This is a genomic window from Sulfurospirillum sp. MES, from assembly GCF_000789415.1.
Classification (GTDB): domain Bacteria; phylum Campylobacterota; class Campylobacteria; order Campylobacterales; family Sulfurospirillaceae; genus Sulfurospirillum; species Sulfurospirillum cavolei.
The window spans coordinates 57,672-158,055 of the sequence record NZ_JSEC01000004.1 but is presented as its reverse complement, the minus strand read 5'-3'; the positions used below and the strand labels follow the sequence as shown (position 1 = coordinate 158,055).

The 100,384-nt window shown below is 43.1% G+C and carries 94 protein-coding genes, 1 tRNA gene and 2 pseudogenes (1 of these 97 running past the window's edge); 68 read left to right on the top strand and 29 right to left on the bottom strand.

Annotated elements, in window-relative coordinates; translation table 11 throughout:
- A partial coding sequence (locus OA34_RS08365) for a twin-arginine translocation signal domain-containing protein (protein ID WP_039674296.1) occupies positions 1-113 on the bottom strand: 113 nt, incomplete at its 3' end.
- A 102-nt stretch (positions 114-215) separates the two neighbouring features.
- On the bottom strand, positions 216-2,090 hold the full coding sequence (mnmG, locus tag OA34_RS08360; protein ID WP_039674293.1) for a tRNA uridine-5-carboxymethylaminomethyl(34) synthesis enzyme MnmG: 1,875 nt from the start codon (positions 2,088-2,090) through the stop codon (positions 216-218).
- A gap of 159 nt (positions 2,091-2,249) precedes the next feature.
- Between mnmG and OA34_RS08355 the strand changes: the two genes are divergently transcribed.
- Genes OA34_RS08355 through OA34_RS08345 form a run of 3 tightly spaced genes read left to right on the top strand, consistent with a single transcriptional unit; the run spans position 2,250 to position 4,587 of the window.
- Positions 2,250-2,981: a 5-oxoprolinase subunit PxpA gene (locus OA34_RS08355; RefSeq protein ID WP_039674291.1), complete on the top strand. Its 732-nt coding sequence runs from the start codon at positions 2,250-2,252 to the stop codon at positions 2,979-2,981.
- Positions 2,978-3,661: a 5-oxoprolinase subunit PxpB gene (pxpB, locus tag OA34_RS08350; RefSeq protein ID WP_286682936.1), complete on the top strand. Its 684-nt coding sequence runs from the start codon at positions 2,978-2,980 to the stop codon at positions 3,659-3,661. The genes OA34_RS08355 and pxpB overlap by 4 nt, the downstream gene beginning before the upstream one ends.
- Positions 3,658-4,587 (top strand): 5-oxoprolinase subunit C family protein, encoded by a 930-nt coding sequence (locus OA34_RS08345; RefSeq protein WP_039674287.1) that lies wholly within the window; start codon positions 3,658-3,660, stop codon positions 4,585-4,587. The genes pxpB and OA34_RS08345 overlap by 4 nt, the downstream gene beginning before the upstream one ends.
- Here OA34_RS08345 and OA34_RS08340 read toward each other — a convergent pair.
- Entirely contained in the window at positions 4,577-6,532 is a 1,956-nt protein-coding gene (locus OA34_RS08340; RefSeq protein ID WP_039674285.1) for a methyl-accepting chemotaxis protein, read from the bottom strand. The two genes, OA34_RS08345 and OA34_RS08340, sit on opposite strands and share 11 nt — an antisense overlap.
- A gap of 165 nt (positions 6,533-6,697) precedes the next feature.
- Here OA34_RS08340 and OA34_RS08335 point away from each other — a divergent pair, with 165 nt between their 5' ends.
- The 3 genes from OA34_RS08335 to OA34_RS08325 are packed head-to-tail and all read left to right on the top strand — an operon-like array spanning position 6,698 to position 8,228.
- A complete protein-coding gene (locus OA34_RS08335; protein WP_039674283.1) occupies positions 6,698-7,306 on the top strand; it encodes a riboflavin synthase in 609 nt (202 codons plus the stop codon).
- Entirely contained in the window at positions 7,306-7,980 is a 675-nt protein-coding gene (gene pgeF, locus OA34_RS08330) for a peptidoglycan editing factor PgeF (protein WP_286682935.1), read from the top strand. The genes OA34_RS08335 and pgeF overlap by 1 nt, the downstream gene beginning before the upstream one ends.
- A complete protein-coding gene (locus tag OA34_RS08325) occupies positions 7,977-8,228 on the top strand; it encodes a hypothetical protein (RefSeq protein ID WP_039674281.1) in 252 nt (83 codons plus the stop codon). The genes pgeF and OA34_RS08325 overlap by 4 nt, the downstream gene beginning before the upstream one ends.
- On the opposite strand, the gene tpx is transcribed toward OA34_RS08325, so the two are convergent.
- On the bottom strand, positions 8,225-8,770 hold the full coding sequence (tpx, locus tag OA34_RS08320) for a thiol peroxidase (RefSeq protein WP_039674279.1): 546 nt from the start codon (positions 8,768-8,770) through the stop codon (positions 8,225-8,227). The two genes, OA34_RS08325 and tpx, sit on opposite strands and share 4 nt — an antisense overlap.
- A gap of 215 nt (positions 8,771-8,985) precedes the next feature.
- Here tpx and OA34_RS08315 point away from each other — a divergent pair, with 215 nt between their 5' ends.
- Entirely contained in the window at positions 8,986-9,882 is an 897-nt protein-coding gene (locus tag OA34_RS08315) for a DMT family transporter (RefSeq protein WP_039674277.1), read from the top strand.
- Here OA34_RS08315 and OA34_RS08310 read toward each other — a convergent pair.
- Positions 9,821-11,284: an EAL domain-containing protein gene (locus OA34_RS08310; protein ID WP_286682934.1), complete on the bottom strand. Its 1,464-nt coding sequence runs from the start codon at positions 11,282-11,284 to the stop codon at positions 9,821-9,823. The two genes, OA34_RS08315 and OA34_RS08310, sit on opposite strands and share 62 nt — an antisense overlap.
- 178 nt (positions 11,285-11,462) lie before the next feature.
- Here OA34_RS08310 and OA34_RS08305 point away from each other — a divergent pair, with 178 nt between their 5' ends.
- On the top strand, positions 11,463-13,886 hold the full coding sequence (locus OA34_RS08305) for a heavy metal translocating P-type ATPase (protein ID WP_039674275.1): 2,424 nt from the start codon (positions 11,463-11,465) through the stop codon (positions 13,884-13,886).
- Complete coding sequence (gene ccoS, locus OA34_RS08300; RefSeq protein WP_039674273.1) at positions 13,886-14,125, top strand: cbb3-type cytochrome oxidase assembly protein CcoS; 240 nt, start codon at positions 13,886-13,888, stop codon at positions 14,123-14,125. The genes OA34_RS08305 and ccoS overlap by 1 nt, the downstream gene beginning before the upstream one ends.
- A gap of 54 nt (positions 14,126-14,179) precedes the next feature.
- Here ccoS and OA34_RS08295 read toward each other — a convergent pair whose 3' ends face one another.
- Positions 14,180-14,476 (bottom strand): c-type cytochrome, encoded by a 297-nt coding sequence (locus tag OA34_RS08295; protein ID WP_039674271.1) that lies wholly within the window; start codon positions 14,474-14,476, stop codon positions 14,180-14,182.
- A 151-nt stretch (positions 14,477-14,627) separates the two neighbouring features.
- Here OA34_RS08295 and OA34_RS08290 point away from each other — a divergent pair, with 151 nt between their 5' ends.
- The 6 genes from OA34_RS08290 to OA34_RS08265 are packed head-to-tail and all read left to right on the top strand — an operon-like array spanning position 14,628 to position 19,853.
- Entirely contained in the window at positions 14,628-15,332 is a 705-nt protein-coding gene (locus OA34_RS08290) for a tetratricopeptide repeat protein (protein ID WP_039674269.1), read from the top strand.
- Positions 15,333-15,839 (top strand): D-glycero-beta-D-manno-heptose 1,7-bisphosphate 7-phosphatase, encoded by a 507-nt coding sequence (gene gmhB / locus OA34_RS08285; RefSeq protein ID WP_039674267.1) that lies wholly within the window; start codon positions 15,333-15,335, stop codon positions 15,837-15,839.
- 8 nt (positions 15,840-15,847) lie between these two features.
- A complete protein-coding gene (gene rfaD, locus OA34_RS08280) occupies positions 15,848-16,849 on the top strand; it encodes an ADP-glyceromanno-heptose 6-epimerase (protein WP_286682933.1) in 1,002 nt (333 codons plus the stop codon).
- Complete coding sequence (gene rfaE1 / locus OA34_RS08275) at positions 16,842-18,260, top strand: D-glycero-beta-D-manno-heptose-7-phosphate kinase (protein ID WP_039674263.1); 1,419 nt, start codon at positions 16,842-16,844, stop codon at positions 18,258-18,260. Before rfaD ends, rfaE1 begins: the two co-directional genes overlap by 8 nt.
- A complete protein-coding gene (gene gmhA, locus OA34_RS08270) occupies positions 18,257-18,823 on the top strand; it encodes a D-sedoheptulose 7-phosphate isomerase (RefSeq protein WP_039674261.1) in 567 nt (188 codons plus the stop codon). Before rfaE1 ends, gmhA begins: the two co-directional genes overlap by 4 nt.
- A 16-nt stretch (positions 18,824-18,839) precedes the next feature.
- Positions 18,840-19,853: a glycosyltransferase family 10 domain-containing protein gene (locus tag OA34_RS08265; RefSeq protein ID WP_286682932.1), complete on the top strand. Its 1,014-nt coding sequence runs from the start codon at positions 18,840-18,842 to the stop codon at positions 19,851-19,853.
- 13 nt (positions 19,854-19,866) lie between these two features.
- Here the strand turns inward: OA34_RS08265 and OA34_RS08260 are convergent, their stop codons facing one another.
- Together OA34_RS08260 and OA34_RS13690 are read right to left on the bottom strand one after the other, a co-directional pair.
- Entirely contained in the window at positions 19,867-20,754 is an 888-nt protein-coding gene (locus OA34_RS08260) for a glycosyltransferase family 9 protein (RefSeq protein WP_039674259.1), read from the bottom strand.
- Positions 20,755-20,786: 32 nt separating this feature from the next.
- Positions 20,787-21,788, bottom strand: coding sequence for a glycosyltransferase (locus tag OA34_RS13690; protein ID WP_286682931.1), 1,002 nt, complete (start codon positions 21,786-21,788; stop codon positions 20,787-20,789).
- A 132-nt stretch (positions 21,789-21,920) separates the two neighbouring features.
- On the opposite strand from OA34_RS13690, the gene OA34_RS08250 reads away from it, so the two are divergent.
- Positions 21,921-23,120 carry an O-antigen ligase family protein gene (locus OA34_RS08250; RefSeq protein ID WP_039674258.1) on the top strand — a complete coding sequence of 400 codons (1,200 nt, stop codon included), beginning with the start codon at positions 21,921-21,923 and terminating at the stop codon, positions 23,118-23,120.
- On the opposite strand, the gene OA34_RS08245 is transcribed toward OA34_RS08250, so the two are convergent.
- From OA34_RS08245 to OA34_RS08235, 3 genes are read right to left on the bottom strand one after another with little or no spacing between them, the layout of a single operon-like run.
- Entirely contained in the window at positions 23,090-24,187 is a 1,098-nt protein-coding gene (locus tag OA34_RS08245) for a glycosyltransferase family 4 protein (RefSeq protein WP_039674256.1), read from the bottom strand. The two genes, OA34_RS08250 and OA34_RS08245, sit on opposite strands and share 31 nt — an antisense overlap.
- The gene (locus OA34_RS08240) at positions 24,184-25,077 is read right to left on the bottom strand and encodes an ELM1/GtrOC1 family putative glycosyltransferase (RefSeq protein ID WP_039674254.1); all 894 of its coding nucleotides are present in this window, start codon (positions 25,075-25,077) and stop codon (positions 24,184-24,186) included. Before OA34_RS08240 ends, OA34_RS08245 begins: the two co-directional genes overlap by 4 nt.
- Complete coding sequence (locus OA34_RS08235) at positions 25,074-25,964, bottom strand: lysophospholipid acyltransferase family protein (protein WP_039674252.1); 891 nt, start codon at positions 25,962-25,964, stop codon at positions 25,074-25,076. The genes OA34_RS08240 and OA34_RS08235 overlap by 4 nt, the downstream gene beginning before the upstream one ends.
- Before the next feature lie 63 nt (positions 25,965-26,027).
- On the opposite strand from OA34_RS08235, the gene OA34_RS08230 reads away from it, so the two are divergent.
- The 30 genes from OA34_RS08230 to OA34_RS08085 all read left to right on the top strand — a co-directional run bounded on the left by OA34_RS08230 (position 26,028) and on the right by OA34_RS08085 (position 57,140).
- Positions 26,028-26,816 (top strand): 3'-5' exonuclease, encoded by a 789-nt coding sequence (locus tag OA34_RS08230; RefSeq protein WP_039674250.1) that lies wholly within the window; start codon positions 26,028-26,030, stop codon positions 26,814-26,816.
- Positions 26,813-28,189, top strand: coding sequence for a phosphomannomutase/phosphoglucomutase (locus OA34_RS08225; RefSeq protein WP_039674248.1), 1,377 nt, complete (start codon positions 26,813-26,815; stop codon positions 28,187-28,189). Before OA34_RS08230 ends, OA34_RS08225 begins: the two co-directional genes overlap by 4 nt.
- A gap of 8 nt (positions 28,190-28,197) precedes the next feature.
- Positions 28,198-29,016, top strand: coding sequence for a DNA ligase (locus OA34_RS08220; protein WP_039674246.1), 819 nt, complete (start codon positions 28,198-28,200; stop codon positions 29,014-29,016).
- Positions 29,017-29,028: 12 nt separating this feature from the next.
- Positions 29,029-30,288, top strand: a complete 1,260-nt coding sequence (locus OA34_RS08215) for a nucleotide sugar dehydrogenase (RefSeq protein WP_039674244.1) — start codon at positions 29,029-29,031, stop codon at positions 30,286-30,288.
- The gene (locus tag OA34_RS08210; RefSeq protein WP_039674242.1) at positions 30,289-31,455 is read left to right on the top strand and encodes a nucleotide sugar dehydrogenase; all 1,167 of its coding nucleotides are present in this window, start codon (positions 30,289-30,291) and stop codon (positions 31,453-31,455) included.
- Positions 31,456-31,466: 11 nt separating this feature from the next.
- A complete protein-coding gene (locus OA34_RS08205; RefSeq protein ID WP_039674241.1) occupies positions 31,467-32,798 on the top strand; it encodes a mannose-1-phosphate guanylyltransferase/mannose-6-phosphate isomerase in 1,332 nt (443 codons plus the stop codon).
- Positions 32,795-33,913 (top strand): GDP-mannose 4,6-dehydratase, encoded by a 1,119-nt coding sequence (gene gmd, locus OA34_RS08200; RefSeq protein WP_039674239.1) that lies wholly within the window; start codon positions 32,795-32,797, stop codon positions 33,911-33,913. The genes OA34_RS08205 and gmd overlap by 4 nt, the downstream gene beginning before the upstream one ends.
- Before the next feature lie 4 nt (positions 33,914-33,917).
- Entirely contained in the window at positions 33,918-34,877 is a 960-nt protein-coding gene (locus OA34_RS08195; protein ID WP_039674329.1) for a GDP-L-fucose synthase family protein, read from the top strand.
- Complete coding sequence (locus OA34_RS08190) at positions 34,856-36,190, top strand: flippase (RefSeq protein WP_286682930.1); 1,335 nt, start codon at positions 34,856-34,858, stop codon at positions 36,188-36,190. The genes OA34_RS08195 and OA34_RS08190 overlap by 22 nt, the downstream gene beginning before the upstream one ends.
- Positions 36,191-36,197: 7 nt before the next feature.
- Positions 36,198-37,064 (top strand): NAD-dependent epimerase/dehydratase family protein, encoded by an 867-nt coding sequence (locus OA34_RS08185; RefSeq protein WP_039674237.1) that lies wholly within the window; start codon positions 36,198-36,200, stop codon positions 37,062-37,064.
- Positions 37,055-38,002: a hypothetical protein gene (locus OA34_RS08180; protein ID WP_286682929.1), complete on the top strand. Its 948-nt coding sequence runs from the start codon at positions 37,055-37,057 to the stop codon at positions 38,000-38,002. Before OA34_RS08185 ends, OA34_RS08180 begins: the two co-directional genes overlap by 10 nt.
- Positions 37,999-38,763, top strand: a complete 765-nt coding sequence (locus OA34_RS08175; RefSeq protein ID WP_039674235.1) for a class I SAM-dependent methyltransferase — start codon at positions 37,999-38,001, stop codon at positions 38,761-38,763. The genes OA34_RS08180 and OA34_RS08175 overlap by 4 nt, the downstream gene beginning before the upstream one ends.
- A complete protein-coding gene (locus tag OA34_RS08170; protein WP_039674233.1) occupies positions 38,760-39,863 on the top strand; it encodes a glycosyltransferase family 4 protein in 1,104 nt (367 codons plus the stop codon). The genes OA34_RS08175 and OA34_RS08170 overlap by 4 nt, the downstream gene beginning before the upstream one ends.
- On the top strand, positions 39,860-40,453 hold the full coding sequence (locus tag OA34_RS08165) for a GDP-mannose 4,6-dehydratase (RefSeq protein WP_286682928.1): 594 nt from the start codon (positions 39,860-39,862) through the stop codon (positions 40,451-40,453). The genes OA34_RS08170 and OA34_RS08165 overlap by 4 nt, the downstream gene beginning before the upstream one ends.
- Entirely contained in the window at positions 40,443-41,264 is an 822-nt protein-coding gene (locus OA34_RS08160) for a glycosyltransferase family 2 protein (protein WP_286682927.1), read from the top strand. The genes OA34_RS08165 and OA34_RS08160 overlap by 11 nt, the downstream gene beginning before the upstream one ends.
- Positions 41,261-42,007, top strand: a complete 747-nt coding sequence (locus OA34_RS08155; protein WP_039674231.1) for a glycosyltransferase family 2 protein — start codon at positions 41,261-41,263, stop codon at positions 42,005-42,007. The genes OA34_RS08160 and OA34_RS08155 overlap by 4 nt, the downstream gene beginning before the upstream one ends.
- A gap of 1 nt (position 42,008) precedes the next feature.
- Positions 42,009-42,758 (top strand): glycosyltransferase family 2 protein, encoded by a 750-nt coding sequence (locus OA34_RS08150; RefSeq protein WP_039674319.1) that lies wholly within the window; start codon positions 42,009-42,011, stop codon positions 42,756-42,758.
- Positions 42,755-43,615 carry an NAD-dependent epimerase/dehydratase family protein gene (locus tag OA34_RS08145; RefSeq protein WP_039674229.1) on the top strand — a complete coding sequence of 287 codons (861 nt, stop codon included), beginning with the start codon at positions 42,755-42,757 and terminating at the stop codon, positions 43,613-43,615. The genes OA34_RS08150 and OA34_RS08145 overlap by 4 nt, the downstream gene beginning before the upstream one ends.
- Complete coding sequence (locus OA34_RS08140) at positions 43,612-44,583, top strand: MraY family glycosyltransferase (protein ID WP_039674228.1); 972 nt, start codon at positions 43,612-43,614, stop codon at positions 44,581-44,583. The genes OA34_RS08145 and OA34_RS08140 overlap by 4 nt, the downstream gene beginning before the upstream one ends.
- Positions 44,583-46,316, top strand: a complete 1,734-nt coding sequence (gene pglF / locus OA34_RS08135) for a UDP-N-acetylglucosamine 4,6-dehydratase (configuration-retaining) (RefSeq protein ID WP_039674226.1) — start codon at positions 44,583-44,585, stop codon at positions 46,314-46,316. The genes OA34_RS08140 and pglF overlap by 1 nt, the downstream gene beginning before the upstream one ends.
- A gap of 9 nt (positions 46,317-46,325) precedes the next feature.
- A complete protein-coding gene (locus OA34_RS08130; RefSeq protein ID WP_039674224.1) occupies positions 46,326-48,485 on the top strand; it encodes an STT3 domain-containing protein in 2,160 nt (719 codons plus the stop codon).
- Positions 48,486-48,517: 32 nt separating this feature from the next.
- Positions 48,518-49,423 (top strand): PDC sensor domain-containing protein, encoded by a 906-nt coding sequence (locus tag OA34_RS08125; RefSeq protein ID WP_039674222.1) that lies wholly within the window; start codon positions 48,518-48,520, stop codon positions 49,421-49,423.
- Entirely contained in the window at positions 49,420-50,031 is a 612-nt protein-coding gene (gene hisH / locus OA34_RS08120; RefSeq protein ID WP_039674220.1) for an imidazole glycerol phosphate synthase subunit HisH, read from the top strand. Before OA34_RS08125 ends, hisH begins: the two co-directional genes overlap by 4 nt.
- Positions 50,031-50,741, top strand: coding sequence for a 1-(5-phosphoribosyl)-5-[(5-phosphoribosylamino)methylideneamino]imidazole-4-carboxamide isomerase (hisA, locus tag OA34_RS08115; protein ID WP_039674218.1), 711 nt, complete (start codon positions 50,031-50,033; stop codon positions 50,739-50,741). The genes hisH and hisA overlap by 1 nt, the downstream gene beginning before the upstream one ends.
- Before the next feature lie 75 nt (positions 50,742-50,816).
- The gene (locus tag OA34_RS08110; RefSeq protein WP_039674217.1) at positions 50,817-51,182 is read left to right on the top strand and encodes a chemotaxis response regulator CheY; all 366 of its coding nucleotides are present in this window, start codon (positions 50,817-50,819) and stop codon (positions 51,180-51,182) included.
- Between the two features lie 5 nt (positions 51,183-51,187).
- Complete coding sequence (locus OA34_RS08105; RefSeq protein ID WP_039674215.1) at positions 51,188-52,015, top strand: 50S ribosomal protein L11 methyltransferase; 828 nt, start codon at positions 51,188-51,190, stop codon at positions 52,013-52,015.
- Entirely contained in the window at positions 52,016-53,977 is a 1,962-nt protein-coding gene (gene ftsH / locus OA34_RS08100) for an ATP-dependent zinc metalloprotease FtsH (RefSeq protein ID WP_286682926.1), read from the top strand. It abuts the gene before it with no gap.
- Positions 53,970-54,617 (top strand): phosphatidylserine decarboxylase, encoded by a 648-nt coding sequence (locus tag OA34_RS08095; RefSeq protein WP_039674213.1) that lies wholly within the window; start codon positions 53,970-53,972, stop codon positions 54,615-54,617. Before ftsH ends, OA34_RS08095 begins: the two co-directional genes overlap by 8 nt.
- 1 nt (position 54,618) lies before the next feature.
- The gene (gene pssA / locus OA34_RS08090) at positions 54,619-55,350 is read left to right on the top strand and encodes a CDP-diacylglycerol--serine O-phosphatidyltransferase (RefSeq protein WP_039674211.1); all 732 of its coding nucleotides are present in this window, start codon (positions 54,619-54,621) and stop codon (positions 55,348-55,350) included.
- 230 nt (positions 55,351-55,580) lie between these two features.
- The gene (locus tag OA34_RS08085) at positions 55,581-57,140 is read left to right on the top strand and encodes a 2-isopropylmalate synthase (RefSeq protein WP_039674209.1); all 1,560 of its coding nucleotides are present in this window, start codon (positions 55,581-55,583) and stop codon (positions 57,138-57,140) included.
- Between the two features lie 40 nt (positions 57,141-57,180).
- Here OA34_RS08085 and OA34_RS08080 read toward each other — a convergent pair whose 3' ends face one another.
- From OA34_RS08080 to OA34_RS08055, 6 genes are read right to left on the bottom strand one after another with little or no spacing between them, the layout of a single operon-like run.
- Positions 57,181-59,514: a tetratricopeptide repeat protein gene (locus tag OA34_RS08080; RefSeq protein WP_039674207.1), complete on the bottom strand. Its 2,334-nt coding sequence runs from the start codon at positions 59,512-59,514 to the stop codon at positions 57,181-57,183.
- Position 59,515: 1 nt separating this feature from the next.
- The gene (gene serS, locus OA34_RS08075) at positions 59,516-60,760 is read right to left on the bottom strand and encodes a serine--tRNA ligase (RefSeq protein ID WP_039674205.1); all 1,245 of its coding nucleotides are present in this window, start codon (positions 60,758-60,760) and stop codon (positions 59,516-59,518) included.
- A gap of 8 nt (positions 60,761-60,768) precedes the next feature.
- Positions 60,769-61,734, bottom strand: a complete 966-nt coding sequence (gene trpS, locus OA34_RS08070) for a tryptophan--tRNA ligase (protein ID WP_039674203.1) — start codon at positions 61,732-61,734, stop codon at positions 60,769-60,771.
- Positions 61,722-62,273, bottom strand: coding sequence for a shikimate kinase (locus OA34_RS08065; protein WP_286682925.1), 552 nt, complete (start codon positions 62,271-62,273; stop codon positions 61,722-61,724). The genes trpS and OA34_RS08065 overlap by 13 nt, the downstream gene beginning before the upstream one ends.
- Positions 62,266-63,696 (bottom strand): ribosome biogenesis GTPase Der, encoded by a 1,431-nt coding sequence (gene der, locus OA34_RS08060; protein ID WP_039674201.1) that lies wholly within the window; start codon positions 63,694-63,696, stop codon positions 62,266-62,268. The genes OA34_RS08065 and der overlap by 8 nt, the downstream gene beginning before the upstream one ends.
- 55 nt (positions 63,697-63,751) lie before the next feature.
- The gene (locus OA34_RS08055) at positions 63,752-64,825 is read right to left on the bottom strand and encodes a mechanosensitive ion channel family protein (RefSeq protein ID WP_039674199.1); all 1,074 of its coding nucleotides are present in this window, start codon (positions 64,823-64,825) and stop codon (positions 63,752-63,754) included.
- Between the two features lie 109 nt (positions 64,826-64,934).
- Here OA34_RS08055 and OA34_RS08050 point away from each other — a divergent pair, with 109 nt between their 5' ends.
- From OA34_RS08050 to OA34_RS08010, 10 genes are all read left to right on the top strand, one after another.
- A complete protein-coding gene (locus OA34_RS08050) occupies positions 64,935-65,807 on the top strand; it encodes a DMT family transporter (RefSeq protein WP_039674313.1) in 873 nt (290 codons plus the stop codon).
- Positions 65,804-66,604 carry a 3-deoxy-8-phosphooctulonate synthase gene (gene kdsA / locus OA34_RS08045; RefSeq protein ID WP_039674197.1) on the top strand — a complete coding sequence of 267 codons (801 nt, stop codon included), beginning with the start codon at positions 65,804-65,806 and terminating at the stop codon, positions 66,602-66,604. The genes OA34_RS08050 and kdsA overlap by 4 nt, the downstream gene beginning before the upstream one ends.
- A 1-nt stretch (position 66,605) precedes the next feature.
- On the top strand, positions 66,606-68,696 hold the full coding sequence (gene ovoA, locus OA34_RS08040; protein WP_039674195.1) for a 5-histidylcysteine sulfoxide synthase: 2,091 nt from the start codon (positions 66,606-66,608) through the stop codon (positions 68,694-68,696).
- A gap of 62 nt (positions 68,697-68,758) precedes the next feature.
- Positions 68,759-69,223 (top strand): 6,7-dimethyl-8-ribityllumazine synthase, encoded by a 465-nt coding sequence (gene ribH, locus OA34_RS08035; protein WP_039674194.1) that lies wholly within the window; start codon positions 68,759-68,761, stop codon positions 69,221-69,223.
- A gap of 16 nt (positions 69,224-69,239) precedes the next feature.
- Positions 69,240-69,650: a transcription antitermination factor NusB gene (gene nusB / locus OA34_RS08030; protein ID WP_039674192.1), complete on the top strand. Its 411-nt coding sequence runs from the start codon at positions 69,240-69,242 to the stop codon at positions 69,648-69,650.
- Complete coding sequence (gene pyrF, locus OA34_RS08025; protein ID WP_039674190.1) at positions 69,647-70,333, top strand: orotidine-5'-phosphate decarboxylase; 687 nt, start codon at positions 69,647-69,649, stop codon at positions 70,331-70,333. The genes nusB and pyrF overlap by 4 nt, the downstream gene beginning before the upstream one ends.
- Positions 70,334-70,343: 10 nt before the next feature.
- Positions 70,344-71,804 (top strand): AsmA family protein, encoded by a 1,461-nt coding sequence (locus OA34_RS08020; protein WP_286682924.1) that lies wholly within the window; start codon positions 70,344-70,346, stop codon positions 71,802-71,804.
- 46 nt (positions 71,805-71,850) lie between these two features.
- Positions 71,851-71,994 carry a hypothetical protein gene (locus tag OA34_RS13685; protein WP_173636952.1) on the top strand — a complete coding sequence of 48 codons (144 nt, stop codon included), beginning with the start codon at positions 71,851-71,853 and terminating at the stop codon, positions 71,992-71,994.
- A gap of 76 nt (positions 71,995-72,070) precedes the next feature.
- Positions 72,071-72,160: transfer RNA gene (locus OA34_RS08015), tRNA-Ser, on the top strand.
- A 233-nt stretch (positions 72,161-72,393) separates the two neighbouring features.
- Complete coding sequence (locus tag OA34_RS08010; RefSeq protein ID WP_039674188.1) at positions 72,394-72,867, top strand: hypothetical protein; 474 nt, start codon at positions 72,394-72,396, stop codon at positions 72,865-72,867.
- A gap of 37 nt (positions 72,868-72,904) precedes the next feature.
- Here the strand turns inward: OA34_RS08010 and OA34_RS08005 are convergent, their stop codons facing one another.
- The 3 genes from OA34_RS08005 to OA34_RS07990 all read right to left on the bottom strand — a co-directional run bounded on the left by OA34_RS08005 (position 72,905) and on the right by OA34_RS07990 (position 78,207).
- Positions 72,905-73,876 (bottom strand): hypothetical protein, encoded by a 972-nt coding sequence (locus OA34_RS08005; protein ID WP_039674186.1) that lies wholly within the window; start codon positions 73,874-73,876, stop codon positions 72,905-72,907.
- 728 nt (positions 73,877-74,604) lie between these two features.
- The gene (locus OA34_RS08000) at positions 74,605-76,023 is read right to left on the bottom strand and encodes a hypothetical protein (protein ID WP_039674184.1); all 1,419 of its coding nucleotides are present in this window, start codon (positions 76,021-76,023) and stop codon (positions 74,605-74,607) included.
- 639 nt (positions 76,024-76,662) lie between these two features.
- Entirely contained in the window at positions 76,663-78,207 is a 1,545-nt protein-coding gene (locus tag OA34_RS07990) for a site-specific integrase (RefSeq protein WP_039674180.1), read from the bottom strand.
- Positions 78,208-78,563: 356 nt separating this feature from the next.
- Between OA34_RS07990 and OA34_RS07985 the strand changes: the two genes are divergently transcribed.
- Positions 78,564-79,517 carry a lipid A deacylase LpxR family protein gene (locus OA34_RS07985; RefSeq protein WP_039674178.1) on the top strand — a complete coding sequence of 318 codons (954 nt, stop codon included), beginning with the start codon at positions 78,564-78,566 and terminating at the stop codon, positions 79,515-79,517.
- Between the two features lie 171 nt (positions 79,518-79,688).
- Positions 79,689-82,172: an efflux RND transporter permease subunit gene (locus OA34_RS07980; protein WP_039674176.1), complete on the top strand. Its 2,484-nt coding sequence runs from the start codon at positions 79,689-79,691 to the stop codon at positions 82,170-82,172.
- 63 nt (positions 82,173-82,235) lie between these two features.
- Here OA34_RS07980 and OA34_RS07975 read toward each other — a convergent pair whose 3' ends face one another.
- Positions 82,236-84,488 (bottom strand): TonB-dependent receptor, encoded by a 2,253-nt coding sequence (locus OA34_RS07975; protein ID WP_039674174.1) that lies wholly within the window; start codon positions 84,486-84,488, stop codon positions 82,236-82,238.
- Between the two features lie 352 nt (positions 84,489-84,840).
- Between OA34_RS07975 and OA34_RS07970 the strand changes: the two genes are divergently transcribed.
- The 5 genes and pseudogenes from OA34_RS07970 to OA34_RS13920 all read left to right on the top strand — a co-directional run.
- Positions 84,841-86,196, top strand: a complete 1,356-nt coding sequence (locus OA34_RS07970) for a TolC family protein (protein ID WP_039674172.1) — start codon at positions 84,841-84,843, stop codon at positions 86,194-86,196.
- Complete coding sequence (locus tag OA34_RS07965; RefSeq protein ID WP_039674170.1) at positions 86,193-87,383, top strand: efflux RND transporter periplasmic adaptor subunit; 1,191 nt, start codon at positions 86,193-86,195, stop codon at positions 87,381-87,383. Before OA34_RS07970 ends, OA34_RS07965 begins: the two co-directional genes overlap by 4 nt.
- Positions 87,383-88,093 carry an ABC transporter ATP-binding protein gene (locus tag OA34_RS07960; protein WP_039674168.1) on the top strand — a complete coding sequence of 237 codons (711 nt, stop codon included), beginning with the start codon at positions 87,383-87,385 and terminating at the stop codon, positions 88,091-88,093. The genes OA34_RS07965 and OA34_RS07960 overlap by 1 nt, the downstream gene beginning before the upstream one ends.
- A pseudogene (locus OA34_RS13925) lies at positions 88,090-88,809 on the top strand (ABC transporter permease); the annotation flags it as partial. The gene OA34_RS07960 and the pseudogene OA34_RS13925, both read left to right, overlap by 4 nt.
- A gap of 138 nt (positions 88,810-88,947) precedes the next feature.
- Positions 88,948-89,310: pseudogene (locus tag OA34_RS13920) on the top strand (ABC transporter permease); the annotation flags it as partial.
- A gap of 25 nt (positions 89,311-89,335) precedes the next feature.
- Here the strand turns inward: OA34_RS13920 and OA34_RS07950 are convergent.
- Entirely contained in the window at positions 89,336-89,965 is a 630-nt protein-coding gene (locus tag OA34_RS07950) for a LysE family translocator (protein WP_286682923.1), read from the bottom strand.
- A gap of 45 nt (positions 89,966-90,010) precedes the next feature.
- Complete coding sequence (locus tag OA34_RS07945) at positions 90,011-90,823, bottom strand: helix-turn-helix transcriptional regulator (RefSeq protein WP_039674165.1); 813 nt, start codon at positions 90,821-90,823, stop codon at positions 90,011-90,013.
- A 46-nt stretch (positions 90,824-90,869) separates the two neighbouring features.
- Here OA34_RS07945 and OA34_RS07940 point away from each other — a divergent pair, with 46 nt between their 5' ends.
- Entirely contained in the window at positions 90,870-91,544 is a 675-nt protein-coding gene (locus OA34_RS07940; RefSeq protein ID WP_039674163.1) for a tetratricopeptide repeat protein, read from the top strand.
- A gap of 89 nt (positions 91,545-91,633) precedes the next feature.
- Positions 91,634-92,776, top strand: coding sequence for a hypothetical protein (locus OA34_RS13680; protein ID WP_286682922.1), 1,143 nt, complete (start codon positions 91,634-91,636; stop codon positions 92,774-92,776).
- A 24-nt stretch (positions 92,777-92,800) separates the two neighbouring features.
- Here the strand turns inward: OA34_RS13680 and OA34_RS07930 are convergent, their stop codons facing one another.
- The 5 genes from OA34_RS07930 to OA34_RS07910 form a co-directional block, all read right to left on the bottom strand.
- Positions 92,801-93,976 carry a diguanylate cyclase gene (locus tag OA34_RS07930; RefSeq protein WP_039674161.1) on the bottom strand — a complete coding sequence of 392 codons (1,176 nt, stop codon included), beginning with the start codon at positions 93,974-93,976 and terminating at the stop codon, positions 92,801-92,803.
- Between the two features lie 236 nt (positions 93,977-94,212).
- Positions 94,213-95,343 (bottom strand): cytochrome d ubiquinol oxidase subunit II, encoded by a 1,131-nt coding sequence (locus OA34_RS07925; RefSeq protein WP_039674159.1) that lies wholly within the window; start codon positions 95,341-95,343, stop codon positions 94,213-94,215.
- Positions 95,343-96,872: a cytochrome ubiquinol oxidase subunit I gene (locus tag OA34_RS07920; protein WP_039674158.1), complete on the bottom strand. Its 1,530-nt coding sequence runs from the start codon at positions 96,870-96,872 to the stop codon at positions 95,343-95,345. Before OA34_RS07920 ends, OA34_RS07925 begins: the two co-directional genes overlap by 1 nt.
- Complete coding sequence (locus tag OA34_RS07915; RefSeq protein ID WP_039674156.1) at positions 96,869-97,084, bottom strand: DUF4492 domain-containing protein; 216 nt, start codon at positions 97,082-97,084, stop codon at positions 96,869-96,871. Before OA34_RS07915 ends, OA34_RS07920 begins: the two co-directional genes overlap by 4 nt.
- 18 nt (positions 97,085-97,102) lie before the next feature.
- Positions 97,103-97,495: a DUF6858 family protein gene (locus OA34_RS07910; RefSeq protein WP_039674154.1), complete on the bottom strand. Its 393-nt coding sequence runs from the start codon at positions 97,493-97,495 to the stop codon at positions 97,103-97,105.
- A 325-nt stretch (positions 97,496-97,820) separates the two neighbouring features.
- On the opposite strand from OA34_RS07910, the gene OA34_RS07905 reads away from it, so the two are divergent.
- Both OA34_RS07905 and OA34_RS07900 read left to right on the top strand, forming a co-directional pair.
- On the top strand, positions 97,821-98,663 hold the full coding sequence (locus tag OA34_RS07905) for a mechanosensitive ion channel family protein (RefSeq protein ID WP_039674152.1): 843 nt from the start codon (positions 97,821-97,823) through the stop codon (positions 98,661-98,663).
- A 46-nt stretch (positions 98,664-98,709) separates the two neighbouring features.
- A complete protein-coding gene (locus OA34_RS07900) occupies positions 98,710-98,871 on the top strand; it encodes a DUF2798 domain-containing protein (protein ID WP_502685202.1) in 162 nt (53 codons plus the stop codon).
- Between the two features lie 36 nt (positions 98,872-98,907).
- Here OA34_RS07900 and OA34_RS07895 read toward each other — a convergent pair whose 3' ends face one another.
- Entirely contained in the window at positions 98,908-99,699 is a 792-nt protein-coding gene (locus OA34_RS07895; protein WP_039674148.1) for an RMD1 family protein, read from the bottom strand.
- A 123-nt stretch (positions 99,700-99,822) separates the two neighbouring features.
- Between OA34_RS07895 and proC the strand changes: the two genes are divergently transcribed.
- Positions 99,823-100,384: the 5' portion of a pyrroline-5-carboxylate reductase gene (gene proC / locus OA34_RS07890; RefSeq protein WP_039674146.1), read on the top strand. 185 nt of this gene lie beyond the right edge of the window; 562 of the gene's 747 nt are visible here — the first part of the coding sequence; it begins with the start codon at positions 99,823-99,825; the stop codon falls past the right edge of the window.

Below are 100,384 nucleotides of genomic sequence, written 5' to 3'. Positions count from 1 at the left end.
GGAAGCGGATCCCAAGTCTTCTTCATAGCGCCCAGAGCCACAATGCCCCCTGCCGCTGCAAAACCGCCGAATGCCATGCCGATAAAGTCTCGTCTGCTCTCTTCAACAGCCATCCTGTTTTCCTTTCTTGTAGTTTAATTTGTGACTATTTTATCTTATCATTTATTAAGAAACTATGACACACGTCAATTATACGAATTTACGTCAATTTTACGTCAAGATTTATTTTTTTTATTCAAAAGTTTTATATATACATGTAAAATGTCTAAAGCGGCCGGCGTAATACCGCTAATCTCGCTTGCCGCAAACAACGTCGGCGGGTTAAAGCGTTTGAGCTTTTCGACCACTTCGTTGCTCAGACCCGAAATAGACGCGAAATCCATTTCGGCGGGAATGGCAACGTTAATCATCGCTTTCATAACGTCGATTTGTTCTTTTTGCTTTTCGATATAATTTTTGTATTTGGCTTCGACCAAAATTTGCTCTTTCGCCTCTTCGCTAAACGCCGCGATGCAAGGGGCTAGTTTTTCGAGTTTCTCGATACTAAAATCCGAACGCGCGACGATTTTTTGCAAGGAGACCTTATCGGTAATTTTATCTTCTCCGATAGAAGCCACAAAAGCATTGTTCTCGTTGGACGGCGTAAGCGTCGTCTCTTCCAAATACGCCAAGCCTTCGCATAATGCTTGATGCTTTTTAACGACGCGCGCATGCGTTTGCTCGTCGATCAAGCCGATTTTATAGCCGTAAGGCGTGAGCCTTAAATCCGCATTGTCTTCGCGTAAAAGCAAGCGATATTCCGCGCGGCTCGTGAACATACGATAAGGCTCTTTCGTACCTTTGGTGACCAAATCGTCGATTAAAACGCCGATATACGCTTCATCGCGGCGTAAAACCAGCGGTTCTTTGCCTTGAAGTTGCAACGAGGCGTTAATACCCGCCATCAATCCTTGTGCCGCCGCTTCTTCGTAGCCGGTCGTTCCGTTGATCTGCCCCGCGCAATAGAGTCCGGAAACTTTTTTGGTTTCCAACGTATGTTTGAGTTCCGTCGGATCGACGTAATCGTATTCGATAGCGTACCCGAAGCGAACAATCTTTGCATTTTCCATTCCTTCTACCGAATGAATCATGGCAAGTTGCGTATCGGTCGGTAACGAGGTGCTAAAACCGTTAATGTAGTATTCGGTCGCTTCGCGCGTTTGCGGTTCGATAAAGAGATGATGGCGTTCTTTGTCTCGAAAGCGGTTGATCTTATCTTCGATACTGGGACAATATCGAGGTCCAATGCCGTTGATCTGCCCCGTAAACAAAGGCGCTCTGTGAAAATTACTTTCGATGATCGTGTGCGTCTCTTCATTGGTATAGGCGATATAGCAAGGCAGTTGGTGCGGATGAAAATCGGTGCGGTCGGTACGAAAACTAAAAGGAATCGGATGTTCGTCTCCGGGCTGGAGTTCCATTTTGGAAAAATCAATCGTTTTAGCGTCGATTCTCGCACAGGTTCCGGTTTTTAGCCGTCCCATCGTAATGCCTAAGGCTTTAATGGAAGAAGAGAGTTTGAGGGAAGGAAATTCACCTACGCGTCCGGATTCGTGTCGGTATTCGCCGATATGAATCAGTCCTCGTAAAAACGTTCCGGTCGTCACAATAACTTTTGAGGCATGGTAACGGTTGCCGAGCGAGGTAATGACGCCCTTGACACAACCCTCTTCACAGACGATCTCTTCGGCGGTTTCTTGGGCGATACTTAAATTTTCGGTATTTAAAAGCGTCGTACGCATGTAGATGCGGTAACGATCCATATCGATTTGCGCACGGCTTCCGCGAACGGCAGGGCCTTTGGAGAGGTTTAAGATGCGAAATTGAATGCCGCAAGCATCGGTGGCAAGTGCCATTTGACCGCCTAAAGCGTCGATTTCTTTGACCAAATGTCCTTTGGCGAGTCCTCCGATGGCGGGATTACAACTTGCCGCGCCGATTTGTTCGGCTAAAATAGAGATCAGAAGGGTTTTATGTCCAAGCCTAGCGGAGGCCAAGGATGCTTCAATACCCGCATGTCCGCCTCCGATTACAATCACGTCGTATTTCATAATCACAGTACCTAAAAGATAAATTTTTGAATCACTTTTTTTCTCAAAAGGAAAAATGCATGGGAAAAATTCTATTATACTATGATTTGGCTGTATCTTAAGCGTAGAAGCGACGGGAAAGTTGCTACAATACGTCTAGAAAAGTGAAAGGATCGAAAAATGAGTCTTAAACTAAATTGCGACGCCGGAGAGAGTTTCGGCTCTTGGAAAATGGGCTTGGACGCGTTGATAATGCCGTATGTGGATATGGCAAATTTCGCGTGCGGTTTTCATGCGGGCGATCCCGTGATTATGGATAAGTCGATTAAACTGGCATTAAAACACGGCGTGCGTATCGGAGCGCATCCGGCGTATCCGGATTTAGCGGGATTCGGTAGGCGTAGTATGGCGTGTTCGTTGGAAGAAGTCGAAGCGATGGTTATTTACCAAATCGGTGCTTTGTGGGGATTTGTCAAAGCCAACGGGGCAAAACTCGAATACGTTAAGCCGCACGGAGGGCTCTATAACGATATGATGAAAGACGTGCGCATCTTTAAAGCCGTGCTCTCCGCTATCAAACGTATCGATATCGATTTGAAAGTCATGGTACTGTCGATGATGGATATGAAGGCGCATGAAGAAGCCGCCGCGCAAGAAGGTATCGCGTTGTTATACGAAGTCTTCGCGGATCGAGCGTATGACGATGAGGGCTATTTGGTGCCGCGCCATCAAGCCGGTTCCGTGTTACACGACGTCGATGCGGTCGTGGCTCGGTTGAAACTGTTACAAAACGAGGGCGTTTTAGAGACGATTTCGGGTAAAAAGATTGCACTTCGTGCCGATACCTTATGCGTACACGGCGATAATGCCGAAGCGGTAGCGATGGTCGAAACTTTGAGGAAATGCATGTGAACGTCGAGTATCGTATTGCTTCGGAGTCGAGCGTAATTCTTTATTTCGGTCATACGATCGATGCTGCTGTTTCCGACAAAGTGTATCAAGCGTATGCGGCGTTGAAACGAAGCGCGCATCCGGCGTTTGTGGAAATTGTTCCTTCGTATGCTTCGTTGATGGTCGGTTTTAATTCGGTACGGTACGATTTTCAAACGACATGTCGGCTGATTCAATCGCTTCTCGAAGATGCGCCGCACATCGATGCACGCGAGCAAAAGGTCGTGACGATTCCCGTTTACTACGCGCAAGAAGTCGGTTGGGATTTGGAGGCTCTTGCTTTGGAAAAACGGATGTCGATCGAAGCGATCGTTGCGTTGCATACGCAAACGACGTACCGAGTTTATGCCATCGGTTTTGCACCCGGATTTGCCTATTTGGGACAAACCGACGAACGCTTGGAAACGGCACGCCTTGCCAATCCTAGAAAAGCCGTTCCTAAAGGAAGCGTTGCGATTGCGGATCGCCAAAGTGCCGTGTATCCCGCGAAAAGTCCCGGAGGATGGAAAATTTTAGGACGTACGCCGATTGCGATGTTCGATGCATCGTATCCAGGACTTTCGTTTGTACATGTAGGAGACTCAGTGCGTTTTGACGCGATTAGCCAAGAGCGTTTTTTAGCGCTAGGCGGTGAACTATGAGTCAAAAACATGTGGGTTTTACGGTGCTCAAAGGCGGCGTACAAAGCACGATTCAAGATAGCGGACGTATAGGATTTTGCGATATCGGGTTGACGCAAAGCGGGGCGATGGACGAAACGGCGTTTGGGTATGCCAATAAGCTTGCCGGAAACGCGTTTAATACGCCGGTCGTAGAGATTGCCTTGGGCGGGCTTGCTTTGGTTTCGACATGTAAGCAAACCGTTGCGATTACGGGAGCGGATATGCATCCGACGCTGAATAGCGAACCGATCGGCATGTGGCAAACGCACCGTCTCGAAAAAGACGACGTCATACGCTTCGGATTTGCCTCAAAAGGACAGTTTGCGTATTTAAGCGTCGCGGGAGGTTTTAAAACGCCTTTTGCGTACGGAAGTTTTTCCACGAGCGTCAAAGAAGGGCTTGGGGGCATTGACGGAAGAAAACTGATCGAAGGGGATTTTTTGCCGACGCAAGGTAAGTGCTTGCCTTTAAAACGCCGTCTTCCGAGCGTTCTTATACCTTCGTACTCCGATAAGGCGGTTTTGCGCGTCGTGAAAGGATACCAAGAAGCATTGTTCGATGCACGGGCGCACGAGACGTTTTTTACGACGACGTATCGTTACAAAGGCGAGGGCGATCGTATGGGGTATCGTTTGTGCGGAGAAAAAATCGTACCGAGCGTTACGGGCATTTTGTCGGAACCGATTTGTTACGGGGCGATTCAGATTCCCAGCCACGGCGAACCGATTGTTCTTTTAAAAGAGCGACAAACGATCGGAGGATACCCGAAAATCGGCTCGGTCATTGCGGTGGATTGCTTTAAACTCGCGCAATTAAACGCCGGGGGAAGCATACGGTTTCAAAGTGTTACGCCTGAGGAAGCAAGAGCCGAGGCTCTTGCCTTTCGTGCGCGTTTTACGTTCTAAAGTCGGTTAAAACGTGGTTGAGCTCCTCGGTAAGCGTGCTTAAGTGGCGCGTTGCGCTTTCCATCTCTTCCATGCTTTTGGCGTTACTGACGCTATACGCGTTCATCTCTTCGATCTTTTGGGCAATACCGTCGATACGTTCGGCGGTTTTGGCGTAATCGTGGAGCGTTTGTTCGTTGGAGGCGGTGGCGTCGTCCATGATACGGGCGGTTTGTCCGATGTTGTTTTCAACGTCGTGTGCGATTTGCGTCAATTTTTCCATACTTTTGGAATTGGTGTTCATGTGATCGCTGGCATCGTTAATCGCTTGAACGATCACGTTAATGGTCGCATTGATCTCCAAAAGGCTTTTTTGCGTACGTTCGGCGAGTTTTCGCACTTCATCGGCAACGACCGCAAAACCTCGTCCGTGCTCGCCCGCACGTGCGGCTTCGATGGCGGCGTTCAGTGCTAAAAGATTGGTTTGATCGGCAATGTCGGAGATGACCGTTAAGACGTTTTTCACTTGATCCGCATCGGAGCTGAGTTGTGCGATTTGTCGGGCGAGTTCGACTTCGGTTTGCGCCGAGTCTTCGACTTGCGCCGCCATTTTCAAAATTTCGTTTTTAGCATTGCCAAGCGTCGTATGCGCATTTTCGATCTCTTTTTTGGACTGCTCGGCTTTTTGGAGAGAATTTTGCAGCTCGTTTTTGATCGCTTGCGACATCGCGTTAGTCGTTTGGGCGATTTCGGAGGTGCTTTTGACGCGTTTACCGACTTCGATCGCGGTAGAGCTTAATTGGGTTGCAACCGAAGCGTTTTGAACGCTGGATTCTTTGGCGTGCGCAACGGTTTGGCGGACTTTTTCGATAAAACGGTTGAATTCCAAAGAGGTTTGTCCGATTTCGTCGCCGCTTTTAATATCGATTTTTTTCGTTAAATCGCCATCACCGCTTGCCAGACTGGCGGCTTTGTCTTTCAACTCCTCAAGCGGTCGGCTAACGGCTTTTCGAAGCACGAGAATCAGCGCGACGATTACCAAAATATCGATGAGTGCCATAATGACGATTTGGCGTAACATACCGCTTTGCGCTTCGTTGACCGTTTGATCGACGACGGATTTGGGTACCGCCATCAACACTTCGCCGCAACGATTGCCGTCAAAGCCTTTGAGCTCTTGGCGAACGACGAAATACGTCGGCGTCATAAAGCGGCTTCCTTGTGCGCTTAAATCGAGGTTTTTAATCTCTTCGAAAAGCTTCATATCGGTATTTTCTTTTTTTTGCGACAAGGCGGTATCGCGGGCTAAGAGCGCGTCTTTTGCCGAAGCGCTAAGATCGAGTTGTTTTTTATCGGTCAAAAAGATAACGCTAGCACCCAAATCTTTTTTAGCACCGGTGACGACCGATTCGAACGATTGGATAAACTCGACCGAACCTAAATACTCTTTGTCTTTGAGAACGGGTGCCAAACCTCGAAGCGACATGCCAGCAACGCCCATTTCGATGGCATAAAGCGGTTGCTTGCTCTCTTTGACTTTTTTAATCGTATGGCGAAACGACGCAAGATCGTCGCCGAATTTTTCAGGCATCCATGCGCGTAAGAAACTTTTAATATCTTTGGTATGAATGTGAATTTGAACGTTTTTAAAGTCGGTAAACTCTTTATAGGTTTGAGAGAGCGTTTTAAGCCCTTCGAGCGCAAGCGCGCGATCGTTGCGAAGCAAGGCTTCGATGACGTAATAGTTCGACGCGACGGTAATCGCATTGGTTAAGGCAACGTCGTATTTGGCATCGAGTTGGTTTTCGACGTAGACGCGAAGCGTTGATTGCTCTTTGGTATAAACGTCTTTTTCGATCGTACGAACGCTCAAATACGTAGACGCTAAAATAATCACCATACCCACGATGATCGAAGAGATCAGCGGAAGATGGATTTTGTTGGAAATCGATAGAGCAGAATACATGCAAGACTCCTTAATGCCATATGGTTTAATTGTAGTCAAGTTTTCTTTAAAATTCTTTATACGTAAGAGGGAACTTTAACATTGTGAGCCTCATCGGCGATCCACTAAAAAATGGTTATAATTCACGTATGAAAGAAGTCTATGACGAGGAAGAAGGTCGGAGTTATGTTTACGGGATTGATTCGCGAATGTGCCGAAGTGCTGAGTTATCATACCAATGTTTTACGTCTGAGGGCGCGTTATCGTCCGAAGATCGGCGATAGCATCGCTATCAACGGAGCATGTTTGACGGTTATCGCTTTATTTGAAGACGGTTTTAGCGTCGAACTTTCGTTGGAGAGCCGTCACACTTTGGCGATGGAAAATTATGAGGGAAGCGTGCATATCGAACCGGCGATGCGCTTGGACGAACGGCTAGACGGTCATATGGTGCAAGGGCATATCGACGGTATCGGCGTTATCGAATCGCTCAGTTTGCAAGAAAACGGTTTGGATATTCAAATCGGGCTTCCCGAAGCGTTGATGAAGTTTGTCGTGCCCAAGGGGAGTATTGCCATCGACGGCGTGAGTTTAACGGTCAACGAAGTGTTTTTGCATGCGTTTCGTTTGACGATTATTCCGCATACGCTTGAAAATACTTTGATCCGCTCTTACCGCGTCGGGCGTCGCGTCAATATCGAAACCGACATGTTCGCACGTTACGTCTATCATCTGTTCCACCGCGAAAAAGCGTTGGATTGGAAAAGCGTGGATCGCATTATGGCATTGTACTAATGCGTTTTATGTTTACCGATCGCTTCGGCGGCGTAAGTCCTTTTCCCTTTGAGAGCCTTAACGTCGCGTATCATGTCGGCGACCGACCCGAAAACGTTGCGCTCAATCGTGAACGTTTACGCGAAAAAATCGGTGCGGAAACGTTGGTGTTTATGGAACAGGTTCATCAAAACAGCGTCGAGCGTATCGAAACAGGTTTGGAAACACCCGTTTGCGACGCAATGATCACGAACCGAAAAGGGATCGGATTGTGCGTGATGGTTGCCGATTGTATTCCCGTGCTCTTGTACGATGCGGTAACCCAAAGTATCGGAGTCGCTCATGCGGGGCGCGAAGGTGTGCGTTTAGGCGTGGTGCAAGCGTGCGCTTTAGCGATGCAAAAGGCATACGGCACGAAACCGGAAGACTTACATGTAAGACTCGGACCTTCGATTCACGCGTGTTGTTACGAAGTCGGACCTGAGGTAACGCACGGCTTTGAACGCTATCTTTACGTACAAAAAGGACGCTACTTCTTGGATTTGCAGCACGCTTTACAAGAGGCTTTGAGCACTTTGGGAATTTTAACATGTAAGATCGAAATATCGGCGGAGTGCAGTTGTTGCAATAGGAATTATTTTTCGTACCGTCGGGAAAAGCAAACGGGACGTTTTGCGGGAGTGATGTGTTTATGAATACGAAAGGTTTAAGTGCGTATCGGGCATTGCAACCGACAAATGCGGAGCATGCTAGGCGTGCTCAAGTAGAAGTGATTTTAAAAAAAGCGACGCTTTACAACGTCGCTTTTTTGCAAAACGAGACCTTATTGGCAGCGTTTGCCGCGTTGCCTCAAATCGTGATTCCGATGCAAACGTTGGAGCAAACGGCGGAGCTTCTCTTGTGGCTTGACGGCGCACAAGAAAAAGCGTTACTCAGCCATTAGTGTCCGCAACTGCAACCGCAACCGCTTTTTGCCGCCGCAACCGTTTTGAGGGCTTCTAACGCCGCTTCGTAATTCGGCTCTTCGGTGATTTCGGGGCAAAGTTCTTTGTAAACGATCACGCCGTGTTTATCGACGATGAAAATTGCACGGGCACTCAAACCTTTAAGCGGACCATCGGCAATCAAAACGCCGTAAGCGTTTGCGGCGGCTTTGTCTCTAAAATCGCTACCGACTTGAAGGTTTGCGATACCCTCCGTGGTACAAAAGCGACCCATCGCAAACGGTAAGTCCATCGAAACGACGGTAACGGTTGCGTTGTCGATACCGGCGGCTTTGGTATTGAACATACGAGTCTCTTGCGCACATACGGGTGTGTCTAATGAAGGGACGATGACGATCACTTGCGTTTTATCGCTTGCTCCGCCGATCGTAATTTCGCTCAAATCTTTCGCGACGACGCTGATACAAGGTGCTTTATCGCCGACGTTTAATTCGGTTCCCGCTAAGTTTACAAGATTGCCTTTGAGTTTGGTAGTTGCCATAGAGTGTTCCTTTAAAAAAGATGTATTCGTGCTTCCATTATAACCAACTCGGATAAATAAACTCTTAATTAAAGAGGTTAACGCTAAAGAAATAAGCTACTTGTTATAATGCTGCTTTTGAAGAGTATTTTTGCAAAACGCATACCGCAAAAAAGTGGGAAGTATCCGAAAAAAGTGCGTGTCGTTTTGCCATAATGCCATCATAAAGGACGGTGATGCGAATCTATGCGTTGTTGGTTTTATGCGTGCTACTGTGGTCGGGAAATTTTGTTTTGGGACGCTTCGTCTCCGATGCGATCGAGCCGTTGGAGTTGGCGTTTTTCAGGTGGTTTGGCGTTTTGATCGTGGGCTTGCCGTTTTTATGCTTACATGTACGAAACATTGCACGCGCGCTTAAAGAGCATTTTTTCGTGTTGGCACTTTTGGCGATGCTCGGGATTGCGGGGTTCAATACGCTTTTGTACGTCGGGTTACATTACACCGCTGCGATTAACGCGCTGTTGATTAATTCGAGCATTCCGTTATTGATCGTTTTTTTCTCTTTCGCCTTTTTAGGTTTGCCCATCCGCGCGATTCAGGTGTTCGGCATCGTGCTCTCAACGGCGGGCGTCGCGTTTTTGGTCCTCAAAGGCGATTGGCGCGTTTTAGGTTCGCTTCAGTTCAATCAAGGCGATTTTTGGGTGATCGCCTCTTCTTTATGCTGGGCCGCTTACAGTGTTTTGGTTAAATTTCGTCCGAAGTCTTTGAGCAGTTTCGAGTTTTTTATGACGACGGTTTTCTTGGGCGTCATCATGTTGCTACCTTTTTATTTGGCGCAAGGCTATACGTTGGAACGCGAATATTTCGTGCTCAAACACTACTATTGGGCCATCGCTTACGTGAGCCTTTTGACGTCGATCGTTTCGTATTATTTATGGCATTTGGGAATTGCGCGTATCGGAGCGGATAAAACCGGACAGTTTACCCATTTGATGCCGCTTTTCGGAAGTGCTTTGGCATATCTGTTTTTAGGCGAACGCTTGGAATGGTACCATCTAGGAGGTGCCGTTTTTATAGGATGTGGACTTTACCTGTGTTTGTTTGTTCGTCAAAAAAGCTGCTCGAAGATTTGAAGGCGGCGTCGGGTTTGCCGATGTAAAAGCCCTGCGCGTAGTCCACGCCGATCTCTTTCACGCATTCGAGCACTTCTTTGGAATGCACGTATTCGGCAATGGTTTTGATGCCGAGTTCTTTGGCAAAATTGACGACGGTTTTGGCGATAATCTTCATTTCGTCGTTGCGATGGATATTTTTAATCAAACTTCCGTCGATTTTGATAAAATCGGCATGCAACTCGCTTAAACGCTCAAAATTGGAATATCCCGCCCCAAAGTCGTCGATGGCGATTTTCGCGCCGTAGGATTTGACTTGCGAAATAAAATGCAATACGGCTTCGTAGTTGTCGATACTGTCGCTTTCCAAAATCTCAAAGATAACCCAAGGTCCGACGTTAAACTCTTCGAGTTTTTCCATAATAAACGTCGTCGTTACCAGATTGGTCATATCCAAGTACGAGAGGTTGATCGAAAAGCTGCTCGATGAGATTTGGAAGGTCTCAAACGCTTTTTGGATCAACGACATAGAGAGTTTGGAGTAGATTTTCGAATGTTTGGCAACGTCTAAAAACTCGCTAGGAACGTAATACCCTTCGTTTTCTTTTTGAATACGCATCAAGGTTTCGTATTTTTCGATCTCATACGTGCTAACGTTGAGTATCGGTTGGAAAAAAGGAACGACGCGGTCTTTGGCAAGGGCTTCTTTAAGGGTGTGGTTCATCATCATATTGTGATGGTACTCTGCTTCTTTATGGCTGCTTTTATCGTAAATCATATACGCTAGGCGTTTATTCTTTGCCTCTTTGCAGGCAATAGAGGCAAGTTTCAAGAGGTTTTTCTTACCTTGGTACGCGCCGATCGAAAGCGTCGTGTCGACTTCAACCTCTTCGCACATGATGCGATCTTTCGTAATTTTCGTCGAAAGTTTTTTCAGGTACTTTTGAAGGTTAAATTCGCTAAAAGGTACTTTGATCAAAATGGCGTAAATATCGGCTTCAAACTTGTAAAGCGAAGATTCTACGGGCGGGAGATTGCCTTGTAGCCATTCGCCGATGACTTTGAGAAATTGGTCGCCGAAGCGATGACCGTAAAAGTTATTGGTATTTTGAAACGAGTCGATGTTAATAATCATCAGCGTCGAATCGATGGACGGGTCGAGTTTTTTCTTTTCTTGAAGGAGTTTGAGTCGATTGGGAAGGCGCGTGTTGAGGTCGATATAGAGATTTTTGCGTAATTCGTCTTTGAGTTTATCGTTGGATTGTAAGACCCTGTAAACGCCCCAAAAGTTTAAAATACCCAGTAGCGCAAGAAGGGCGTAAGCGAGCGTATCGTAATCATAATGTACGGCAATGCCGATCGGGAGCATCAGGCTCGCAAGAAGCAATCCCGTCTTTAAAAAAAGTTTATATGAGCGTTTCAATCCAATCCCTAAATACCGATATGAGCCCGCGAGAATGCAAGGAAGGCACTTTAGCACAAAGGGTTTGAAAAAAAAATAAAGAAGAGCTCTTATCAACGCACGATTGAAACGCACTATCAGGTTCATCACACAAAAGTCACGCTATAATCTGAGCTCAAACTTTACGCGAAAGATTACTATGGCTAAACAACGTTGCGATCACTGCCGATTAGAGTACGACGCTTCGGCGTTATTTGAAGATAAGAGCTTTACTCCGTCCAAATACTTTTGTTGCAAAGGCTGCCAAGGCGTTTTTCATCTGCTTCAAGACGAAGGATTACAAACGTTTTACGGCAAGATCGGCGAAACGACGCTGGAGCCGCCTAAGGTGCTTCACGACGACGTTGCGAGGTTCGATTTGGACGGATTCGTTTCCAAGTACGTGAAAGAAAATAAAGAAGGCTTTAACGAAATTTCGCTCATTATCGAGGGGATTCATTGCAGTGCTTGCGTGTGGCTCAACGAAAAAGTGCTCTCCAAAAAAGAGGGCATCGTCGAAGCAAGCATTAATTATACGAATCATAAAGCCAAAATCGTTTGGGACGCAAGCGTTATCAAATTGTCCGAGATTATCGAGACGATTCGGAGTATCGGTTATAACGCGTATCCTTACGATCCTAAAAGCGGGGAAGAACGCAGCATCGCTCAGCGTAGAGAATATTATACGAAGCTCTTAGTCGGCATTTTTGCGACGATGAACGTGATGTGGATCGCCGTGGCGCAATACGCGGGGTATTTTAGCGGTATGGAAAAATACCATAAAAATATTTTGAATTTTGCGGAGTTCGTTTTAGCCAGTCCGACGCTTTTTTATACGGGATCGGTCTATTTTAAAGGGGCGTATTACGGCTTGAAACACCGACAGATCACGATGGATTTTTTGGTTGCTACGGGAGCTTCTTTAACCTATCTTTTCTCATTGTATGCGATGTTTTCCCAAAACGCCGAAGTCTATTTCGACTCGGTTACGATGATTATCACGTTTGTTTTTGCGGGGAAATATTTAGAAGTTTTAACCAAGAAAAAAGCCGTCGATACGATGGATGCGTTCGGTAGCGCAATGCCCACGGAAGTCGTATTGGTGAAAGGCGAAGAAAAAATTTTAACCGATGTCGAATCGATTGAAGCGGGCGAAATCCTTGAGGTACGCGCCGGCGATAAAATCGTGATCGACGGCATCGTTTGCGAAGGAGAAGGCTCCTTTGACTTTTCGCGCATTAACGGCGAATCGCTTCCCGTTTTACTCAAACAAGGCGATAAAATTTTGAGCGGTTCCATTTGTTTGGATAGCGTGATTCGTTACAAAGCGACGTCGACCTTTGCCTCTTCGATGCTCTCGAAAATCGTCTCCTTACTGGAAGACGCGATGAGTAAAAAACCGCAGATCGAGAAGCTGGCAAATCGTATTTCGGGCTATTTTTCGCGTACGATTTTAACGTTGGCACTTCTGACGTTTTGTTTTTGGTTTTACCAAAGTGCTTCGTTTGAGACCGCGTTGATCGTTTCGATCTCCGTCATCGTCATCGCCTGCCCGTGCGCTTTGTCTTTGGCGACGCCGATTGCGACGTTGGTCGGCATCTCTTTGGCGGCACGAAGAGGCATTTTGTTTAAAGAGGCAGGATTTTTGGAAAGTATGGCACAATGCGATACGTTAGTGCTGGATAAAACGGGCACGATTACCAACGCAAAGCCCGAAGTGATCGAGGCAATCTTTGAAGACGAATCGTTTGCGTCTTTAGCGTATGCCCTGACATGTAGCTCTTCGCATCCGATCAGCCAAGGTGTCGGAGCGTATTTAAAAGCGCGATTTCCCAAGATGCCCTCACACCCTTTAGAGCAGATCAAAGCGATCGAAGCCAAAGGCGTTAAAGCCCTTTGCGAGACCAAGCGTATCGTAGGCGGCAATGTCCGTTTGATGCACGAAGAGGGAATTGAGGTTCGCATTCCTCAAACGTTGGAAAACCTGACGCATTATTTTTTTGCGGTCGACGGGCGGATCGTTGCGATGTTCGGGCTCAAAGATACGCTCAAAAGCGATGCAAAAGAGAGCCTTGAAAAGCTCCAAGCGTTAGGGCTTTCCTTGGTACTTTTAAGCGGCGATCATGCCCATGTTACCGAAAGTATCGCAAAAGAAGCGGGAATCGAAACGTACGCGTCCGCTCTCTTACCGCACGAAAAAGCCGAATACATCGATGCGTTGCGCCAAAAAGGGCACAAGGTCGTCATGGTGGGAGACGGTATCAACGATACGTTAGCCCTTTCGAGTAGCGAGATCGCCATTGCGATGGGAAGCGGTGCGGACGTGGCGGTCGAAGTAAGCGACGTTGTTTTGACGCAAGGCGATATGCGCGGTTTGTACGAGGCATTTGTGATTGCGCGTAAAACGTTGCGGATCGTCAAAGAAAATTTGGCGTTTTCGTTGCTTTACAACGTTTTGACCGTGCCTTTGGCGATGAGCGGTTATATTATCCCTCTGTTTGCGGCATTGTCGATGTCTTTGAGTTCGCTGGTCGTGGTGGGAAATGCGATGCGTATTAAAACGGTATTGAAAAGGAAAGAGTAATGGACGGTTGGGTTATTGCGATGATGCTCGGTGCTTCGACGCTTTTGGGAGCATTCGGTTTATGGGCGTTGATATGGGGCATTCGAAGCGGACAGTTCGACGATCAAACCAAATTTATCGACGGTGCGCAGTTTGACAGCCAAGAGGCATTGAACGATGCGGTGATGATGGAGAAAAAACGCAAAGAACTTTTGGAAGAAAAACGTAAAAAAGAGACGGGATACGCCCCGCCGGATTGAACAAAGAACGTCGATACGGCTACAAAAGCGCGATGCCCCGTAGCCGTATATCGCTTATTTATAAGAAGCGATGGTCGCAGCTACCGCTTTAAGATCTTCGTCGTTTAAGCCTGACGCGATCGGTTTCATAACGCCTTTCATCGGTCCGCCTTCGCCGTTTTTGTATCCGTTAACGGAAGCGATGATTTTTGCGGCATCCCAGCCTGCAATAATTTGAGACTTGTTTAAAGCCGCTTTGGAAGCTTTGTCGCCGTGGCAAGAAAAGCATTTTGATTTGTAGATCGCTTCGCCGTCCGCCGCCATAAGCGTTGAACAAGCTGCAATCGCCAAGAATAAAGAAAGTTTTTTCATTGAAAGCCCCTTGAATGTTGTGTGTGGCAAAATTATAACGCAGGAGACTTTATCCTTGCTTAGCCGATGTGACATTTCTCAAAAAAGCAAAGAGGGTTTAGGTCAAAGTTTGGGTATAATTTACCTTAAAATCTAAGGACGGTAGGTCGAAATGTGGCGAATTTTGGGTGTAATCGCGTGGTATTTCTCTTTGGCGTACGCTCAAACGTATAGCGTATGCGAAACGGAGCGAATCGACTCTCAAAGTGCTAAAGCGAAGATAGAAAAAATCTTAATCGAAGAGCCTTCTAATACGGTTTGCATGCTTCAACTTGCCAATATTTACCTCAAGCGCGGGCAAATCGCGCGCGGTTTCGAACTGCTCGTCGATGCCTATACGATCGATCCTCATCATGTGGAAAACAGCCAAATCGCAACGGTTTTACCTTTTGCGCTTAAAGTGACCAATCTCAAACAGCAAGCGGCAAAAAGTAACGATAAACGTATTTGGAACGAGCTAGGTGACGGGTATTTTGAAATGGGTATTTTCAGCGAAGCGGCGTTGATGTATAAAAAAAGTTTGGCGGTGGACGGCATGCAACATATGATTCGGCTTAAACTCGCCCTTGCCTTGCAAAAAAATACGCAAATTTACAGTGCGCTTGAAGCCGTTCAAAAAGTTTTAAACGCAGAGCCCGATCATCTGTTCGCCAATTATTATATGGGAAAATTTTTAGCGTACGATATGAAAAATCGCGACGAAGCGCGCGTGTTTTTTAAACGGGCGAAAGAGTCTTTGCTCGCACAGCAAAAAGAATTTGATTATTTGGAGTACACCAATTTGCTCAGCGACATTACGCAAGAGTTGGAAAAATAGATGAATAAAGCGGTGTTTTTGGATCGCGACGGCGTGATTAACAAAGATAAGGGTTATGTCTATCGGATCGAAGATTTCGAGTTTTGCGAGGGTGTTTTCGAAACCTTGCGTACGTTTCAAGATTTAGGGTATTTGCTGATTATTGTCACGAATCAATCGGGTATCGGACGCGGGTATTACCGTGAAGAAGATTTTCACGTTTTAACGTCGTGGATGTGTCAAGCGTTTTTACATGTAAACGTCACCATCGACGCGGTGTATCATTGTCCGCACGCACCGGAACTTGGTTGTTCGTGTCGTAAGCCTCGAAGCCAAATGTTTGAAGAGGCGATCCAAGCGTTTGACATCGACGTGAAGCGTTCTTGGATGATCGGCGATAAACCAAGCGATATGATTGCCGCAAGAGGCGCTCGTATCGAGCAAACGATTTTCATCGGCGAAGATCAACCGAGCGATGCTAAATATAGGGTTAATTTTCTTTTGGATACAATCAATATTATTAAATAAGGTTTTTTATGGTCGATTTTCATCATAAAACGGTTTTAATTACGGGCGGTGCTGGATTTATCGGCAGTAACCTCGCTTTTTATTTTCAAGAAAACTTTCCGACATGTAAGGTCGTCGTCTTTGATTGTTTCCGAAGCGAAGCGACGTTTTCCAACGGTCATTTGAAGAGTTTCGGGCATTTTAAAAACCTGATCGGATTTCAAGGCGAAGTGATTAGCGGCGATATTAACGATGAAGCGGCGATTGCGAAACTGGTTGCGTACCGCTTTGATTATATCTTTCACGAAGCGGCGATTTCCGATACGACCGTGCTCGATCAAGGGATGATGATCCAAACCAACGTCAATGCTTTTAAGCATATTTTGGAACTGGCCCATCAAAGCGGTGCGGTCATAGTCTACGCTTCCAGTGCCGCAACGTACGGCGATGCTCCTTCTCCTCAACGCATCGGATACGAGCGACCCCAAAACGTGTACGGTTTTAGCAAACTTGCCATGGAACATACCGCACGAGCATTTTGCGTATTGCATCCAAAAATGTCCGTTGTAGGGCTTTGGTATTTTAACGTTTACGGTCCAAGAGAGTACTTTAAACACAAAACGGCGTCGATGGCGTTGCAACTCGGTCTTCAAATTTTAAGCGGTAATAAACCGCGTCTTTTTTACGGATCGGAAGCGATCCAACGCGATTTTATCTACATCGACGACGTCATTCAAGCCAATCTTAAAGCCGCGCTTTGCGGCAAATGCGGCGTTTACAATGTCGGAACGGGAAATCCGCGTAGTTTTCAAGAGATTGCCGATACCTTGCAACAAGAGCTCGGTACTTCCTTAGGCACGGACTATTTTGAAAATCCTTATGTCGGAGCGTATCAGATGCATACGCAAGCGGATATTGCTTTGACATGTCAGGATTTGGGTTACCGGCCGAGCGTGAGCTTGGAAGAGGGCATCAAAGCGTATGCTCCCGAAATACAACGCATTTATGAAAGTGAAGTCAAACGTGGATAAATTACGAACGTATCGTCCGACTATTTTGGTCATCGGCGACGTGATGTTGGATCATTACCTTTGGGGAAAATGCGAACGCATTTCACCCGAAGCTCCGGTGCAAGTCGTGGACATTCAAAAAGAGAGCACCGTTTTAGGCGGTGCCGGAAACGTGGTCAATAATCTTTTAAGCTTAGGCGCAAACGTCGGCGTTTTAAGCGTCGTCGGTCAAGACGAAAACGCCGAAGAGCTGGTACGCATGCTTGAAATTTCCGGTGCCGACGTTGGAGGCATCGTTCGAGAAGTCGGGCGAAAAACCGGCAAAAAAAGCCGCGTGATTGCGTCGCATCAACACGTCGTACGGTATGACAGCGAATCCAAAGAACCGATTAGCCAAACGTCGATCGAGGCGCTAGTATCTCATTATGAAAAAATGCTTCCCCATGTCGATCTCGTTTTGCTTTCCGATTACGGTAAAGGGGTTTTAACGGAAGCCCTTACATGTCACGTTATTGCGCTTGCACGAGCAAAGAGTAAGTTGATTTTGGTGGATCCAAAAGGCGACGATTATCGCAAATATGCCGGTGCAACGCTGGTGACGCCCAATAAAAAAGAGGCGAGCCTTGCGACGAAAATCGCCATCGTCGATGATGAGAGTTTACAAAAAGCAGGCATGTTGCTCAAAGAGAGTTTGAATCTTGAGTATGCCGTGATTACGCTTTCCGAAGACGGTATGGCACTGTTTGGCGAGACGTTTATGAAAATGCCCACCGTCGCGCGTGAAGTCTACGACGTCACCGGTGCGGGAGATACGGTCTTAGCCGCACTCGGCTATGCGCTTGCCTGCGATTTAAGTATTCAAGAAGCCGCATCGTTTGCCAACAAAGCCGCCGCCGTAGTCGTCGGAAAACTCGGAAGTGCTACGGTGAATTTCGATGAAATCGAAGCCTACGAGCATACGTTTTGCCGCACGAGCGCGCAAAGTAAGCTGAAAACGAAAGAGCAGATCCTCCGCATTCTTGCCGAGCAAAAACACCGCACGATCGTTTTTACCAACGGTTGTTTCGACATCTTACATGTAGGGCATGTGAAGTACCTCGAAGTGGCTAAAAGCTTCGGCGATCTGTTGATCGTAGGGTTAAATTCGGACGATTCGATTCAGCGTTTAAAAGGAAAAAGCCGTCCGATTAACCCATGGGAAGATCGCGCGTACCTGTTAGCGGGATTGGAATCGGTCAGTTACGTCGTTCCTTTCGAAGAAGACACGCCTTTAGAGCTTATTGCCGCTATCAAACCCGATATACTGGTTAAAGGGGCGGATTATGAAGGTAAAGAGGTCGTGGGAAGCGACATCGCCAAGGAAGTACGATTGGTAAGCTTTATCGAGGGCAAAAGTACGACGAAGACGATAGAAAGGATACGAAACGCATGATGGAGATGATTTACACCGAAATAAAAGCGCATCAAGCGGTTGTCGAGGCAACGCTTTCGACGTTGCAAAGTCATATCTATACCGCTTCGATTATTATGAGCGAAGCTTTAAAAAACGGTCATAAAATTATGCTTTGCGGTAACGGAGGAAGTGCTGCTGACGCGCAACATATCGCCGCCGAACTGAGCGGACGCTATAAAACGGAGCGACGCGGGCTTGCGGGGCTTGCTTTAACGACCGATACGTCGGTTTTAACGGCGGTAGGAAACGATTACGGGTTTGATCGTATTTTCGATCGTCAAGTCGAAGCTTTGGCGCAAAAGGGCGACGTGCTCATCGGTATATCAACCAGCGGACACAGCAAAAACGTCGTGCGCGCGCTCAGTCTGGCTCGCAATATGGGATGCAAGACGATAGGACTCAGCGGACGCGACGGCGGCGTGATGAGCGAATTTTGCGACGTCAATATGATCGTTCCGAGCGACGATACGCCGCGCATCCAAGAGATGCACATTTTGATCGGGCATATTCTATGCCAAGCGATCGACGATACCGTTCGTTGATAGCATTGGGGTTGTTATGGAACGCTTGATTCGAGTCAAGTTAACCGAAAGAGGGAGTCAACCGGGAAAAGAGCTTTCTTTCATCCGTCAATCTCCTTCCCGTAAAGCCGTATGGGGTCGCTGTCAATTTACGTTTGATCCGCTGGATCATGATTACGATTGGTTGGTCGTCTTAGACGATGTCGCGCGTATCGTACCCCGTAAAATCGAGACTCTACGTTGCCCTAAAGAACATACGATTTTGGTCACGACGGAGCCAAGTTCCATTAGCTATTACGGCGAAGCGTTTGCTAGACAGTTTGCGTATGTGATTACCCATCACGACGCACAAATTTTACCGCATCCTAATGCGCTTCGTTCGCAAACGGGGAATACGTGGTTTTACGGAAAATCTTATGATGAAATCTTAGACGATACGACTCCGCAAAAGACAAAGAAAATCTCCACCGTATGCTCAGACAAGCAACAAGGGCATACGATGCATCGTTTGCGTTATGCCTTTACGAAAAAGATGGAAGAGTCGATTGGCGAACTTGAGCGGTTCGGCAAAGGTTTTAAATGGATTGAGCGTAAAGCCGATGCCTTAGATCCATACGAATTTCACGTTGCGATTGAAAACCATATCGGTAAAGACGTTTGGACGGAGAAATTGGCCGATGCTTTTTTAGGATGGAGTATCCCTATTTATTGCGGATGCCCGAACGTTTACGACTATTTTCCTAAGGAGAGCGTGATTGCGATCGATATTCACGATATGGAAGGATCCATCGCGAAAATTAAAGAAATTATTGCAACCGAAGGTGAGTATGAAAGGCGTTTTGAAGCACTGAAAGAGGCTAGAAGGCGCGTATTGGAAGAGTATAATCTTTTAGCGATGATCGATAAAATCGTGCAAAATGCCAAGCCCTCAGCGTTGACGCTCAATCAAAAAATCTATTCGCGAAGAATAATGCGGCTCAAAAATTTACCCGATTTGATACGATTCTTGCGGTTTAGGTTGCATAGTTTTATGAAAAATAAGTGTGCGTGAATCAAGTGCTTACTTATCTAAGGTATTCCGCTAATTTGGCTAGTGCTTGGTCAATACGGATGTCATTAAAATAATTATCGTGTCGGCTTGAGCTTTTTATTGGAGGGGTATCGTTTGCATAAAAATGCTGATCGTATACTGCCGTCGACCACGGTCCATAAGGGGCTGCCCGTAGCCAATTGGTAGGCCCAAAAAGACCAATGGTCGGTGTTTTTTGAACTGCGGATAGATGCATAGGCCCAGAATCGGTAGAAATCGTCAAAAAAGCTTCATGCAGTATTTTTTTGAGATCTTGAATTATCGTTTTCCCCGCCATATTTTCTTTTTTCCCAACGATTGATTTTGATATTTCTTCAACATATTCCTTTTCCGATACGTCACCCGTTAAAATAAAAGGAAGATGAAATCTCTCGTAAAGCATAGCACTGATTTCATGCCATTTATGCGCGGGTAGACGCTTTGAAGTCCATTTGGGACTTGAACCGCAGTTTAAGACAATATAAGAATGTTCTTTAGGAACGAAAGTCATGTCTAAAGCGTTAACTAACGATGTTTTTGCGGCAATTTCGTATAAAATCGTATTAATATTTTGAGTCAAGACGATTTTATCATGGTTGGCAATATGTGTTGCTTTGCTAAGGTATCCTATCAAACGGCTTCGATCGTTATTTTGTAAATCGACCAGCCAATCTAAACGATGATTTCTTGTCGTTCTTATCAACTTTACAAGGCTTAAAGCTTTTTTATCGGATAAAAGAATAAAACGATCAAATTCATCTTGCAATAGTGCTTTTCCCATGGGTGTTGTAATGATAATAGGAGGATATTGAAATGTGCGTAGTACGGGTAAGCTAGCGGCGATATCTCCTAATGCGCTAAATTTCATAACGGCAATATTCATGGTTATAATCCTTGTTTTCGTCTAGGCATAAACTATTTGATTCTTGTGTCGATTGAGCGTGAGTGCGAAAGCGTGCGATCGATCCCTTCGATAAACGTTTGAAATCGCTGTTTGGTTTGCTCCGTGAGTTTTTGAAACGTGCGATAGCCGTTGGTTTGGTATGCTTTTAACAGAACGTCGTTGGAGATTAACGTTCGAATCGCCTCTGCCAAGGCTTCGGGGGTATTGTTACATGTCAGCATATCGTTTTCGCCGAAAAATTCGTTGAGTGTTGCCGATTTCATCGTAATTAAGGCTTTTTGGCAGGCTAAAGCTTGGTACGCCTTGTTGGGAACGACGCTGTGCGCTTTGACGCTGTTCCCGAAAATGCCTAAAACGATATCGCTACGGCGAATTTCGTTTGCTAATGCTTCTTCCGGGATAAACTCTCCTTTCATGTCGACGTTTTGAAGTTGTAACGAATCAAATAACGCTTTCATTTTTGGATAGGTTTGTCCGTTGCCGATGATCGTAGCGCGAAAAACGACGCCTTCGTGTTCCAAAAGCGAAAATGCTTTTAAAATAACGTCGATACCGTGAAGCGGAATAAACGAACCGTAAAATAAAATGTGTTTACGCTCGTGATCTAAAGGCGTCGTTAGAGGATAATAAATCGAAGTGTCCGCTAAAACGGGAAGAACGAAATGGTGGCCTTTAAACGGTCCAAAAAGGCTTTGCCAGTACTCAAAATGTGCCTGCGTATCGGAAAGAAGGTACTTTGAAAATCTAAAATTTACCCAATCTTGAACGTATTTCCACCATGCACGAGGATTGTATTTGCCGATTTTCCGGCGATCGTAGACGTAGGTGTCGTAGTTGGAGATAAAAAAATCGTTGACGATGCGGTCGCGTTTCAAAAAATGCTTTAAAAATTGATTTTTTGAAAAAGGCAATAAGATAAAAATATCATTCTTACATGTAACGTCTTTTAAAAGATGTTTGATGATATTAAAACGCGAGTAATCTTTATTGTGACGAAAAAGATAGTGAATCATGAATATCCTTACATGTCAATTTGCAAAAGCATAACCGAAATCCATTTATAAACCTCTAAAGCACGAAGAAGTGTGAACGAAAAACGTTTTTTGATTTTGGTATAATGCGGCATTTCTCTTTTAAGGAAGCCCATGACGCTGGATCGTTCAAAAATTTTAGAGTATTTGCTTTACCTGTTGTCCGTGACGTTTTTCTTCGGTAAAATTTACCAAGTCGTCGCCGTTTTGATGCTGATCTTATTTTTGTACGACGTCATTCGCACGAAGCGATGGAGCGTCTTTAACGATACGATTTTTCAGATTTTGTCGGCGTGGTGCGGTTATCTGGCTTTAAGTGCTCTGTGGGCAATCAATCCTGCTTCGACGCTCAAGGGCGTATTAACGCTTTTGACGTGGTGCGGCGTTTACTTGGCTATTCGTACGATTTTGACGACGCAAGCGCAAATTCATGCGTTTGTTCGCTTTCAAGTTTATGTTATTTTGTTTGTCGTCTTAAACGGATTGTTGCAGTTTGCTGTTGGCTATAATCTTTTCGGTACGCCTTTACAAGCATCGCGCATCACGGATCTGCTTTCAAACGATAGAGTCTTTTCGTATATTTTCCCCTTTTGGATAGGATTGTTCGGAGCGTTGCTAGCACTTAAGGGACAAAGTCCTAAAACCTATCTTCTCTATGCTACGGCGTTAATCGGTATTTTAGTCCTATTGCCTTTATCGGGATCAAGGGGACCTTTAATTATTATGGCGATTTTCTTGCCGTTGATCGCATGGATGTCGCCTTACCGCAAATGGGCATTTGGCGTTTTAGCGGCGTTAATAATCGCTTCGGGCGGTATTATTGCGGCAACGCCGCAGTTGTGGGATAGAATGCAAACGCTCAAAAACCCTTTTGAAGACCAAAAGCATACGCGTGTCGCCATATGGAAAACGGCGTTTGAGGAGTTTAAAGACAATCCTGTTTTAGGCGTCGGATTTAAAAATTTTCGCGAAAGAGAGTTTGAATATTATCAAGATACTTTTGAAAGCCACGAGATCAACCCCGAACAAGGAAGCAGAGCCTTGCATACGCACAGCCCGTGGATGGATATTTTATCCGAGCAAGGTTTAGTCGGTATCGTTTTTGCGCTCACGCTTCTTTTTACGATTGCCAAAAAAGCGTACCGCCACGGTGCCGTTACGATCATCGGAAGTATGGGTGTATGGTATGCCTTTTCTTTGCTCAATAGCTCTTTTGTTCTTTCCAGCGGAAGGTGGTCGTTTTTTATGATTTTATCGATTGCTTTTTTTGCGATTATCGATAATTATCGGCAAGAAGAAGCAACAAAACGGTAAACCTTTACGGTTTTTTCGACCATGTTTTGTAGCGTAAAATGTTCGGCGATGTACGTATGTCCGTCAAAACGAAGCATGCGCGCTTGACGAATTTTTTGCGCCAAATCCTGCGCGTCTTCAATGGCGGAAAAGTAGCCGTTTACGCCTTCTTGAACGATGTCTAAAACGCCGCCGTGACGCGTGGCGACGACCGGCGTGTTCATGGCGATTGCTTCGGCGACGCTTCTTCCGAAGCTTTCGGGTTTTTTGGAGCAGCTGAGCGTAACGTCGCTTAGGGCGTAAATCTCCGCTACGTTATTTAAACTTCCGCAAAACAACACCGTATCGTCAAGTTCCAGCGATGCACAAAGACTCTGAAGCGACGCGGCATAGGCGTGTTTATCTTCGCGGATACCTCCGATAACGAGTCCGACGATGGTGGGAATCTCTTTTTTAAGAATCGCAACGGCTCGGATAAACGTTTCCAAATCTTTGAGTTGCGTAATGCGTCCGACCGTCGAGACGACGAAGCGATCGTGCAGTCCAAAGCGCGTTTGAAACGCTTCGATAAACGATCGATCGATCGTTGAAGGATTAAAAACCGTAAGATCGATACCCCTCGGGATGACGCTTATTTTTTCATCGGGAACGCCGTAGTGTGTTTGGATAAAGTCTTTGATCGCGCCGCTAACGCAAATCACGTGATCGGTTTTGGTCATAATCGAACTGTAAAATCCGACGGAGTTAAAGCCGTGAACGGTCGAGACGACGGGAAGGTGCAAGCAGTGATTGGCGAAAAAGACCATCCACGCCGGTACGCGGCTTCTGACATGTAAAAGATCGGGGCGTATTTTTTTCAGGGTACGGTACAACACAAAGATGCGCCACGGCGCGCTGAAGGGGTTTTTCGAGCAGACGTCGACTTTGACATGTACGCTTCCTTCACGCTCTAATCGCTCGACCAAACGACCGCCGTTGCTGATGACGACGCTTTCAAATCCGCGTTTGATCAATTCGCGTGAGAGTTCGACGACGCCGCGCTCCACGCCGCCTTCGTTGAGTTCGGGAAGCAGTTGGACGATTTTCATCTACCGATCTCCTGCGCGAAGTGTTTAAAGTCGATTTTACGGTTGCGGCGTGCAACCGTACCGTCAAACAGGTGCAAGTATCCTTCTTGCTCAAGGTTTTGAGCCATGGCAAAAAATTTAGTGTTTTTTACTTCGTCGAGCGGCAACACTTCAACGCAAGACGTACCGTAACCGATCGCTTCACTGATCATCGACGTGGAGTCGATCGTGATAAACACGACTTCGCAATGCTCCAAAAAGTCGGCGATCGGGTTGATAGGTGTTTGGGAAAAAATGACGCGGTAGGCAAAAGGATAACTTTCGACTAAGGCTTCGATCTCTTTGGAGGTTCGAGGGGATGTCGTTAGCGCGATTTCGTAGCCTTGAAAGCGTTGAAAGATAGCGTCGAGTTGGTTTTTGAGACGTTCTTTGTTCATTTTCAAAAGGGCGTTGTCTCCGCCGATAACGATACCTACAGACGGAGCTTTCGGCATGAACAGACCTTGCGGCCTTGGACGGCTAAAATTTGCCGGAAGCACGACAATGTTCGTCCGTCGTGGCGGATGATCGTGTTCTTGTGCAAAAATAAGATCGAAGTCGTAACGGTAACCTTGCGGAAGCATCATCGTGACGGACTTGATGTTGAGGGCGCGCGCAAGCGTTTTGTTCGCATAATAGGTTCCAGAGCCTGCCGAGACGATCAGATCGTAGGTTTGATGAAACGGCTCAAGATTTTTAAAAAGCCAAAGCGTGTAAATTTTGAAAAAATCAAGCACGTACGAGAGCAGTTTCAGCGTGCGACATGTAAAGGCAACGGGAAGAATATCGTAATGCGCTTCAAGGTATTCGGCAAATGCGACGGATTGGTTGAGATGCCCTTTTCGGGAGTCGCTTAAAATGAGAATCCTCACGGGCGAATCCTCCAACGATTGTGCATCCAAAACCACTGTTCTGGATACTCCCTCACGACTGCTTCGATAATATCGTTGTAGTGTTGGGTTAAGCGTGCGATTTTTTCCGTTTCGTCCCACGCTTCGCTCAAAGAAAGTTCGGCGTCGCGACCGATGATCAGTCGGTAGCGACCGCTTGCTTGACGTGCCATAAAAAGCGGTATGACGGGCGGATCGTAGCGTCGTTTTAAGAGCGCGGTGGAACTTACGGTATCGGCGGGATGTCCGAAAAAAGAGGCTTGGATGCTATTGGCGCCGCTTGCTTTTTGGTCGATCAACATACCGGCGATACCTTTGGTTTTCAGCGTACGTAAAATGGCGTTTATCGCTTGGCTTTTGTTGGCGAGCGCATTTCCGTAGAGGCTTCGAAACGGTGCGGTGATATATTTTTCGATCAAACGGTTGTTACCGCTTCGTCCGATAACGACCATCGGATAACCGTGTTTGGCTAGAAAATGGGCTAAGAGTTCCCAATTCCCGAAATGCGCGGTCAAAAGTAAAATGCCTTTACGATTATCGGAAAAACGTGCGTGGATTTCCTCAAGCGCTTCGTCGAGGTTTTCGACGGCCGCATCGATATCGAAACGGCGATGGTACATTAGTAAAACTTCCGCAAGCGTCGTGCCGACACTGGCATATGCTTTTTTTGCCAACGCTAAACGGGAGGAGGCTTCCATCTCCGGAAATGCCAACGCGAGGTTTTTAAGCGTTAGCGAACGTCTACGACGCTCGAGTCTGAAAAAAAGTGCCGCAAGGAGTTTGAACAAGCCGTAAATTGCGCTTATAGGAAGCAGCTTGGCTAAAAAGAGCACACTTTTAACGACGGCGTATTCCACGTAAATTCGCATCTCATCACTTTCATAGTAAAATTAGGCTAAAATTTTAGCTAAAACGAGCCAAGGAGAGACTTAATGATCTGCGTCTTCGACATAGAGACGATTCCCGATGCCGCGCTGATTCGAAACGTTTTAGGCTACGAAGGAGACGATTATAGCGTCTCGATGATAGCGATGAAAGAGCAAGAAGAAAAAAGCGGAAGTTCGTTTTTGCCGCTTCCTTTTCACAAGATCGTCGCCGTCTCCGCGGTGATTGCCGACGATTTCGGAATGTTCCGAAAAGTCAGCAGCATCGAGGGTGCAAACGAGCATGAAATGGTCAAAAATTTCCTCCATTTTATCAACCAAAAAAATCCTAAATTGGTCAGCTTTAACGGACGGAGTTTCGATATGCCGCTTTTGATGCTTCGCGCGATGCAATACAACCTGACATGTAGTGCGTATTTTGAAGCGGAAAACAAAGAGCTAAACAAAAATAAATGGGAAAATTACCGCGCACGCTATTCGGATCGCTTTCACGTGGACGTGATGGATCATTTGTGCGAATTCGGTGCGGTTCGAGGACTTAAACTCGATCATGTTTGCGCGATGGCGGGACTTCCGGGAAAATACGACGTCCACGGCGACCAAGTGATGGAGCTTTATTACGCGGGAGAAATCGGCAAAATCAAAGAGTATTGCGAAAGCGACGTACTCAATACCTATTGGCTGTTTTTAAAATACGAGCTTTTAAAAGGCAATCTCATTATAGAAGATTATCAGCGCGCATTGGTTACAATGCAGGAAAATTTAAAACACGACAAATCCTATACCGACGTGTTCGGCATAGCTATTGAAGAAGAATTGTACAAGGAACATCGATGAAGACGATTTTTAGGGAATATGACATCAGGGGTATCTATCCAAACGAACTGAACGAGCAGACGGTTAAATTGATCGGCTACTTTTTGGGCAAACGCATTTTAGAGGTCGGAAACGTCGTTTCGATCGGCTACGACGCACGAAGCCATTCGCCTGTTTTATGCGACAATCTAACCAGCGGTTTAAATAAAGCGGGATGTAAAGTGCTCAATATGGGACTCGTGGCGACACCCGTGAACTACTTTAGCAATTTTCAAACGTTTGAGGGGCTCACGCCTAACGCGTCTATTATGATTACGGGGTCTCACAACCCGAGCGAGTATAACGGCTTTAAAGTGACGATCGATAAAAAGCCTTTCTTCGGCGAAGATATTTACGCTTTGGGTGCCGAAATTATGCGCAATTACGAGATGGAGATCGAAGACGATCTTAGCTCGACGTTTATCAACGCCAAAGAGCGTTATATCGCTTATATGATTCAAGAGTTTGACCATCTCAAAGGCTTTAGCACGCCGTTTGTCTACGACTGCGGTAACGGCGTTGCGGGGGTTGTCGTACAGGATATTTTCAAAGGTTTAAACTTTACATGTAAAGGTTTGTTCACCGATCCCGACGGCACCTTCCCGAATCATCATCCAGACCCCACGGTGGAAAAAAACCTCAAAGACATTAAAAAAGAGCTTGAAGGCGAATTTTCTCTAGGCTTCGCTTACGACGGCGACGCCGATAGAATCGCGTTTCTCACGAAGAAAAACAACGTCAAGGGCGACATTATGGCGATTTTGTTCTCCCGTGCGATGAAAAATCCGACCGTGATCGGCGAGGTCAAATGCTCGCAAATCATGTACGACGACATCAACGCCAGAGGCAAAGCGATTATGTACAAAACGGGACACAGTAACCTTAAAGTGATGATCGCCAAAACGGGTGCGGATTTTGCGGCGGAAGTGAGCGGGCATCTTTTCTTCAACGACCGCTATTTCGGTTACGACGACGCTATTTACGCGACCCTTCGTATGATCGAATTGGTGAAAAACGGTCTTGACGTCGACGCGGAGATTGCAAAGCTACCGGTCGTTTATTCGACCGAAGAACTTAAAGTCGAAACCAACGAAAACGACAAATTTCCATTGGTCGAAAAAGTCAAAGAGCTCTTAAAAAATCCTCCCAAAGATTTTCCGGCGATTAAAGAGATCGTCGACGTCGACGGCGTTAGGGTGATTTTTAGCGACGGTTGGGGTTTGGTCAGAGCTAGCAATACGACACCCGTACTGGTGACGCGTTTTGAATCGACCGTGCAAGCGCATGCCAAACTCTACGAGCAAAAGCTCAATGCGTTGATCGCGCAGGCAAAAGAGATGTTGGCATCGCATTAAGAGTGCCGATGCGTAAGGTTGTTTTTATCTGTTTCGTATCGCTTTGCTTTTGTTTTGCCGCTAAGCCGGATTTGATGCTTTTGGAAGAGTGGAAAGACCAAAACGTTTCAGGCTGGTTGATGAGCGAGAAAATGGACGGCGTACGCGCTTATTGGGACGGGCAAAAGTTGATTTCGCGCGGCGGCGTCGTTTTTGCGGCTCCGACGTGGTTTACCGAAGGATTTCCGCCTTTTGCGGTGGACGGAGAGTTGTGGAGCAAGCGCGGAGAATTTTCGAAAATCGTCTCGATCGTCAAAAAACAAGAACCGCACGAAGGATGGAAGGAGATCGCTTTTTACGCGTTTGACGTTCCTTTGGAAAGCGGCGGTTTGGTGCAGCGTTTGGTCAAGCTTGAGTATTATCTCAAACTCAATCAAGCCGATTATCTTCATGTCGCAAAACAAGTGACATGTAAAGACAACGACGATTTGCAACGTTTTCTAAGCGAGGTTGAACAAGGCGGCGGCGAGGGTGTCGTCGTTCGCAACCCCGATGCCAAATACGTTGCCAAACGCGATCCGAACGCCTTGAAAGTGAAACGTTTTTACGACGCCGAATGCGTCGTCACGGCACTACATCCGGGCGAGGGAAAATACAAAAAAGTTTTAGGCTCGCTGACATGTCAAAACGACGAAGGCGTTCGCTTCGATATCGGTTCGGGTTTTAGCGACGAAGAGCGAAAAAATCCTCCGGCGATCGGAACAAAAATTACGTACAAATACAAAGAGACGACGTCCAATCAAAAACCGCGTTTCCCCGTGTACGTGAGAATCAAAGAAGAGATTTAAAAGGTAGTGGTTATGGATAAAATTGCAATCATCGGTCTGGGTTACGTCGGGCTTCCCTTAGCCGCAGAGTTTGCTAAGCAATACCCCGTCGTCGGCTTCGATATTTTTCAAGCACGTATCGACGAACTTTCCCAAGGGTACGATCGTACCTTAGAACTCACAAGCGACGAGCTCAAAGAGGCGTTACGTTGCGGCATCAGCTTTAGCACGAATCTGGAAGATATGCATTCGTGTACGATTTTTATCGTTACGGTTCCTACGCCGATCGACGCAAGCAATCGTCCCGATTTAACGCCTCTGATTAAAGCCAGTCAAAGCGTGGGAAAAGTTTTGAAAAAAGGCGACATCGTCATTTACGAAAGCACGGTGTATCCGGGCGTGACCGAAGAGGTTTGCGTGCCCGTTCTCGAAGAGGTTTCGGGCTTAACGTTCAATCGCGACTTTTTTGCGGGTTATTCGCCCGAGCGTATCAATCCGGGCGATAAAACGCATACGGTTAAGCATATTTTAAAAGTGACTTCGGGTTCTACGCCCGAAGTTGCCGAAAAAGTCGATGCGCTTTACCGTAGCATTATCGTCGCCGGAACGCATAAAGCCTCTTCCATAAAAGTCGCCGAAGCGAGTAAAGTTATCGAAAACACCCAACGAGACGTGAATATCGGGTTGATCAACGAATTAGCGCTTATTTTTAATACGATGGGAATCGATACCAATGAAGTTTTAGAAGCCGCCGCGACGAAATGGAATTTTATTAAGCTCAAACCGGGGCTTGTCGGAGGACATTGCATCGGGGTCGATCCGTATTATTTAACGTACAAAGCCGAAGAGTTAGGCTATAAACCCAATCTCATTCTCGGCGCGCGCCAAATCAACAACAGTATGGGAAAATACATCGCCGATAAAACGATTAAGCTGATGATCGAACACGATACGAAAATTAAAGACGCCAACGTGCTTATTTTGGGCTTGACCTTTAAAGAAAATTGTCCGGATATTCGCAATACCAAGGTCGTCGATATTATCGAAGAGTTAAAAACGTTCAAATGCAACGTCGATGTTTACGATCCGTGGGTCGATCCGGCCGAAGCAAAGTTACATTACGGCTACGATTTGATTGCCGATCCGTTTGAAAACGATAAAAAATACGACGCCATCGTCGTTGCCGTAGGTCACCAAGCGTTTGTGACCTTGCCCGAATCGGAGTACCGACGCCTCAGTAACGTCTTAATCGACGTCAAAGGCATCCTCAAAAATCCAACGTGGAGATTGTAAGTGAAAATAACCGTCGTCGGAACAGGGTATGTTGGGCTTTCAAACGGTATTTTATTGGCACAGCATCATGAAGTGGTTGCCCTTGATATTGTTCCTGAAAAAATAGCGATGATCAATGCCAAGATCTCCCCGATTGAAGATAAAGAGATTGAAGAATACTTGAGAGAAAAACCGCTTCGTTTTAAAGCGACGCTGGATAAAGAGGAGGCGTATCAAAATGCGGAGTTTATTATCATCGCAACACCCACAGACTACGATCCTGAGACGAATTATTTTAATACAGCGTCGATCGAGAGTGTTGTTCAAGATATTTTAACCTACAATTCAAGCGCAACGATGGTGATCAAATCAACGATCCCCGTGGGGTATACCAAAAATGTACGTGAGCGTTTTAATACTCAAAATATTATTTTTGCGCCTGAATTTTTACGCGAAGGCAAAGCCTTGTATGACAATCTTTACCCTTCTCGCATTGTGGTGGGAGAAAAGAGCGAACGCGCACAAAAATTCGCAGCATTACTCGTAGAGGGCGCTTTGAAAAAAGATATTGCGATTGAGTTTACCGAATCAACGGAAGCCGAAGCCATCAAACTCTTCGCCAACACCTATCTTGCCATGCGCGTTGCTTTTTTTAATGAGCTTGACTCCTACGCGCAAATTCATGGATTAAACACCAAGGAGATCATTGAAGGTGTTTGTTTAGACCCTCGCATTGGGAATTTTTACAACAATCCTTCGTTTGGCTACGGTGGCTACTGCCTGCCCAAAGACACCAAACAACTCTTAGCCAATTACAATGAGGTGCCTAATAATCTTATTCGCGCCATTGTTGATTCCAATAGCACGCGTAAAGATTTTATAGCGAGTTCCATCATCAAACAAAAACCAAACGTCGTAGGCATCTACCGTCTCATTATGAAAGCAGGCAGTGATAATTTTAGAACCTCTTCCATTCAAGGTGTCATGAAACGTATTAAAGCCAAAGGGATTGAAGTGGTAGTGTATGAGCCTGTTTTAAAAGAGGAGAAGTTTTTTAATTCCCGTGTGATTAAAGAGCTAGATGCTTTCAAAAAAATGTGCGATGTCATCGTCTCAAATCGTTTATCGCCTGAGCTTGACGATGTGAAAGCGAAAGTGTATACGAGAGATCTATTTGGAAAAGATTAAAAGGAAAAGCGTTGATTAACTTAATACTCTGTGGCGGAAGTGGTACACGACTTTGGCCGCTTAGCCGTACATTGATGCCCAAGCAATTTGTAAAATTGTTTGAACATAAATCACTTTTTCAGTTGACGATTGAGCGCAATAGTACGCTTTGCGATGAACAGTTTATTGTCTCTAATAGCGAGCAATACTTTTTAGCACTCGATCAACTGGAAGAACTTGGAACCGTTCATAATCGCTACTTACTTGAACCTATTGGTCGTAATACCGCTCCTGCTATTGCACTTGCGTGTATGGCTTTAAACCAAGAAGAGATCGTGTTGGTCACCCCAAGCGATCATCTGATTAAAGACCACATAGCCTATATCAAAGCGATTCAAGAAGCTGAAATGCTAGCCAAAGAGGGTTTTTTAGTGACGTTTGGCATTAAGCCCACCTTTGCCGAGACAGGGTTTGGATACATTGAAGCAAGTGGCATCGATGTCAAAGCCTTTCATGAAAAGCCTGATTGTAAAACGGCAGAAGCCTATCTTAAAGCGGGTAATTACTACTGGAACAGTGGCATGTTTTGCTTTAAGGCAGGTGTTTTTTTGAGCGAACTTGAAGCGTATGCACCGCAAATTTTTCTTACATGTAAAACAGCGTATGAAAATGCTAAGAGTGATGGGATGATTCGTATTCTTCATGAAGATATGCTCTGTATTCCTGAAGATAGCATTGATTACGCGGTGATGGAAAAAAGCCAAAAAGTGAAAGTGATACCCAGTGATATAGGCTGGAGTGATGTGGGAAGTTTCGATGCGCTTTGCCAAGAACTCGACAATGATGGAAGTAATAATTTTGTTATCTCTCCTAAACATGTAAGCTTGATTGATGTGCATGATTTGATTGTGATTGACACCGAAGATGCCCTCTTGATTAGCCAAAAAGGGAGTTCTCAAAAAGTCAAAGAGATTGTGGGACGACTTAAAAAAGAGCATGTTGAACTTACCACAACGCATAAAACGACGCATCGTCCTTGGGGAACTTTTACGGTATTAGAAGATAAATTAGGCTATAAAATTAAAAAAATTATGGTCAAACCCGGTAAGAGGCTGAGCCTTCAAAAGCATTTCCACCGCAATGAACATTGGATCGTTGTGAGTGGAACAGCCACGGTTCAAGTCGAAGAAAAGACGTTTCTTGTGAGAGAAAATGAGTCGACCTATATTAAAGCAGGTGAGATTCACCGCCTTGAAAATCAAGGTAAAATTCCACTGATTCTGATTGAAGCGCAAGTGGGCAGTTACACGGGTGAAGATGATATTGTAAGAATAGAAGATGATTATAAAAGGGAAAATGTATGAATCAAAAAGTAGCACTGATTACAGGTATTACGGGACAAGACGGAAGCTATTTAGCAGAATTTTTGCTTAAAAAAGGGTATATTGTTCACGGTCTTAAACGAAGAAGTTCGCTTTTTAATACGGATAGAATCGATCATCTTTACCAAGACCCCCATGTCGAAAATAGAAATCTTATCCTTCATCACGGCGATATGACCGATAGTATGAATTTAACGCGTATCATCCAAGAGACACAGCCTGATGAGATCTATAATCTTGCGGCGATGAGTCACGTGGCTGTTTCATTTGAAACGCCTGAATACGTAGCCAATGCGGATGGCACAGGAACGCTTCGTATCTTAGAGGCGGTGCGTCTTTTAGGCTTAGAGAAAAAGACAAAAATCTATCAAGCGAGTACGTCTGAACTTTACGGTAAAGTGCAAGAAACCCCACAGAGCGAGACCACACCGTTTTATCCAAGAAGTCCTTATGCCGTAGCTAAAATGTATGCTTATTGGATTACTGTTAATTACCGAGAAGCGTATGGTATGTTTGCTTGCAACGGTATTTTATTTAATCATGAAAGTCCTGTACGCGGAGAGACGTTCGTAACGCGTAAAATCACGCGAGCGGCTAGTAAAATCGCTTTAGGACTTCAAGATAAGCTCTACCTTGGGAACTTAGATGCTAAACGGGACTGGGGACATGCTAAAGATTACGTCAAAATGATGTGGATGATTCTTCAAGCAGAAGAGCCGGAAGACTGGGTGATCGCTACTGGGCAAACGACGATGGTGCGTGATTTTGTACGTATGGCGTTTGGCTATTGCGGTATCGAGCTTGAGTTTAAGGGTGTTGGCGTGAAGGAAGTCGGTATCGTCAAAGCATGTTCCAATCCGCTTTACCAAGTTGAAATCGGGAAAGAGGTGGTAGCAGTTGATCCTCGCTATTTTAGACCGACTGAAGTGGATCTGCTTTTAGGCGACCCCAGTAAAGCAGAGCAAAAGTTAGGATGGACGAGGGAGCACAACCTTGAGGATTTGGTCAATGATATGATGAAAAGTGATCTTAAATTGATGACCAAAGATGTTTATCTCAAAGAAGGCGGCTATAAAATTATGAGTTATTTTGAGTAAGATGATGAATAAAACGTCCAAAATCTATGTTGCGGGACACCGTGGACTTGTCGGAAGCGCAATTGTCAAAAGCCTTACAGCCAAGGGGTATACCAATATTATCGGTAAAACGCACGGAGAACTTGATCTTACATGTCAAAAAGACGTGCAAGAGTTTTTTGAAAAGGAAAAGCCCGAGTATGTTTTTCTAGCAGCTGCTAAAGTCGGAGGTATCGTAGCCAACAATACCTATCGAGCCGATTTTATCTATGAAAATTTAGCCGTGCAAAATAACGTGATTTACCAAAGTTATGTTCACGGCGTTAAAAAATTGCTCTTTTTAGGCTCTACGTGCATTTACCCCAAAAACGCACCGCAGCCGATGAAGGAAGACTCTTTACTCACGAGTGAGCTTGAATATACGAATGAGCCTTACGCGATAGCGAAAATTGCCGGTATTAAAATGTGCGAGAGTTACAATCTTCAATACGGTACCAACTTCATCTCCGTGATGCCTACGAATCTTTACGGACCTAACGATAACTTCGATCTTGAAACGTCGCATGTTCTTCCTGCACTCATTCGAAAAATTCACGAAGCCAAAGTGAATCACGATAAGGAAGTCGAGATATGGGGAAGCGGAAAACCGCGAAGAGAGTTTCTCTACTCCGAAGATATGGCGGACGCATGCGTATTTCTTATGGAAAACGTTGATTTTAAAGATCTGATCGGCGATAAAAAAGAGATTCGTAATACGCACATTAATATCGGAACGGGAGAAGATATTAGCATTCAAGAATTAGCAGAATTAATCCAAAAGATTGTTGGGTATGAAGGGAAACTTGTTTACAATACGTCAAAACCGGATGGAACGATGCTCAAGCGTACAGACCCTTCAAAGCTGAATGCTTTGGGATGGAAACATAAGATGGAATTGGAGGAAGGAATAAAAAAAGCGTATGCATGGTTTTTGAAGCAAAGATGATAAGAAAAATAAAAGCACTTAAAACGCATCAAGGATTTATGAAGTATTTCAAGAATACTTCATGGCTTCTTGCTGAAAAAGTGTTGCGAATGTTTGTTGGTCTTGTTGTTGGTGTTTGGGTTGCACGCTATTTGGGTCCTGAACAATTTGGACTTTTTTCATATGCTCAAAGTTTCGTAGGATTGTTTTCTGCCATTGCAACCTTAGGACTTGATGGCATCGTTGTGCGAGAGTTAGTCAAAGATACAAATAGAAGAGATGAACTTATTGGTACGGCTTTTTGGCTTAAATTCATTGGAGCTATTGCAGTGCTACTTATACTTGGAATTGCAGTAAACTTCACATCAAATGACTATTCCACAAATATCATCGTTTTTATCGTAGCAAGTGCGACAGTGTTTCAATCTTTCAATGTCGTGGATTTTTACTTTCAATCAAAAGTTATGAGCCAATATGTCGTATTTGCCAATGTCATAAGTTTATTTTTTTCGAGTACGGTTAAGATAGTCCTTATCCTAAATGAAGCTCCATTGGTAGCTTTTGCTTGGACAGTACTTCTTGATAGTTTTGTTCTTGCTTGTGGATTTAGTTACTATTACATTAAGAATAATTCAAAATTTAATATTCAAAATTTAACGTTTAATAAATCAATTGCCATTAATTTATTAAGAGACTCTTGGCCATTAATACTAAGTAATATGGTTATCGCTATCTATATGAGAATCGATCAAGTTATGATAATGGAAATGATGGATGCCGAAGCAGTAGGGCAATATGCTGCTGCGGTGCGCATAAGTGAACTTTGGTATTTTATCCCGATGGTCATATCCTCTTCACTTTTCCCTGCTATCATCAATGCTAAAGCCAAAAGTGAAGAGCTTTACTATGCTAGACTTCAAAAGCTTTATGATTTGATGGTATGGATGGCTATCGCTATTGCATTTCCTATGACATTTCTAAGTGACTGGGTAGTAGAGATACTCTATGGAGGAAAATATAATCAAGCTGGAAGTGTATTGATGATACATATTTGGACTGGGGTATTTGTGTTTCTAGGAATAGCATTTAGCGGGTATCTGACCGTAGAAAATTTGACTAAAAAGTCATTTTATAGAACACTCTTGGGCGCAATTTTAAATGTGCTATTAAATTTGATTTTTATACCTAAATATGGAATTAATGGTTCAGCTATCGCAACACTTTTAGGGCAATGTACAGCAAATTATATATATGACTTTTTTGATAAAGACTTATCCCATCAATTAAAAATGAAAACAATGTGTTTTTTCCCAATACATATTTTAAAAGGATAAAAATAAATTGAAAAAGAAGATACTAGTAACAGGTGGGGCAGGCTTTGTAGGTTCGCATTTATGTGAAAGACTTTCTCAAAATCAGAATTATGAAGTTTATAGTCTGGATAATTACTTTACAGGGAGTGAATTAAATCATGTTCCTAATGTGACCTATATTCAAGGAAATACGAAAGATATTGCTAAGCTTATACCGTTTTCGCCTGATATGGTTTACCATCTCGGAGAATATTCAAGAGTAGAACAAAGCTTTGATGATATGGAAAAAGTTTGGGATTATAATAAAGACGGAACGTTTGCCGTCTTAGAATTTGTGCGAAAAGTAGGCTGTAAAATACTCTATGCGGGGAGCAGTACAAAATTTGGCGATGGAGGGTTGGGTAGAAGTGCAAGTCCATATGCTTGGACAAAAGCAAGTAATACGGAACTCGTACAGAATTATGGGGCTTGGTATAACGTGCCTTATGCCATTACGTACTTTTACAATGTGTATGGACCTCGCGAAATTGCAAACGGTAAATACGCCACGTTGATAGCATTGTTTAAAGAAAAAATGAAAAATAAACAGAGCCTTACGATTGTAAGTCCGGGGACGCAAAAAAGGAACTTTACACACATTGACGATATTATCGACGGACTGGTGCTTGTAGGTGAAAATGGTTATGGAGATGAATTTGGTATCGGAAGTCCTGATGCGTATACGATCCTTGAAATTGCTCAAATGTTCGGTGGAACGATAGAAATGCTACCGGAGAGAAAAGGCAATAGAATGGTGGCGGATGTGCTTACATGTAAGACGGAAGCATTAGGATGGAGACCGACACGTACGATCCAAGAATACATTGAAGAACAAAGAAAAAATAATTGGAAATAAAAATGACTAATAATTTACAAGTAGAGTTTACTCCTCCTCACCCTTTAAAAACAGCAGTTTTGTTTTTGGTTTTTAATCGTCTTGATACAACAAAGCAAGTTTTTGAAGCTATTCGTAAAGCAAAACCTCCACGGTTTTATGTGGCTTCAGATGGAGCTAGAAAAATGCGAGAAGATGAAGTGGAAAAAGTAGGAGCTGTACGAGAGTTTATCTTGTCAAATATAGATTGGGAGTGCGAGGTTAAAACACTTCTTCGCGAAGAAAATTTAGGTTGTAAGTACGCCGTAAGCGGAGCGATAGATTGGTTTTTTGCAAATGAAGAAATGGGAATAATTCTGGAAGATGATTGTTTGCCAAGTCAGAGTTTCTTTTGGTTTTGTGATGAGTTGTTGGAAAAGTATAGGGATGATATGAGAATAGGAATGATTAGTGGAGATAATTTTCAAAACGGTATTAAGCGAGGCGATGCAGATTACTATTTTTCTATTTACAATCATATTTGGGGTTGGGCAAGTTGGGCTAATAGATGGAAAAATTATGATGCATCATTAAGTGGATTTAAAAATGTAAATTTTATAGATAATGTAATTAAAGAAAATAATATAAATAAATATTGGAAAAATGTATTTGATCAAATGAAGCAACAAAAAATTGATACATGGGACTATCAGTGGACATTTACGCTATGGAGCCAAAATCAATTCACTGTTTTGCCAAATGTAAATCTTATCTCAAATGTTGGATTTGGGGCAGATGCGACGCATACGACTAGCGAAAGTGAATTTTCAAAACTAATTTCATATGAGTTGATTTTGAAAAATCATCCTTTACAGGTAGAAATAAATAAAGATGCTGATAAGTTTACATCAAAATTAATGTTTATGAAAAAAACAATATTTGAAAGAATCATACATAAAATTAAAAGAGTATTTAAATGATTTGTAAGGTATGCAATCAAAAAGCAAAACAAATATTTACTGCACAAATACTAAATAAATATGACATAAAGTATTTTCATTGTGAAAATTGTGGGTTTATTCAAACTGAAGAGCCTTATTGGCTTAATGAAGCTTATGCTGAATCTATCAATATTTCAGATACTGGATATATGCAAAGGAATCTTATTTTATCTCAAAAATTAACCATACTGCTTGCATTATTTTTTGATAAGAATAAGGTATTTTTAGATTATGCTGGTGGGTATGGCGTATTTGTTCGAATGATGCGAGATATTGGTTTTGATTTTTATTGGGATGATAAATATACTGCCAATCTTTTTGCTAGAGGATTTGAATACAATAAACAACCAATTGAAGCAATTACAACTTTTGAAAGCTTTGAACATTTTGTCAATCCACTAGAGGAAATAGAAAAAATGTTAATGTTTTCAAAAAATATCATTTTTTCTACAGAATTACTTCCGCAGCCAATTCCAGATCCAGAAGCTTGGTGGTATTATGGATTGGATTATGGGCAACATATTTCTTTTTATAGTTTTAAAACATTTCAGTTTATAGCTAAAAAATACAATTTAAACTATGCTAATTTAGGTTGTTTACACCTTTTGACAGAGCAAAAAGTATCAAATTTGAAGTTAAAGATTTTAAAATTTAGCAAATTTGGATTGCATAAGTTTTTGCAAAAACAATTCAAAAGTAAAACTTGGGAAGATTATTTGAAAATGAGTACAAGAAAATGAAAATCTTATATGATCATCAGATATTTACAACACAAAAGTATGGAGGAATATCGCGATACTTTTATGAATTGATTCGTGAATTTGATAAAACAGAAAATGTTAAAACTAAGTTGCCTTTAGTAGTATCCAATAATCATTATTTGTCTGATAAAAATTTTGTTCAATATATAGAGTTCTTGCCAAATAAATATTTTAGAGGTAAGTATAGGTTTTTTAACCTTATTAATAAGCCAAACACAATTTTGGAACTGAAAAAACAAAATTTTGATGTTTTTCACCCAACTTATTATGATCCTTATTTCTTAAATTATATTGGTGATAAACCTTTTGTCCTCATTGTCCATGACATGATTCATGAAAAATTTAGTGAGATGTTTTCTGCTACCGATAAAACAACTCACAATAAAAGATTGCTTGTTGAAAAAGCAGCTAAAGTTATAGCGATATCACAAAGTACCAAAAAGGATTTGATGGAATTTTTTGGTACGGATGAATCTAAAATAGAAGTGGTATATCATGGTAATTCATTGTTTCCTAAGCCAGAGATTCAAATAAATTTTGATATTCCAAAAAAATACATATTGTTTGTAGGATCTCGTGGTGGCTATAAAAATTTTGAGAGATTTATAAAAAGTATTTCAGAAATATTACATCAAGATAGAGAGCTTTTTATTTTGTGCGCTGGGGGCAGTAAATTTACCAGTGAAGAGATGCAACTTCTTTCCACTTTAGACATTGTAAGGCAAATATCACGGTATGACTTGAACGATGATATCTTGGCTCATTTTTATAAAAATGCTTTGGCTTTTATCTTTCCATCACTTTACGAGGGTTTTGGCATTCCTATTCTAGAGTCTTTTGCATGTGGCTGTCCACTTCTTTGTAGCGATACAAGCTCTTTGCCCGAGATTGCAGGAGAAGCTGCGTGTTATTTTGATCCTTACAGTGAAGCATCTATCCAAAATGTGCTTTTAAAGGTTTTAGAAGATACTCATTTGAGAAACGATTTAATCCTTAAAGGGTACGAGAGATTAAAAAAATTTTCTTGGCAGCAAACAGCAGAGCAAACAAAAAAGATATATGAAAGTGTTTTAGTATGAAAACAATTTACGGAAGAGTTCTTCAAATGCCGATAACGATTGAAACGCCGATGAATCCCGTAAGTCCGTATGCGGTTTCAAAAATGGCTTCGTATTTTATGATCAAAACCTATCGAGAATCGTATCAATTATTTACATGTAACGGTGTCTTGTTTAACCATGAATCATTTTTAAGAAGTAGTAATTTTTTTATTAAAAAGGTGATTCAAGATGCTCTTGCCATTAAAAATAACAAATTAGATAAATTAATCGTCGGTAATTTGAATGTTAAAAGAGATTTTGGGTACGCGCCAAAATATGTTGAAGCTATGTGGAAAATTCTTCAATCACCTTATGCCGATGATTTCATCATTTGTTCAGGAAAATCGGTTTTATTACGAGATATCGTCGAGTATGTTTTTTATCAATTAAAGCTTGATAGACAATTGATTGTTGAAGATAAGAGTTTGTTTCGTCCTAATGAAATTGAAGAGATTTACGGAGACAATACAAAAGCAAAAATATTTTTAGAGTGGGATTATAACGATTCTTTTTTTGAGGTGCTTGATAGGTTAATTAATGAAGAAATGAGAAATCAATATGGCAGATGAGCATAGTTTAGAAAAAAAATTTGAGAGTGTCTTGTTCTTGCCTGAAGGTGAAAATCGTCAAGGTGAGGGAGGGCTTCGTACAAAAGGTTTGTTAAAAAAAACATATGAAAATAAGCCGCTTATTTCTGTTATTACGGTTGTTTATAACGGGGAAAGGCATCTTGAAGAGACCATACAAAGTGTTATCAACCAAACGTATGATAATGTTGAGTATATCATCATTGACGGCGGTTCGACGGATGGGACATTGGATATTATCAAAAAATACGAAGATAAAATTGATTATTGGGTAAGTGAAAAAGATAATGGAATTTATGATGCTATGAATAAGGGGATATGTTTGTCTTTTGGTGAGTGGATTAATTTTATGAATGTTGGAGATAAATTTTATGATAAAAACACTTTAAAAAGTACATTTCAAAAAAATATTATCTATCAAGCTGATTTTATATATTCGGATACAATTTTCTCAAATGGGAAAACTTTTGTATGTGATATCAAAAAAAGTAGAATTATTCATCAATCTTTATTTTATAAAAAATATTTACATAAAGAATTTGGATTATATGTTGTTGCTAAAGGTGTTACAATTTCGGATTATCTGTTTTTTATGCTATCTAAAAATAAAAAATGGGTTAAAGTAAACAATCCTATAGCTATCTTTGATTTAGGAGGTATATCTTCAAATCTAAATCATTTTAAGCAAAAAATAGCTGTAGATCTAATGTTCAATAACTGCAGTAGGCTAAGAGCTTCATTACTATTACTTATACATCCATATTATAATAGAATTAAAAGATTTTTTCAATGATTATTAATATATCAGTTTGTATAGCTACATGGAATGGTCAAAAATATATTAAAGAGCAACTAGACTCTATTCTTTCTCAATTAAGTGAATATGATGAAGTAGTTATTTCTGATGATAGTTCTACTGATAAGACTGTTGAAATTATAAAATCTTATAATGATAAAAGAATTAAGATATTAGAAAATCAAAACTTCAAATCTCCAATTTTTAATTTTGAAAATGCTTTAAAGTATGCAGATGGAAAGATAATTATATTAGCTGATCAAGATGATGTTTGGAAAAAAAACAAGATAGAAAAGATTAAAGAATATATGCAAAATTATGATTTAGTTCTAAGTGATGCAGATATAATTGATAAAAATAGTAGTATTGTAAAAGAATCATTTTATGAAATTAATAATTCAAAAAGTGGATTTTTTAAAAATCTAATGAAAAATTCTTTCCTTGGATGTACAATGGCTTTTAATCAAAAAATATTAGAAAAGTCTTTACCTTTTCCAAAAGATTTACCTATGCATGATTGGTGGATAGGGCTTATAGGAGAAATATATGGTAAGACATATTTTATAGAAGATAAGCTGATTAGCTATAGACGACATGGTGGCAATATTTCATCGGCTGGAGAAAAATCAAAATATTCGATAAAACAAAAAATATTTTTTAGATTTATCATGATTAAAAATTTGATACAAAAATATTTAGCTAATTTGTTAAAAGAGAGAGACAATTGGTTAAATGAATAAAATGAAAGTTTCTATTATTACGGTTGTGTACAACAATGCACATGTGATAAAAAGTGCGATTGATTCGGTACTTTCACAAACATATCCCGACATTGAATATATTATCATTGACGGTAAAAGTACGGACGGCACACTGGATGTCATAAGCTCTTACGGGTCTAAAATCGCAAAATGTATCAGTGAACCCGATAAGGGAATTTATGATGCCATGAACAAAGGTTTGAAGCTTGCAACGGGGGATATTGTCGGTATTTTGAACAGCGATGATATGTATATGGGTGAAGATGTTATCGAAAAGGTTGTGGCTATTTTTGAAACACACTCTGTTGAGAGTATGTTTGCAGATTTGGTCTATGTTCAACCGGAGAATCTCGAAAAAGTTGTACGGTATTATGACAGTAGCTATTTTAGTCCGGCAAAATTTGCATACGGTTGGATGCCCGCACATCCTACTTTCTTTGTAAAAAGAGAGGTGTATGAAAAATACGGATACTTTAAAACGGACTATAAAATAGCAGCGGATTACGAGTTGTTAGCACGTTTTTTAGGAAAATATGCCATAAGCTATTTTTATTTACAACTGCCTATTGTGAAAATGAGAACGGGAGGAGTAAGTACGACAAATGTTAAAAGCAATATTGTCATCAATCAAGAAATTTTACGAGCATGCGCTGAAAATGGAATTGAAACGAATTGGTGGAAGATTCTTTCCAAATATCCTCAAAAATTATTAGGACTTTTAAAGCGATGAAGAAGCTTTTACTAACAGGGGCGCGTGGTTTTATTGGAAGTTATTTTCAAAAAGAGTATGCGCATAAATATACACTTCAGACGTTTTCATTTTTAAAAGATGATATAGAAACTTTACATGTAAAAGATGTAGAGGCCGTCATTCATCTCTCTGCATTAGTGCACCAGATGGGTGGTGCAAGTGAAGAAGCTTATGAGAGAGTCAATGTCGAACAGACGGTGCAATTGGCACGAAAAGCAAAAGGGAGCGGTGCTAAACAGTTTATTTTTATGAGTACGGTAAAAGTTTACGGCGAAGAGAGCGATGTTGCTTATACGGAAGCAAGTCCATGCCATCCCAAAGATGCTTACGGGCGAAGTAAATTAAAAGCTGAGCAAGAACTTCAGGCGTTAGCAGATGAGGATTTTACGGTTTCGATTATTCGTACGCCCATTGTTTACGGCAAGGGTGTTAAAGCCAATATGCAAAATTTGATGAAACTGATTGACACGATGCCCCTTTTGCCTTTGGGAGGTATTGATAATAAACGAAGTTTTGTTTATGTCGGCAATGTATGTGCCTTGCTTGATACCCTTATAGATCAATGCAAAGGCGGTATTTATTTAGCCGGCGATGATGTACCGCTTTCGACTACGGAGTTGATACAAGCACTTGCAAAAGCTCAAAAGAAAAAACTTTTTTTGATCAAACTCCCCGTTTTGGCACTCTTTTTGAAACACATTAAACCCTCTTTTTACCAAAGGCTGTTTGAGAGCTTAACCATCGACAATAGCCGAACCAAAGAAGTTTTGCGTTTTAAAAATCCCTATTCGACGCAAGAAGGTATCGCTTTAATGATTCAAGGTAAGGCGCAATGATTTATCTTCTCTTTTTTGTGGCATCACTTTTTTTAACCTATTTTATTCGCAAGTATGCTCTTAAAAAATCACTGCTTGCCACCGTCAACGAACGCAGCTCTCACACGACGCCCACACCGCATGGTGGGGGGATTGCGATTGCTCTAACATGGTTTGTGGGGCTCATTTACTTTTTTATATGTAAAGTGCTTGAGCCCTCATTATTTTATGCCTTGATGTGCGGCAGTGTGCTCTCTTTGGTGAGTTACATGGATGATCTTTACGAATTATCTCCGAGAGTCAGATTGTTGGTGCAAGCAATGGTGAGTATCGCAGGGCTTTATGCGCTTGGCGGGCTTTCGTGCATTGATTTTGGATTTTGGGTGCTTGAAAATCCCTTCATAACCAATACTTTGGCCTTTTTAGGCATCATGTGGTTTATCAATCTCTACAATTTTTTAGATGGCATTGATGGCTATGCAGGCAGCGAAGCGATCTTTTTAGCCATCTCAGGGTGGCTTTTGTTTGGTGGAGATCATTTCTTCGTTTTAATCGCTTCCGTGGCTGGCTTTTTGGTGTGGAATTGGCATAAAGCCAAAATTTTTATGGGTGATGTGGGTAGTACGCTTTTAGGGTATACCGTAGCAATCTTTTCGATTTATTATCAAAATAACGGCGTCTCTTTGTTTGTTTGGATCATTTTGTTTGGGCTTTTTTGGTTTGATGCAACGCTTACGCTTATCCGCCGTTTTAAAAACCGTGAAAAACTCTCCCAAGCGCACCGTAAACATGCCTATCAGCGTTTAGTCCAAAGCGGATTTGCACACGATCGGGTTGTCATTTTTGCCATGGGGATTAATCTCATTTTAGTGATTTTAGGGTATAGTGCGTTCACTCAACCAAGCAATGTGATTGGATATTTTACGGTAGCGGTTTTAGTGCTGTATGGCGCTATGAAAATTGTGGATCAACGAAAGAAGTTTGAATAATGTTCCGAACACTCGATAAACGAATTTTAAATATTTTGGTCATCATTGTTTTAACCTTGGTAACTTTCTTATGGACCTATTGGATCTTTCATAATCCTGTGCAATTTGAAGTGATCGGTGTTGTGATGATGGTACGCATCGTCGCGTCCATCTTCTTGTTTAAAGACTATTCCCTCTCGTGGTCTAAGGTTACCCAGAAGACTTTTCTACTCAAAAGCCTTGTTTATCTTGCCGCTTTTTGCGTTTATGCTCCGCTTTTTTATACCCATGTTCGTTTGGCCCTTTTGCTCTCGGAGCTGTTCTTTTACCTTTTCTCGATCACCTTTGTGATGTACTTTTACTACTTTTGGGTCAATCACAGTCGTATATATAAAAATAAAACGCTGGTGATTTACGGAGCCGGAAAATCGGGATTGAAGCTCGAAGAAGAGTACCGCAATACGTCGTATAAAATGCGTTATTTTGTTGATGACGACAAACGGCTTCAAAAACGCAGTATCGACGGTGTTCGCATTATTTCCAAAGAAGGGTTAAAAGAAAAGCTAGGCGAAAGTAAGTACGATCTACTTTTGATCGCTATACCGTCAACTTTGCCTAAAACGATCAATGCGATTTATGAAGAACTCAAACCCTATTTTCATGAGATTAAAATTTTGCCCCCGTTGGACATGATTTTATCCGATACCTTTTTATCCCATCAGCTAAAAGAGATTACGGTTGAAGATCTTTTGGCAAGGCATCCTAAAGATCTTGATAAGATAAAGATTTCTCGCTTCATTCAAGATAAAACCATTATGATTACGGGTGCCGGTGGAAGTATCGGTAGCGAAATTGTTCGCCAGTGCCTGAAGTATAGAGCTAAAAAGCTTATTTTAATCGATCACAGTGAATTTAATCTCTATCAGTTGATGGAAGAGTTACAAAGCGATCAATTGGTGCCGATAATGCAAAGCGTATGGAATGAAGCTCTCATGGATAAAGCGTTTGATACCTACAAGCCGGAAATTGTCGTACATGCGGCAGCTTATAAACACGTTCCTTTAGTTGAATCCAATGTGCAAGAGGGCATTTTAAACAATGTCTTAGGGACTAAAATTTGCATTGATCTTGCCATCAAGCATAAGGTGCAAAAGTTTATTTTGATCTCAACGGATAAAGCCGTACGCCCGACAAACGTGATGGGTGCAACCAAACGCATTTGCGAGTTGTATGCTCAAAATGTGGATGCGAAAGAGACGCAGATCGTAGCGGTTCGCTTCGGTAACGTTCTTGGCAGTAGCGGCTCTGTCATACCAAAATTTAAAGCGCAAATCGAAAAAGGAGGCCCTATTACGGTGACACATCCTGAGATTACGCGCTATTTTATGCTGATCCCCGAAGCGTGTGAATTAGTCCTTCAAACAGGCGCCATTGGAGAGAGTGGAGAGCTGTTTATCTTAGATATGGGAGAACCGGTTAAAATTGCCGATTTGGCACAAAAAATGATCGATCTCTCAGGTAAAAAAGAGATTGCGATTGAATTTAGTGGGCTTCGCCCGGGTGAAAAACTGTATGAAGAACTACTCATTCACGAGAGCGATAAAAAGACAGCTTATGAGTCGATTATGGTGACCAATAAAACGGTATATCCCATCGATAAACTTTGCACGGATATTGAAGAATTGTTGACATGTAACGATCAAATCCAAAAACTTCAAGAAATCGTACCCGAATTTCATCATAACGTACATTAGGGATAAGGTATGAAATATTTAAGTAATCAAAAAGACATTTATATCATTGCATATCTTATTGTGTTTGCATTTGCCTTTAGTTTTTGTGTACGTTTAATTTGGGTGTATCAGTTTAGCGACTTTGAAAGCTTTAAATTTGCCGGGCAGTTTATGATTAACACGAATGACGGCTATTTTTGGGCGGAGGGCGCGAGGGATCTTTTGAGCGGTTCGTTTACGAAGCACAATCTCTCTCCCATTTCGGAAGCAGCGCCTTGGTTGACGTATGTTGCCGCTAAAATATTGCCTTTTTCATTTGAAACGATCATCTTTTATATGCCTGCCGTACTTGGATCTTTGATTGTCATCCCCGTAATGCTGATCGCACACCACTTTAAAATGATCGAGATGGGTTTTTTAGCGGCGCTTCTTGCTTCGATTGCGGTGAGTTATTACAATCGAACGATGATCGGGTATTACGATACTGACATGCTCAACATCGTTTTTCCGACCTTTTTGTTATGGTCGTTGATTTTAGCGCTGCGGACACGCGAAGAAAAATACCTTTTAATGACGGCACTCGAAATTATTGCCTATCGTTGGTGGTATCCGCAAAGTTATTCGTTGGAATTTTCGTATTTTGGATTGATCTTAGCCTATGCGTTGATCTTTGATCGTAAAAATCTTTTCAATTTTAAACTCTTAACGATCATGCTTTTTGCGATGATGGGATTGCCGAGTTTAGTACGATTAGGAATTGTCATCAGTGTTTACATCGGTTTTAAATACGAAAGATTCAAACCGTATATCGGGTATCTTTTAGCAGCGGCAGGAGTGCTTTTTATCCTCAGCGGCGGGTTAGAACCTATCTGGGTTAGGCTTAAACTGTATGTTTTTAAAGATACTATCGAGATGACGCAAGATGTTTTGCCTTTGCATTTTTTTTCCGTGATCCAAACCGTACGCGAAGCGGGACAAATCGACTTTACTACCTTTGCGGAGCGCATTAGCGGGCATACGATTACGTTTATTCTTTCTCTTATCGGCTATGGTTTGATGGTCAAAAAATACCCTGCGATGCTGTTAGGCTTGCCATTGTTGGGACTTGGTTTTTTAGCCCTTTGGGGAGGGCTTCGCTTTACGATTTATGCGGTTCCCGTATGTGCTTTAGGAATGGCGTATTTGCTTTTTACATGTAGCGCTTATATCTCGGGAGTTTTTATCAATGCACGGCTTGGGGGGTTGGTTAAATCGAGCTTTGTGATTCTCTCAAGTTTAGGTATCTTGTATCCCAATCTTTTACATGTCATCGATTATCGCGTGCCGACGGTCATGAATAAAACGGAAGTCGAACAGCTTGATGCGTTTAAAAAGAGTGCGGGTAGAGAAGATTATGTTGTGGCATGGTGGGATTATGGTTATCCGATTCGCTACTACGCCGACGCGAAAACCTTGATTGATGGTGGCAAGCATGAGGGCGATGTCAATTTCCCTGTCAGTTTTATGCTTACCAACGATCAAGAAAGCGCGGCACGACTTGCCCGCTTGGAAGTCGAATACACCGAAAAAGCCTTTGTAACGGCCGAAGAAAATGAAACGAAAACGAAAGAGCAGCCAAAAAAGATCATCAACAATACCGCCCAAATGAGTTTGGATTACGGTTTTAACAATGCAAATGATTTTTTAGATGCTTTGCAAACGCCTTTGAACTTACCCCAAAAAACGCGTGAAATCTACTTTTATTTACCGTTTCGCATGCTCAGTATTTTTCCGACCGTCGCACAATTTAGCAACTTGGATATTATGAGCGGCAAAACGGTTCGCCATCCTTTTTTCTATGAAACCAGTCGTTTTCAAGACGGTGTTAAGTTGCTTCAACTCGGAAACGGTATCGCTTTGGATAAAGAAAAAGGAGCGTTAAAAATCGGCAGTAACGAAGTTGGCGTTCGTACCTTCATTCAAACGGGATACGACGAGCGCGGTACCTTTGTGAAGCAACAACAATCGCTTCATCCCAACGGTGAACTCAATGTAATCTACATGCAGCCATATAATACCTTTTTAATCGTCGACAACGCTATGTTCGAATCGACGTATATACAACTTTTTGTTTTGGAAAATGCGGACGGGCGGTTTTTTGAGCCGATTAGTTTAGAACCGTATGCTAAAATATACCGTTTGAAAATTTAGTTACAATTACGAAAAATAAAAAGGTAGATGTGATGGTCATTCGAGAAATACAGCAGTTCTCCGAAGTGAGAACGCGGGCAAGAGCCTATTTGTGCTATCTTTTTACGCGTAATATACCCAATCGCATGCCAGAACCCAATCTGGACGTGATTACCGCGAGCTTAGATAAAATCGTGCATGAAGTCGACGATTTTGAAGCCTTGTACCTGTTGGATTACAAAGGCGAACAAGTCATTAACAATATCACCGACGATCCACATAAAAAAGGCGGGCTCGGACAAAATCGTAGCGGTAAATCCTATTATTATCGTGCGGTGCGTGAAAAACGATGCGTTTTAAGCGATCCTTACCCCTCGACGTTAACGAACGACTTAACCGTCACAGCGTCGTATCCGATTTACGATGAACAAGGAGCGTTACGTTTTATTGCATGTATCGACGTCTCTTTGGAACATATCTTAAAAATTGCCCACCCTTCATCGTTGCAGTCGGGATTCGGCAAAACGTCGAAATTCATTTACACGCTTTTTTCAATCTCTTTATTGGCAATTGCACTTTTATTGCTCTTTAACGGTATGCGAAGTTTGTTTATGCACGGACTTGCCTTCGAGCTTTTGGATATTAAAGCGATGTTCGAATCGACCATTTTGATTACGCTCTCTTTGGCAATTTTCGATCTGGTAAAAACCATTTTTGAAGAGGAAGTTTTAGGGCGTAACGAAAAAGACGATACCTCCGGAATGCATAAAACGATGGTGCGTTTTTTAGGCTCGATTATTATCGCGTTGGCGATCGAGGCGTTGATGTTGGTGTTTAAATTTGCGATTATCGACGCGTCGCATATCGTCAATGCGGTGTATCTCATCGGAGGCGTGACGTTTTTACTGTTTGGTTTGGCGTTTTACGTGAAATCCGTGAATCAAAAGAGAGAATTATGATAGGTTTAATCGATTACAATATGGGCAATCTTCGAAGCGTTACCAACGCGTTTGAGAAACTCGGTACGCGTATCGAAATTGTGAAAGACGCTTCACATGTAGAAGGTTACGACAAGATTATTCTTCCGGGTGTAGGTGCTTTTAAAGATGCGATGGCGTGTTTAAAAGAGCGCGAGATGGATGAAGCCGTCAAAGCGTTTGCCTCAACGAAAAAGCCTCTTTTAGGTATCTGTTTGGGGATGCAACTGTTGTTTGAAGCCAGCACGGAATTTGGAAAAACGCAAGGACTAGGACTCATTGAAGGGGAAGTCGTTAAATTTGACACGACGCGTTTTTCTCAACACCTTAAAGTACCGCATATGGGTTGGAACGAGCTTGAAGTGGTGCGAGATACGCCGCTTTTTAAGGGGATGGCACCTCGCTTTTACCTCTATTTCGTGCACAGCTTTCATGTGCAGTGCGACGAAAAATATCAAATCGGAAAAACGACGTACGGCTATGCGTTTGCGAGCGCGGTTCAAAAAGAAAATATCTACGGGTTTCAGCCGCATCCTGAAAAGTCGCATGAAAACGGCTTGGCTATTTTAAAGAATTTTGTGGAGTTATGATGGAAATTTTACCGGCGATTGATTTAAAAGACGGCAAAGCGGTACGCTTGACAAAAGGACTGATGCAAAGTGCTACGGTCTATTCGAACGAACCGTGGGAAGTGGCAAAAACGTTTGAAGAAATGGGCTCAAAATGGGTTCACTTGGTCGATTTAAACGGTGCGTTTGCGGGTGAACCGCGCAATATGGAGCAAATTCAAAAAATTCGTAAGAAATGCAACCTCAAATTGGAATTGGGCGGAGGAATTCGCGACGAAGAGACGATTCGACGTTATGTCGATCTTGGAATCGATCGGGTTATTTTGGGCTCCGTCGCACTTAAAAATCCCGCTTTCGTCAAAGAGATGTGTCGAAAGTACCGTATTGTCGTAGGCATCGATGCGATCGACGGTTTTGTCGCAGTGGAAGGTTGGGCGGAAAAATCGACGATGTTGGCGACGGATTTAGCCAAAGAATTTGCGAATGCCGGCGTGGAGGCAATTATTTGTACCGATGTCGGGAGAGACGGCATGTTAAGCGGCGTTAATGCGGAGTTTACGCTTTCCATTGCGGAAGCTTCGGGGATCGATACGATTGCCAGTGGAGGCGTTAAAAATTTGGACGATATAGTTTTACTAAAACACTCGCGTAAAGTCGCCGGCGTTATCATCGGAAAAGCGTTTTACGAGGGTACTTTGGACTTACGCGAAGCCTTTGCCCGTTGCTCTTAAAAGAGTGCTTTAAACTAAGTTCAAACTAAAGTTCGTTAGAATGGAAGACTAAACCTTAAAGTTAAAGGAGTGACATTGAAGCTGCTTGTAGTAGACGATAGCTCGACAATGCGCCGTATTATAAAAAACACTTTACAGAGATTGGGGTTTGATGACGTGTTAGAAGCAGAACACGGCGTAGAAGCCTGGCAAATTTTGGAAAGAACTCCGGATGTAAACGTTTTGATTACCGATTGGAATATGCCTGAGATGAACGGACTTGATCTCGTACGCAAAGTGCGTGCCGAAAAAAAATACGAAAATATGCCGATCATCATGGTTACGACCGAAGGCGGTAAAGCCGAAGTGATTACCGCGCTTAAAGCCGGAGTCAATAACTATATCGTCAAACCGTTTACGCCCCAAGTCTTAAAAGAAAAACTCGAGGATGTTTTAGGTTAATCTGAATGAAACAAACCTATAACGAATTGTCCTTAACCCCTAGTAGCGAATACTCCCTTTTTATGGATTGTTTGATGAGCCTCAGCGATGAGGCTATTGAAGAAAAAGACGGTACGATGATTTTGCGTAGCGAAGAAGACCTTGAGACGATTCGCTTCGGTATGGAAACGTTTGCCCAACAACTCTCTCTCGCTTTAGATCGTTCTATAACGCTTGAAAGTACCTTGTCGGTTTGTGAGAATGAAGATTGGATCGCGCAGTATCGCAATTCCGTTCAACCGCTTTATGTCGAAAATTTATACATTCATCCCAGCTGGGTACAAGACGATCCGAACAAAATCAATGTCGTGATCGATCCGGCGTTGGCATTCGGATCGGGACACCATGAGACGACCTACGGATGTTTGTTGCTTTTACAACGCTATGTCCAACCGAATATGACTTTACTTGACGTCGGATGCGGGAGCGGGATTTTAGCGATAGCGGCTTCTAAATTAGGTGCTAAAGTCGATTTATGCGATACCGATGAACAAGCGACGCTTTCGGCGAGTGAAAATTTTCAACGCAATCATGCGACGTTTCAAACGATATGGACGGGTTCGGTACAAAAAAGAGAACGCGAATACGATATCGTCGTCGCTAATATTATCGCCGACGTATTAATCATGTTGGCTTCCGACTTGCAAAGTGCGGTCAACGAAAACGGTCTTTTGATACTTTCCGGCATTTTAGATAAATACATCGATAAGGTCGAGCATAAATTTACGACAATGCACCTTGTTGAAAAGTACCAAAAAGACGAGTGGTTTACGCTCGTTTTACAAAGGAAATAGATGAATCCCAACCCAGAAAATAAAAACGATAAAAAAAATAACTTTTTCAACCAAAATCCTCTCTTAATGTTTGCGATTTTTTCCATAATCGTTATTTTACTTTTTAAAAATTTTACCGGCGGTACGAGCGACAACGGTATGGCGGCTAATTTCAACGTTCAAAACAGTGCAACGCGTACCATTAGTTATTACGAACTTAAAGAGTTGATCCGCAACAGCCAAATCAGCTATGTGGCGATCGGACAAACGACGATCAAAGCTTTTTCCAACGAAGGTGCACAAAAAACCGTATATGTCGTTAAAAAAGTCGGCGAAGACAGTACGTTGATTCCGTTGATGGATGAAAAAAAAGTTAGTTACGGCGGTTATAACGAATCCAATATTTTTACCGAGATTCTCTTCTCATGGGTTTTACCCGTATTTGTCTTTTTCGGTATTTGGATGTTTTTAGCCAATCGTATGCAAAAAAATATGGGCGGAGGAATTTTGGGTATGGGGAGCAGTAAAAAACTCGTCAACTCCGAAAAGCCGAAAGTCAAATTCGAAGACGTTGCCGGGGTCGAAGAAGCTAAAGAAGAGGTCAAAGAGATCGTCGACTTTTTAAAATACCCCGATCGTTATATGAACTTAGGAGCTAAAATTCCTAAAGGCGTGCTTTTAGTAGGTCCTCCGGGTACGGGTAAAACCTTGCTTGCTAAAGCGGTTGCGGGAGAGGCAAGCGTGCCGTTTTTCTCGGTTTCGGGTTCAAGCTTTATCGAAATGTTCGTAGGTGTAGGCGCAAGCCGCGTACGCGATTTATTCGAGAACGCTAAAAAAGAAGCACCGGCGATCGTATTTATCGATGAAATCGATGCGATCGGTAAGAGCAGAGCCGCTAGCGGTATGATGGGCGGTAACGATGAAAGAGAACAAACGCTCAATCAGCTTTTAGCGGAAATGGACGGGTTTAGTTCGGATAAGTCTCCCGTGATCGTTTTAGCGGCAACGAATAGACCCGAAGTATTGGATGCCGCACTCTTGCGACCGGGACGTTTCGATCGACAGGTTTTAGTCGATAAGCCCGATTTTCAAGGCCGTAAAGATATTTTAAAGGTACATGTCGTCGATATTAAATTAGGAAAAGATATTAATCTTGAAGAAATTGCACGCTTAACGGCGGGTCTTGCGGGTGCGGACTTAGCTAATATTATTAACGAAGCCGCGCTTCTTGCGGGACGTAAGACTAAAACGTACGTCGAACAACAAGATCTTGTTGAAGCGGTAGAGCGTGCAATTGCGGGGCTTGAGAAAAAAAGTCGCCGTATCAATCCGGAAGAAAAACGTATCGTAGCATACCATGAAAGCGGACATGCACTTCTTGCGGAAACGACGGAAGGTGCAAAACGCGTTTCGAAAGTATCGATTATTCCAAGAGGACTTGCAGCCCTTGGATATACGCTTAACACTCCCGAAGAAAATAAATTTTTGATGCAAAAACACGAATTGATGGCGGAAGTCGACGTTCTTTTGGCCGGTCGTGCGGCGGAAGAGGTTTTTTTGGGCGAAATTTCGACGGGTGCCGGTAACGATTTGGAAAGAGCGACGGATATTATTAAAGCGATGGTGAGTATTTACGGTATGAGCGACGTTGCCGGATTAATGGTTCTTGAAAAACAACGTAATACGTTTTTAAACGGCGGAACGGTCAAAGACTACAGCGATAAAATGGCTGAGAAACTTGACGAGCACATTAAAAAAACCTTGCAAGAGCGTTATGAAGTCGTTAAAGTCCGTTTGGAAGAGTATCGAGAATGCATCGAACGCATCGTGATGAAATTAAACGAATTTGAGACGATTGACGGAGAGCAGTTGCGCGAAGTCATTGCTTTGTTTGAAGAAGAAAACGGCATGCCTTCAAAACTCAAACACACTAAATCCGTTCACGAAAAACCGTTGAACGAACAACCGACGAGCCATGCGTAACGCTTTATACACGACAACGCAACCGATCGCCAAAGAGGGATGGAACCGTCTTGTTTTAACGGGAATGTTGTTGCTCCTTTCGTATGTGCTTTCGTGGCTGACGTGGTTGTTTTTCCTGCTTTTTGCATGGGCGCTTTTTTCCTATCGTAATCCTGAGCGCCTTGCAGACGAAGACGATGTGCGCGCTTTGATTTCGCCGATTGACGGAAGAGTAACGTCGATTGCGAAAACGACGCTTGAAAACAATCAAGAGATGTTGCGTATCGTGATTCGAAAATCGTTTTTTGACGTGGGATTGATTCGCGCTCCTCTTGCAATGAATGTTGTTACAACGACACATCGATTCGGTCTTTTTATGCCGCCTTCGCATGCATTGTCGTCCGTATTGGGCGAGCGAAGTATCGTGACATGTCAGGCACAAAATGACCAACTGTATATGGTTTGTTCCATCGGTGCTTGGGGAAATCCTATCGTGTTTTACCGCAAAAACGGTTCTTTTAAAGCAACGGAACGTATGGGTTTTCTCAAAGACGGGGAAATTGCCGTGCTCGTTAGTTTAGACGCGCGTATCAAGGTGGTTCTAAACGACACGGTTAAAGCGGGGCAAAGTGTGCTCGGCTATCTTGCGTATAAGGATTAAGATGAACGTTCAAAACGGGAACAAATTGCAATTGATGTATGTCTTCCCCAATCTTTTTACGGCGGCTAGTGCTTTTTTAGGCGTTATTAGCGTTATTGCTTCGGCAAATGCACAATTTGATAAAGCGGCGATTTATATTCTTTTGTCGTTAATTTTTGATGGACTTGACGGTAGAGTTGCACGATTGACCAATGCGACGAGTAAATTCGGTGCCGAATTCGACTCTTTAGCGGATATCGTAGCTTTCGGCGTTGCCCCTGCGATGTTATTTTATTTTAGTATCGCCCATGCGTACGGGAAAGTCGGTTCGCTTTTATGTGCGATGTTCGTCGTTTTCGGAGCGATCCGTTTGGCACGTTTTAACGTGATGATCGGCACGGTCGAGCCTTCCGTTTTTATCGGTGTTCCGATTCCTACCGCCGCCGTCGTTGTTGCGATGTGGATTTTATTTTATAAAGAATATCCCGCTATTCACGGCTATGAGAGTCTGATGCTGTTTGGTTTAGGCGGACTTTCGTGTCTCATGGTCAGTAATATTCGTTATCCGAGTTTCAAGAAGATCGATTTAAAGAAAGGTCATCTGATTAAAACACTGGTGTACCTTGTCGCGACGTTTTCGCTTCTGTATTTATATCCGATCGAAGTCGGAACGCTTCTGATTAGCCTATACCTTGTGTATGGCTTATTACGAGGCGTTTACACGTTCATCGTTGCCAAATACTATAAAAATTGAGTATAATACGTCCACTCTGAAGAAGTGCGTTTCACGCTCTTCTTCAAAAGAGCTATTTTTAAAGGAGAAACGATGAAAAACGTTACGGCGATCGGCATTATGAAATCGATTAAATGTTTACCCAAAATTGAGATTAAAAACGCCCTCCTGCAAAACCTTCTCTCCCTCTAATTTTCTTTTTTTTCATTCATTTTTAGCAACACAGATACAATCATTTAAAGGATAACCTTATGAGCGACAATACTATTATCATTTTTGATACGACGTTACGCGACGGCGAGCAAAGTCCCGGTGCGTCCATGAATACGGAAGAAAAAATTCAAATCGCCTTGCAATTGCAAAAGCTCGGCGTTGACGTGATCGAAGCGGGATTTGCAGCGGCAAGCCCCGGAGATTTTGACGCGATTGCGCGTATCAGCGAAGTGATTACCAAAAGTCGCGTCTGTTCGTTGGCGCGTGCGTTGGAGAGGGATATTAAAGCGGCGGGCGAAGCCGTTTCCAAAGCAAAATTCAATCGCATTCACACGTTTATCGCGACAAGTCCGATTCACATGCAATACAAACTTAAAATGAGTCCGGATCAAGTCATTAAAAAAGCGGTCGAAGCGGTACAATACGCCAAAACTTTTTGTGAAGACGTCGAATTTAGTTGCGAAGACGCCGGACGTAGCGAAATCGGTTTTATGAAAGAGGTGCTAGACGCCGTCATCAACGCCGGAGCAACGACGCTCAATATTCCCGATACGGTCGGCTATCGCTTACCGACGGAGATGGGAGCGATTATTAAGTCGTTACACGAATTTGTAGGAGCGCGCGCGATCATCTCGGTACACAACCATAACGATTTGGGGCTTGCGGTCGCAAATTCGCTTGCATGCGTCGAAAGCGGTGCGCGTCAAATCGAGTGTACGATTAACGGGTTGGGCGAGCGTGCCGGAAATGCGGCACTTGAAGAGATTGTGATGGCACTTCGAACGCGTAAAGATCATTTCAGTGCTTACGAGACGAATATTAACATCAAAGAGATTTACCCGACGAGCCGTCTTGTCTCTTCGATTACCGGAATTGAACCGCAACCCAATAAAGCGATCGTCGGTAAAAACGCATTTTCGCATGAAAGCGGCATTCACCAAGACGGCGTTTTAAAACATACGCAAACGTATGAAATTATGAGTGCTAAAGATATCGGACTCGATAAAAACTCGATCGTTCTTGGAAAACATTCCGGCCGTCATGCGTTTAAAGATAAATTGGCAAGCTTGGGATACGAATTGCAAGACGATGAAATTAACGAAGCGTTTGAGCGTTTTAAAATTTTGGCGGATCAGAAAAAAGAGATTTTTGACGATGATTTACGTGCGTTGGTCGCCGAAGAGATTACGAAAATTCCTCAAGTGTTCGAGTTGCTTCGCTTGCAACTTTCCGATTGTGCTCCCGGAGGCGTCCCAAGTGCGGCGGTGACGATCAATCACGACGGTAAAGAGATTACCGATGCGGCAATCGGCAACGGAACGATGGACGCTATTTTTAAAGTAATCGATCGCGTATGCGGCGTCAGCGGAGAGCTTAAAGATTATAAAGTCGATGCGGTTTCACAAGGCAAAGATGCTATGGCGCGCGTCATCGTCAAAGTCGTTTTCGACGAGAGCAAGCCGGCGATTATGGGACACGGGCTAAGCGTCGATACGATGCTAGCAACGGCAAAAGCCTATATTGGGGCACTTAACAGTTACATGTCGATGCGCGATCGTTTGCGTAGCGTTCACAAAATGGAACAAGAAGGCATTTAGCCTAGTCTTAAACCTTACATGTCAAAACGTACATGTAAGGTTATTTGACCAATTCGAACGTAAAATACTGTGAGATAAAACCGATATTTCCGATGCTTCGGTACTGGGCGGTTGCCGCTTCGTAATTTCCGACTTCTTGATACAGCAAGCCAAGCGCGTACTTACTCTCCACGTTGGAGGGGTCGGTCAATTTGGAAAGCTCTAAAAGCGCGATGGCGTTTTCGCTATGGCCCGCACCGATAGCCGAGACTGAGGCGAGAAATACGGTGTAGGTATCTTTCTTATGAAAATCGTCGATGAGTTTATTGTAGAGCACAAATGCCTCTTCAAAATTGTTAGTATAAATTTGCAAATATGCGAGCGTTTGCATAATCGACGGAATATCGACGCGCTCTTCTTCCATGCGTTTGACTACAAAATCGCGTTTTTGATGCAACAATCCGCCGATTTGCAAGAGTTTAATGTACTGTTCTTTGACGATTTTGGGGCCGTAGTAAAAAGCGTCGTAGTCTAACGGTAGCGAATTAAATTCGATTTGAATTGCTTTGGCGTACTGTTTGATCTCTTGTTTGTCGTGCTTGATGTTAAACAGGATGATATTGGCAAGAATGTCTTTAGGAAGCAAGGCTTGTAACTTTTGCGCATTGAGGCGATACAAGCGATCGTTGCCGAGCTTTTGCGACGCGACGATATTTAAGACAAGATGCAAAGGAGAGTCCTCTTTTTCTTGCTCAAGCCAGCGCGTCAGCGAAAAATGGTTGCCGTCTGTTAGGTAGATCATCGACGCGTACAGACTGTCTTGCCCGAGCGTAGGATTTTTGGTAATGCTCTCTTTCACGTCTTCGCTGAGTTTCGTGATGTCTTTGCCGATGAGATTTCCGCTCATGAGTGCAAAAACGCCGGCGAGATAGTTGCCGTTATCGAGATGGTAACTTTTGGAAAAATGGCGATATGCCGCACCGTAATCGCCCATTTGCGCATAGGTCAACGCCAAATTGTAATGTAAAATAGAGTGGTTTTTGTATTCGTCGACCATTTTCAAGAAGAGATCGTTGGCTTCGTATACGTGAAAATCAAGAGCTTTTTTGATGCCTTTGGAGATAGCGATGTTGACTTTGGAAATCGTCGAGCTGGCTTTTAAATACGAAAGAGCCGGTCCGATTTCGTCGATAAAAATATTCATACTTCCTTTTCGAATATAATCGATCGTCTGTTTTGCGTCGAAAACTTTGTACGGTGCGTAGTAAAATAAAAGACTGTAGATATTCTCGTTGTCGAAGAAAAGCTCTTTTTCAAATTCGCTTTGCGCCTTGTCCACGTCAAAGAGCGTGGGTTTTAAAATTGCGTGCATTTTGTAAATCGGGGCGGCATTTTCGTCACGTACTTTGGCGACTTCTTGGATGAGCGAAGCCGTGTTGGCAAGATTGCCGAGTTTATTTTCAACCAAAGCAAGTGCCATTTTGATGTGCGTATTTTCAGGTTCGTTGCGAAGCGCGCGTACCAAATAGTTTTTGGCTTTACTATAATCGCCGAGTTTTGCCTGTAAAAGCCCTAACGTAAACAGATCGCTCTCTTTGGCAACGCTTTCCAAATCCTTGTACGCCTCTTGATTGTACGCTAAAGAGGCCAAGATTTTCGACGTAAGATAGTTTTGGTCTTCGCGGTAAAAATCGTTGGTAGGATGCGAGAGCGCACTTAAGGCTTCAACGTAAAAATTTTTATAATAATGCACCAAGCCCACGTAGTAGGAATAAAGCGGAGCATTGCTCTCTTCGGGAAGGTACGCGTATGCCAAATCGACGTAGTAGTGAAACAGCGTGGCGTCTCCCATTTCCAAAGCGCAAACGGCGGCATTGATGGCACTGATGCAGCGATGCTCTTGGTTTTGAATCGCTTTTTTAAAGGCGTCCAAAGCCTCGGCGTAACTTTGTTCTTTGAGCTTGGCGACGCCGATATTGTAATACGAAATCGCTTCGTTATACGTCGCAATTTTTTCGTAAAGTTTCAACGCTTCGTCTTTGTTGCCTTGTTCGTAAAGCACATGGGCTTTTTTAATCATCGAATCGACGCGGGAGGGAGAAAACTGCTCTTTGACGATCGGTTTTTCTTCGTGTTTAACGATCGGCGCGGGAGAAGGCGTCGGGTGCGATTTTAATTTCAAAATAACGATGATCGCGATAATAATCGCCAGAAGAAGCACGCCCGCGGCGACTAAGAGAATCAGCAGACGTTTTTTCGCTTGTTTGGCAAGTTCGTCTTCTGCATTTTCCTCGGATGCCGTCTCTTCGGAAGCTTCCTCTTCGATAGGCGCAAAGCCTTCTTCCGTAGGAGTCGAAGGATCCGCTTCGAGGATGACGACTTCTTCTTCCGCCATCTTACATGTACTCTTTTAAAACGTCGGGAATCGCGATGCTCCCGTCTTCTTGTTGGTAATTCTCCATCAGTGCGATTAACGTACGTCCGACGGCTAACGAAGAGCCGTTGAGCGTATGAACGAGACGGTTTTTACCGTTATCTTTGAAGCGAATTTTCGCGCGTCTTGCTTGAAAATCAAAGGTATTGGAGACAGAACTGATCTCGCGGTAACGGTTTTGTCCGGGAAGCCAGACTTCCAAATCGACCGTTTTGGCGGCACTAAAGCCGAGGTCTCCGCCGCAAAGCATTAAATGGCGGTGCGGAAGCCCCAAGGAGGTCAACAAATCGGAAGCGCATGAAAGCATCTCGTCAAAAACGGCTTCGCTTTGCTCGGGCGTCGTGATGCTGACCAGCTCGACTTTATCGAACTGATGTTGGCGAATCATACCGCGAGTATCTTTACCGGCACTGCCCGCTTCTTTACGAAAACACGCCGAATAACATGTCATTTTAATAGGCAACTCTTCTTGCGTTAAAATTTCGTCTCGAAAGAGATTCGTCACGGGTACTTCGGCGGTCGGGATTAAAAAAAGCTCTTCGCCTTCGATTTTAAACAGATCGTCTTCGAATTTGGGCAATTGTCCCGTTCCCATCAAGGTTTCGCGGTTGACGATGTACGGAACGCACACCTCGTGAAAGCCGCGTTTACGGTTAAAATCCAACATGTAATTAATTAAGGCGCGTTCAAGCCGTGCCGCTTCGTTTTTCAGAACGCTAAAACGGCTTTTGGAGAGTTTGACGCCGCGCTCAAAATCGATCCAATTTTGTTTGATATCCAAATCCCAATGCTCTTTGGGCGTAAAAGAGAAGACGCGAGGCTCTAAGACGCGTTTGAGTTCGACGTTATCGTTTTCGTCTTCGCCTTCTGGGACAAGGGAAGAGGGCATATTGGGAATGACGGAGGCTTGCATTTCCATTTGTTCTTCCAATGCCCGAACGATCTCTTGCGCTTCGGCGATTTTTGCTTTATTGTCCGCAAGTTCCGCTTTGAGTGCGCTCACGTCTTTACCTTCTTTCGCGTAAACGCCGAAGAGTTTGCTTTTGGCGTTTTGCTCCGCTTGCAAAGGCTCCAGCACGATGCGCGCATTTTTAAGCTCCAACGAGAGCGTTCGAAGATTTTCCAACAGACTTTCGTCGACTTTTTTCTTGCGAAGCGCGGTCGCTACGGTTTCAAAATCATTTTGTATCAGTTTAATATCTAACATAAAAGTTCCTAACGATAAATTCCGACAAGGTCGCGTACGATTTTCATTTTTGCAGAAGCGATGGTGCGGGCTTTTTGCGCGCCGGCTTCTAAAATCTCGATCACTTCGTTTGGATGGTCTAAAAAGTAGGCACGTTTTTCGCGCGCGCTTGCAAAATAGTTCCAAACCAATTCGTTCAAATAGGCTTTAAAATGCCCGTATCCTTCGCCGCCTTTTGCGTAACGTTCTTTTAACGCCTCTACTTCGTCATTTTTCAAAAAGAGTTTAGCCAAAGCAAAAACGTTACATGTCGTGTAGTCTTTGGGCTCTTCTAAGGGAGTGGAATCGGTAACGACACGGGCAATCGTCTTTTTGAGCTCTTTTTCGCCGCAAAAAATATCGATCGTATTGCCGTAGCTTTTACTCATTTTCGCACCGTCGATACCCGGAACCGTGGCGACTTCTTCTTCGACTTTAAAGGTTGGAACGGTAAAAATTTCCCCGAAATCGTTGTTGAATTTGATGGCAATGTCGCGTGCGATTTCGACATGTTGAATCTGATCTTTGCCGACTGGAATCACGTCTGCGTCGTAGAGCAAAATATCTGCCGCCATTAAGACGGGATACGAAAAGAGCGAATGGTTGGCGGCAATGCCCTTGGCGACTTTGTCTTTATAACTGTGCGCACGCTCCAATAAGCCCATCGGCGTGTATCCGGAGAGAATCCAATAGAGCTCCAATACTTCTTTGACGTCCGATTGTACCCATAGCGTGGACTTGGAAGGATCGATACCTAAAGCCATAAAATTGATCGCCGCGTCTAGCGTGTTTTGCTTAAGTGCCGGAGCGTTTTTTAACGAAGTTAGCGCATGGTAGTTCGGAATAAAAATAAACAAATCGCTCTTTTCCTGTAAATCGACCATTTGTTTGATCGCACCGAAATAATTGCCGATATGAAGGGCACCGGAGGGTTGAATTCCCGTTAAGACTCGCATCGTTTTTTAATCCTTTTTAATTTTAAAACTTTGATGATTTCCGCGACGATCTCTTGGACAGAGCGGTTTTCGACGTCGATCATCACGTCGGCTTTTTTTGCGTACAAAGGAGCACGCTCTTCAAACAAAGCCCTAGCTTTTGCCTCGTCGCTTAAAAGCGGTCGTTTGGCAAGTTTTAGGTCCGCTTTTTCGTGTGTCAGCAGTCGCGCCATAATGCCCTCGTACGAAGAGCGAAGGTAGACGACGGTGCCGATTTTGTCCAAATTGTCGGTTTTAAAAAAGCCTCCGCCGGTTGAAATGACGGCATTTTGAACGTTTTTTTGAAGCCATTTGGCAGTCTTTTTCTCAAGTTTTCGAAACGTCGCTTCGCCGTCTTTTTTAAAAATCTCTTTGATTTTTCGGTTTTCCATGCTCTCGATCAGATCGTCCGTGTCCAGTCCGAAACGATCGGTTGCTTGAATCAACGCACGCGCGATTGTTCCTTTTCCCACACCCATAAAGCCGATAAAAACGATGTTTTTATTTTTTGGATCAAGCATCGTCTTGCTCGTTTTGTTCGTCTTTTTCGCCTTTGGCGCGCGGATAGATCAAAATAGGCGTGCCCTCGAGGTTGAACGTGTCGCGAAGGCGGTTTGCCAAATAGCGTCGATAGCTAAAGTGCAAGGATCGCGGTTTGTTCATTACCAGTACGATGCGCGGCGGTTTGCTTTGGTATTGGGTCGCGAAATAGATTTTAACGACTTTGGCGTGATCGCTCGGGATTTGATGTTTGATCGTCGCTTCTTTGATGACTTCGTTAAGACGCGCGGTCGGAATACGTTGCGCATAGTTTTCGTAAACGCTCAAAAGCATCTCTTTGATCTTGGAGACGCGTTGCTTCGTCAATGCCGAAACGCTAATCAGCGGCGCGTAAGAGAGAAATTTAAAACGATCTCTGACTTCTTTCATGATCTCTTCATGCTCGACGTTCGCTTTGTCCCATTTGTTTAAAACGATGATGCATGCGAGATTGTTCTCTTCCACGAGTCCGGCGATGCGTTCGTCGAGTTCTTTAAAAGGCTCGCTGGCGTCTAACACCAATAAAGCGATATTGGCACGCTCTAGCATCTCTTTGGTGCGCATTAAAGCGAATTTTTCGATACCTTCGATTTTACCGCGACGGCGAAGTCCCGCCGTATCGACGAAATTGATGATTTTTTCGTTGTACTCTATGGCTTCGTCGACCGGATCGATCGTCGTTCCTTCGATGCTGCTGACGACGGCGCGTTGTTTCCCGACCAAAGCGTTCAGTAGCGAGCTTTTTCCGACGTTGACGCGTCCGATAATCGCGACGTTGATGCGGTTGTCGGGGACGGTTTCTTCTTCGATCGCTTCGGGAAGCTCTTCTTCTTCATTCCAATCGTCCTCTTCGTCCCAATCCTCGTCATCGTCTTCTTCGTCGCTTTCACTCGCTTCGCTTACGATCGATCCTTCCGGTGTCGGCAGATACGCGGCGATCCACTCCAAGAGAGCGCTTACGCCTCTATTGTGCGAAACGGAGATCGGAAAAACGTTTTCCGCGCCGAATTCGCTAAATTCCCAAGCGCGTTCCATCTCTTTGTCGTTGTCGATTTTGTTGATAACAAGCGCGATCGGTTTATTGCGTGCTTGCAGGGCGTAAAAAATCTTTTTCTCTTCATCGCTGGGAAGCCGTTTCCCGTCAACGACCATGAGTAAAATGTCGGCTTTTTTGGACGTTTCCATCGACATGTCGTGAACGTTGGCAAACAATTCCGAGGAGCGATCGAGCCCGCCGGTATCCAAAATAATGCACGGTTTTTCGCCGATGAAGACTTCATGGGATTTGATATCGCGCGTCGTGCCGCTAAAATCGGAGGTAATAGCGATACGTTGTTTGGCGATGCGGTTGAATAACGAGCTTTTGCCCACGTTGGGCAGCCCGATAATGGCTATTTTTTTCATACGAACCTTTTGTCAAGATAACCTAAATGAGATACATTATAGCGTTGCTTTGCTGTTATTTTGGTAAACTCTCGACGTAGAGCGTCTGAGAAGGGAACGCAAACTGCGCGCCGTTACGCTCGACGATGCGCATAATTTTAAGATTGACGTCTTGCCTGACATGTAAGAATTCCGCCCAAACCGTCGTTTTAGTGAAAAAGTAAAGAAAGATGCTAAGCGCGCTGTCTTGAAATTCATCGAAATAGACCAAAATCGTCTCTTGGTGAATATCGGGATGGTTTTTGAGCATTGCGGTAATCTCTTCGACGATCGTTTGAATTTGTTCGACGCCGGTAGCATACGTCAGACCGATGCGGGTATTGATGCGGCGTTTGCCCATACGCGTCCAATTGGTAATGGGCGTATTGGCGACCGTGGCGTTAGGCACGCTTACTAAGGCTTGCGCGAAGGTGCGTACTTTGGTAGATCGAATGCCGATCTCTTCGATAATGCCTTCCACGACGGGCGTTTGAATCCAATCGCCGACTTTAAACGGGCGGTCGCTGAAGATAACCAACGAACCGAATAAATTGGCGATCGTGTCTTTGGCCGCCAATGCAAATGCCAAACCTCCGAGCCCCAAAGAGGCGACAAACGCACTCACGTTAATGCCCCATTCTTGTAAAATCGCCATCACGCCGATAGCAATAATAAGAACGCGAAGCGTTTTAATCAAAAAGTTTTGAATGTCCGAGTGAAGTTCTTTGCCGAATTTGGACGAAAAGAGGTTGAAAAGGTTTGAAAACGCTTCGACCAAACGGTACAAAATCCAAAAAACGACGAAGCTAAGACACGAACGCACAAACAGCTCTAAAAAGCGGTCGATATTTTTAAACGGCAACCACTTGATCGCAAAATAAAGACCGAATAAGACGATGGAGAGTTTGAGCGGTTCTTCGATAACGTCGAGAATTTTATTTTGGTTGTCCTCTTTTTTGCCTTGACGCGAACGCTTGCGCAGCGGTTTTAGCAACAGTTTACTGATGATGCGGCGAAAGAGCAGCGACGAGAAAAAAATGAGCAGTGCGATACCGACGTTGGCGATCGGAAAGCCCCAAAGCGAATAATTCAAGATGGATTCAATATTCATGACGTCTCCAAGCTAAGAGGTAAAAATCAACGAATTTTAACACGGAAAGGATTAAGATAACGCATTTTAGGTTACATGTGGAGTCGGTGTGGGAGCTTTTATTTCAGGGATGAATCGCGGCGTTTTGTTTATGCTCGTTTCATCGTTTAGTTTTGCAATCGACGGAGCATTTGCAAAAGTGCTGAGTCAGGATTTCGATTCGGTCGAGGTGGTCTTTTTCCGTAACGGACTTACGATGTGCCTTATGGCGGCGACGTTTTTACGAAAACCTCTCAAACAAGTCGGCGGAAAGCCTTGGTTACTTCTCTTCCGTGCACTCATCGGCTTTTTTTCGATGCTGGTTTTTTTCTACAATATCGCGCATATTCCGCTTGCGGATGCGATGACGTTTTCACGAACCGCGCCTATTTTTACCGCAATTTTGGCGTTTTTCTTTTTGAAAGAGCATATCGGCTGGAAAGGTTGGGTTGCGGTTTTCTTCGGTTTTGTGGGGATCGTCATGGTGATGAAACCCGGCGAATTGATGCTTTCTAAAACCGATTTTTTCGGCATCATGAGCGGTTTAGGCGCGGCATTAGCGTACACGAGCGTTCGCGAACTCAACAAAGTTTACGATACGCGCATTATCGTTTTGGCGTTTGTTTCGACCGGAACGGTTTTTCCGGCGTTGTTTATGCTTCTGAGCGAATTTTACCATACGCCGATGTTTGATTTTATGCTCGGAAATTTCAAAATGCCCTCAGGCGTTCAGTGGCTTTACATCGGTTTGATGGGCTTTTCGGGTGCGGTAGGGCAATTGTATATGACCAAAGCGTTCGGGACGACCAAAGCGGGTATCGTCGGGGCGGCTGGGTATTCGATTATCTTCTTTTCGCTCTTGATCGGATTGTTTTTGGGCGATCCTTTACCGGATTTTATGGGTCTATTTGGTATACTCTTGGTTATTTTGAGCGGCGTTATCGTCGCTAAGGAGAAAGAATGATTTTAATTGCAGGACCGTGCGTTATCGAAAGTCGCGAAAATCTTTTTCGGGTTGCCGAAAAATTGATGACGTACCATGAAGATTCTACTATCGATTTTTACTTTAAATCCAGTTTCGACAAAGCCAATCGCACCAGCATCGACAGTTTCAGAGGTCCGGGGCTTGACGCGGGACTTAAGTTGCTCGAAGAAGTTAGAACACAGTTTGGCTACAAGCTTTTGACGGATATTCACGACTACACGCAGGCAAAGCCTGTGGGAGAAGTCGTCGACGTGTTGCAAATTCCCGCTTTTTTATGCCGCCAAACCGATTTGTTGGTTGCCGCCGCGCAGACGAAATGCGTCGTGAACATTAAAAAAGGTCAATTTTTAAATCCCGCCGATATGCGTTATTCGGTCAAAAAAGTGTTGGATACGCGCGGCGTGAAAGAAGAAGGGTACGATGCCGCCAAACAAGCGGGCGTGTGGTTGACCGAGCGAGGCTCGACGTTTGGATACGGCAATTTGGTCGTGGATATGCGCAGTTTCGAAATTATGCGCTCGTTTGCTCCGGTCATTTTCGATGCGACGCATTCGGTTCAAATGCCCGGAACCGAGGGCGGTAAAAGCGGAGGAAAACGCGAGTTCGTGCGTCCGCTTTCGCGTGCGGCGGCTGCCGTGGGCGTGGACGGGTTCTTTTTTGAGACCCATTTCGATCCGTGCATCGCGTTATGCGACGGACCGAATATGCTCTACTTGGAAGACTTAGACGCGGCGATTAAAGACATTCAAGCGATTCAAAACAGCCTAAAGGCCTAACATGCAACTCGTCCCCACGCGCAATATCCTGCTCAACGTCGGAAGTGCGGCAGAAAAAAGGCAAGAGATACGCGACTATTTTCTGAAAACCTATACGATTTACGAAAGATTGTTCGAGGTGATGAAAGAGGACGAAAGTTATTACGTGACCGCCGATCCTTTGCGGCATCCTTTGGTCTTTTATTTTGGACATACGGCAACGTTTTTCATTAACAAACTGGTGCTTGCCAAGCTCATCGACAAGCGCATCAATCCGACTTATGAGTCGATTTTTGCGATCGGCGTGGACGAAATGAGCTGGGACGATCTGGATCAAGCGCATTATCAATGGCCTAAAATTGCCGAAATTCGTGCTTACCGCGATGCGGTCAAAACCAAAGTATTAGAGCTGATCGACACCTTGCCTCTTTCCATGCCTATAACGTGGGAAAGCCCGTTTTGGGCGATCTTGATGGGGATCGAGCATGAGCGGATTCACTTGGAGACCTCTTCGGTTTTAATACGCCAATTGCCCTTAGAGTACGTGCAAACGCATCCGTTTTGGAAAATATGTCCGATCGACACGCCCGTCGTGCAAAACCGTTTGATCGATGTTGCGGGCACGACGCTTCGTTTGGAAAAACGCAAAGACGATGCGCTTTACGGTTGGGATAACGAATACGGCTTACATGTCAAAGAGGTTCACGACTTCAAAGCTTCCCGATTTCTCGTTTCCAATGCCGAATTTTTGGCGTTTGTGGAAGATGGCGGATACGAAGAGGCGCGTTTTTGGAGCGAAGAAGGTTGGAAATGGCGAACCTACAAAGAGGCGAGAATGCCGCTTTTTTGGAGAAAAACCGATGCGGGTTATCGCTTGCGAACGATGCTCGAAGAGATCGCAATGCCGTGGAGCTGGCCGGTAGACGTTAACTTCCTCGAAGCCGAGGCGTTTTGCAACTGGAAAAGTGCCAAAGAAGCTAAAAGCATTCGCTTACCGAGCGAGGACGAATGGTACGTGCTTCGAGACTTACATGTACAAAACGACGAACCGTTTTGGGACAAAGCACCGGGTAACGTGAACCTCGAATACTTCGCTTCTTCCGTACCCGTGGATACGTTTGCGTTCGGCGATTTTTACGATATTATCGGTAACGTCTGGCAATGGACGCAAACGCCGATCAACGGATTTGACGGATTTAGCGTTCATCCGCTGTACGACGATTTTTCCGTACCGACGTTTGACGACAGACACAATCTCATCAAAGGCGGCTCGTGGATCAGCACGGGAAATGAGCTCATTCGCGCTTCGCGTTATGCGTTTCGCCGCCATTTTTACCAACATGCGGGATTTCGCTACGTCGAGTCGGAAGAAAGCGTTGAGACGCATTCGGTCTTTTACGAAACCGATCCGCAGCTCTCTTTACTATGCCATGCGCATTTCGGAGAGAAAGAAAATAATTACTACGAAGCGATAGCGCGTGTCTGCAAAGGGCTTGAAGGAGAAAAGAACAAAGCTTTGGAAATCGGATGCGGCGCGGGACGAGCGACGTTTGCGCTGGCATCGGATTACAAAATGGTGCACGGCGTAGAGTTTACCGCACGCGTGGTTCGTTTGGCGACGAATTTCAAAGAGAGCGGAAAGCTCAAATACGCGCTCAAAGTCGAAGGCGAATTGTGCTGTTTCGAAGAGCGCGATTTGAGCGATTTTAACATCGATCCCGCGCGGCAAAAAGTCGAATTTTGGCAAGCCGATCCGCACAATATGAAGCCTTATTTTGACGGATACGATTTGGTTTTGCTCAACGATGCTTTGGACACGCTTTACGATCCGGCACTTTTTCTCAAAACGATCGGCACACGCATGCGTACGGGGGCGTTTTTAGTCATCGCGAGCGGTTACGACTGGGATGAGAGTAAAACACCTCGCGCAAAATGGCTGGGCGGCTTTAAGAAAAACGGCGAAAAATATAGCACGTTCGATGCTTTACACGAGCATTTGGAACCGACGTTTGAATTGGCGCAAAAAGCGTTTGATATGCCTTTAATACGCTATGAAAATGAACGTAAGAGCGTGATAAAAACCTTACATGTCAGTGTCTGGAAAAAGCACTAAAGCGTCCCTAACAAAAAATAGGGTATGATTAAAGACTTTATCCATTTTATTAAAGGATTGCTATGAATATCGTTGAAGGAAAATTATCGTTAAACGGCACGGAAAAGGTCGCCATTATCAATAGCCGATTTAACCACATTATTACCGATCGTTTGGTCGAAGGTGCGCGTGACGCGTTTATTCGTCACGGCGGCGACGAGAAAAATTTAGATCTTATTTTGGTTCCGGGTGCATTTGAAATTCCGATGGCTTTGGACAGGCTTTTAAACGGTGGAAAATACGACGCGGTTTGTTGCGTCGGTGCCGTTATTCGCGGAAGTACGCCGCATTTTGACTATGTTGCCGCGGAAACGACCAAAGGCGTCGCCAATACGGCTTTGAAGTACCAAAAACCGGTCACTTTCGGCGTTTTAACGACCGATACGATCGAACAAGCCATTGAACGAGCGGGCAGCAAAGCCGGCAATAAAGGCTTTGAGGCGATGACGGGATTGATTGAATTGATCAGTCTTTATAAACATTTTTAATTTTTAAGGAAAACGTTTGGCAACACGACATCAAGCGAGAGAAACGATTATCGGCATTTTGTATGCCGAGGATATCGGCAATGCCGGTATCGAAAAATTTATGGACGAGCTTTTCGAAGACAAAAAAATTCGCAATCAGCAAAAAGAGTTTGCTTTAGGACTTTACCACGGCGTGAAAGAGCACTTAATCAATGTCGATGCGTCGATTAACCGCCATTTAAAAGAGTGGAATTTGAGCGAAATCGGAACGATCGAACGGGCGATTTTACGTTTAGGTTGCTATGAGGTTCTTTACACCTCTTTGGACAATGCCGTCGTCATCAACGAAGCAATCGAATTGGCAAAAAAACTGTGTAACGAAACCAGCCCGAAATTTATCAACGGCGTTTTGGATGCCGTGTGTAAAGAGCAGGAAGTGAGTGCATGAAGCTATGCGTTGCCCTCGATCTAGCTGAAAAATCCGACAACCTTGCGTTAGCACATACCTTAAAAAGCGAAGACATTTGGCTCAAAGTCGGTCTTCGCTCGTTTATTCGCGACGGAAAACCTCTTTTAGAAGAGCTCAAAGCAATCAATCCTTCGTTTAAAATCTTTTTAGACCTCAAACTTCACGATATTCCCAATACGATGGCGGATGCGGCGGAGTCGATCGTCGCATTGAATGTTGATATGTTCAACGTTCACGCCTCAAGCGGTAGAAAAGCGATGCAAACGGTTATGCAGCGCGTCAATGCACTTTCCAACCCTCCGATCGTCTTGGCGGTTACCGCTTTGACAAGCTTCGATAACGCTTCTTTTGAGGCGATTTACCGTACGCCGATTGCGCAAAAAGCCGTTGATTTTGCCACGGATGCGTACGAAAGCGGTATTCACGGCGTCGTATGCTCGGCATATGAAAGTTTGGATATTAAAGCGCATACGAGCGAGCATTTTTTAACGCTAACGCCCGGTATTCGTCCGTTCAACGAGGCAAGCAATGATCAAGAACGCGTCGCGGACTTGAAGGTAGCTAAAGCGCAAAAGTCTGATTTTATCGTTGTCGGTCGACCAATCTATCATCACGCCGATCCGTTAAGCGTTGTTCGAAAAATTTTAGAGTCTATCGCATAAAGAGGTAAATATGATTCAGAAAATTGTGCTAAGTATCGTTTTGTTTTGTGCAGTATCGATCGTTGCGTTTTTTTTACTGATCAAAGTTATCGATTTTAACGAATATAAACCGAAAATTCAAAAAGCCATTAAAGAGAGTACGGGATACGAGATTATGATTCGAGGCGACATCACGCTCTCTCTATCTCCGGTCGGCGTTAGCCTCTCCGACATTGAAGTCGCCAATCCCTCTTACCGCTCCGACGTCTCGTTTGCCAAGCTCGGTAGCTTTGACGTAGCTCTTGATATTGCTGCATTGCTTAAAAAAGAGATTAAGATCAAGTATCTTGTTATCGATAACCTTTCCCTGTCGATTGAAAAGAATAAAGAGGGTAAATTGAATTACCTTTTGCCTCCGGTAACCAAAGAAGTCGCGCATAAAAGTTCTTCCGCGAAAAGTAAAAAAGTCGAAGAAATCGAAGCCGAAGAAGATGCTCTTTTTATTAACGTAAATAAGGTTAAATTTACCCATGCTTCGATGACGTATACGGACTTGAGCGATAACGCTAAAATGATGTTTGAAAATATCGACGTCGAGATGAACGATATTCATTTTGATCCGAGTAAGCACTCTTTAAACGGGCTTGTCTTTTTATCTCAAATGCATATCGATAAAATCTCTTACGATCGTTACGTCTTTAACGACGTTTCCATGTCGATGGAGATGAAAGATGCGGTCGGTGTCAGTGAAAACCTTAAATACACGCTTTTTGATACACTCTTTCAAGGAAGCGGAAAATTTGACTTTAGCGGGAAACAGCCGAAAATTTCGTTAAAGCATAAAATTGAAGGTCTAAAACTGGCACCGTTTATCAAAGGGATGTTTCAGCAAGATATTGCAGAAGGCACGGCTGAAGGTGATTTGAAGCTTTCTTTTACGGCGGGCGATGCACTGAGTTTCAAAACAACGCTTAACGGGTACGTCAATCTTTTCGGTAAAAACGTCACGCTAAAAGGCTACGACCTCGATCAAATCGCTCCTCTTGTCGATACGCACGCTTCAAAAAATTTAGGCACTATTCTTAACAGCTCATTAAACGGAGTGCAAGGCGGAAAAACGACGGTTCAGGAGATCAGTATGCGGGTCGATATCGGTTATTCCGAAATCGAGCTCAGCGACGTAGCCTTTAGTACCGCAAAGAACAGAGTCGCCTTAAAAGGTAAAATCAATATCGTCGAAGAGAAATTTGTCGATTTGAAAGCCGCGTTACTCAATGCCAAAGGATGCAGCGTTTTTGAGCAAAAAATAAGCGGTACGTTTGCAAAACCGAAGGTCAAAATGGACGAATCGAACGCGAAAATTTTAACCAACGTGGCATTATCGTTTTTTACTAAAAACGATAAAAGTACGGCGGATAGTAATTGTACGGTTTTTTACGAAGGCGTTATTGCCCAGCCCGTACCGTTAAAAGAAGATACGAAGCTGGAATAGGTTTTGCTTTTTAAAGCTCGTAAACGATCTTTAAAAGGAGTACCCTATGCATTTTATAGAAGGTGTCGAGCTTATCGTAATGCTCAAAAGTAAAATAGAAGAGGCGAAAAAAACGGATCAAGATTCGGTCAAAAAACTTCAAAAACTGCTTGATAAGCTCTTACAATCTAAAGATCCGGTCTATATTTGACTGCCGCAAAGAGCTTAAGAAAGGCTTTAAGCTCTTTGTTATCTATGTTTGCTATAATTGCACTCTACTTTTTCTTGGACAGATGGGTGAGTGGCTGAAACCACACCCCTGCTAAGGGTGCGTCGGGGCAACCTGACCGAGGGTTCAAATCCCTCTCTGTCCGCCACGACTACTAACTCACTCAAAACCCCTAAAACAGCCTTGTTTATGAGCTTTTTCAGGTCTTTTTCTTCTAATGAAATTAGCATAGTTTTTTCCCTTTTTTTGTTTTAATTAACACAGCTTAGCATATAAATTGGTATATTTGACAACTAGAAAATGATAAAATAGCTCAGAGTATTTTTTATAATACTTTATATCAAGTTTTTAACAAGAAAATTATAGTCAAAGGGTTTAATTATGAAGCAATATCTGGATGATAGAATGTATGTTATGTGTTTAGCTAGATTTGTTAGTGAAAAGTTAATTATTTCAAATGAACCTGTTATTACTCTTGGTTTTGAAAATATTGAAAACAAAAGGTTTTATACAAATCAAGGAATAGTAACAAGTGGAAAACATTGCTTAAGTATTTGTTATCCAGCAAATAAGGAAGAAATCAATAATATTATTTCTCAAAATCACTCAGATAAATATGCTGTCTTAACATTTAAGAATACAGAAAATTATCCACCAGTGCAAAATGCAATTTTTTATACAAAAGAGGATGCTTTACACCATTTAATAAATTTACTTGGATTAATCCCAATGTATAGTTTAGGTGGTAAACCAATTGAATTCAAAGATGATGATGAATTTAGAGATTATATTTTTAAATATAACATGGAAGAATTCTATGAAAAAAATTACTTAGATTTTCCCCAACTAGACTAAAAATCATAATCTATAAATAAATATCAAAAATTGGTATTTATTTAATTTTTGATAACCATTTTTCAAAATAAGTCCTATTTGTGCTATACCAGTCATTGCAAAGTAGATATTTATTAGAAAATGGTTTTGCATAATATCTATCATAGTCATTGACTTTTCTTTGTATGTCAATATTTATATGTAAATCAATTAGTTTTAGTATTGGATATTTTACAGCAAAAACATTTCTTGAATAATCTATATCCATGAGATTTTTAATTTCACTATCATTGAGTTTGTTTTCTTTGAAAAGTTGGTTAAATGTATTTTTAACTAACTTTCCAATAGGTATTTCATTTGGATTTTTATTAATATGCTGTTTATCATTAAGAAGATTTTTTTCATTTTTCATATTTGGATTTGAAAATAATTTTGTTAATTGATAGCTTCTTAAAAATAATTCAGAAGTATCAGCCACTTCATCTGAAAGTGATAATATTGGGTAGAGTATTTGTTCTCCAAAGTCTTTATTTGATATAAAAGTGATTGTTGTGTCTAGCTCCATTTCTTCCAAAAATTTATTTATTTCTTTGATTCTTTCAACTACTAAATTATATTCATTTGGATTAATCTTAGGAGTTGTAAAAATAACCTCTTTTTTGTATGTATTATCAAAATATGCATCTAATGTAAGTAAAGTACGAAACATTTTTTTAGTGATATTTTTTACATTATCTTTATACCTTAATCCATAGGTATGGAATGCAACATCAACACCATAAACAGTATTGGAATTAAAATTAAATCCTATTACATCCACTTCAGATTGTTTAAATAGTTGTTGTAAATTGTCTATTTGTCCAAAAGGAGAGTCAAATTTTTTTTGAATCTCCACCATGAGTTTTTCTAAACTATTAGTGACTGTCAAATTCCATTTATCAGATACTTTCCAATTTAACTGAGTGATTTGACATTGTTTTATATGCCTCAACCAACTATACATTAGAGATTCACCCATTTCTATTTTCAATTAAATTCCTCCTAAATTTGAACTTGTTAGTGTATTCTAGCACAAGTAAGATGAATGAAAAAAGCCTCTAATTCTCCAAATTGATACTAAGAACACCATTTAATACTAATTTTTAAAACACCCACCTCTCAGGTCAAAAAAATAGTATTTTAAATCATTTTTTTACTTCTTGTAAATTGTAAAAATCTTTCATTTAGAAAATTGTTCAAAAAAAGGGGAAAACCTAGTTTCTTATATATACATGTAGGTTACTATAAAGGAAAGGGGATTAAATAAAAATGGGGGGGCATTTTGGAGGGGATACTTTCAAATCTTCTTTCATACACTCATTGGTAGGTTATTAATCTAACTATTTCATAGTTATCTTAATAACATAAAATAACCATATAAAAGAAGAATTCAAAATTATGGATCAAAAATTATTTTTTGTAGTTTTTGTAGCTTATACACTCAAAAATCTCTTCCTAGACAACAAAACAGGGAACCTCTAAGAGGTTCTAAATCACCTGTTTTGATGTGTTTGAGAAGTTTTAAAGGCAAAGAGCAGCCCCACAGGGGCTTAAAAAGGAAAAGGTAAGGGTTAAGGGTTTGTTTAAGTTACTACAACACTTATAAACAATATTTTCAATTATATTTATTGATTTTCTACCATTGATACCAACCCAAAATCTCTTAAAATCTAGGTGGAAAGTGGCTCTAAAACTTGTCTTTCTAGTTTTTGTAGTGTATTAGCACCATTTTTTATTTAAACTAATCTCAGGGTCATTTTTGCCTTCCTCTTCTGCTTGCACTGCTTGCTTATGAATTTTCATTCTTTCTGTTGAAGCCATTTTTTCACAATTTATTTGTTTTTGTCTCTCTTCTTCCAAAATATTTTTAATGGTTAATGTTGCCTTTTCATGAGTGTTTGCAAGGGCAATGAGATTGTTTTCAACTTTTTTTGATTGGTTGCTCATTTTCTCAATTTTTTTGTCTAATTCACTTAAAATATTTTTTTTCTCTTGAACATATTCTTCATTTTTATCAATCAAATCAGTGTTATATTTTCTAACTTTTTCATAGAAATCCACTTCTTTCAATAGGTTTTCATAGGCAATATTTATATTTTTTAGTTTTTCTTCATTGGTTTTTATATCTTGGTCTAACTGTTCTTTATAGTTCATAATTATTTCAAAATCTTTTTCCATCTCTTCAACATTGAGGTTGTGGTCTTGAATGTCTTTTATATCTTCAATTCCAAATTTTTTTAATTTAACTTGGAAAAGTTTCACCACTTGGTTGTATTCTTGAATTTCTTGATAGGTTTGGCTCATTTTCATATGAAAGATTTGAAGATTTTCAAAATCTTTTTTACTAATTTTTACATAATCCTCAGGAGTGGAAAAAATATGTTTTTTATATTTTTCAAAACCTATGTCCCAAGATTTTAGAGATTCTATATATTTAGTGGTGTCTTTGATATCTAATTTTTTTACTTTTTCAATTTGTTTTTTTAATTCTAATTTTTCTTGTTTTTTCATTTCTTTGTATTCTTTGTAGTTAATGTGGTCTCTTTGTGTTATCTCCTTACTTTCACCCCTTTCAAGCCCTAAAATAAGTGCTAATTCACTTTGCACACATGACAAACCTTTGTTTTTTGATTGTTTGTATTTTTGCTTAGTCCAACACCTGCCTTCATGGGTGATATTTGAATGAATAATGTGAAAGTGGTAATTGTGTTTTTGTTCTTGTGTTAGTTCATCAATATGTCCTTCATCTGCATGAAATGCTATGCTATATATTTTGACATTTTGATTTTTTTCATAATATTCTTTTAGTTTTTCTATACTCTCTTCAATGTTTATTTTCTCAAAATCTTCCCTAGATATTGAAAGAACCCCTTCAATAACATTGAGTTTAGTTTGATTTTTTTGTTTGATTTTTTCAAAAACTAAATCATTCAAACTTGTATTTTCATTTTGAAAAAAATCTTTATACTCTGAAATATTTGATAATTTTAATAACTCTTCACACTTATAAATGAGATTTTTATCTTCAAAAATTTTGTTTTTTGTTTTAATTTCTCTCAAATCATGTGCCAATCTAACCCATAAAGGCAACTCTTTATACTCTTCTGTTTCTAAATGGTAATGCATGCTCATACTCATTTTTTGCTCCTATTTTTTGATTTTTAGCCAATAGGGCTTCCCCGTAGGGGCCAACCCTCCTTTAGGGGGTAAGTTGGAAAACTTACCCCATGAGGGATTAATGGCTAAAACTAATTATAGAAGCATTTAAAAATTAGGATTTTGATTTTTTGATTTTTTTTGTCTTTGATACTTAGATTTTTTCTTACAACTCTCAGAACAAAATCTTTTATTGGATTTTCCAATAATTTTGTTGCAGCACTGTGGATTTTCACAAAATCTTGTCTGGGTTCTTAGTAGTATTGTAGTTGTATTGTCTTTTGTCTTGAACCAACTTTTAAACCATTTCATAATTTTTTGAAACATTTTAACTCCTTCACTATAATTTTTAGGATATTTTTTACCCTTTTACCCTTTTTCCCCATATTGCAGGGAAAATTGAGAGGATATTTTTTACCCTTTTTTTAATTATAGATTGAAAGTTGAAAAAAATGAGATTTACTATAAAAAAGTTTAAAAAAGTTTGGAAGTGATTAAAATTATTTTTTGAGTAGAGTAGTTTATATTTGAGAAATCACTAAATAACACCTTTACAAAAGCCCCTAAACCCCTTTTTAAAGGGGTAGGGGTTGGGGGTGTTGGGGATGCCTTTGGGGTTGGTTAATAGGTGAATGTGATTTGATTGATACAATCTATTAGTTTTTCCTCATTGATTTTACCTCTGTTATAAGTAGTTTGAGTGACATCTTTTTTGAAAGAATGACCCATGAGATATTTTTTTGTTTTTTCTTCACTCATGGTGTGTACTTCAATTTCTTGGGAAAAGTTTTTTCTAAAAGAATGAAAAGTTTTATATTCTTCATTCACAATTTTTGTTAAGTGTCTTCTAACTTGTCTACCAATGTTATCAACTTCTCTTACTGTGTTTCCAGTAAAAAATAGGTACTCACCATGATTTTTTTTCTTTTGTTCTTCAATAGTATTAACTAAATTAATGTGAATAGGCACCATTCTTGAGTGTTTTTTCTTACTTGTATCTTTGAGGGTTATATAGATAAAATTGCCTTCAATATCATTTTTCTTGATAGATAAAACCTCTCCAATTCTCATTCCAGTGTAAAGTGCAAATTTACACATATTTAAATAAGGTTTTGGCATTTTAGAATTAAAAATATTGGTTAGTTCTTCTTGTGAGTATTCAATATAGGAATTGTCTTCCTCGTCTTCTTTGAGTGATTTTATATTCTTTAATGGGTTGTCTTGAAATATTTCTTCATAAATTAAATAATCAAAAAATAATCTATAAGTACTCATGTGGTTATTGACTGTTTTACTGCTAAGTGTATTATAATCTTCTGTTTTTTTTAGTTCTAAAACTTCATTAAAACTCTTATCATAATACTTTTTATACTTGAAAAAGTTAGCTGGCAATTCTTGTAGTTTTTTTTGAATATCTTTAAAAAAAGAAAAGTTAAAAATTGTCTCTTGTGTCATAAAATATTTGAGATAGTTTTTTGCAGAGGCATATGACTTTCCAGAGCTTTTAGATATTTTGTCACTCTTGATTTTGTACTCTACAAAATCATTATAATATTTATCAAAATCTTGTGAGATTAATAAACTTTTTTCAATTATTTCACTGTCTTTGTTTGGTTGGGTGTTAGTGCTTTGATTTGAGTTGATAGTGTCAAGTTTTTGCAATATCTCTTCAAGCTCATTTTTCTTTGCTATTTTGTAGGTTGTTTGTTCTATTAATTGTTTTTCTTCTGCTATTGCTTTTAACATACTTGGGTTTCTTTTGAGAGTATGGGTAGCAATTTCAAAGATTTTTTCTAATTCTTCACCTGCAAACTCAAGATTAGAACCTATTTTTGCTTCAATGATTTTTTTATGCTTGTTTTCTTCTGCCATTTGTATAAACTCCATATCTTCCAAAAGGTTTAGCTCTTTTTTGAGGACTTTTGCTTGAATTATATCTTTTGTGTGAAGTGATACCCTATAAGTTTTTTTATTTATAGTTCTTCTGTAATAATAGTTGTTTTTAACTCTGTACAATCTTAAACTGTCATAGTTTTTAATGTTATTTTTGCTAAAATTGACATAGCAGTTTTTCTTGGAATTGGTAAGAGTGGCTATTTTTAGGGGTTTTGAGAGTGAAGTTGCTTCCCCTCCCTCTCTGTCCGCCACCATGTTTTTATTCCCCATAAATAGGCACTTTGAGACAGTCGAAATTTTACTGTGCCCAAAACGTTACGTAACTTGCTCAAAAATGTTGCTCTTTTTCGATTCTTTAGCCCTCTGCAATACCGAGCATATTTTTAGAGTATCATTGAACGGAGTTTATGACCCAACAGATTCGGCGTTTAATATTTGCATCATTCTTCCCTATAAGATAATTACACATATTTGCTCACAATTTCTAATACACAATATCATCCCGGTAAAATTGTACCCAAGCCTTGAGGCGTGTTGAATGAGGGCAATTTATAGTGTATAAGTCTGAAAATAGGACTCTTGGGATATAATTTAGCTTTTAAAATGTTCAGCATGTTAGGTAACGAATGAAAAAAAATATCTTGACTGTAAGTTTGGCGGTTTTAATATGCTCATGGGCACGAGCCGATACCGTTTCTTTGGTTTTGGAAAACGACGCTATCGTGGGGCAGGATCATCATTATACCAACGGAATGTATATGACGTGGATGAGTGATGCCGATACGACGTTTCCGGATCTTTTGAGTTTTATCGATTTGGGGCAGAAAAATGTCGCTTTGTCACTTTCGCATGCGATATTTACTCCCGAAAATAAAGATATCCGTACGCGAGATTTAGATGATTTACCCTATGCGGGTTATCTTGATTTCAATTTTCTCGCGTATAAATCTTCCGCCAATGTTTTCCATGAGGTTGGACTTAATGTAGGAATGGTCGGACCTTCTACGCAAGCCGATACCCTGCAAAAGCGTTTTCATACCGTCTTTAGGTTCGATAAGCCCGAAGGCTGGGACAATCAGCTTCGAGATGAATTTTTGTACGGCGCGTCGTATCAAATAGGGTATAAAACCGATCCCGTATCGCTCGGTGATTTAAGTCTTGATTGGACGACGAACGCCAAAGCCGATCTTGGAAATTTTTATACCGGAGCGTTAGCGGGTACGACGTTGAGGCTTAGCAGCAAAGCAATGCGTAGTTTCAGTACGGCGGGAAATTTTATCGGTGCCAACGAAAGCGCTCTTCTTAATTACGAACCGCAAAAGAGTTTTACGTGGGCCGTGTCTTTGGGGGTATTTTACAATAAATTTCATACCTACTATTTAATCGACGAGGCAATCGATGAAGGGTATCGACTCGATAAGCTTGACGATATGGTCGGCGAAAAACTCGCTTTAGATCTTTTATGGGCAGATGTTAAACTTTCGTTTTACCTCAAATCGGTCGATACCGACATGAAAGGAACGAAGCATTCGAGCAATGAGCAAACCGGCGGCATCGGTCTTGTTTGGAAGTGGGATTAAACCTCGGCGTCGGTCTTTCAAGAGCATTGCTTGTTTAAGACCGACGTTGCGTATTTCCTATAAGTTAATTTAGGCTAAAATACCGCAAAATCACAGGGCTCGTCACCATTTTCGCCTCTTTTGAAGCCCAATTATCTTACATGTCACGATTTAGAAACGAGAGTTCATAATATGATCAAACTGTACATTCATTTTATTACGACGTATTTTAAAGTCGTTTTGCTTGCGTTAGCAATTTTAACGGGCATTTTCGGATATTATGCCCGCGATTTGAGTATCGACGCTTCGGCCGAGACGTTGCTTTTGGAAAACGATCAAGATTTAAAGTTAACGCGGGAAGTTCACGGACGTTATATTAGTCCCGATTATCTCGTTATTTCGTTTAGCCCGAAAGCGTATTTGCTGGACGATACAACCCTTAAGACGATTCAAAGTCTTAAAAACGATTTGCTCCAAATTGAAGGCGTTGAAAGTGTCACGTCGCTTCTTGACGTTCCCTTATTGCAAAGTCCGCCGCAAAAAGTTCAAGACGTCGTCTCCAACGTACGAACGATCGCTACTTCCGACATCAATAAAAGTATGGTTCAAGAAGAGCTGACGACGAGCCCTTTGTATGCCGCTAATCTCGTAAGCCGTGATTTTAAAACAACGGCCGTGGTGGTCAATCTCAAAGACGACGCGCGGTATACGGAGCTTTTGGGTAAGCGTAACGAATGGTTGACGCTTTCGCAGGAACGTGCTTTAAATGCGGAGGAAACCCGAGCGTTTGAGTCCGTAAAAGCCGAGTTTAAAGCCTACCGCGACAGTTCGCGCGAGTCGACGCACCAACTGATCGTTAACGTTCGAGAGACGCTCAAGCCCTATCAGCCGACGGGCGAGCTTTTTTTAGGCGGCGTCATGATGATCGCGGACGATATGATTCATTTCGTTAAAGACGATATCGCTATCTACGGCGGGGCTATTTTGGTCATTATGCTTTTGGTGCTTTGGGTCATCTTTAGGCAGATGCGCTTTGTCGTGCTTCCCATCGTCGTATCGTTCGTCGCCGTTGTCGTAACGACGGGAATTAACGCACTTTTGGGTTTGGAAGTGACCGTCATCTCTTCGAATTACGTCGCGATGCAGCTGATTACCACGCTTTCGTTGGTTATTCACTTGATTGTGTGTTACCGCGAAGAGTACGCGCTTTATCCGAATGCTTCGCAACAAGAATTGCTCGAAATTACGTTGGGTCGGATGAGCGTTCCTTCCGTATTCGTTATTTTAACGTCCGTTGCGGGATTCGGTTCGTTAATGACATGTGATATTTTACCGATCATTGATTTGGGAAATATGATGAATATCGGCGTGACCGTTTCGTTGATCGCCGCGTATCTGCTCTTTCCGGCGATGATGATGTTGCTCAAAAAAGAGCCTCCGGTATTGACTTTCGATCATCTCTTTACGCTCAACCAAACGTTCGCCCGCATTGTCGAGCATCACGGGAAAATCATTATTACCGTCGTGATCGGACTTTTTGTCTTTAGCGGATACGGCGTTACGCACCTTGTCGTAGAAAATAGTTTTATCAACTATTTTAAAAAAGGTACCGAAATTTATAAAGGTATGGATAAAATCGACAATAATTTAGGCGGAACGACACCGCTTGAAGTGGTCGTAAAATTCCCGAAAACGGCGGAAGAAACGACGTCAAATTCGAGTGCGGCAACGCCGATGGATAGTTTTGAAGCCGAATTTAACGCTATGGACGACAAAGCGCAGTATTGGTTTACCGCGCAGAAAATGGAGACGATTTTAAAAGTACACGACTATTTGCTCTCATTGCCCGAAGTCGGGCATGTTTCCTCTTTGGGGACACTCTCTAAAGTCGGACGTATTTTAAAGGACGGAAAGGATTTTGACGGCGTAGAGTTGGCGCTTTTGTACAACCAACTTCCCGAAAAAGACAAGCGATTGCTGATTTCGCCTTTTGTCAATATCGAACATAACGAAGCGCGCTTCGTGATTCGCGTCGTGGACTCCAATCCGAATTTGCACCGTAACGAACTTTTAGAGCGTATTCAAACCGAGTTGCATACGAAAGTCGGTTTGGAGGTCGAGAATTATAAATTAGTCGGTATGATGGTGCTGTACAACAATATGCTTCAATCGCTTTTCAGCTCGCAAATTTCAACCTTAGGCTTTGCACTGCTCTCTTTGGGCGGTATGTTTTTATTTTTATTTCGTTCGTTTAAAATCGCGACGGTTGCGATGATCGTCAATATGGTTCCCGTGAGTGTTATTTTCGGCATTATGGGAATTTTCGATATTCCTTTGGATATGATGAGCATTACGATTGCCTCGATCGCTTTGGGTATTACGGTGGACAATACCATTCATTACTACTACCGCTTTAGAGAAGAACTTGCGCGTGATGGCGATTATGTCGCTTCGATGCATCGTGCGCACGGTACGATAGCGTTCGGTATGTTTTACTACTCGTTGGCGACGATTATCGGATTTTTGGTTTTGGTTACGTCCAACTTCATTCCGACGCTGATTTTCGGTCTTTTGACGGTACTTGTTTTATTGGTTGCCATCGTCTCGGATTTACTTTTCTCGCCGTTTTTGGTTCTCTTTTTCAAACCGTTCGGCAAGCCTAAGCTCAAGAAGTAGCTTACGCATTTTTGAGAGCACTTTGCCTCAACATCATGACATGTAAGGCAAAGTGAACGCATTTTAGAATTTAAGCGTAACGCTTACGTAAGCACCGAAAGGCGCACCTGTTAAGTAAGAGGTGGTTACACCGTCGGCAGAAAGAGCATTGTCCGGGGTAATAATGGACGCAATGTATTCTCTGTCCAAAAGATTGACCAGATTTAACTGTACGTTACCCTCTTTAAACCCTTGTATTTTAGGTAATTTGTAATCGACGTTGAAATCGACCGTCGTAAAAGAGGGAATCTCTTCCGTATGATCGACCGTTCCGTATCTGCTTGCCGTGTAGCGAACGATCGGCGTAAATTTCCAACTTCCGATTTTATACGTCATTGAACCTTTAAGTCCGTGCATCGGAGCGTCGGGAACTTGATTGTTTTTAATAGACGTCGTAGCGGTTGCCGTTGTTTGGAACTCGTCGGTATAGTAGTAACGATTGTAAAACGCACTTGCCAAGAAGTCGAAATGTTCGCTCAACGCACCGCTAATCGCAAACTCGGCACCGTAGCTGGCAGCATCGATGCTATTGGTCGGGTATTTGACGCCGTATTGCGTGTCGTAAACGGTGGCTTGTTTACCGGAAACTTTGGTATAAAAAAGATTTGGTGCCAAGACGATGTCGCCTACTTTATACTTAAGCCCGATGTCGAAGTTATCCGAGATCTCTAACTCTTGTTTATCCCATAATTGTTGAAGCGTAACGTGTTTCCCGACATACGTCGCGCGTCCGGAGATATACGAAGGGAAGAGGTTTACGTCGTATCCGTAGCTTCTGCCGTAATCAAAATAGATTTCAGTATTAGGCGTGAGTTTATAGCCTAAATACGCACTCGGTAGCCATTCGGTAAAGGTTTTAGCAGCGACGCTCGACCACGGATCCAGTGCGACTTGTCCCAATGCCGTATCGTAATCGGAGCTGATCGTCGAACCGGTTGCATTGGCACTATGGCTATTGATTTTTGCCAAGGTGAAGTCAAGATAGCGTAATCCGAAAGCGTAACTAAAGTCGTTAATATCGCCGCTTAGTTGTACAAACGGTGAGCTAAATTTGTGAGAAGACTCTTCGGCTAGCATTCCCCAGCCGTTGTATTTGAGTGCTCCCGTTGATGTTACGCCGTAGACTCTACGACTCGTCGGGGGTCCGGGTAAGTCTTGTTTCCCGTACCAGTAACCGATTTTCATCACCATCTCTTCAATAATCGGTATTTCGTACGCTAAAACCGCTCCGTAACGTTCGTGATCGATTAGCCATTGCGTAACGGGTGAGGTTGTAGGGCTTGTCGGAGTATTGGTAAACCAATATTCGCCTTTATCTTTTGAATAATACGGTTTGAAGCTTAAAACAGAGTCGTTGGCAAAGCGGTATTCGAAGTTGGCGGTTACGACATCATCGGTGAAAGATTGTCGGTTCCAATCGTAATAGTTCGCATTTTTCGTTGTCGGATATGCGGTATTCCAATCTTTTTTAGAGTACATGTCAAGATTTTTTGCTTCAGCGTAAGAAAGACTATAGTAGTTATGGTGATCGTCTTCGCTATGAACGAAAAAGAGCTCGCTTTTGAAATTGTCGTTTGGCGTATAGGTCATACCCAACATAACATTGGTTCGATCCAGATCGCCTTCGCCTTTCCATTTGTCGCCTGTGGTTTTAGAAACCGATCCAAAAGCCGAAACGTCACCCATTTGACCCGTATCAAAGCGTAAAAAGGTGCGTAAAGCGTTATCCGAACCCACCGTTTGAGAAACCGTCGTTTCCATCTCTTTTTTCGGTCGCTCGACGATCATATCGACTTTTCCGATGAGGTTTGAAAAACCAAGACTTTTATCGGCGGGCATGTAGCCTTTGTACAAATCGATCCATGCGATATTTTCCAAATCGAACATCGTTTTCCCGCCGCCCGGATTTCCGCTGATCGGAAGCGATTCTAACATGTAAACGCCGCCGGGACCCGATTGGCTTTTACCGCGGATACGTAAAGGATCGTGGAACGATGTCTCGTTCGATCCGAAGACTTCTGCCGGTTGATAATCGACCGAGGGCGACATACCGACGACTTTGAGTGAGGACATACCGATCGGTCCGCTGTAAAGCTCGATGGCGTCTTTATTGTAACCCTGAGAATTTATATTCTCTTTACTTTGCGTTTCAAATGCCGTAGCACTTCCCGTCTTTCCCGTCGCGACGACTTCTCCTAGCGTGTACGAATCTTCTCCGTGAAGCGTACATGCGGCGACAAGGCTCAGCACGAATGCTGCTTGTACCTGTTTTTTCATTACAAAGAACCCCTAACTTATGTATTTTTATATATAACGCATAACAATCGAATCATGGTTGATCGCCTCTTTTGATCTTGCGCACGTAAAGGGTGAATGTTTAAAAGCGTGGATACCCGAGACGTTCAGAAAAGAAGGTTTATTTTACTCTATATTAATAATAATATAACGGTATAGTAAAATTTCTTTCGTTAAGATGTCCTTAAACTTGTAAACGTACCATACGAGCAATGCCTGATAATGCAAGAAAGATTCCGTGCCTGCTTGATACGATAAAATCGCTTTGTAAACAATGCATTAACATTTCAATGGCTATAATTACGTAAATTGAATTCGTGTATGGGATGTGCCGATGCGTTTATATGGATGGGGATTCGTACTTGTCGTAAGCTTAGCGTATGCAAGCGATAACGATCCTTTTGAAACTCACAAATTACTTCCTCCTTCTTCCGTGCTTTCGTGTGAAAATGTCGATACCAAGCGGACGTTATCCCTTGAAGACGTCGTCAATCTAGCGTTGTGTCGCAATCCGCAAACGCAAATTGCATGGCAGTCGCTTTTGTACCAAGCCGCACTTGTCGGACAAGCCAAATCTTCGTTTTTACCGACGATCGATGCGACGGGTTCGAGTGCTCAAACCGAAAGTTCCGAAAAATACTCTTCGGGACGCGTCGATAAAGCGGCGTTGGAACTTTCGTATTTACTGTACGATTTTGGAAAACGCGATGCTAACGAGCAAAGCGCACAACAACTTTTAAATGCCGCCGCCGCCTCAAACGACGGTACCGTTCAGGCGGTTTTTTTAGAAGCGTTGCAGGCCTATTATTCGCTTTTTGGCTCTAAAGCTTCTTTGGACGCGGCCGTTGAAGCGGAACGTTATGCCAAAGAGAGTTTGAGTGCCTCCGAAGTTCGACTTCGCGTCGGAACGGCAACACAAGCGGATATGTTGCAGGCAAAAACGGCGTATTCGCAAGCGGTATTGACGCGTATTAAAGCCGAAGGCAACCTTCGAAGCGCGCAGGGAACATTGGCATCGGTTTTAGGGTTCGCTCCCGATACGAGCGTTGCGTTGTTTGAACCCTCTATGAATCCTCCGACGCACGATTTTGAGAAAAACGTCCATGCTATGATGGACGAAGCACAAATAAAACACCCCGATCTTTTAGCCGCCGAGGCAACGATTAAAGCCAAGGAAGCCGACGTTAAAGCCGCTAAAGCCGACGGGAAGCCTTATTTTTCGCTCAGCTCTTCGATCGGACATACCGATTCAAAAATCAGCGATCAAGATTCACGCGTATCGACGATCGGGCTGTACGTTACGATTCCTATTTTTACGGGATACGCTACCAAATATAAAGTCCAAGCCGCGAAAGAGCAATTGCTTTTGAGTAAAGCGCAATACGAAAAAACACGCCAAGACGTTGCTTTGAACGTTTATCAAACGTATCAAACGCTTGTAAGCGAGACGCAAACGATTCAAGCAAGTCAAGATACGCTCATCAGTGCCGAAGCCTCGCACAACGTCGCGTTAGGGCGTTACAAAGCGGGCGTGGGCTCTATTTTGGATCTTTTAAGTGCTCAAAGTGCGCTTGCCAACGCCAAGCAAGAGTACATTCAGGCTTTGTACAATTGGTATATCGAAAAAGCAACGCTTGCCAAAGCGATCGGCGTCTTAAATTTGTCAGCGATTAAAGGAGAAAACGAATGAAAAAATACCTCTGGAACCGATGGACGTTTTTTCTCCTTCTCATCGGAGTAACGATCGGTGCTTACATGTGGTGGCAACGCTTTCACGATATTCCCGTAGAAGCGAAATACAAGTTTCAAACGATTACGCAAGGCGATTTGACGCAAACGGTCTCTGCCAACGGCACGCTTAACCCTTTGGTTCTCGTTACGGTAGGATCGCAAGTCTCGGGGAAAATCATTCGTTTATATGCCGATTTCAACGATCGCGTTAAAGAGGGGCAAGTCCTTGCCGAATTGGATCCGGCACTGTTTGAGGCGCAATTGGCGCAAAGCGATGCGAATTTAAAAAGTGCGCAAGCTTCCTTAGAACTTGCCGATGCCAACTTAAAACGCATGCGTGAATTGTTCGCACAGGCGTATATCTCCAAACAAGAACTCGATGGCTCGATCCAAGCGCAAAAGGCCGCACGTGCCGCCGTGGATTTAGCCACGGCGCAACGCCAAAAAGATGCGACGAATTTAGCGTATACCGTCATTAAATCGCCGGTTTCGGGTGTCGTGATCGACCGTCAAATCGATGTCGGGCAAACCGTTGCGGCAAGCTTACAAGCTCCGACGCTTTTTAAAATTGCTCAAGATTTAAGGCAAATGCAAATCGACTCCAGCTTTGCCGAAGCGGACATCGGGCGGATTAAAGAAGGTCAAAGCGTCAATTTTTCGGTCGATGCTTTTCCCGATCGCATCTTTCAAGGTACGGTCAAGCAAGTACGCCTTAATGCGACGACAACCTCTAACGTCGTGACCTACGACGTCGTCGTGACCGTTGAAAATCCCGAAGAAATTTTAGCACCCGGTATGACGGCATACGTGAACGTCGTATTGGCACAACGTCAAAACGCTCTTTTGGTTCCCAACGCGGCGTTACGCTATAAACCGACGAGCCTTAAACCCAAACCGATCGGCACGGATGCTAAAGGAACGGCTTTAACGCAACATAAAGATAAAAAAGAGAAAAAGACTTCTACGGTGTACATGTTAGAGAACGGGTTACCGAAGCCTATCGAGGTTAAAGTCGGCATTACGGATAATCGTTTGAGCGAGATTATTAGCGATGAGCTTCACGCAGGCGATCAAATTATCGTGGAAGAGGTCAAAGACGCTTCGGCAAAAAAGGTCGCAACACCGCCGATGGGAAGGCCGTTTTAATGGCTGAAGTCATTCGTATCGAAGCGTTAACGAAAAATTATCATACCGATGCTGGCGAAGTCTGTGTGCTAAAAGGTGTCGATATTACGATTCAAAGCGGCGAATTTGTGGCGATTATGGGACCTTCCGGTTCGGGAAAATCGACGTTTATGAATATTTTGGGATGCTTGGATAAGGCAACGTCTGGAAACTATTTTCTTAACGAAACGGATACGACGACCTTGGATAAAGATGCACTTGCGTCGCTTCGCAATCATGTCATCGGTTTTGTGTTTCAAGGCTTTAACCTCTTAGCACGTAAAAATTTGATCGATAACGTCGCTTTGCCTTTAGTGTACGCCGGTATTGGTGCTAAAGAGCGCAAAGTACGCGCACTTGAAGTGCTCAAAAGCGTGGGGCTCGAAGCGTACGCAACCTATCTTCCCAATCAGATTTCAGGCGGTCAACAGCAACGCGTCGCTATTGCACGCGCACTGATCAATCGTCCGAAATTGATTTTAGCGGATGAGCCGACGGGAAATCTGGATACGAAAACCAGTCAAGAGATTATGGATCTGTTTTGCAAACTCAACGATCAAGAAAAAATTACGATCGTTTTGGTTACGCACGAACCGGATATTGCCGCGTATTCCAAGCGTTTGGTCAATTTTGTCGACGGACGCATTCAACACGACGGATTGACCGAACATTTTCAAGCGAGTCTCGTATGATTTTTATGATGTTGCAAGAGGCATGGAGTGCGATGAGTGCCAACCGTTTGCGGACGTTTTTAACGATGCTCGGTATGGTCATCGGCGTAGGGGCGGTTATTTTGATGTCTTCCATCGGAGCCGGAACGCAAGCAAAAGTCAAAGAGTCGATTGCATCGATGGGAAGCAACTTGTTTATCGTTTTGGCAGGTTCGATGACATCCGGAGGCGTTCGTATCGGAAGCGGCGGGGTTCAAACCTTGAAGATGAACGACGCAAGTGCGATCGAGGAGCTTTCCGGTATTAAAGCCGCCGCTCCGGTCGTTCCGGGTACGGCGCAGCTGGTGTATCAGTCTTCCAACTGGAATACGCAAGTTTCCGGAACGACGCCGGCGTTTTTCGAGGTACGGGATTGGCCGAGCGAAGAGGGAAGCGTCTTTTCCGACTCGGACGTCAGAAGTGCGACGCGTGTCGCGGTACTCGGTAAAACCGTCGCGACCAATCTGTTCGGCGACGAAAATCCCGTCGGGAAAACGATTCGTATCAAAAACAGTCCGTATATCGTTTTGGGCGTGCTTGCTCCCAAAGGACAGAGTTTGGACGGGCGCGACCAAGACGATACGGTGATGGTTCCGATTACGACGGCGCAAACCAAGTTATTCGGAAGTCAGTTTAAAGGCGTTGTGCGTTTTATTATGGTGGAAGCGGTTTCGGAGAGCGTGATGGATAAAGCCGAAGAGGAGATGCAAGTCTTGTTGCGCGAAAATCATAAATTGCGACCTAACGCCGAGGACGATTTTACGATTCGCAACTTAACCGCACTTGCCAATACCGCCGCAGAGACGACCAAAGCGATGTCGTTGATGTTGGCGGCGATCGCTTCAATTTCGTTGCTGGTCGGCGGTATCGGCATTATGAACATTATGCTGGTTTCCGTGACGGAGCGAACGCGCGAGATCGGTATTCGTATCGCAATTGGAGCCAAACAGCGCAATATTTTGCTTCAATTTTTGCTTGAAGCCTTGATGATCTCCATTATCGGGTGTTTGATCGGCGTGTGCGTCGGAATCGGCGGAGCGTACGGGGTGGGTGCCTTTTTCCCTATCAGCGTCGTGATTACGCAAAGCTCGATCGTCATCTCCTTTTTGGTGGCAACCTGCGTGGGCGTCTTTTTTGGATTTTATCCCGCGCGAAAAGCGGCGAATTTAGAGCCGATCGAGGCGTTGCGCTATCAATAGCGTTTTTGCAAATCTACAAAAATATTTACCCTATCGTGAAAGCAATGAAATCTCGGTAAAGGTGCCAAACGCTAAAAGCGATTAGCACCGCTCCGATGATTTTTTGCACAATATGCAGGTACGCAAAGAAGCGAGACTGCTTGGCATGGGCGAAAAATACCGCAACGCTCATGTCCCACGCCACTAACATCGCCGTCATCCATACCGCGTAAAAAAGCTTGACATGTAAAGACGTTTCGGGCTTGATAATCGTAAAAAGCAACGAGAAATAAAAGAGAATATTTTTGGGATTGAGCAGTGCCGACAAGACTCCTTGGACAAAAAGTTTGAAAGCCATTGTGACGTTGAAGCGCGTTTTACGATCGAGTGCGGGTGCGGGCGCGAACAGTAAGAGGCATCCAAGGTAGCCTAAAAAAATAGCACCGCCCGTTTCGACGAAGCGAAGTAGCGTCGGGTACGTGCTTAAAAATTCATGCCCGATATAGGCAAGTGCGATGTAAAAAGCATTGCCGGAGGCGATACCCAAGCAACTCCACCACGCTTTGCGATACCCGTGCGCTAAAGCGTGTTTGACGATGAGAAAAAAGTCTTGTCCCGGACTGAGAAGTGCTAAAAAATAAAGAGAGGTGAGGGTAAAAAATTGCGGTTCGAACATAGGGTTCCTTTTTTACATGTAAGTATAAAAAAAACCCGTCAAATATTATTGTACGAAATTGACCTGATACTCTTTGGGCGTCAGTGCGGTACGGCGTTTGAAAAAGCGGTGAAAATGGCTTTGATCGCTAAAGCCGCAGTATTGCGCGCACATCGCGATCGAAACGCCTTTTTGCAACAACTCTTTGGCGTGTTCGATACGTTGATCGAGTCCGTAGTGCTTGGGCGTACAACCGTAAGAGGCTTTGAAACGACGCAACAGAACAAAAGGGTTGTACCCGAAACGTTGCGCGAGGTTTGAAAGGCTTAAAGGCTCGTCGATGCGACTTTCTAAAAAGCGGGCAATTTCACGCATCGAAGAGGGCGTTTCGTTGGGGAAATCGGGTTCGCTGTAGAGCCATAAAAATTCTCGAAGCCATACTTCGAGCGCATGCACATGAAGTGTCGTATAGCTCTTTAGGAGCGAATCGATCAGACGTTCAAACGTTTCGCATAAGCGTTGATGAAACACTAAGGGTGTGCGAAGCGGAAGTAGGGTTTGGGTTGGGCCGAAAAGTTCGGATTGGATTTTGAGGCAAAATGCGGCGTCGAAATAGACCATCACGTAGCTACGTCGGGTGTGCTCTATCGGATTGCACGCATGTTGCGTATGCGGTTCGATCAGTGCAAGGGCTCCTTTTTGCAGTAAAAACGCTCCTTGCGGAAGCCTAAAGCGGGTTTTCCCTTCTAACATGTAGCCGATCGAGAGGCTTGAGTGAGCGTGGGATTCGTAAGCTCGGTCGCTATGCAGCGTTTGGCGTATTTGGAAAAAAGGTGCTTTTGCATAATGCACGGTGAGGGTTTGGGTAGGATTATTCATAAAAGTATTGTAATATAATAATCCAAATGAAGGCAAGGAGAAGAGGATGAAACCATGGATAGCGATGTGCTTTTTAGCTTCCGCACTGTTTGCTTTAGACTTCAACCGAGAGAGTTATTTTCAAAACTTGTGCGATCAAAACGACGCGAAAGCTTGCTTGGCGTTAGGCGCGATGTACCATGTGGGCGACGGCGTCCATCAAAATTTCCCCAAAGCAAGAGAGCTTTACACCAAAGCATGCCAGCTTGAACTTGCCGAAGGGTGTACGCACCTTGCTTACATGTACGAAAACGGCCATGCCGGAATTCATCCCGCTAAAGCACTCGATTTGTATGCCAAAGCCTGCGAAATGGGCGACATGAGCGCATGCGCGAGCGTGGCGAAATTGTACGAAAACGGTGTCGGTACCGACGAAAATATGCAAAAAGCCGTGGACTATTACGACAAAGCCTGCGAAGCCGCCGATGCGAAAAGTTGCGCACATTTGGGTACCTTGTACGAACAAGACGGCAACGACGCGTATGCGGTTTTGTATTATCAAAAAGCGTGCGACGCAAACGACGCATCGACATGTACGAATCTTGGGATGATGTATTTAAGCGGAAAAGGCATCAACGTCAATGAAAAAAAAGCGTACCAACTGTTTCAACAAGCATGCAGTTTAGGTGACGAAGCGGGGTGCAAAAATTATGAGAGCATGAAAAACGCCCAATGGTATTAATCGCTAAAAAGATGTATGCCGCTACAATTGAGGCTCATTAACTTTTTCGATCGGTCGATATTAGAAAAAGATTTTCTAAAGGAGTATTTGTGAGCCTCACGATTTCCTCTTCTCTCTCACAAACGGAAACATACAAAACTCCTAGAGTAAAGCTCAGTATGCGAGAATTGGAAGCACTCAAAAAACTACCGACCGAAATATCAACCGAAGGCGAAATTTACGCTTCGGTAGCATTTTCTTCCCACAAACTTTCTCTTGCCGAGCTCAAAAATGAACAATTGGTCGTCGATACATCAAAACTGACGTACGTGAGCTATTCCGACAGTAAGAAAAACGAACCTAACCGTACCGTAGTGATCCGCGATCCCGAAAACAAAAATGCGTATATGACGCTTGAACTTTCAAAAGCCAATGTCGAAAGATTGAAAGAAAAATTTGACGGAGAGAACAACTTTTTCGAGCGCAGTGAGGGCGTTTTACGCCTCAATGGAGAAGCGGAAGCATTTGTCGCAGGATGGTTGCACAATATCGCGATAGATCGTAATTATGCTGCGTCCGATACCGACGGAAACGGGTTGATCGAAAAGGATGAAGCTAAAACGTTGACGATTGGATTTGAACGCCAGACGAACTACGATTATATCGGCAAAAAATTGGTGAAGATCTCACTTGGATCGGGAGCTCATTATCGTGCTTTAGATTTGACGCCTGACGCTCATAGTCTTTTTGTAGATACCGAGGCAAGCGAGCAACAAAACGGAAAAAGTAGTGCCGCTTCTGCCCAATACGTCGCGTTTGAAAACAGTATTGAAAAAGAGTTGGAACATACGCTTATGATGGATACGAACCTTGACGGGAAAGTGACGTTGGAAGAAGGATTGCTTGATAAATTCGGACAAAATTACCGCAAAAACGTTTTGCGCGATATGAACAAATTTCATCAAGATTTGTTAGAAAAGTATGCGGATTTGAACGATGATACCAAGCTACAAAATTACGATTTCGGGCTTTATAAAACGATTTCTCGCGAGGATGAAGAAACATTACGTGCACAGATGCGCCAAGATTCCTTAAAAATAAGCACGGAGTCTTTACTCGACGCTACGCGTAACAATACTCAAACGATCTCTGATATGTTCGAACAACTTCAAAAGCAAACTTCCGAAAATCCCTATGAATTCAAGCCTGAAGGGTACGGTTTTCCTTTTGATCTTGCCGATTTTCGCGGTTGAGCGTTCAGCGTAATAATGCCTCGCTTAAGGGTTAAAAACACGGTGATCCTTGTGTTTATCGGCGTACATGCGCTCGTCGGCAAGGCGGATGAGGGCTTCGACGTCGTTGGCGTCGATCGGGTATAATGCCGCTCCGACGCTGGTGCTGCTTGTGATTTCGACGGCGTTGATCGTGTAGACTTTTTTCAAAAGGGCTTTAAGCGTGAGCATCGTCTCTTCAAGCACCGTATAGCTATGGCACTCTCTCAGAACGACGATAAACTCGTCGCCTCCCAAACGTCCCAAGCACGCAGATTTCGGTAACGTAGGTTGCATCGTTTGAACAAAACCGATCAAGAGTTCGTCGCCGAACGCGTGTCCGTACGTATCGTTGATCTCTTTAAAATAATTCATATCGAGCAAAATAATACCGAACGTGCGACGCTCTTTTCGTAAAGCATCGATGAAGTTTTCGATGTAGCGTCGATTCCATACGCCGGTGAGGTGGTCGTGGTATGCGAGGTATTCGATGCGTTTTTTGGCTTCGGCGGATGCAAGAATTTCGTCTTTGAGTTTTTCGTTTAAGACGATAACGCGTACGGCGGTTTTAGCGTTGACGAGTGCTTTGAGAAATAAAACCCCTTCGCACAGCATAAAAATGGCCGCCAAGATCGCAAAAAACGGGTCGTCGGTTTTGAAATATTCGCTGACTAACGTGGCTTCAAAGGGCAAAAGCACGCCTAAAAAATTGATGCAAAACTGCATGGGAATCAGGCTAAAACTTAAAAACCCGATATGCACGAAAGTCGACATCGCGATATACGAAAGCGTGTACGCCAATTTGGAGGATTCGGGCATTAAGGGAATAAACAGACCCCAAACCAATGCGATACCAAAGCTAATGCCCAAACGCTTCGCGATCAAGATACCGACGTTTTGAGGAGTTAACGTCACAGCGTGAACCTGTTGTTCATAGTGAAACAGCACGATGCCGAGTGTGCTAAGTGCCAGCGACCAGAGCGTAATTAAGGTCCATGAAACCTTAAAAAAGTCGAGTAAAACGACGCCGATAATAAGGCCGAGAAAAAGCGATAAAAGGCTGATCTTGGTATGGCTGAAATAGATTTTGGCGCGTTCAAGATTGATGCGATCGTTTAAATCGTTTGAGTCGATTTCCGACCGAGGCGCACCGAAAAAAATAAGGGAATGGAGGATGCTCATGAGCATCGTATTAAAAAATAAGGATTCATAGGTCGGATAGTAGCACGTGAATGCTTGATGTAAGATATGGTTTAAAAAATAATCTCGAAAAAGTTGAAAGAAGCATCTAAGCGATGCTTCTTTATTGGCTATTTGAGGTGCTTCAAATTAAAACGAACAAAACGGTAAGCGGCAAAAATGACGATCGGCCATGCGATAAGCCATAGAATCGATGCGGTATAGTCCATACTTTCTCCTTAATAATGATGCGACGCCGGATCGGTCATTTCGGCTTCGTCGATGTGTTTTCGATCCATTGCGTACCATGCGTAAGCGATGTAAGATAAGACGAAAGGGATCAAAAGTGCAACGTAACTCATCGCAACGAGCGTATAAAAACTGCCGCTGGCGTTTTGGATCGTCAATGAACTTTGAAGCGACGAGAGCGAGGGATAAAATGCCGTTTGGTTTAATCCCGCGAGTAAGAAAACGGACGTAACGGCAAGGACGATACCCGTTCCCATAAGCTTAATCGCTTGCCGATGCGCTTTGGCGATTCCAAGATAAAGCGCGACGAGCACGAAGCTAACGCCGAGTACGAGCATCAAAGCGACAAGCGGCATCGCAAGAAGGTTGTCGAAATATTTGAAAGCGACGATGAATACGACGCTGTTGTCGTCGTAGCCGTAACCGTCTTTGAGAAAAAGCCATGCTAAAAATCCGAGAAAGAAAGGCAAAAAGAAAAGCGTATTGCGCAAAAGCATCGATTGAATTCTTACATGTAAGGTTTGAGACGCGATATTGCTTAAAAAGTAAAGTCCGGCACACAACCTTGCTAAAAAGAAAAGGGCAAATGCCAAAAGATAATTTTGCGGTACGAACAGGGCTTCAAGACCCCGAAACGAGCCTTCCCACCGGACGAAGAAATTTTCGTCGAGACGGAACGACGCCCCGCTAAAAAGCGTGCTTAACGCAACGCCTATGAGTATTACGCCGAGCGAACCGTTGAGGTATAAAAATACCTCGTAGGTTTTTTGCCCTAAAAAATTATGGGGCTTTTTGCGGTATTCGTAACTGACGGCTTGGACGATGAAACAAAACAAAATCGCAAGCCAAACCCAGTAGGCGCCTCCGAAACTCGTGGCGTAAAACAGCGGAAATGCCGCAAAAATCGCACCGCCGAAAAGAACGAGCGTCGTAAAGCCCAGCTCCCATTTACGTCCTAAAGAGTTGACGAGCATGCTCTTTTCGGTTTCGTTTTGCGGAAGGCTAAACAACAAGGTTTGACCGCCTTGAATAAAGAGTAAAAAGGCAAAAATGCCGCCTAAGAGACTAAGAATCATCCACCATAATTGTTGGAGGTGGATATACGAGAGCGTTTCAAACATCAGTGACCTCCGTTAGGACCGATAGCGATTTGCTTCAGCATAATTTTAATTTCGGCAATCAGCAACGCCGTAAACAAAAGTGCAAATAAGCTAAACGAAAGCGCGATATTTCCGCTTCCTAAATGCGTCGCGGCAATGTGCGTGGGCATCAGATCTTGAATCGCCCATGGTTGTCTGCCGACTTCGGCGACGATCCAACCCGCCTCGGCGGCAATATAGCCTAAAGGGATGCTCCAAAGAGCGGCGTAAAGAAGCGGTTTTTGGGTTTGAACGTCGCGTTTGAGCGTCAAGAAAAGCGTTAATGCAAAAAGGACGATAAACCACATGCCAAGAGAAACCATGATGTGAAAACTGTAAAACGAAAGGGCGATCGGCGGTACGATTTGTTCGGGTTTTTCAAAATACCCGTAACCGAAATCTTTCATATGTGCTTGTAAAATCGCTTCGTGCGTCTTCATCGCCTCCGTATCGTTTTGTGCTTTGGCGGTTCTAAAATCGCTTAAAGCATGAAGTGCGATCTTCCCGCTATCGATGCGTTCTTGAGCCGAGGGGAGTCCGTGTGCCGCATTGCCGTAGACCAAATCTTCCAATCCGGGAACGAAAGCGTCGACGTTTCGATGTCCGAGTAACGATAACATGTAAGGCAGTTCGATATCGCCTAAAAATTCGTGTGCATCGTCTCCGAGGCGTTTATCGGGATTTAAAATGCCAAACGCGATAATCCCCGCACGCGACTCTCCTTGATACAATCCTTCCATTGCCGCCAGTTTGACCGGTTGGTGTTGTGCGACTTGGTATGCACTCTCATCTCCGCTAATCGTTAAAAAAAGAGAGGTTAAAAGTCCAAAAGACGCGCCTACGACCAAAGAGCGTTTGGCAAAAAGCACGTCGCGGTTTTTGAGTAAAAACCATGCCGAAATTCCGATAACGAAAAGCGCGCCGATGACGTAACCGCTAGCAACGGTATGCAAAAATTTGGCGATAGCGACGGGAGAAAAAACGACGTCGAAAAAATTTGCCATCTCGTTACGCGCAGCGGCGGGATTAAAATGCATACCGATCGGATACTGCATCCAACCGTTGGCGACTAAGATCCAAAAAGCCGAAAGATTGGAGCCTACGGCGACAAGCCATGTTGAGAGAAGGTGAAATTTGGGACCGACTTTATTCCAGCCGAAAAACATCACGGCAAAAAAGGTTGATTCCATGAAAAACGCCAAAATGCCCTCGATTGCTAAAGGTGCGCCGAAAATATCGCCGACAAACCATGCATAATTTGCCCAGTTCGTCCCGAACTCAAATTCCATAATCAATCCCGTAGCGACGCCGATGGCAAAGTTGATGGCAAAAAGACCCATCCAAAATTGCGTGATCTTCTTCCACGCACTCTCTTTTGTGGTAACGTAAATCGTCTCCATAATCGCAATGATAAAACTCAATCCCAACGTTAAAGGAACAAATAAAAAATGGTAAATCGCCGTCAACGCAAACTGAGCGCGACTCCAATCGACCGAAGCTAGCTCACTCATCGGCTCTCCTTCGTAAGATTTTCTAAAACAAAATCACTCCGCTCCTCGTCGTTTGAAAAGCGCGTGTGCAAGGTCGTGTTAAAGAACAAAAGCTTAAACACGACCGCCATAATCAACAATTTGACGAAGAGAATTTTCCAAAGCGTTTTGCCGAGGGTTAAGTGTGCAAAACCCTCTTTATAGAAGTCAAACAAAGCAAATAAAAGGCGCATGGATTTCTCCTAAAGTTCTCAGGCGACGTTGATCAGCGATTTGACCCAGCTTTCCATCGTTGCGTGCATTTGTTCTTTGGGAGCTTCGAGAAAATCGAGAATAAAACGCTCTTTCGTTTCGCAAATGCCGATGGAACGAGGGCGAACCGCTAGAATTTTAGAGTTCGGAATCGCTTGTCCAAAGCAAAAAACAAGATTTCTAGCATCAAGAATTTCCGGAGCGATTTCCCCTTCAAGGCTTTTGGTATGCTCGTAATTGTTAAAAACGGCAATAAATTTTGCAATCGGATGGGCTTCGACTTTCGCTTTTAACGCCTCCAAAATAGCCTCGATCGTATCGTATTTACACTCGCTCTTTTCGATACTCAAACTAAAGATCGGGTATTTGTCCATGTAAACGGTTTTTGTCATATTTTTTCCTTTTTATAGATTTATTTGATTAGAATAATAATTTATTTTAATTAATAAAAACCAGACGATTTGACTCTAGCATGAAATATTCAGATATTTTTTATCCTTTTACATATGTTCATTTCATTTCGAAAAAAACGTTAAGAGAGAGTATGCTATGCTTTGGGTATTGAAATAAACCTTTTCACCCTAAAATTTGCAAGATGTCGGATAAAAAGCACCGAAGGTGCACGGGCACTCTGCGTGAGAGAACCCAGTGTTAACGTAGCGTTTAGAGCTTAGCTCTAAAGGCGTGTCAAAAGATAATAAACTGAAGGAGAACGAAGTGGAACACGAACTTAAAAGCCTTCAAAAAGTCTACGGCGTCGTGATCGAGTTTTTGACGCAGTACAGTTTCCAGCTTATCGGTGCGCTGATCGTCGTCGTGATCGGATGGTTCGGGGCAAAATACGTTTACGCGCTTTTGATGCGTTTGTTTGCGAAATATCGCTTGGATATGACCTTGGCGCGCTTTTTAGCGAACGTCGCCAAAGTATTGGTTTTAACGGCGATGATCGTAATTGCCTTAGGCAAAGTCGGTATCTCGATCGCACCTTTCGTTGCGGCAATCGGCGCAGCTTCGCTCACGGCCGGATTGGCGTTGCAAGGAAGCGTTTCTAATTATGCCGCGGGTGTTTTGCTGATCGTTTCGCGCCCGTTTAAAGTCGGCGATACGCTCTTGGTTGCAGGCGTTTACGGCGTGGTGGAGGAGATTAAGCTCTCGTATACGATGCTTCGTAACGAAGACGAAGAGCTCATCAGCGTTCCTAATAAAAAGATGATCGGCGATATTTTGGTTAATTCGTTTGAGGAACGAGTTGTTGAGAGTCGATTGTTTCTGCCGTACGAAAGCGATCCGCTTAAGGCGATTGCGTTGATTCAAACGACGCTCAATGCTTGTCCCGACGTTTCACAAACGCATCCACCCTTGGTCGGCATCGCGCAATTGGCGCAAGGCGCGATTGAAATCGGACTTCGTTATTGGGTTCCGACGAAGCGTTATTTTAAAACGCAATACGACGTTAATTTGGCGATTTATCAAGCGTTGCGAGACGAAGGCATTGCCGTTTCTTACCCGAAACACGAAATTCAAATCGTAGGAGGTACGTTTGATCCCCAAAAAGTATGAGTTTATCACCTTTGCTTTTTTGATATCTTTTTTTATGACCCTTTTGATGTCGTTTGTGATCACGTTGATTAACGTCGGTTTGATCGACGGTTTTGGGATGAAATGGTTTCAGGCGTTTTGGAGAGCGTATGTTGTAGCTTTTCCTGCCGTTTTAACGGTTGTCCCGATTGTTCGAAAGATCGTGAATAAGGTTGTAGCGAAGCATTAGGCGACTTGCTTGTTTGCAAAGAACAAAAGTCGTCTATCAGGCTTTGAAGAATTCAATCAGGCCCATAACGATTTCAAAACCGATCAGTACGATAATAATCCACTCTAAAACTTCGCTATGCCTATGGTTAATCAGATCGAGTGACATGGAAATATCGTCTTTGAGATGCGAGAGTTTGTGTTCGACGATTTCAAAGCGATCTTTCAGTTCCAAAATCGACGACAGGCGGTTGTAAAGTTTTTCGGCTTCCGCGTTGTCCCATAAAATGTTGGGTTTGTCGAGTAAAAACAGGTCGCTCACCATTGCGTGTTGGATGGCACTTAAGGTGCGTGCGAAAACGATGATTTTGGAACGGCGAAAGAGCGAATAGTGCTGCGTTAAATCCAATAAACGTTGACTCTCTTCAAAATGAAGGCTCAAATCTTGTTCGTATTTTTCGAGTCCGACGCTTTGCGAAACGATCAATGCGATAATAACGAGATAAAGTGTTAAGGGTTCTTTTAAGACGATGCGTTCGTTATAAACGTTGCATGCGCTAGAGAGCGAGGCATCAATTTCGATAGGGTAATCTTGATAAAGATAGTGCCGCTCAAACGCTTGTGCATTTTCGACACCGAGCTTTTCCAAAGCTTTGACAATCGAATCTTTGTCCCAGTTGATAAACGTAATGACGTTAAAGCGCGTGTACACAAGATAGGTCTCTTTATATTCGGTGTAAAACGCCTGTTCGATTCCTTTTTTCATCGAACAGGCCAAACGCGTTTCAATTTCGTCTTTGCGGTAAGGCTTGGGAAGATAAATTGAAACAAGCGGCAGCGTTTGAGCCATTGTACGATCCTTGCATAAAGTAAACATAGTATAACGTTTTTTGGTTTCACAAGGGTTACGGCAGACTCAAAAGCGGACTTAACGAAATTTGCGTTATAATTTTTTTAAAAACGAGGATAGGGTATGAAATTACTGTTAATCGGTGCCGGAAATATGGGCGGAGCGATGCTTCAAAGCTTACATGTCAAAGATATTACGGTCGTAGAACAAAACGAAAAACGCGCGCACGTTTTAAAAGAGATGTTTCCGAACGTAACGATCGTGAACGAAACGCCTTCGCTAGAGGACTATGTCGTTATTTTGGCGATCAAACCCCAGTCGTTTCCCGCTTTACGAACGCAAGGCGTCGCACAAGGCGTTATCTCGATTATGGCGGGTGTAAGCTTAGCGCAACTTAAAGAGGGAATTCAAGCTCGACATTACGTACGCGCTATGCCTAATATGGCGGCATCGGTGCGTAAATCCGTCACCTCTTTATGCGGCGACGAAGCGTTAAAGCCTGTCGCTTTGGAAGTCTTGGAGACGATCGGCAGCTGCTTTTGGCTTGGAAGCGAAAAAGAGCTTGATATAGCGATGGGGCTTGGAGGATGTGCGCCGGCTTGGATTGCTTTGGTTGCCGAAGCGTTAAGCGACGGCGCGGTCAATTTGGGACTCAAGCGGGAATTGACGTTTCCGATGATCGCGG

What these genes read in the sequence shown, in the direction of transcription:
- ccoS (WP_039674273.1), top strand. Translation starts at nt 13,886, where the DNA reads ATGGACGGTTGGGTTATTGCGATGATGCTCGGTGCTTCGACGCTTTTG.
- mnmG (WP_039674293.1), bottom strand. Translation starts at nt 2,090, where the DNA reads ATGAAATACGACGTGATTGTAATCGGAGGCGGACATGCGGGTATTGAA.
- pssA (WP_039674211.1), top strand. Translation starts at nt 54,619, where the DNA reads ATGAACGTTCAAAACGGGAACAAATTGCAATTGATGTATGTCTTCCCC.
- gmhB (WP_039674267.1), top strand. Translation starts at nt 15,333, where the DNA reads ATGAATAAAGCGGTGTTTTTGGATCGCGACGGCGTGATTAACAAAGAT.
- OA34_RS08215 (WP_039674244.1), top strand. Translation starts at nt 29,029, where the DNA reads ATGGATAAAATTGCAATCATCGGTCTGGGTTACGTCGGGCTTCCCTTA.
- OA34_RS07945 (WP_039674165.1), bottom strand. Translation starts at nt 90,823, where the DNA reads ATGAATAATCCTACCCAAACCCTCACCGTGCATTATGCAAAAGCACCT.
- OA34_RS08080 (WP_039674207.1), bottom strand. Translation starts at nt 59,514, where the DNA reads ATGGCGGAAGAAGAAGTCGTCATCCTCGAAGCGGATCCTTCGACTCCT.
- OA34_RS08170 (WP_039674233.1), top strand. Translation starts at nt 38,760, where the DNA reads ATGAAAATCTTATATGATCATCAGATATTTACAACACAAAAGTATGGA.
- serS (WP_039674205.1), bottom strand. Translation starts at nt 60,760, where the DNA reads ATGTTAGATATTAAACTGATACAAAATGATTTTGAAACCGTAGCGACC.
- OA34_RS08235 (WP_039674252.1), bottom strand. Translation starts at nt 25,964, where the DNA reads ATGCGAATTTACGTGGAATACGCCGTCGTTAAAAGTGTGCTCTTTTTA.
- OA34_RS08130 (WP_039674224.1), top strand. Translation starts at nt 46,326, where the DNA reads ATGAAATATTTAAGTAATCAAAAAGACATTTATATCATTGCATATCTT.
- OA34_RS08190 (WP_286682930.1), top strand. Translation starts at nt 34,856, where the DNA reads ATGGTTTTTGAAGCAAAGATGATAAGAAAAATAAAAGCACTTAAAACG.
- OA34_RS13685 (WP_173636952.1), top strand. Translation starts at nt 71,851, where the DNA reads ATGCATTTTATAGAAGGTGTCGAGCTTATCGTAATGCTCAAAAGTAAA.
- pyrF (WP_039674190.1), top strand. Translation starts at nt 69,647, where the DNA reads ATGAAGCTATGCGTTGCCCTCGATCTAGCTGAAAAATCCGACAACCTT.
- kdsA (WP_039674197.1), top strand. Translation starts at nt 65,804, where the DNA reads ATGATTTTAATTGCAGGACCGTGCGTTATCGAAAGTCGCGAAAATCTT.
- OA34_RS08145 (WP_039674229.1), top strand. Translation starts at nt 42,755, where the DNA reads ATGAAGAAGCTTTTACTAACAGGGGCGCGTGGTTTTATTGGAAGTTAT.
- OA34_RS08105 (WP_039674215.1), top strand. Translation starts at nt 51,188, where the DNA reads ATGAAACAAACCTATAACGAATTGTCCTTAACCCCTAGTAGCGAATAC.
- OA34_RS07900 (WP_502685202.1), top strand. Translation starts at nt 98,710, where the DNA reads ATGTCGTTTGTGATCACGTTGATTAACGTCGGTTTGATCGACGGTTTT.
- ribH (WP_039674194.1), top strand. Translation starts at nt 68,759, where the DNA reads ATGAATATCGTTGAAGGAAAATTATCGTTAAACGGCACGGAAAAGGTC.
- OA34_RS07985 (WP_039674178.1), top strand. Translation starts at nt 78,564, where the DNA reads ATGAAAAAAAATATCTTGACTGTAAGTTTGGCGGTTTTAATATGCTCA.
- ovoA (WP_039674195.1), top strand. Translation starts at nt 66,606, where the DNA reads ATGCAACTCGTCCCCACGCGCAATATCCTGCTCAACGTCGGAAGTGCG.
- OA34_RS08020 (WP_286682924.1), top strand. Translation starts at nt 70,344, where the DNA reads ATGATTCAGAAAATTGTGCTAAGTATCGTTTTGTTTTGTGCAGTATCG.
- OA34_RS07965 (WP_039674170.1), top strand. Translation starts at nt 86,193, where the DNA reads ATGAAAAAATACCTCTGGAACCGATGGACGTTTTTTCTCCTTCTCATC.
- OA34_RS08305 (WP_039674275.1), top strand. Translation starts at nt 11,463, where the DNA reads ATGGCTAAACAACGTTGCGATCACTGCCGATTAGAGTACGACGCTTCG.
- OA34_RS08150 (WP_039674319.1), top strand. Translation starts at nt 42,009, where the DNA reads ATGAAAGTTTCTATTATTACGGTTGTGTACAACAATGCACATGTGATA.
- OA34_RS08155 (WP_039674231.1), top strand. Translation starts at nt 41,261, where the DNA reads ATGATTATTAATATATCAGTTTGTATAGCTACATGGAATGGTCAAAAA.
- OA34_RS08345 (WP_039674287.1), top strand. Translation starts at nt 3,658, where the DNA reads ATGAGTCAAAAACATGTGGGTTTTACGGTGCTCAAAGGCGGCGTACAA.
- OA34_RS07915 (WP_039674156.1), bottom strand. Translation starts at nt 97,084, where the DNA reads ATGCGCCTTTTATTTGCTTTGTTTGACTTCTATAAAGAGGGTTTTGCA.
- OA34_RS08315 (WP_039674277.1), top strand. Translation starts at nt 8,986, where the DNA reads ATGCGAATCTATGCGTTGTTGGTTTTATGCGTGCTACTGTGGTCGGGA.
- OA34_RS07930 (WP_039674161.1), bottom strand. Translation starts at nt 93,976, where the DNA reads ATGAGCATCCTCCATTCCCTTATTTTTTTCGGTGCGCCTCGGTCGGAA.
- rfaD (WP_286682933.1), top strand. Translation starts at nt 15,848, where the DNA reads ATGGTCGATTTTCATCATAAAACGGTTTTAATTACGGGCGGTGCTGGA.
- ftsH (WP_286682926.1), top strand. Translation starts at nt 52,016, where the DNA reads ATGAATCCCAACCCAGAAAATAAAAACGATAAAAAAAATAACTTTTTC.
- OA34_RS08335 (WP_039674283.1), top strand. Translation starts at nt 6,698, where the DNA reads ATGTTTACGGGATTGATTCGCGAATGTGCCGAAGTGCTGAGTTATCAT.
- gmhA (WP_039674261.1), top strand. Translation starts at nt 18,257, where the DNA reads ATGATGGAGATGATTTACACCGAAATAAAAGCGCATCAAGCGGTTGTC.
- OA34_RS07895 (WP_039674148.1), bottom strand. Translation starts at nt 99,699, where the DNA reads ATGGCTCAAACGCTGCCGCTTGTTTCAATTTATCTTCCCAAGCCTTAC.
- OA34_RS07950 (WP_286682923.1), bottom strand. Translation starts at nt 89,965, where the DNA reads ATGTTCGAACCGCAATTTTTTACCCTCACCTCTCTTTATTTTTTAGCA.
- tpx (WP_039674279.1), bottom strand. Translation starts at nt 8,770, where the DNA reads ATGGCAACTACCAAACTCAAAGGCAATCTTGTAAACTTAGCGGGAACC.
- OA34_RS07940 (WP_039674163.1), top strand. Translation starts at nt 90,870, where the DNA reads ATGAAACCATGGATAGCGATGTGCTTTTTAGCTTCCGCACTGTTTGCT.
- OA34_RS08325 (WP_039674281.1), top strand. Translation starts at nt 7,977, where the DNA reads ATGAATACGAAAGGTTTAAGTGCGTATCGGGCATTGCAACCGACAAAT.
- hisA (WP_039674218.1), top strand. Translation starts at nt 50,031, where the DNA reads ATGGAAATTTTACCGGCGATTGATTTAAAAGACGGCAAAGCGGTACGC.
- pglF (WP_039674226.1), top strand. Translation starts at nt 44,583, where the DNA reads ATGTTCCGAACACTCGATAAACGAATTTTAAATATTTTGGTCATCATT.
- OA34_RS08000 (WP_039674184.1), bottom strand. Translation starts at nt 76,023, where the DNA reads ATGAGTATGAGCATGCATTACCATTTAGAAACAGAAGAGTATAAAGAG.
- OA34_RS08355 (WP_039674291.1), top strand. Translation starts at nt 2,250, where the DNA reads ATGAGTCTTAAACTAAATTGCGACGCCGGAGAGAGTTTCGGCTCTTGG.
- OA34_RS07980 (WP_039674176.1), top strand. Translation starts at nt 79,689, where the DNA reads ATGATCAAACTGTACATTCATTTTATTACGACGTATTTTAAAGTCGTT.
- trpS (WP_039674203.1), bottom strand. Translation starts at nt 61,734, where the DNA reads ATGCGAGTCTTAACGGGAATTCAACCCTCCGGTGCCCTTCATATCGGC.
- OA34_RS07990 (WP_039674180.1), bottom strand. Translation starts at nt 78,207, where the DNA reads ATGGGGAATAAAAACATGGTGGCGGACAGAGAGGGAGGGGAAGCAACT.
- OA34_RS08220 (WP_039674246.1), top strand. Translation starts at nt 28,198, where the DNA reads ATGCGTAAGGTTGTTTTTATCTGTTTCGTATCGCTTTGCTTTTGTTTT.
- OA34_RS13690 (WP_286682931.1), bottom strand. Translation starts at nt 21,788, where the DNA reads ATGATTCACTATCTTTTTCGTCACAATAAAGATTACTCGCGTTTTAAT.
- OA34_RS07975 (WP_039674174.1), bottom strand. Translation starts at nt 84,488, where the DNA reads ATGAAAAAACAGGTACAAGCAGCATTCGTGCTGAGCCTTGTCGCCGCA.
- OA34_RS08125 (WP_039674222.1), top strand. Translation starts at nt 48,518, where the DNA reads ATGGTCATTCGAGAAATACAGCAGTTCTCCGAAGTGAGAACGCGGGCA.
- OA34_RS08085 (WP_039674209.1), top strand. Translation starts at nt 55,581, where the DNA reads ATGAGCGACAATACTATTATCATTTTTGATACGACGTTACGCGACGGC.
- OA34_RS08230 (WP_039674250.1), top strand. Translation starts at nt 26,028, where the DNA reads ATGATCTGCGTCTTCGACATAGAGACGATTCCCGATGCCGCGCTGATT.
- pgeF (WP_286682935.1), top strand. Translation starts at nt 7,306, where the DNA reads ATGCGTTTTATGTTTACCGATCGCTTCGGCGGCGTAAGTCCTTTTCCC.
- OA34_RS08295 (WP_039674271.1), bottom strand. Translation starts at nt 14,476, where the DNA reads ATGAAAAAACTTTCTTTATTCTTGGCGATTGCAGCTTGTTCAACGCTT.
- hisH (WP_039674220.1), top strand. Translation starts at nt 49,420, where the DNA reads ATGATAGGTTTAATCGATTACAATATGGGCAATCTTCGAAGCGTTACC.
- OA34_RS08160 (WP_286682927.1), top strand. Translation starts at nt 40,443, where the DNA reads ATGGCAGATGAGCATAGTTTAGAAAAAAAATTTGAGAGTGTCTTGTTC.
- OA34_RS08140 (WP_039674228.1), top strand. Translation starts at nt 43,612, where the DNA reads ATGATTTATCTTCTCTTTTTTGTGGCATCACTTTTTTTAACCTATTTT.
- OA34_RS07925 (WP_039674159.1), bottom strand. Translation starts at nt 95,343, where the DNA reads ATGTTTGAAACGCTCTCGTATATCCACCTCCAACAATTATGGTGGATG.
- OA34_RS07910 (WP_039674154.1), bottom strand. Translation starts at nt 97,495, where the DNA reads ATGACAAAAACCGTTTACATGGACAAATACCCGATCTTTAGTTTGAGT.
- OA34_RS08055 (WP_039674199.1), bottom strand. Translation starts at nt 64,825, where the DNA reads ATGAATATTGAATCCATCTTGAATTATTCGCTTTGGGGCTTTCCGATC.
- OA34_RS08095 (WP_039674213.1), top strand. Translation starts at nt 53,970, where the DNA reads ATGCGTAACGCTTTATACACGACAACGCAACCGATCGCCAAAGAGGGA.
- OA34_RS07920 (WP_039674158.1), bottom strand. Translation starts at nt 96,872, where the DNA reads ATGAGTGAGCTAGCTTCGGTCGATTGGAGTCGCGCTCAGTTTGCGTTG.
- OA34_RS08290 (WP_039674269.1), top strand. Translation starts at nt 14,628, where the DNA reads ATGTGGCGAATTTTGGGTGTAATCGCGTGGTATTTCTCTTTGGCGTAC.
- OA34_RS08265 (WP_286682932.1), top strand. Translation starts at nt 18,840, where the DNA reads ATGGAACGCTTGATTCGAGTCAAGTTAACCGAAAGAGGGAGTCAACCG.
- gmd (WP_039674239.1), top strand. Translation starts at nt 32,795, where the DNA reads ATGAATCAAAAAGTAGCACTGATTACAGGTATTACGGGACAAGACGGA.
- OA34_RS08175 (WP_039674235.1), top strand. Translation starts at nt 37,999, where the DNA reads ATGATTTGTAAGGTATGCAATCAAAAAGCAAAACAAATATTTACTGCA.
- OA34_RS08250 (WP_039674258.1), top strand. Translation starts at nt 21,921, where the DNA reads ATGACGCTGGATCGTTCAAAAATTTTAGAGTATTTGCTTTACCTGTTG.
- OA34_RS07970 (WP_039674172.1), top strand. Translation starts at nt 84,841, where the DNA reads ATGCGTTTATATGGATGGGGATTCGTACTTGTCGTAAGCTTAGCGTAT.
- OA34_RS08065 (WP_286682925.1), bottom strand. Translation starts at nt 62,273, where the DNA reads ATGCTTGATCCAAAAAATAAAAACATCGTTTTTATCGGCTTTATGGGT.
- OA34_RS08225 (WP_039674248.1), top strand. Translation starts at nt 26,813, where the DNA reads ATGAAGACGATTTTTAGGGAATATGACATCAGGGGTATCTATCCAAAC.
- OA34_RS08195 (WP_039674329.1), top strand. Translation starts at nt 33,918, where the DNA reads ATGAATAAAACGTCCAAAATCTATGTTGCGGGACACCGTGGACTTGTC.
- OA34_RS07960 (WP_039674168.1), top strand. Translation starts at nt 87,383, where the DNA reads ATGGCTGAAGTCATTCGTATCGAAGCGTTAACGAAAAATTATCATACC.
- OA34_RS08340 (WP_039674285.1), bottom strand. Translation starts at nt 6,532, where the DNA reads ATGTATTCTGCTCTATCGATTTCCAACAAAATCCATCTTCCGCTGATC.
- OA34_RS08165 (WP_286682928.1), top strand. Translation starts at nt 39,860, where the DNA reads ATGAAAACAATTTACGGAAGAGTTCTTCAAATGCCGATAACGATTGAA.
- OA34_RS08050 (WP_039674313.1), top strand. Translation starts at nt 64,935, where the DNA reads ATGAATCGCGGCGTTTTGTTTATGCTCGTTTCATCGTTTAGTTTTGCA.
- OA34_RS08260 (WP_039674259.1), bottom strand. Translation starts at nt 20,754, where the DNA reads ATGAATATTGCCGTTATGAAATTTAGCGCATTAGGAGATATCGCCGCT.
- der (WP_039674201.1), bottom strand. Translation starts at nt 63,696, where the DNA reads ATGAAAAAAATAGCCATTATCGGGCTGCCCAACGTGGGCAAAAGCTCG.
- OA34_RS08010 (WP_039674188.1), top strand. Translation starts at nt 72,394, where the DNA reads ATGAAGCAATATCTGGATGATAGAATGTATGTTATGTGTTTAGCTAGA.
- OA34_RS08245 (WP_039674256.1), bottom strand. Translation starts at nt 24,187, where the DNA reads ATGAAAATCGTCCAACTGCTTCCCGAACTCAACGAAGGCGGCGTGGAG.